Genomic DNA, 115,343 nt, shown 5'->3' with positions numbered 1-115,343 from the left:
TAGCGACGCAGCGGATGCGGACAACGAAGCTGAGATGGTTTCTGAGCCCGAGACCGCTGCAATGGCTGACGCTGAAGCTGAGTCAGCGATAGATTCTGAAGCAGACGAAGTTGTTGCTCCCGCGCCGGAAATGGCAGAAGTGGAGACTGAAGCGCCTGCCACGGTAGAGACCGCTGAGCCCGAGGCAACCGCAAAGGCGGAATCCTTGCTCGAGCGTATGATGCAAAATCAAATGCTGTTGATCGGTGGCGGTATTGTTTCGATTCTGCTGCTGTTGATGGTGTTGATGGCAGTGTCCCGCCGTAATGCTCGTCGTGAAACCGAGATGGCAGATAACTTCATTGCTAATGCCGCGGATAACCATAACGGGAATCTGGCAGCTGACGAATCTGATGATTTTAACGTCGCATTGGCTGCTGAGCTGGATGACGCAGGCATTGCGGCTGATCCGCTGACTGAGGCCGACGGTCTGTTGGCTTACGGTAAGCCGCAGGAAGCTCACGCTGTGCTGTTAGCAGCGCTAGAGAGCGAGCCAGAACGTACTGACTTGCGCCTTAAACTGCTCGAAGTAGAAGGCATGCTGGAGAACGCAGAAGGTTATCGCGCTCAGCATGAGGCGCTGCGCGCTGCAGGCACCGTAGATAATCAGGTCGACGCCATGGATGCGCGCTTCCCCTTGATGGCTGCTGCAGTAGCAGGTGCAGCAGCGGGTATGGCATACGGCGCGAGCGAAGAGGACGATATCTCTTTCGATGTCCAAGATGTGCAATCGCAGCCCCCGTTCCAAGCCGATGTAGTCGAAGAAGAAGATATGGACTTCGATTTCAGTGAGTTTGAAATGGGAGAGGCTGAGGCATCTACTGCTCAGCCAGACGTTACCGCGAAAGCTGACTCAGACGCTGACTTTGATCTTGATTTCGATTTGGACGATACCCTTGCCGCTCAGGATCTGCAGGGCGCTACCGAGCCCAACTCAAATGTTGAGAGTGCTGCTGTCGAGCTCGACGCATCACTGGATTTTACTGAGTTTGAAAATCTGGGTACGGCAACCGAAGCACAAGCAGGTGAAAGCGCGCTGGATGATGACTTTGACTTGTCGCTGACAGACGAGCTACAGACCGAGAGTCTCAAGGCCGATTTTGATGCTATCGACTCTAAAGAAGACCTCGCGGCCGACGATTTCAGCTTGTCAGAAGATGATCTTGCTGACTTTGAGGTGGAGCTGGACGAAGTGGCAGGCGATGCGGAGCAAGCCGATGTGGCGCTCCCTCTGGATACGCTGGAGCTTACAGAGGACAACACTGCGGCAACTGAAGATGATGACTTTCTGTCGCTTGATAGCTTGACGGAGGAGCCGGTGGCGGGTGACCTGGACGAAGACGACGAGTTTGATTTCCTCTCGGGGACGGATGAAAGTGCGACCAAGCTTGACCTGGCCCGTGCTTACATCGATATGGGTGATAGTGAAGGTGCTCGCGACATCCTTAACGAGGTGGTCGAAGAAGGTAATGAGCAGCAAAAGACCGAAGCCCGCGAAATGATGGAGCGTTTGACGGATTGATGGATGTTGACCAGTTCGAATCAGCGGCCGCCCCTGGGGCGGCCGCTGTTGTTTCAAGGGTGGCTGCTTGCGTGGAATATCGCGGCACTGCTTACCGTGGCTGGCAGCGTCAGAAGTCCGGGGTGCCCAGCGTCCAGGAAGCAGTTGAAAAAGCACTGAGCAGAGTCGCGAATCATCCTGTCCAGGTTTTCTGCGCTGGGCGTACGGATGCTGGCGTGCATGCCTCTGGGCAAATCATTCACTTTGATAGCGACGCCGTGCGTACACCACGCAACTGGATTCATGGCGCTAACGCGAATCTGCCTGCAGATATCTCGCTGAGTTGGGTGCAGCCCATGGGTATGGATTTTCATGCGCGGTTCTCTGCCATGGCACGTCGTTATCGTTACGTTATCTATAACGATCCGATTCGTCCTGCGCACTTGGCTCATGAAGTTACCTGGAATTACCGGCCACTGGATTTAGCCGCCATGCGCCAGGCCGCAAGTGCATTGCTGGGCACCCATGACTTTACTTCTTACCGTGCAGTGGGTTGTCAGGCTAAGTCGCCGATCAAGACCATTCACCATTTGGAGTTGCTGCAGTACGGCCGGTTTATCGTGCTGGACATCCGTGCCAGTGCTTTCTTGCATCACATGGTACGTAATATTGCCGGAGTGCTGATGCAAATCGGGTGTGCTGAGCGTCCGGTGAAATGGGCGCAGCAGGTGCTTGATGCGCGCGACCGCGCCGCAGGAGGGCTGACAGCGCCTGCCTACGGGTTATATCTGGTTGATGTTACTTACCCTGAGCAATTCGACTTGCCGCATCGCTATCTGGGGCCACACTTCCTGTCGGCGCTGCCGGATGTGGCGAACTGACGCCTGCGGTGCTATCTGCTACTATCGTTCCCTTGTCGAATTAAGGTACCAACGCTCATATGGCGCGTATTAAAGTCTGCGGTATTACCCGGGTTGAAGATGCTTTGGCTGCTGCGCATGCTGGCGCGGATGCGATTGGCTTGGTGTTTTATACGCCCAGCCCGCGCGCTGTAACGCCAGCTCAGGCCGCTGCTATCGTGGCTGCCTTACCGCCGTTTATTACCAGTGTTGGGCTTTTTGTCGACGCTGATGCGGCCTATGTGCGCGAGGTGCTTGCACAGGTGCCGCTGGATCTGCTGCAGTTTCATGGTGACGAAGATGCCGATTACTGCGATCAGTTTGAGCGACCGTACCTGAAAGCGGTCAGAGTGCGCGCGGATCAGAATTTAGCAACGGTTGCAGCAGCATGGCCAAAGGCCCAGGGTATTTTGCTGGATAGTTATAAAGCAGGTGTTCCTGGCGGCACCGGTGAAGTATTTGACTGGACTCTGGTGCCACGCGAGCGCCGATGGAATTTAGTTCTAGCCGGCGGCTTGACGGCAGACAATGTTGCTCAGGCGATTGCTGGGGTCGAGCCTTGGGCGGTGGACGTCAGTGGTGGCGTTGAGCTTGCCAAGGGCATCAAGGATGTCGAGAAAATTAATGCTTTTGTTCGAGAGGTGAGGCGTGTCTGAGTTCAGTAAAACTGATTTTTCTGCGGTCCCCGATGCGCGTGGGCATTTTGGCCCCTATGGCGGCCGCTTTGTCTCCGAAACGCTAATGGAAGCGCTGGATGACCTGGAAAAACTCTACCGAAAACTATCCCAGGATCCCGCATTTCAGGCCGAATTTGATTATGACTTAGCGCACTATGTTGGTCGCCCATCGCCGCTCTATTTAGCTGAGCGCCTTACTGCCAAAGTAGGTGGGGCGCAAATCTACCTCAAACGTGAAGACCTTAATCACACGGGCGCGCACAAGGTAAACAACACCATCGGACAAGCTTTGTTGGCCAAGCACATGGGCAAGCCTCGGGTGATTGCTGAAACCGGTGCTGGGCAACATGGTGTTGCGACTGCCACGGTCGCAGCGCGGCTGGGGTTGAAATGCCAGGTTTACATGGGGGCAGAAGACGTCAAGCGCCAATCACTCAATGTGTATCGTATGAAGTTGCTTGGCGCGGAGGTGATTCCAGTCACCTCCGGTTCTAAGACACTAAAAGATGCAATGAACGAGGCGATGCGTGACTGGGTAACTAATATCGACGATACCTTTTATATCATCGGTACCGTGGCGGGTCCGCACCCCTATCCGGAGCTGGTTCGTGATTTTCAGTGCGTGATTGGGCGCGAAGCGCGTGCACAATGTCTGGCTCAGGCTGGTCGCCTGCCTGACGCACTGGTGGCGTGTGTCGGCGGTGGCTCCAACGCCATCGGCTTGTTCCATCCCTTCCTGAATGACGACAGCGTAAAAATGTACGGGGTTGAAGCAGGTGGTCACGGCATATCAACCGGCCAACACGCGGCGCCGCTAAGCGCGGGTCAGCCTGGCGTATTGCACGGCAATCGCACGTATCTGATGTCGGATGAAGCGGGCCAGATAATTGAAACTCATTCGGTTTCTGCCGGTTTGGATTACCCCGGTGTTGGCCCTGAGCATAGCTGGTTAAAAGATCTCGGCCGAGTGGATTACGTTGATGCGACCGATGAAGAAGCGCTGACTGCTTTCCGTGAACTGACTAAAATTGAGGGCATCATGCCAGCGCTTGAGTCCAGCCATGCCGTCGCCTATGCGATGAAACTGGCAGCCACCATGCGTCCCGATGAGATTGTGGTCGTCAACCTGTCCGGTCGCGGTGACAAAGATATTCATACTGTCGCCGGGATTGACGGCATCAGCATTTAACGAGATTTACATGAGCCGAATCAAAGATTGTTTTACTGCCTTGCAGGCCGAAGGTCGCAAGGCGTTGATACCCTATATCACCGCTGGCGACCCTACACCCGAGGTCACATTGCCGTTGATGCACGACATGGTTGCGGCCGGCGCGAACATTATTGAGCTGGGCATTCCATTCTCTGATCCGATGGCTGACGGTCCGGTCATTCAGTTGGCGATGGAGCGCGCATTGGCGCATCACGTCAGCCTCCAGCAGGTGCTGGACATGGTGCGACGCTTCCGCGAGGATGACGACATAACTCCGGTCGTATTAATGGGATATTTGAATCCCGTTGAGCGCATGGGTTACGCCGTATTTGCCGAAGCAGCAGCCAAGGCGGGCGTTGACGGTGTGTTGACGGTAGACCTGCCGCCCGAAGAGGCACGCGATGTATTGCCAGTATTCAAGGCGCATGGATTGGACAGTATTTTTCTGCTGTCACCGACGACAACCAAAGAACGTGCTCGGCTCATTTGTGAGCAGGCTAGCGGTTATATCTATTATGTTTCATTAAAAGGTGTGACTGGGTCCAGTGCTTTGAACGTCACCGAAGTAGCAAGCAGGTTAGAAATGCTGCGCACGGTGACCGATTTGCCGATTGGTGTTGGCTTCGGTATTCGCGATGGCGCCTCAGCGGCGGCAGTAGCAGCAGTGGCGGATGGCGTTGTGGTTGGCTCGGTACTGGTTAACCAGATTGCCAGTCACGCTGATCAGCCAGAGCTAGCACGCAAAGGTATTGCAACGATCATCGGCGACATGCGCAGCGCAATGGACCGGTAAAGATTGAATCATTTAGCCCTAGGGCTGATTGACCAGAATAAACAGATTAAGGAATGACGATGAGCAATTGGCTGGTGGACAAACTGATTCCTTCCATCGTGCGCTCTGAAGCACAAAAGAGTAGCGTGCCTGAGGGGTTGTGGCGCAAATGCCCCTCATGTGAGGCGGTGCTTTATCGCCCTGAGCTGGAAAAGAACCTGGATGTCTGCCCCAAGTGCAGTCATCACTTACGCATCAACGCCCGTCGTCGCCTGGATATCTTTCTGGATGAAGGCGAACGCAGCGAAATTGGAGCTGAGCTAGAGCCAGTCGATCGCCTCAAGTTTCGTGACAGCAAAAAGTACAAAGACCGTCTGACTGCTGCACAGAAAGATACTGGTGAGAAAGACGCATTGGTTGTTATGCAAGGCAAACTTAAAGGGTCGCCCATCGTTGCCAGCGCCTTTGAATTTAACTTCATGGGCGGCTCAATGGGCAGCGTGGTTGGCGCACGCTTTGTTCGCGGCGCGGAAGTTGCGTTGCGTGAGCGTATTCCTTATGTCTGTTTTTCTGCTTCCGGCGGCGCCCGTATGCAAGAAGCGCTGTTTTCTTTGATGCAGATGGCCAAGACGAGTGCCGCGTTGGCTCGCCTAAAAGAAGAGGGTATTCCCTTTATCTCGGTGATGACTGACCCTGTTTACGGTGGTGTGTCTGCCAGCTTGGCGATGCTTGGCGACCTGAACGTAGCTGAGCCAAATGCATTGATTGGCTTCGCTGGTCCAAGAGTTATCGAGCAGACCGTGCGTGAAAAACTGCCAGCAGGTTTTCAACGCAGTGAGTTTCTGCTGGCCCATGGTGCGCTCGATATGATCGTCGCCCGCAGCGAAATGCGCGATCGTTTGGCTAGCATGCTGTCCATTTTCACCAACTCACCTGCACCCGCCGTCGAAGACGAAGCAGAGCAAAGCGAGGTCTGATGTCGCAGCGCAGTCTTTCCGAGTGGCTGACCCGGCTCGAAGGGCTGCACCCGAGCGAAATCGATATGGGCCTGGCGCGCGTGCGCCAGGTTGCCGATCAGCTTGGCTTGCTACAGCCCGCGCCTTTGGTTTTCACGGTTACCGGCACCAACGGCAAGGGTTCTACTTGCGCTGGCCTGGAGTCCTTGCTGAGAGCAGCCGGCCAAACCACTGGCTGTTACACCTCCCCACACCTTTTGCGGTACAACGAACGGGTACGCATCAATGGCGAAATGGTCAGCGATGAGGCCTTGTGCGATGCTTTTGCGGCTGTGGATCAGGCCCGCGGCAGTGTTTCTCTCACTTACTTCGAGTTCGGCACCTTGGCGGCCCTCTGGTTGTTTAAAGCGGCTCAGCTTGATGCGGTGGTTCTTGAGGTGGGTCTGGGCGGCAGGTTAGACGCCGTTAACGTAGTCGATGCCAATGTTGCTGTGGTGACTAGCATCGGCCTGGATCATCAGGAATACCTAGGCGACACGCTAGAGTCGGTGGGCTTCGAAAAAGCCGGAATTTTGCGCGCTGGGCGCCCGGTGATCAGCGGTGAGCTGGATCTGCCTGTTAGCTTTATGCAACGAGTCAACGAGCTTGGCTGCCCACTTTTGCAGCGCGGCAGAGATTTCGGCTGGCGGGCGCAAGACGAGGGCGTGTGGGATGTGTTTGCACTGGTCGACTCACAACCCGTTGAAAACCTTGGAATGCCATCAGTATCTTTGCCGCGCGACAACCTGAGTGTGGCGCTTCAGGCCTTCCTGCAAGCGGGTTTGTATTTGCCTGAGACTGAACTCAGACGCGCGTTGACTCAAGCCAAGGCGCCTGGCCGCCTCGAGTTTCGGCAGATCACTTGGCGCGGCCAAGCACGGCGGCTTTACCTTGATGTTGGCCACAACCCGCATGCCGCGCGTTTTATGGCAAAAGCGCTGGCAGCGCAAAACGTTGCGCGTGTTGCGGTGTTTGGTTTGCTGGCAGATAAAGACCTTGCCGGCGTGCATGAGCCGCTCATATCACTGTTTGAATCCTGGTATGTGACGCCGCTCGAGAGTCCGCGCAGTCGTCCGGCTGCACAGCTTGCCGGCTATCTGGCGGGGCAGGGCGAACGAGTCCATGAGTGCAACTCGATAGCTGAAGCCATAGCGCGCGCACTGGATGACTCTGACGTTGATACTGAAATTGTTATTTTCGGGTCGTTTTTCTCCGTCGCTGCCGCCATACTCTGGTTGTCTGAAACGTCCGGAGTACTGATTGATGGATGAAGGTCTGAAACAGCGCATCATCGGTGCCCTGGTACTGGTTGTTGCCGCCGTGGTGTTTTTGCCGATGCTGCTGTCCGGGCAAGACGAAACCGTGGAGGTGGTGGTCGATGTGCCGGAAGAGCCGACTCTAGATCAACAACCGATAGCATCGGCTGAGCCGGTTGAACTACCCGCAACGCCTCAGGTAGCGAGTATTCCTGCGGCAGGTTCTGGCGAGGCTGCACCTCAGCCGGAAGATCAGCCAGCGCTGGTCACTGCGCCTGAGGCGGCGGACGAGGTCGAGCCTGAAGTCCCGCAAGCGGCTGAGCCCGTGGCGGCTCCTGAGCCCAAAGCCGCGGCAACGGGAGACTGGGTAATTCAGTTGGGTAGTTTCTCCAGCAACAGCAACGCTGAAGGCTTGAGCGAGACTTTGCGTACACAAGGCTACAACTCGTACACGCACTCGGTCACAGTCCAGGGTAAATCTATTACCCGGGTCTACGTTGGCCCTCTGGCAAGCCGTGATGCGGCTAGCCGCTTGCGCGATGAGTTAGCCAGTAAGCGCGGTAGCAAAGGCTTGGTCGTCGCTTATGACGCTGACAGCGGCCGAGGCTAATGGGTGACGGCAGGGTTAAATTGGCGTTCTCATTTCTCAACAGAGACTAAAAGAAGGTTGCGGCAAGTTTGCTGTTTCGATGCCCTTTGCTGCTCTGCTAGAATACCGCTCTTTGCGTAACAGGGTGCCGTGACCGTGTCGTTTACCTGGGTTGATTGGGCTATCATCGCCACCATTGTAATATCGGCCCTGATCAGTTTGACCAGAGGCTTCGTCAAAGAGGCTCTGTCGCTGGTAACCTGGATTCTTGCAGGTCTGGTTGCTTGGTTGTTTGGCGGTGCGCTGGCTGAATTGCTGGCTCCCTACATAGATACGCCGTCGCTGCGAGTGATCGCAGCCTGCTCTATCCTTTTCATACTGACATTGCTGCTGGGTGGCTTGATCAATTATTTGATCGGTCAACTGGTTAAAGCGACCGGCCTGAGTGGTACTGATCGCTTTCTGGGCATGGTATTTGGTGCCGCGCGGGGCGGGCTGCTGGTAGTGGTCATCGTTGGTCTATTGAGTCTGGCCCCGGTCGAAGCGGATACCTGGTGGCGTGAGTCAGTGATGATTCCTCATTTCTTATTAGTGGCGGACTGGTCGAAGAATTTTATTCTGCAACTGGCTGGCCGCTAACCCGGCGTTGGCGCCGGACGTTTTTCACATACTCAACGAAAAAGGTGTTTAGGCATGTGTGGCATTGTTGGCATAGTGGGCAAATCGAACGTCAATCAGGCGCTCTATGATGCCTTGACTGTCCTGCAGCATCGCGGCCAGGACGCCGCCGGCATTGTGACCTGTGACCGGGGACGGTTGTTTCTGCGCAAGGATAACGGTCTGGTTCGTGACGTTTTTCATCAGCGCCACATGCAACGCTTGGTTGGCAACATGGGTATTGGCCATGTGCGATACCCTACTGCTGGTTCGTCCAGCTCTGCCGAGGCACAACCGTTTTACGTCAACTCGCCATACGGCATCACGCTGGCGCATAACGGTAACCTAACCAACGTAGAGCAATTGTCTCGCGAAATTTACGAGTCTGATTTACGCCATGTGAACACCACCTCTGACTCCGAAGTGCTGCTCAACGTATTCGCCCACGAGTTAGCTCGTGGCGGCAAACTGCAGCCTAGCGAAGAAGATATCTTCAATGCCGTGCGTGCAGTGCATGCGCGTTGCCGTGGCGGCTACGCCGCAGTGGCCATGGTTACTGGTTACGGCATCGTCGGCTTCCGCGACCCTAATGCCATTCGTCCTATCGTTTTCGGCAAGCGCGAGACTGAGAACGGTGTGGAGTACATGATTGCTTCTGAAAGCGTATCGCTGGATGTACTTGGCTTTGATTTGATCCGCGACCTGGGCCCAGGCGAAGCGGTCTATATCACCGAGAAGGGCGAACTTTTCACCCGCCAGTGTTCTACCCATCAAGAGTATTCGCCGTGCATTTTCGAGCATGTGTATCTGGCGCGTCCAGACTCGATGATCGACAAGGTGCTGGTATATAAGGCTCGTCTGCGCATGGGCGAGAAGCTGGCCGAGAAGATCGAGCGTGAGCGGCCTAATCACGGTATCGACGTGGTCATCCCGATTCCCGATACCAGTCGCACCTCGGCGGTTGAATTGGCTAACCATTTGGGCGTGAAATTCCGCGAGGGTTTTGTCAAAAACCGCTACATTGGTCGCACCTTCATCATGCCCGGGCAAGCTGCGCGCAAAAAGTCCGTGCGACAGAAGCTAAATGCAATTGATCTGGAGTTTCGTGGCAAGAACGTGATGCTAGTAGATGACTCAATTGTCCGCGGCACCACCTGCAAGCAGATCATTCAAATGGCCCGCGAGGCAGGTGCTGCGAATGTCTACTTCTGTTCGGCTGCTCCTGCTGTGCGTTACCCCAATGTATACGGGATTGACATGCCAACCGCGCATGAGTTGATCGCCCATGGCCGTACCACGGAAGAAGTGGCTGAATTGATTGGCGCCGACTGGTTGATCTATCAGGATCTTGAAGACCTTATTGACGCAGTGTCCGAGGGCAATCCGGATATCAAACGCTATGATTGCTCAGTATTTAATGGCGAATACGTTACGGGCGACGTCAGTGACGTTTATCTCGGCAAGATTGAGCAGGCGCGCAATGACTCAGCCAAGTTTACTGCCGAGAGCGACAACGAGATCATGGGTCTGCACAACAATTGATAGTAACGGCTCCGCCCAGATAGCTTGGGCGCAGGACGCGAGGCTTTTAGAATGACGCAAGAATGGGAAGCAGGCCGGCTCGACAGTGATCTGGAAGGCGTCGGATTCGATACGCTGGCGGTACGCGGCGGACATCGCCGTACTCCCGAGGCAGAGCACGGTGAGGCATTGTTTTTGACGTCTAGCTACGTGTTTCGTAGCGCGGCAGAGGCTGCGGCCTGTTTTGCCGGTGAGTCAGAAGGTAATGTTTACTCACGCTACATGAACCCCACAGTACGCACCTTTGAGGAGCGTATTGCGCTGATGGAAGAAGCCGAGCAAGCCGTAGCGACTGCCTCTGGCATGGCCGCCATTCTGGCCACGGTCATGAGCTTGTGTTCCGGTGGCGACCATATTCTCGTGTCGCGGAGCGTATTTGGCTCGACTGTTAGCCTGTGCGAAAAGTACCTGAAGCGCTTCGGCGTGGAGGTGGATTATGTGCCCCTCTCCGATATCAGCGCGTGGCGTTCAGCGTGCAAGCCCAATACACGGATGATGTTTCTTGAGTCGCCCTCCAATCCGTTGGCCGAATTAGTAGATATTCGTGCCCTCAGCGAGGTGGCCAAGCAACAGGGTGCTTTGCTGGTGGTGGATAATTGTTTCTGTACCCCCGCACTGCAAAAACCCTTGTTGCTAGGTGCCGACATAGTCGTGCACTCGGCAACCAAGTACATCGATGGTCAAGGTCGTTGTCTTGGTGGCGTCGTTGCCGGGCGCAAAGAGCACATGCAGGAGTTGGTCGGTTTTCTGCGCACGGCAGGGCCCACGCTTAGCCCTTTCAACGCTTGGGTCTTTCTTAAAGGACTGGAGACGTTGCGCCTGCGGATGCGTGCCCATTGTGAGGCTGCGCAGGTCTTGGCCGAATGGCTTGATCAGCAGCCAGAAGTAGAACATGTGTACTACGCTGGTTTGCCGAGCCACCCTCAGCACGAGCTGGCGAAGTCGCAGCAATCTGCTTTTGGCGCGGTTGTCAGCTTTGAGCTCAAGGGTGGGCGCGAGGCCGCTTGGCGCTTCATTGATGCCACGCGATTGCTGTCGATTACTGCGAATTTGGGTGACAGCAAATCGACTATCACTCATCCGGCAACCACTACGCATGGTCGGCTAACGCCAGAAGCGCGTGCGGCTGCTGGGATTCGCGACGGCTTGATTCGGCTGGCGATTGGCCTGGAGGAGGTTGTCGATCTTAAGGCTGACCTGCAGCTTGGTTTGGACGCGTAGCGTTGAACTAATCATCTAGACAAATGCGATTGGCTTCACATTCAAGGCCGGCCGGGTTTTTACCCCGCCGGCCTTTGTTTTAGGGTTGTCTGTGCCGCAGGGATGGCGGTCCAGTGCTGCTGAAGTGATTTCCTTCAGTGCGGCAAGAGGTACTGATAAAACAAGCCCCTAATGATAAGGAGAGTCACATGCGTAAACTCGTTACTGCTTTGTGTTTGATCATGTCCTGCTATTGCATGGCCCCCGCATTCGCCGACGAAGTTAATCCTAGCCCGGCTGCACCTATGGTCAGCGTGAATATCAATACCGCCAGCGCAGATGAAATTGCCGAGGTGTTGCAGGGTGTAGGCGCCGCCAAGGCCCAGGCGATAGTGGATTATCGCGAGCAAAACGGTGATTTTACTTCAGTAGATGCCGTCTCCGCCGTTAAAGGTATTGGTCCAAGTACCTTAGCCAAGAATGGTGATCGCATCACATTGCAATAAGCGGTCTGGCATGCATGAAACGGCCCTACGGGGCCGTTTTTAGTTCACGCCTTGAGTTGACTGACTGAAAGCTTCAGCTGATGCGCCAACTTCGCAAGTTGATCGCTGGTTGCTGCGCTCTGCATGGTCTGATCAACCGTGCGCTCGGTCACATCGCGAATCTCCACAATACTCTGAGTAATGGCATCTGCTACCTGGCTTTGCTGCTCTATAGCTGAGGCAATCTCCCCGTTTCCGCGGTTGATCTGGCTGACTGCTCTGGCGATTTCGTGCAGTGAATCGCCAGCCTTGGCTACTTGGGCCACCGAGTCGTGGGTCAGGCCGGCACTGGCCTGCATATCTTTCACGGCTGCTTGAGTGCCGCTTTGCAGCGCTTCGATCATGCGCTGAATATCGTCAGTTGAGCTCTGTACCCGCTGCGCTAATGCCCTTACCTCATCGGCTACCACAGCAAAACCACGACCGGATTCACCCGCACGGGCTGCTTCGATTGCGGCGTTTAGTGCTAGCAGGTTGGTTTGCTCGGCAATACTGCGAATGACCCGTACTACGCCGCTAATGTCTTCACTATTGGCTGCCAAGGTCTGCATATGCTGGGTGCAACGTTCGATGCTAGTGGCCAGCCCGGTTATCGTTTTGCGCACCTGTTCTACCTGATCGCGGCCGCCGCTCGCCAGCGTGTCGGCTTGCCTCGATTGGTCGCGCGTCGCAGAGGTGTTGCCAGCGATATCTTGCACAGTGGCGCTCATTTCATTCACCGCAGCGGCAACCTGATCGGTTTCTCCCTGTTGTTGCACCATGCCGTCGCGTACCTGGCTCATCAGACCAGCCAGACTGCTTGCGCCTTGATCTAGCTCAAGTGAGGCTTGGCGAACTGCAGCAACCACTTGCTGCTGTGCCTGTTGCATAGCGTTGAATGCGGAAGCCATTGAGCCGACTTCATCGCGAGTCGTGACTTTTGCTCTTAACGTCAGGTCACCGGTTTGCTGCACCTGGATCATACTGTCACGCAAACTGAGAATGTGGCGGGTGATGAATAGAATCAGCAACTGAGACACCATGAGGACCAACAACATCAACCCCATGACCGCCAGCGCGTAAACTGGCGACCGTTCCAGGAGTAGATCAAGATAGTTTTGATGTTCTACCGCCAGAGCGCGTCCCCCCTGTAGCCAAACGCCTTGCACGCCAGCGGCTTGAGTTGCATGCAGGTCATTGGCTGCACGCCAGACTGGCGTCAAACTCTTGGTGCCTAGTTCAGCGGTGTCGTTTTTTAGCCAGTGCAGCCCCGGAAGCGAAGGGTTGGCGCCTGACTCGTCAGCAATCAACGCTTCGCCCAGCTCCATACGTTGAACCTGTATGCTGCCTTGCTCAACCCACACTGCCACCAGCACCAGCAACAAGGAGGCGATGAAGGCCACGCTGTTAACCGCCCAAAATTTGTACTTAAGTGGCAGGTGCTGAAGAAATCGCATGCGTGCTCCAAGTTTGCAGGGAAATCGGGGATTATTTGCAGCACGGGCGTGCGGCAACACCAAGTATGTCAAATACGCTCTCCTTATCGATTGATCCTGATCAAACTTGATCGCTCTATTCAGTGAAAGCAGGCCGGGGCAGCGCAGTTTTAGATCAGTTATACTCACGGCAATTTATCGAAAAGGCTTCCCATGACTAGCCCGCTGGTTCCACCGCTGATGATCGACCGCAACGCTGACCTGGCATCCTGGTGCGCACATTGGCTGACGTTGCCCTATGTTGCTGTTGATACCGAGTTTGTCCGCACCGAGACCTTCTATCCGATCGCTGGCCTTATTCAGATCGGTGACGGTAAGCGTGCTTATCTGATTGACCCGCTGGAAATAACTGACTGGGCGCCGTTGGTCGAGTTGCTACAAGCGCCGAATGTGGTCAAGGTTTTGCACGCATGCAGCGAGGATCTCGAGGTTTTCTCCCGCTTGTGTGGCGCCTATCCCTTACCGTTGTTCGATACGCAGCTGGCCGCCGCTTTTTTGGGTATGGACTTTTCCATGGGGTATTCACGGCTGGTCAGCGCGCAGTTGAATATTGACCTGCCTAAAGAAGAAACCCGCTCTGACTGGTTACAGCGGCCCCTGAGCGACGCGCAAATTGAGTATGCGGCGCGTGATGCGCAGCACCTGGCTGAGCTGTATGAGCTGTTGGCGCCGCGCATAGCCGAGGCCGGCGTTGAAGAGTGGTTATTCGCTGACACGGCTGAACAGGTCGCAGGCAGTGGCCAAGTGATTGACCCAGAGTTGGCTTATCAACAAGTGAAACAGGCTTGGCGGCTGAATCCGGCGCAATTGGCGATTCTGCAACGTTTGGCTTTTTGGCGTGAAACCGAGTCGCGTGAGCGTGATCAAGCGCGTAATCGCTTGGTACGCGAACGCGCGCTATGCCCATTGGCGCAACAACAGCCCGATAACTTGCAAGCCTTGTCCCGTATAGAAGACATGCATCCGCGCACGGTGCGTCATGATGGCGAGACCTTGCTGCAGCTTATTCGCGAGGGCCAGGCCGCCGATCCACAAGATTATCCCGAACGTTTGCCAGAGCCCTTGCCAGCAGCGGCTAACCGATTGCTTAAACTCATGCGCAAGATAGGTTCGGCTGAAGCGGAGCGGTTAAATATTGCTCCTGAAATAATGCTGCGCAAAAAGGTGATCGAAGCTATGTTGCGCACCGGTTACCCAAACGGGCCTTATTACTTGCCGGCGGAGCTCGTTGGTTGGCGTCGGGAGTTGCTGGGTGAAGCGCTGCTGAAAGTGGCTAACGCTGAAGCAGAGGAGCCAGTATGAAAGTGCTGTGTTCGATTTATCGCAGCACTAAAAAAATGGGTATGTACCTCTATGTGCCGCGCGAGAAAGGTTTGTCTGAGGTGCCTCCTGAGCTAATGAAATTGATTGGTCGGGCCGAGCATGCGATGGACATGATATTGACCGAAGAACGTAAGCTCGCGCAGGAAGATATCCTCAAGGTTTTGGCCAATTTGCGCGAGCAGGGCTACCATGTGCAAATGCCGCCGCAGGAGGATGACTACATCATGCATCTTCCGGATGAGCTTTTAACCCGCAACGACCCAATCTAAAGCCGCATCTCCCCTAAAAACTGCTTTTTTATATCCTGCTGTGCCAATTGGCCGCAGCAGGGTATCCAATCTGTAATTGACCCCAGCAAAACGCCAGACATATAGTACGCCTTACTTACTATATGTATTCGGTGCTTTTTGTGGATAAATCCTGGTTGCCCATCATCGTTGCCGATGTGAACCGCTTGGTGCGTAAAGCCTTTATTGCCAACCGTGAAGCGGATGGCTTGACGCAAGAGCAGTTCCGCACGCTGGTTCATCTTTCTCTGCGCGAGGGTATTCGTCAGGTTGAGTTGGCGGAAATCCTGGAGATCAAGCCGATTACTCTCACAAGGGTGCTAGACCAACTTGGCCAGGCGGGCTTGATCGAGCGCCGTCCTGCACCGAGCGACCGACGGGCTTATCAGCTGTTCTTGACGGATGCCGCTAAACCGCACCTGCAGAGCTTTGAGGTGCTCAACGACGAAATATCCCAGCGCATGACCGCCGGCTTGAGTGACGCCGACGCCGAGCAGTTGCTACGGCTGTTGCGGCATGTGCATGCGCAGATGGGTCAGTGACTTTTCTTTGTATAAATTGAAACGGAAGCCGTATTCATGACCGACTCTGCAGCAAGTCCAGACGCGCCAGCGCGCAGTAAACGTGGTCGCCGTTTGGTTTTACTGGTGGTGATGCCGCTGGTATTGCTGGCGACAGTAGTAGCTGTCTATCTGCATGGTGGGCGTTACGTTACAACCGACAATGCTTATGTGCGAGCCGACAAAGTGCCGATCAGTGCTGAAATTTCCGGTCGTGTTGAGCAGGTGCTGGTGGCGGAAAACCAACATGTTGCTGTGGGTGCCCCGCTGTTTCGTATTGACTCTGCGCCATTTGACATCGAGGTGGCCAAGTCTGAGGCGCATCTTGGTCAAGTCCGCGCCGATTTGGCTGCTTTACAGGCCAGTTACCATGAAACCCAGGCTCAGATGGTGTTGCGTCAGAGTCGCTCGGCCTTTAGTCAGAAAGAAGAGCATCGTCAGTCGAGGTTGCTGGATAAGCAGTACATTTCGGCAGCCACCTTTGATACCGCCAGACAGGCGAGTGACGTCGCAGCGCAGGAAGTGAAAGTGTTGGAGCAGGAGCTCAAACGCATGACTGAGATGCTAGGCGGCAGCGTTGACGCGCCCGTGGAGGTGCATCCCAGTTTCAAGGCGGCCCAGGCCGAATTGGATGATGCCTTGTTGAATCAGCAGCGCACTTTGGTCCGCGCATCCATTCCGGGCGTAGTGAGCAATTTACCTAAGCCAGGCCAGTACGTTTCTGCTGGCAGCATGGCATTAGCGCTGGTGGGATCAGATGCGCCCTGGGTTGAGGCCAATTTTCCGGAAACTGATCTGACTTATGTACAACCGGGGCAGGAGGTTGAAGTACGTATCGATATCTATCCTGACCGGGTTTGGCACGCGACAGTGGAAAGCCTCAGTCCGGCGACTGGTTCCGAGTTCTCGGTAATACCGGCGCAGAACGCAACAGGCAACTGGGTAAAAATAGTGCAGCGGGTGCCGGTGCGTATTCAGTTGCAGATGGAGGAGGGTGGCCCACCGCTTTTGGCCGGGCTGAGTACTGAGGTCGAGATCGACACCGGGCATCGCCGCCAGCTATCCGATTTGCTGTGACAAGCATGTCATGAGTGCCGAAATCACGCCCAGTGCGAGCCCTGCTCAGCGTTTACTGATTACCCTGTCAGTGATGCTGGCGACCATTATGCAGGCGCTCGACACCACCATTGCCAACGTGGCGTTGCCGCATATGCAGGGCGCCATGGGAGCTACTCAGGATCAGATATCCTGGGTACTCACCTCCTATATTGTGGCAGCCGCTATCTGTATGCCGCTTACCGGGATTCTTAGCGCTCGCCTGGGCCGTAAACGCTTGTTTATGGGTGCGGTAATCGGGTTTACCTTGTCTTCGATGCTTTGTGGTGCAGCGCAAAGCCTGGAGCAGATTGTCATGTTTCGCTTGTTGCAGGGTGTTTTTGGCGCCTGCCTGGTCCCGTTATCGCAGTCGGTGTTGCTGGATACTTATCCGCCCGAAAAACACGGCTCGGCGATGGCCCTCTGGGGTGTCGGCGTGATGGTTGGCCCTATTCTCGGTCCTTCGCTCGGAGGGTTGCTGACCGAGTATTACAGTTGGCGCTGGGTGTTTTATATCAATCTTCCGCTGGGAATATTGGCCTGGTTTGGATTGGTGGCATTCCTGCCGGAAACTGAGACCAATAATACCCGCCGTTTTGATCTGCTCGGTTTTTTGCTGTTGGCGCTGGGTATTGGTGCGTTGCAGATGATGCTGGACCGAGGTCAATCTCTTGATTGGTTTGCCAGTCGTGAGGTCATTCTTGAAGCACTGTTAGCCGGGCTGGGCTTCTATCTATTCATTAGTCATATTCTCACTAGCAGACAGCCCTTCATGGAGCCCGCGATGTTTCGAAATCGCAACTTCAGTGTTGGGCTTATCTTTATCTTCATCGTCGGTATTATTCTGTTGGCTACCATGGCGCTATTGCCGCCGTTTCTACAAAACCTGTTGGGTTATCCGGTGGTTGATGTCGGCATGCTACTGGCTCCGCGTGGGGCGGGAACCATGGTCGGTATGCTATTGGTAGGGCGTCTGTCAGGGCGTGTTGATGAACGGCTAATGATAGGCGCAGGCCTGCTGCTGACGTGTGGTTCGCTCTGGGAAATGAGCGGTTTCAACCTGAATATTGCCGCCTTCGATGTGGTGCGTACAGGGGTTGTTCAAGGCCTGGGGTTGGGTTTGATCTTTGTGCCGCTGTCTACCTTGACCTTTTCTACTCTGGCGCCGAGCTATCGTAACGACGGTACCGCGCTTTTTAGTCTGGTGCGCAATATTGGCAGCAGTATCGGCATTTCCGTCGTCGTGACTTATCTAGCGCAGCGCACCCAGATCAACCACGCAGCTTTTGCCGACTATATAAACCCCTTTAGCCTCGCACTGCGGCATGCAACGGAGCTGGGAGCGTACGATATTCAATCTACTGCTGGCCTAGCGGGATTGAATCGAGAGCTTAATCGACAAGCGGCTACTTTGGGATACTTGCAGGATTTCCGCTTGATGATGTGGATCGCGCTCTGTGCTTTCCCGCTGCTGTTCTTGTTACAGCCGAGCAACCGGCAGCTGCGGAACGCTGCGGTTGTCACGGAATAAATTAGTTATGTGCTTACCAATCGCGCTGCATATTTTTCACCGAAATTTGTTCGTTTAGCGTCCAGTAGTCGTAAAGGATGCCAATACCAAACAAGCCAACAGTGAAGAAGTAGATGATGGCGCTGATCCATTTGCCCATGTAGAGGCGGTGAGCGCCAAAAATACCGAGAAAGGTCAGCAGAATCCAGGTCAGGTTAAAGTTGATTGGACCGGTGCGGAACCGTCGATCAGCGGTACGGTCCATCGAAGGGATGAGGAAAAGGTCGACAATCCAGCCTATGAAAAAAAAGCCCAGCGTGAAAAACCAAAGTGTGCCAGTAACAGGTTTGCCATAGTAAAAACGATGAGCCCCCATGAAGCCGAATATCCAAAGTAGATATCCGATTGCCTTGCTGTGTGTGTCCGAATAGGCCATTGGGTGTGCTCCTCCGCTCCATCAGTTGGTTGTGTAATACTCGTCATAGACCATAAATGATTCAGGGAGTGCCTGCTACGTGGCAAATAAAAGTGCGAACTGGTTCAAGCAAACGGCAACGACGGCCAATCCATTACGGCGCCAGCGCCTGCGGGTGGGCGTAACGGGGCTCAGTGGCGCGGGCAAAACCACCTTTATTACCAGTTTGATCAACCAGCTGGAGAACCATCAAAAAGGCCTGCTGGCCCAGCTTTCCCCCTTTGATCGTCTTGACTCAGTGCGCTGGCGTCGGGACGACATCAAGCGACCCTTCCCTTATTTGGAATCCCTGGCTGCGTTATCCGCAGAGCCGGCAGCGTGGCCGGAGTCAACCGCCGACTTATCGCGGGTCTTGTTGGATCTGCGCTTCAAGCCGCGGGGGCTGCTGGGTAAACTGCAGGGGGCTAAAGAAGTCAGCATCGAAATTCTCGACTATCCAGGCGAATGGTTGTTGGATTTACCCTTGCTGAATATGAGCTACGGCCAATGGTGTGAGCAGATGGCGCAGTGGCTAGGCCAACCGCCACGGGTTGAGCTGGCCTCGACGCTACATGAGCGCTTGCAAGCCATCGATCCCACAGCTGACGCAGACACGCAGGAGCTCGCTACACTGGCCGATCATTGGGCAAAATTTCTGCAGCGCTGCCGCAGCGAGGCAGGGTTGTCTCGTAACCAGCCTGCGCGCTTCCTGCAGCCGGGCAGTGACGTAGCCGCCGAGATGTTGCATTTTGTGCCTCTGTTGCAAGCCAACCAGCATACGGCTGCGCCAACCGGCAGCTGGTGGGCGGTGTGCGAGGCTCGGTTCAATTATTATCGCGATTTCATAGTGCGCGGCTTTTACGATGAGCATTTCCGGCATCTTGATCAACAGGTGCTGTTGGTCGATATGCTCAGCCCTATGGATGCCGGTCAAGCTGCTCTAGCGGATTTGAAGGACGCCATGGAGGCAGTGCTTGAGAGCTTTCATTACGGCCAAAACGGTTTTCTTGCCCGTTTACTGCGCTTCCGCCCGCGGATTCGTCGGCTGGCGTTGTGTGCCACCAAGGTCGACAAAGTAGGCCCGCGGCAACAGCGAGCGGTACAGCAGTGCCTTGAGGATTTGATGGTTGATCGGCTAGCTGACGTTCGTCACGGCGGCGTTGAAATAAAGGGCCTTCCGTTGTCGGCGATCCGTGCAACCCGGCAGGAAGGCGAAGCCTTGGTGGCGGGTCTGCAGGGGAAAACTGGCTGGGTGCGTTATCAGCCAGGTGACATCCCCGAGCATTTGCCGCAGTCACTCGAGGTCAATAGTCCTGAGCTGCTGCCGTTAAGACCGCCACCGGGATTGCATCGTAATGAGCCCTTTCCACATTACCGTATGGATGATCTGGTGGCCTGGATGCTAAAAGGGCAAAGACTGTGAAAGGCGATAGCAAAACCCGCATCCTCGACAGTTGGGAGTTGCCCAAAGAGGCCAGTGATGCCCGCATAACCGAGCTGCTGGGAGACGTAGACGAGTTGCAGCTAAACGCCTCTGCAGCAACCGAGGCACCGCTGCCCGGTACCTTAAATGCGCCGCCACAAAGCCGTTGGCCAGGGCGGCTGCTGAAGCTCGGCGTGCTAATTGCGTTGGGCGGTGCCGGCTTGGAATGGGGTCAGTGGGCCTGGTCTAGTTGGCAATGGCATCCGCTTGCGGGTGGGTTGGTTGCCGGTGCCGGTGCGCTGCTTGGTGGGGTTGGTTTGTTTGCCCTGCGTGATTTGCGCCGTCAGCGTCATCGCCTCAGTGAGCTTGAACAGTTGCGTAGTGAAATGCAGGCAGCTTTACGTGATCCGCGCCAACGTTTGGCGGTCGATTGGCTCGATCGGTTGGCTGAGGTCTACGCAGATACGCCACTGGCGCCTAGGCTGCGCGCAGTCTGCGGCGATTTGGACGCCGCTCACGAAGCAGAGGAGGTGTCCCGGCGGCTCAACGTGCAGTTTTACCAAGCCATCGATCAACAGGCACGGCAAATAGTGCGCAATGAATCGATTGGCACCGGTGTGCTGGTGGCTTCGAGTCCTTGGGTGTCGGTCGATTTATTGCTTGTAGTGTGGCGTAACATCCGCATGATGCAGCGCGTTGCGGTCTGTTACGGACTGCCGATTGGCCGCGTTAGCCGCTGGCGTCTGGCTCGCCATGTGTTGCGTAATATCGCTCTGGCGGGCGGCACCGAAATGGCCATGGGCGCATTTAGTGACTCACTCCTGTCGGGGCTACTGGAAAAACTGGCAGCGCGTATAGGGCAGGGCATGGGTATTGGTTTGTATAGTGCTCGTCTTGGGCATTTCACGCTAGATTTATGCCGCGCGGTGCCACTGTCTGAAACAGGCGCATTGTTGGAAGACAACAAAGGCATTATTAGAGCCATGAAGGAACGGTTGGGACGTACAACGGATGACAAGTTATAAATCACGGCGACGTTGGCTAGCGGAACGCTGGCTTGCCGAGCGACAAACAGTATTGAGTGAGAAGTGGCAGGTTTTTCAACAGCAGTTTGTGCCCGCTAGCTGGCCAGAACGCATGGCTGCCGTTGCCTCAATCGCCGATGGAGACGTCAGTGGCTGGCAGCCAAGGGCTGGATCCAGTAGCGCGGAGCTGCGCATTTGGGTTGATCAGCTGCCGTTGTTTCAGCGTCAGTGGTTGGCTTCTTTACTCGGGGCTTCGAGAGCGGGCAGCAATACACTGGTCGATGCTATCGAACGGCAGCAGCTTGATTGGCGCAGCCAGCTGAATCCACTGAAAAGCCATCGGGAATACGCTGCACAACTGGTCGTCCTGGCGGCTGAAATGGATTGCGAGGTGGCCGCAGAAACCGCCTATCTCGACAATGAACGGCGTATTTTTATTGCCCTTGATGAGCAGCTTTTTGCCTCATTGCCTATGCGCTTGCGTAGCCAACTGGCCAATGAGCACCGCAGCGGACATGGCTATTACGTGGTGTGGTGGTACGAACGGCTAATGGCACGCGCGGGCATGCCTGATTTTGAACTAACGGATTTAAGCGATGCAGACTGGCCGGATATGCCCCCTGCGTGGCTGGCTATCGGTTGGCTCTGTGGCCTGCGCTTACAGCCCAAAGTCTGATATGGCCCTGTATACAGGCCGGCTATGTTGCTGCGCCACACTAGGGCCACCCTCCGGCGTTCGTTTACTATGCAGGGCTGTTTTTCTCAGGATACCGACATGAATTTTGCTGAAATCTTGGAGGCCTTCGCGGTCTCCGCCGACAATAGCGTCACCATTCCTACCGATTGGGGGCAGGGTCGTGCAGGTTACGGCGGCCTGGTGGCTGCTTTGGTCGTCGCCGGTATGCGCGCCAAGGTTGCCGATGGCCGCCCGGTACGTTCGTTAGCAATCACCTTTGTGGGCCCGGTAAAACCGGGCGAAAGTATGTCAGTCGAGGCTGAGGTACTACGCGAAGGTAAGGCGGTAAGCCAGCTACTTGGCCGCGCAGTGCAGAATGGCCAGACCATGTGCATTATCCAGGGCAGTTTTGGCGCCGGACGTGAATCAAGCGTTGATGTTGCAGCCGAGCCGGCTCCCGCAGCGCCTAACCCAGAAACTTGCCAGCGCATGCCCTTTATCGAGGGTATGAACCCTCCTTTTATTCGTTATTTTGATGTGCGTTGGACCTTCGGCGATTACCCCTGCACAAACAGTCGCAAGCGAGAAATGGGTGGCTGGATGCGTTTTGATGAAAAGTTTGACGCCTTTGACTCAGTACATTTGGTTGGCTTGGTTGATGTATGGCCACCTGCGGTGCTGCCCCATCTCAAAGAGCGTGCGCCTGCGAGCTCAATAACCTGGACCATCGAGTTCGTGCAGCCGCAACCAGTATTAGGTGAAGAAGGCTGGCTGCTATATAACGCCAAAATTGAGTACGCACGTGACGGTTATGGCCACATTGCAGCCATGGTTTGGAGTCAGGCAGGCGAGCTGGTTGCTATCAGTAGACAAACAGTCGCTGTATTCGGCTGAACAGGCGTACCGGGCGAGCTATCAGCCCCCCGGTTTCACCGCAACCAAGGTAGCCCGCATTGGCGCCGGGTGGCCTTCCAGGGTTTTGCTCGAGTCATCAGGCTGCAGAAAGTCTGGCAGCGACTGAAACTGCATCCACTCGGTACTGCGCTGCTCCTCCACGCTAGTACGATTCAGGTCTACACAGCGGATGTTGACGAACCCAGCGCGGGCAAGGAATCGCTCCAGCATGGCTACTGATGGCAGAAACCAGACATTACGCATCTGCGCGTAGCGGTCCTCTGGCATCAAGCATTGATTTACATCACCTTCGATCACCAAGGTCTCGAGTACCAGCTCACCGCCGGGGCGCAAACATGCTTTTAGCTGCAGCAGATGATCAATAGGCGCGCGTCGGTGGTACAGAACGCCCATGGAAAACACGGTATCAAAAGCATTGCTGGGCTCCGGTAGAGCCTCTAGGGTGAAGGGCAGTTGCCAGACTGGAGCGTCAGGCAAATAACGCTTAACTGCTTCAAACTGATTGAGAAATAGCAGATTTGGGTCCACGCCAATAACCATGTTGGCACCGGCTTGCCACATGCGCCACATGTAATAGCCGTTGCCGCAGCCGATATCCAGTACCCGGCGTCCGCGCAAATCGATATGCGGTGATACCCGTTGCCATTTCCAGTCCGAACGCCATTCAGTGTCTATGTGCACACCAAACAGATTGAACGGGCCTTTGCGCCAGGGATGTAAGCCGTGCAGGCCTTCTTGCAACTGAACCTGTGCTTCCTCGCTGATTGCCTCTTTGCTATGCAAGCAAACACTCTCAGTCAAGTTTGCATCGACGCGGCTTAAGCTGGGTAGTTTGGCTAAACTGGCTTGCCAGCGCGCCAGATCGCCATGCTGTTGGCTATCTAGCAGGCGCTGCTCTAGCCCTGAAGCAATAGGCTGCCGCCATTTAGCCAGCGGCCCGTCTTCAAGGCAGTCGAGAAATGCAGAATAATCAATCATGTGTGAGCAATCATTGAACAAAAGTTGAGACATTGAAACCAAGTGTGACTGTGCGAAAACCCGGCCTCTCGCAAGCGTTGCTGATGCTGCTCCAGTGTATCGGGCAGCATAACGTTCTCAATAGCACTGCGTTTTTGAGCAATCTCCAGCTCGCTGTAGCCATTGGCGCGTTTAAACGCATAATGCAGTTCTTCAAGGCTTTTTTGCGTATTGGCGTCTGCGAAGTTGAGCTTTTCCGACAGAATTAACACGCCGCCTGGCAACAGTGCCTGCCGAATCAAGCTTAGGAGTTTGAGGCGCTCTTCTGGCTTGACGAACTGCAACGTAAAGTTGAGCACCACTACCGAGCAAGCTTGCAGGGGGTAACCAACGATGTCACCGGTGACCACCTGCGCAGGAAGGGCCTCTTCAATCATGGCGTCCTGAGCAATCAGGTATTCCCGGCAACGCTCAACCATAGCTTCAGCGTTGTCGATGGCAATAATGTGGCAACCCTCGCTGCTGACATGTCGCCGCATGGACTGGGTAGCTGCGCCGAGGGAGCAACCCAGGTCATATATTATCGAGCCGGGTTGAGCATATTGGCTCGCGATCAGCCCGATGCTCTCTATAATGGTGGGGTAGCCGGGTACCGAGCGTTTAATCATGTCGGGAAAAACCCGCGCGACTTTCTTGTCGAAGGCGAAGTCTGCCACCTGACTGAATGGGGTGGCGAAAAGGTTGTCTACGTCGGTCATGCGTGGATCCAGAAGGCAGAAACGAGCGGGATATTCTATCGTAACTCGGGCTCCTTGACAGGGACCGTAAATGATTGCTTGACTGACAGATATATGTCGCCTGTTGAATTGAAGTCAAAGTTATGACTTTGCTCTATCATGTTGACGTTTTATCGCGTATTTTTTGGCAGAATACTGCGACAGGGTTCTTTTTATAGCTGTCGTGGTGGCATAATGATCGCAGTGAAAATCCCTTATGGTCAGCAAATTGGTCGTTCGGGCAGTGCAAAAAAATCAAGCAACGGATAGCGGAGTTTCGCTCTTGAAAAAGTGCTGTCGAAGCTCACAGGAAAATGAGGAAAGGGTATGGCTGTTAAGCGCCAAATAGTCATGGGAGCTGCATCATTGGCAGCTCTCTACGTCGGAGTCACCAATGCGCTGGGGCTAGGCGAGATGCAACTCGACTCGGCGCTGAACCAGCCACTGAGTGCAATCATTGTTTTGCAAGGCGCAGAAGGACTTTCGCCGGAGGATGTACTGGTTTCTCTAGCGGATAGTGCCGCCTTCGACGAGGCCGGCATCGAACGCCCCTACTTCCTTACTGACCTGCGCTTCAAGCCAGTTATGCAGGGCAATAAGCTCGCCATTCAGGTCGACTCCAGTCAACCGGTGCGCGAACCTTATCTGAACTTCCTGGTGGAGCTGCGTCGTCCTAGTGGTCGTCTGCTGCGCGAGTACACTCTGCTGCTGGATCCGCCGTTGTATGGCAATAATGCGCCGGCGCCAGTCCAAAGCATGGCGCAGTCCGCGCCGCCAGCCAGGGTGCAGTCTACTAACCGTGCCCCGGCACCGGTTGCGGCACCAGACGCGCAACCCTTGCCAACGCTGGAGCCGCAAAGTGGCGCTAAGCAGTACGTTACCGTGTCTGGCGACACGCTGTGGGATATCGCCCACCGTACACGCCCGGCCGACAGCGCCAGCATTCCCGATACCATGGCCGCTATCCATGCACTGAACACGTCTGCTTTCGTTAATGGTGACCGCGACCGTCTCAAGCTCGGCCAGACTTTGACGCTACCGACTGCAAATCAGTTGGGTGTTATTGAAACTGAGTCTACCGCTGCGCAAAGCTCTCCAGAAAATGTGCCCACGCCAAACGTGGCTGCGGACAGCCAATCGCTGCCCAATGAAAGCACACAGATGCCTCTGACTGACGCTGAAATGGCGGCGGCAGCCACTGCTGAGGCTGATGATGAACGCGGTCAGCCGGGTAACGTTCAAGCGACTGACGATGCAAGCGCGCAGGATCAGCAAGCGCGTTTACGTATCGAAGAAAGCGAAGTCACTGCCACTCAGGCTAATTCCGCCGAGTTACTTAGCCGACTGACTGATCTGGAAGGCCGTTTTAACGCGCTACTCAGTGAACTGGATGATCGTGATCGTCAGATTGCCAGCTTGCAAGCCGAGCTCGAAGTCTTACGTGCAGCGCGCGAGGCGGAAGGTGAGGCGGCCATCGCCAGCGCGGCTGCGACAGGCACATTGGGTGCTGGTGCCGGTGGCGCGAATGCGTCGGCCAGCGGCAGCGACAGTCCAACTGCCGGCTCAATCTCAGCTGAGGTACTGCCTACGGACACAGCCGAGCAACCGCAAGAGTCCTCTTCTTGGTTCAGCTGGTGGTATTTGGCGATTGCAGGTTTGGCATTTGTATTCGGTTGGTTGATTTCAAAGCTGCGTACGACCGGTAAATCTGATGTCGGTGCTCCCGCACTTAACGAACCCGTGATTGGCGCGGCGGGCATGGCTTCACCGCGCGATCAAGCGAATGTAAAAGCAGCCACTGTGGTAGCCGCTCCTGAAGCGCCAGTTGATCCTTTGGACGACATGGATGGTGTAGAGCTGTACATCACTTATGGCCGCTTTCCTGAAGCCCGCACCATGCTGGACAAGTCAATTGCCGAAGAGCCAGAGCGCCTGGAGTTGCGTTATAAGCAAGCGCGTGTAATGGGTGAACTTGGCGACGCTGAAGGTTTTGCTGAGCAGGCGCAGGCGATTGAATCTCTGGGTGGAGACATGGGCCGGGTTGATCAACTTAAGGCACGTTTCCCGCAACTGGAAACAGGTATGGCCAGTGCTGCCGCTCTAGATACGGTCGATGATGTGTTGGCGGATGATGAGACGCTGGCCGACACTCGCCTCAATCTGAATGACTTTACCCTTGACCCTGACTGGGAGCTGATTGAAGGTCTTTCCCCAGCACCTTCGCGTAAATCAACGAGCAAGAAAGAAGCTGAAGTTGAAGAGCCTGAAGACGACGACTTTGAAAGCAGTTTGCATGAGTTTCCTGAAGTCGAAGAGTTGGACGAAGACCATCGCTTTAGTGTGACCTCTGATGATCGGCGCGGTGACCGCGATAACTGATCAACGACTACAAGTGTAACCATGGCTTCTTGGCCATCAGCAAAAAAGGGCGACGCGAGTCGCCCTTTTTTGTGCTTGCTAATCGGTGTTAGTCAAAGAGTTGCTTTGCAACGTCACGGAAGTGGCTGGCGAAGTGCATCTGCATACCTTCCTTGAGATAGTCCGGTAGCTCCTGGTAATCGCCTCGGTTGGCTTCGGGTACAATCAGCTCATAGATGCCTTGCCGGCGTGCGGCAATAACTTTCTCGCGGATACCGCCGACGGGCAGCACATGCCCCGTAAGAGTGATTTCGCCAGTCATCGCAATGCCTGAGCGTGGTGCCTGTTGACGCGCCAGAGAGAGCAGGGCACTGGCAATAGTCACGCCGGCGGAAGGACCATCTTTTGGCGTGGCACCTGCGGGCACATGCAGATGCACAAAGGCCTCGTCAAAAAAGCCTTGGTCTGCTCGGTAGGTCTTGAGGTTTGCGCACAGATAGCTGTAGGCGATTTCTGCGGACTCTTTCATAACGTCGCCTAGCTGCCCAGTCAGTTTGAAGCCACGGTTCAGGGTATGAATGCGTGTCGCTTCAATCGGCAGGGTCGCGCCACCCATGGAGGTCCAGGCTAGCCCAGTGATAATACCGGTTCCTTTGAGTCGCTTTTCGGTTTTAAAGGCGGGACTACCCAACAGTGATTGCAGATCCGCAGGCTTGATACTCAGCTTCTGTTGCGGGTCTTCCAACAGCTGCATTACGGATTTTCGCACCAGCTTTGCTAGTTGCTTCTCGAGGGTGCGTACACCTGCTTCGCGCGCGTAGTCGTCTATGACCTGGCGCAGAGCTTTGTCGGTAATCCGCAGTTGGCTTTTACGCAAGCCAGCGCGCTCAAGCTGCCTGGGCCATAAGTGGTGCTTGGCGATAGCCAGTTTTTCTTCAGCGATGTAACCGGAAAGCCGAATTACATCCATGCGGTCGAGCAAGGCAGCTGGAATGCTGTCCAGGGTATTCGCGGTGCATACAAACAATACCTTGGAGAGGCCTACACGCAGGTCGAGGTAATGGTCCAGAAACTGGCTATTTTGTTCCGGGTCGAGGGTTTCCAGTAGCGCAGAAGCCGGATCGCCCTGATGGCTGCTGCCCAGCTTGTCGATTTCATCCAGCATGATCACTGGATTCATTACGCCTACATCTTTCAGCGCCTGCACAAATTTCCCAGGCATGGCGCCGATATAGGTGCGCCTGTGGCCTTTGATTTCTGCTTCATCGCGCATACCGCCAACACTGAAGCGATAGAAAGGTCGGCCGAGGCTTTCGGCGATTGAATGACCGATGCTGGTTTTGCCGACGCCAGGAGGGCCTACCAGCAGGATGATTGAACCGGAGACGCTGCCTTTGAACGTGCCTACCGCGAGAAACTCGAGAATCCGTTGTTTAACGTCATCTAACCCGTCGTGATCACGGTCCAGTACTTGTTTCGCGTGTTTGATGTCGAGCCTGTCTGGATGAGTGAGGCCCCAGGGCATTGCCGTCGCCCAGTCCAGATAGTTGCGCGTGACCGCGTACTCGGGTGAGCCGGTCTCCAGAACCGATAACTTGTTGAGCTCGTCGTCGATTTTCTTCTGCGCGGCTTCCGGAACCTGCTTTCCTGTGAGGCGCTCGCGGAACTGCTCAATGTCTGCGGTACGATCATCTTTAGATAGGCCCAGTTCTTTCTGAATGACCTTCAGCTGTTCCTTCAGAAAGAAGGTGCGTTGATGTGCACTGATACTGCGATTGACCTCGGCGCTGATCTCGCCTTGTAGGCGGGCAACATCGATTTCTTTTTTCAGGAGCACCAGCACCTTTTCCATGCGACGCAGCACCGGCACGGTATTCAGTACATCTTGCAGTTCACTGCCTTTGGCTGAGGTCAGCGCAGCGGCAAAGTCGGACAGCGGTGAAGGCTGGTTCGGGCTGAAGCGATTTAGATAGTTTTTTAGTTCTTCGCTGTACAGCGGGTTGAGTGGTAGCAATTCCTTGATCGCATTAATCAGTGCCATGGCATAAGCGCGTACCTCGTCACGCTCGTCGTCAGCGGTAGTGGGGTACTCCACTTCGACTAAGTATGGCGGTTTACGGCTTAACCATTTAGTGATGCGCACTCGGGTAAGGCCCTGAGCGATAAACTGGATCTTGCCGTCTTCACGCACTGCATGGCGGATATGCACAGCACAGCCTGTCTCAGGCAAGAGTTCGGTAGATAGCTCACCATTGGCCGGTGCGGGTTGATCTAGATAAAACAGCGACAGCGCTTTGTGCTCGGTATTGGCGACCAGATCGATGGTTTCAGCCCAGGGTTTTTCATTGACCACTACGGGCATTACCTGAGCGGGGAAAAAGGGGCGATTATTGATTGGCAGTAGATACAGCCGGTTTGGCAGTCGCTGATTGGGTAGCGCCAAACTGGTACCCGAAGGCTCGTCCTGATCTCGCTCGATAAAGTCTGAAGTTGCGGATTCCTGTTCTGTCATCGGGTCTACCTTACGGCTGCGTAAAGGATATTTATCTATCGGTTGGTTAAAAGGTGGAGTCGCTCGAGGCAAATTTCAATGGCGGGTAATTTTTACCTGACTGTGGCAAGATCTTTAAATGATCAAAACCCGCATCCTCGACTTGCCAACTCAATCGGCCACCCATGCGCACCCTGAGCACCAGTTGGTTATTGGTTTGCAAGGTTGTGCCGATTTCGAAGTTATGGGGCAGGGCGGAGCAGTTAATCGATTACATGCGTGTTTGGTTCCGGGCGGTGAGGCGCATGCCTTTTCCGGGCGCGGGCAAAATCATATGCTAATCATGGACCTGCCTACGCAAGCGTCGGGTTTGGCAGATTATGCTGATGAACGACTCGAGGCCTTGTTCGAGCGCCCACGTTTTATCCAGCTTGACCACCATCTGCAGGGCCTTCTGGATTTTGCTGACCACAGCTTGAATCAGCCACTCACGGCAGCGGGGCTGAATTGGCATCTAGGTGGTGTGTTGCTGCATGCACTGCACGAGCGATTATTGGCGCCTGAGCAGACCCGTTCCCGCGGCCTGGACGCCGCTGAGTTGCAACATATAGACGATTTTGTGCAACAGCATCTGGATCAGGGCGTCAGTGTCGCCGCCTTGGCTGGCCGGGTTCACGTCAGCCCAAGCCACTTTCATTCGTTGTTTCGTGAAGCTACGGGCAAAACACCTCATCAACACGTACTTGAGCTGCGTTTGCGTGAGGCTGCAAAGCTGTTGCGTGAAACCAGCTTGCCGGTTGCGCAGCTAGCCAGCCGCTGCGGATTTTCCAGCCAGAGTGCACTAAATCACGCTATGCGTCGCCAGTTCGGTCTTACGCCAAGGCAGCTACGCTTAGGTCGATTGCACTAGCCGCAGGGTTGCTCCCTAGTTTTTTGCAAAAAATCCGTAGTTTTCAACAATATTTTTCCCTGAGCTGCTTCTAGAGTCGATGGTTGGCCGATTCTATGCGTAAGCGCGTCCGCTGTTTCGGCCGTATTGGTTTCAATAACAACGGATGATTCGTTCTATTACCAACCATGGTCTAGGGTTAGGAGACAGGCGAACTCATTCATCTGTCGTTTTCGTGGCTGACGACGATAGGCGATTCCAGGAGCATGCCAGGATGTTTAAAGCGAGCACAGTGTTGCAGGGCGATTTTTTGGGCAGTAGTCCTGATGAGTTTCTACATGAGGTAAGTGAAAATTATTCGGTTGATGAATCGGCTTATCTGCAGGAGCTATTGGAACTCGCGCGCGCGCGCGACCTTACTGCATTGACCGAGCAAGCACGCCAACTGATTCTGGATGTACGTAAGCGCGATAATGCAATAGACAGTATTGACGCCCTGTTACAGCAATACAGCCTGGATACGCAGGAAGGCATCATGCTGATGTGTCTGGCCGAAGCACTGCTGCGCGTGCCGGATGCCGATACAGCTGATGCGTTGATTCGCGACAAGTTGAATGCCGCACAGTGGGATCGCCACGTTGGGCAAAGCGATAACACCCTGGTCAATGCCGCCGCCTGGGGCTTGGTTATGACCGGCAAGGTGGTTAATCTCGATAAGCGCCATGACGGTACGCCAGGTACTGTGCTCGGGCGCTTGGTCAAGAGCAGCGGCGAGCCGGTTATCCGCGCCGCTATGATGCAGGCGATGAAAATAATGGGCCGTCAGTTTGTGCTTGGCCGTACCATTAAAGAAGCACTGAAGAACGGTAAGTCGCAGCGCGACAATGGGTATACCTACTCCTTCGATATGCTCGGCGAAGCCGCATTGACTCACGCTGATGCCGCCAAATATTTGAAAGACTACAGCGATGCCATCACAGCCCTGGTAGACGACAAGTACAAGGGCACGAGCCCCAAACCGACTATCTCGATCAAGCTCTCCGCATTGCATCCGCACTACGAAACGTCGCGCGAAGAGCAGGTGCTGACCGAGCTGAGCGAGACCGTTTTGCAGCTAGTACGCCAAGCGCGCATAGGCAACGTGGGCATCACCATCGACGCCGAAGAAGCAGACCGGCTGGAGCTTTCGCTCAAACTATTCAAAAAGCTTTATCAGCATCCGGACGTGAAAGGTTGGGGTAATTTCGGCTTGGTAGTACAGGCTTACTCCAAGCGCGCGCTGCCGGTACTTTGCTGGCTGACCTTGTTAGCCAAGCAGCAGGGCGATTACATTCCCGTGCGGTTGGTGAAGGGCGCGTATTGGGACTCGGAAATCAAGTGGTGCCAGCAAGCTGGCACTGAGGGTTACCCGGTCTTTACTCGCAAGGAAGCAACCGATGTGTCCTATCTGGCATGTTCACGTTACCTGCTTAGCCCACTTACCCGTGGTCTGATTTATCCGCAGTTTGCCACCCACAATGCACACACAGTGACCTGCATTCTGGCGATGGCTGACGGCGAAGAATTTGAGTTCCAGCGACTGCATGGCATGGGTGATGCCTTGTACGACACAGTGATTGAGAAGGCTCGTTGCCCAGTGCGTATTTATGCTCCGGTTGGTGCGCACAAAGATCTGCTGCCCTATTTGGTACGTCGCCTGCTGGAGAACGGTGCGAACTCCTCTTTTGTGCATAAGTTGGTGGACTCTCGGGTGCCGGTTGAAGGTTTGATCGAGCACCCGGTGACCAGCTTGCAGCGGCACGCTAATCTGGCTAACCCACGGATTCCTTTGCCGCCGGCACTCTACGGTGATGCACGTCGGAATTCGCGTGGTATCAATATGAACATTCTCGATCAGTGGCTGCCGTTGCAGGCAGAGTTGAACAACTGGTGGGACAAGCAGTGGACGGCAGCGCCTCTGGTGTCGGGGCAGCGTCTGAGTGGCGGAGTGCGCAAGATCATGTGCCCGTACCAGCTGTCGCAACAAGTCGGCGAAGTGGTTTGGGCCAGCGCCGAGCAGACGCGTGGCGCAATCGACTCTCTCAGCGCCGCTTTTGTGGGCTGGAACGCAACTCCGGTAGATGAGCGCGCAGCGGTGCTTGAGCGTACGGCTGACAAGCTTGAAGAGCACATGCCCGAGCTCATGGCGCTCTGCACCCTGGAAGCTGGCAAAAGCCTGCAGGACGGCATTGATGAAGTACGCGAGGCGGTGGATTTCTGCCGTTATTACGCACTACAGGCGCGCCAACGCTTTGCGACCATTACGTTGCCGGGGCCGACTGGTGAGAGTAACGAAATCTATCTGCAAGGCCGTGGTGTATTCGCCTGTATTAGCCCGTGGAATTTTCCGCTGGCGATTTTCCTGGGTCAGGTATCAGCCGCTTTGGTATGCGGTAATACCGTAGTGGCTAAACCGGCGGAACAAACCAGTTTGGTCGCCATGCGTTGTGTGGAGCTGATGCACGAAGCCGGCCTGCCGAAAGAAGTATTGGCGTTATTGCCAGGTGATGGTGCGCAGGTAGGCAGCGTTGTGACCTCCGATTCGCGTATTGCCGGCGTTGCCTTTACCGGCTCGACTCAAACAGCACACATCATCAATCGCGCACTGGCGGCGCGTGATGGCGCCATAGCGCCAATGATCGCCGAGACCGGCGGCCAGAACGCTATGATCGTCGACTCCACTGCACTGCCAGAACAAGTGATCAAGGACGTGGTGCATTCTGCGTTCCAGAGCGCGGGTCAGCGTTGCTCGGCGCTGCGAGTGCTATTCGTACAGGAAGACATCGCTGAACGGGTACTGGAGCTGCTCAAGGGCGCTATGGCGGAACTGAATATCGGCAACCCCGGTTATCGCTCCACCGATGTCGGCCCGGTTATTGACGCTGAGGCGCGCACTGGTTTGCAGCAACATATCGACAAGATGAAGGCGGCAGGGCGGCTGATAGCAGAAACTAAGTTGCCGGCAGAGCTGGATGGTTATTTCATTGCCCCTGTTGCCTTCCGTCTAGATGGTATTAGCGAGCTGGATAAAGAGCAGTTTGGACCGGTTCTGCACGTGGTGACCTGGCGTAACAAGGATCTGGATAAAATCATTGATGAGATCAACGCGACTGGCTTCGGCCTGACGCTTGGCATCCATAGCCGTAATGAAGACACTGCCGAACATATCGACGCACGCGTGCGAATTGGTAATGTATACGTTAATCGTAATCAAATTGGCGCCGTAGTTGGGGTTCAGCCATTTGGTGGTCAGGGGCTTTCAGGTACCGGTCCCAAGGCGGGTGGCCCGCATTATCTGCTGCGCTTCGTTACTGAGCGTACGCGAACGATCAACACGACGGCGGTTGGCGGTAACGCTAGCCTGTTGTCGTTGGGGGACGGCGAGCCCTGAGGCTCGTCGGTAAGTGCTAAAGCAATAACGCAGCTCATTCAGTAGGGATAGTTTAAAGCTGGGATACTTCAGCAACCTAGAGAGAGAAGAATAATGGACGGTAACACCGCAATCGTGACGGCCACTTTCGTGGTCTATATCGGGGTCATGCTCGCCCTGGGCTTTATAGCCTATAAGCGCACCACCAATCTGTCGGACTACATACTCGGCGGCCGCTCGTTGGGGCCAGGTACGGCTGCACTGTCGGCCGGCGCCTCGGATATGAGTGGCTGGTTGCTGCTGGGCTTGCCCGGTTACGCTCTGACCGCTGGTTATGAGGCCATCTGGATCGCCATAGGTCTGCTCGTGGGTACCTGGTTGAACTGGCTGATTGTTGCACGCCGCTTGCGGGTTTACTCGCACGCCGCCAGTGATTCGTTGACTCTGCCAGCCTACTTTGAAAACCGTTTTGAAGACAAAAGTCGTCTGTTGCGGGTGATCTCGGCAATTTTCATTCTGTTGTTCTTCCTGTTCTACACCAGCTCCGGTTTGGTTGCGGCAGGCAAACTGTTTGAGAGCACCTTTGGTTTCGATTACAGCATTGCCGTGATTGTTGGCACGCTGGCAATTATCTCCTACACCTTCTTTGGCGGTTTCCTGGCAGTGTCCTGGACTGACGTTATCCAAGGCCTATTGATGGCTGCTGCTCTGATCGTGGTGCCGATAATGGCGCTGAACTCGATGGGCGGCTGGGAGACCATGCACGGAGCAATGGAAGCGCGTAACCCCGAGCTGTTGAACATCTGGACTGATGTCGAAGGCGCGCCGTTGGGCTTTGTTGCTATTATCTCGCTACTGGGGTGGGGCTTAGGTTATTTCGGCCAGCCGCATATTTTGGCGCGCTTCAAAGCCATTGAAAGCGATGCAGCAATGCCAACTGCACGTCGCATTGCCGTGATCTGGTCGGGTGTTTGCCTGGTTGCAGCATTGGTGATTGGCTGGATTGGCATCGGCTACTTTGGTGAAGCAGGTCTGGCAGATGCGGAAACCGTATTTTTGGCCCTGGTTCAAGCGTTAATGCATCCGCTGGTCGCTGGTATTCTGTTGGCTGCGGTTCTGGCTGCCATTATGTCCACCGCTGACTCGCAGTTGCTGGTGTCGTCTTCAGCGCTGGCAGAAGACTTCTACAAGGCGCTGTTCCGCCGTGATGCCACTCAACAGGAACTGGTGTGGGTTGGTCGCTTTGCGGTTGTCGGTATTGCTATGTTGGCGTTGATGTTCGCCTTCAATCCAGAGAGTACTGTGCTGGGCCTGGTGTCCTACGCCTGGGCAGGCTTTGGGGCTGCCTTTGGTCCGGCGATGATTCTCTCCTTATTCTGGCGCCGCATGAACCGCAACGGCGCGCTGGCAGGCATTATTGTCGGCGGCGTAACTGTAGTGGTTTGGAAACAGCTGGGGATCTGGGGGTTGTACGAAATCATTCCCGGTTTCATCTTTGCGACTATCGCGATCATCGTTGTCTCGCTGTTGACTGCGCCACCATCAGCAAGCATCGAAGCTCAGTTTGATGAGGTAAACGCACGCTTTTAAAAAATAGCGTGCAATAAAAAACCGAACTCAGTGATGGGTTCGGTTTTTTTGTGCCTGGCTATTAATTAATTGCCTGAGTGCCCTGGTATGACTTTCAGCAAAAAGCTGTATTCCTCAGCTACTTCGCGCATTGCCTGATAGCGTCCGCTAGCACCGCCATGACCCGCGCTCATTTGCGTGCGCAGCAGCAGGGGTTGATCATTGCTACGCAGATAGCGCAGTTTTGCCACCCACTTTGCGGCCTCCCAATACTGCACTCGCACATCGTGATAGCCGGCGGTAACCCAAAGGGCAGGGTAGTCGAGTGCCGCTACGTTCTCGTAGGGTGCATAGCTTTTGATGCGCGCTGCAACGTCGGGTTCGTTTGGATTGCCCCACTCTTCGTACTCACCCACCGTGAGCGGCAAGTCAGGATTGTTCATGGTATTCCAGACGTCCACAAAGGGCACATCCGCCACAGCGGCAGCAAACAATTCAGGCCGTTGATTGATGACATTACCAATCAACAGGCCGCCTGCGCTGCCACCAGCAACAGTTAGCTGCTGAGCGTTGGTTTTTTCCAAATTAATCAACTGCTCGGCACAGGCAATAAAGTCAGTGAAGGTGTTTGCCTTGTGTTCGAGCTTCCCTTGTTGATACCAATACTCACCCATATCGGCACCGCCGCGTATGTGGGCGATAGCAAAGCGCCAACCTCGCTGCAGCAAGGACAGGCGAGCGTGAGAGAACCAAGGATCCATAGATGCGCCGTAGGAGCCATAACCGTATAGATATAAAGGCGCGCAGCCACTGACATCCTTGCGGCCGATCAGGCTGATGGGTACACGAGCACCATCCGGGGCTTCAGCCCAGAGACGCTCGACCAAATAGTCGTCAGCGTTAAAGTCGCCCTCTACCGGCGTTTGCTTGAGTACCTTTTGTTCGCCAGTAGCGAGTGTTAAAGCTCGGACTTCTGCTGGCCGGTTGAGTGACTCGTAACGCAGCCGGATTTGCGCGCTGATATATTCCTCGCCACCTTGCACACTGAGGCTGTAGACCGCTTCGGGCATGTTCAGAGTATAGGGCTGTACGCCATCGGCACGTATTTCCAACTCCGCCAACGCTTGGTTGCGGTACTGCAGCACTAGGGCGGTACTTTGTAAGCTGACGTCTTCCAGTGTGCGCGCTGGGTCGGGCGCTGTGACCAATTGCCAGTTATCCAGCCCGGGGTGCTCGGCAGAGCAGCGATACAGGCAGAACGTCTCTCCGAGTCGATTGCTACGAATCATAAAGCCTTGATTACCGTGATCGGCATCGTATTCGTGACCCTGCTCACGTGCCGCCAGGCACTGTAGTGCTGCGGTCGGCTCATTGGCGGGCAAAAAATGTACTTCACTGGTGTTCTTACTCGTGCTGCTAACGCAAATGAAACGTTCTGAGCTGCTACGGTAGGCGCCAAGATAAAATCGCTGATCAGGCTCATGAAAGACCTCAACCGGCTCGTGGTCGAGCTGTAAGCGCCACAGGGTCGCCGGGCGCGAGGTTTCGTCCATGCTGACAGCAAACAGCGTCTGACTATCCAGCGCCCAGCACAGGCTACCGTCGGCCTCCTCAAGGCTCAGTTCATGAGTCTGTTGGTCGTCCAGTGACAGCAAAAATAGCCGATATGTTTCGTTGCCTTGAGTGTCGAGGCTGTAGGCGAGTGAGCGTTGGTCGGGGCTAATGCTGAAATCACCGAGTTGCAGGAATTCGTGGTCCGCGGCAAGTTGATTTAAATCGAGTAAGAGTTGCTCGCTTTGGCTGTCTATTGCCAGGCTGTCGGGCACCAGTCGCGCACAACGGTAGAAACGTGGGTACTCGGCACCGGTCTCAGTACGTTGATAATAGAGCCATTTACCTTTGGCGCTGGGTAGGCCCAAATCCGTCTCGCGAATACGCCCTTTGATCTCGTCAAACAGTTGTTGTTGTAACGCCCGCTGCGGTAGCTGCCAGGCATCAGTGTAGGCGTTCTCGGCATTCAGGTAGCTTACTGCCTCGGGAGCATCACGTTGCTCCAGCCAAGCATAGGGGTCAGCGCCGCTCTGGCGATGGGCTTGAGGCTGCTGGTGATCAGGACGCATGGAGTAAAAACCGTTATGATGGGCCGCGTAATGTAGCCGAGTGGATAATTGTCGATGTTCAATGAATCAGAATACCAAACCGTGTGGCTGGTTTATCTAGCTGCGGCTACGGGCTGCTGGCTGGTTTGGTGGAAATTAGCCGGATTGATCAAATGGTGGTTCATTCGCGAACCGCTGTGGATCGTGATGGCAGTCTTGCTCTTTACGCCTACTGAAGCAGAGGTGGGCGCGCCGTGGCAGGCCCCAGCTTTCCTGATTTATCTGTTGGATACAGTGCTTTCAACCGGGGAAAATCAGGCGCGCATGCTCGGCGAGCTCAGCTTGGTAATGGCCTTGGCATTTGCCGTTTATATCTTCTTTGTAGGTTTACGTGCGTTGTACCACCACTGGCGCAAGCAGGACGAACCTGCTGCCAGTGAGCGCCAAGCTTAGGTTACACGCCTGACAAGCCCGCAGGCGTAGCTCTGCGGGTAATTTTGCGCAGCAACCATTATTGGCCGCTGCGCTGCTCATTCATAATCCGCGCCAGACGCATGATTTGTTCTTGAAACTCGGTGCGCTGCGCGTCGGTCATGGGGCACATACCCAGCTGTTCGAATAGCCGGTAACCGCGTACCGAGAAAAACAAGACACTGGCTTGCGCCAAACCCAGCGGCGATTTCTCTAGAATATCAAACAGCCCCTGCACGTTATCGGCACTGGTCTGTAGTAAAGCTGGATCGCTTGCTGCTGCAGCAAAGATCGCCGAATCCAGATTCTTCTCTTCGCTAGACTCGCTCATATTACTTAACAACAGTGCTTTGAGTTCCCGCATGGGTTCATCGGGTAACACGCTTTCGTATGCACCCCAACGGACCCGGAAACGCTCCAAGCGGTATTCGATCATTGCACTTAATAATGCTTCGCGATCGGGAAACAGCGTTTTGATGTCGGGCTCGGCGATCTCACTGCGTGCGCTGAGCGTGGCGAAAGTCAGCTGTGATGCACCGAGCTCACTGACAATGGCTTCGGCTGCACGGAAAATGGTGACCTTAATTGCTTCCTGGCTTTGGCTGCTACCCAAGTTATCCACTGGTAAACCCCCTTGTGGTCGACGCTGCCGGCTGGGAAGTTGATGCTGGCGGCGGAAAATGAGGCGTGAGCTGATAGGCGTGGTCTTTAATCAGCCGCCCAGACGGGCGATGGTGCAGGTGCTTAGGCCTCTGCTATATGCGCCATAGGGTACGATGGAAGGCGCTCTGAGGCGAGTAATTTTTCTGCGTGGCGAGCGAAGCAAGAGAGAAAATTCAAGCAATAAAAAACCCGGCATAAGCCGGGTTTTTCTATTCAAAGGTCAGAATTAGCTGACGATTTGAATGTTTGCTGCCTGCTTGCCCTTAGGACCAGTAGTGATGTCGAAAGACACCTTCTGGTTCTCGGCCAGAGACTTGAAGCCCTGAACCTTGATTTCGGAGAAGTGGGCGAACAGGTCATCACCACCGCCGTCTGGAGTGATGAAGCCAAAACCTTTAGTGTCGTTGAACCACTTAACTGTACCAGTTGCCATTTCGGATAATTCCTATCAAATTGAAATACTTGAGCTTGCACTCAATTAAAGCGTGGGAATCAAAGATTGCGAGAATGACAAACTTACGTACTGAAAAGTGCGCTTGCAGCCTACAACTCTATCTCTTGAAAACCTACGCGTTTACTCTGCGCCTTTCAGTTGTGCAAGTCAAGCTATGTTGACAGCTACTGTCTGGGTTGAATAAACGAAATTCAGTATACGACAGATTTCAGAAATAACACGCCTTTCATCGGTTTTTTTAAATTAAATACAAATGGCGTGTTGAGGGCGTCGTTAGGGTGCTGGGTGATGACGTCGGTAGGGGTACACATCAATCACCTGTCCATCCTTTATCTGGCGCTGCAAACCCTGCCAGTAGCTGGCGTCAAAGAGGTTGCCGTGCATTTTAAAAAACTGACGTCGATGACGAATATCTGCGAACAGAAAAACCGGAAACTCTTCGGGGAATACATCGTTAGGCGATACTGAATACCAGGGTTCAGACGCCATCTCCTGTTCCGGATAAAGGGCTTCTGGAATCACTCTGAAGTTAACTTCAGTCAGATAGCTGATTTCATCATAGTCATAAAATACTACGCGCCCATGCCGGGTTACGCCGAAATTCTTCAGCAGCATGTCGCCAGGGAAAATATTGGCGGCTGCGAGCTCCTTGATGGATTTGCCGTAATCAAATAGTGCGTCTTCGGTCTGGGACTCGCTGGCGTTTTCTAAGTAGATATTGAGAGGCGTCATGCGCCGCTCGGTCCAGCAATGACGGATCAGGATAACGTCACCTTCTTCGACCACGGTAGTCGGTGCCACCTCAAGTAACTCACGTAAGCACTCGGGATCAAAGCGATCGCGGGGGAAGCGAAAGTCGGCGAATTCCTGAGTGTCCGCTAGTCGGCCTACACGGTCATGACGTTTAACCAGTCGGTACTTTTCAATCACGGTAGCGCGATCAATGTTTTTTGAAGGCGCGAACTTGTCTTTGATGATTTTGAAGACGGTGTTGAAGCCGGGCAGGGTGAACACGCTCATGACCATGCCGCGGACACCGGGGGCCATGATAAAACGGTCTTCGGTGTTGGCGAGGTGAGCGATAAGGGCGCGATAAAACTCAGACTTGCCCTGTTTGTAAAAGCCGATGGCTGTGTAGAGTTCGGCCATGTGTTTACCGGGCAACAAACGCTTGAGAAAAGCCACCAGCTCGCTGGGCACCGCCGCTTCCACCATGAAATACGATCGGGTGAAGGAGAAAATGATCGATACTTCTGACTCGTCAGTAATCACCGTATCGACGCTAATACCCTTGCCTTCACGGTGCAGCAGCGGCAGTACAAAAGGCCACTGTTCTTGTTGGCTGATCAGCCTGCCCACCAGATAGGCGCCTTTATTGCGGTAAAACACGGTCTGCACCAGCTCTATGGTTAAGCCTCGGTCCATCTGCGCCCAGTCTGGCAGGCCCTGCTGGAGTTCTGCGACTATCATTTGGGCGTCGCGCTCAAAATCTTCCCAAGGCGTATCGAAACTGAATTCCTGCATCACCTGGCGCGCTAGATTCTCCAGTGAGCCGTCCGAGATAAAACCGCGGGTCAGGGCGTTGCGCGATGGTGGTCGCGTGGCGGGCCGGGTGCTGTGCACAAACATGGTTGCATCGCTAATCTGATCGTGGCGATGCAAACTGCAAAAAATTGAGTTGAACCAGGTTTCTGCCAATTCGTCGTCAAAACGTGACTCAATCGCCTGAATATACGCTAGGCGGATTGCGGGCCAAGCGCTGACGTCATTTACGGTTGAGCCCGCGTCGGATGCACCCAGTTCGTTCGCAGTGCGGTGAACCTGGTCTTCATACGCATTGATACGCTGAGTCGATGCTTCTTGAATATCGTTCCAGTGCGCCTGCTCGAAGCGCGCACGGGCTCCAGCTGTTAGTTCACGGAACTGAGCGCGATAAAGGTCGAAGCCAACAAGTATTTGTTGCGCGATAAGATCGGGAGAGTAAGACATTGCAGAGAGCCTGTTGCGGGGGATCATCCTCGCAGCATAGCCAGTCCGAGCGCTGTGCGGAAGCGCTGAAGAGATAGAAGCTGCCGCGCTCAGGAGAGGCGGCAGCGGTTGACACCTATTGGACGTTTTCCTGATCGCTAAAGATATCGGCGAACAACATTGTGGAAAGGTAACGTTCACCCGAGTCCGGCAGAATAACCACAATGGTTTTGCCTTGCATTTCTGGTTCTTCCGCGATGCGCGTTGCCGCCACCATCGCCGCACCGCAGGAGATGCCGCACAAAATGCCTTCTTCGCGCATCAAACGCAGTGCCATTTGCTTAGAGTCTTCATCGCTCACCTGCTCAACACGATCGACCAGGCTCAGATCTAGATTGCCTGGCACGAAGCCTGCGCCGATGCCTTGAATCTTGTGCGGGCTGGGTTGCACTGTTTGGCCTGCCATGGTTTGGCTAATGACCGGCGAGTTAGTGGGCTCAACGGCTACGGAGATGATGGGTTTGCCACACGTCTGTTTAATGTAGCGAGATATCCCGGTAATGGTGCCGCCAGTACCAACGCCCGATACGAGCACATCGATGCTGCCCTCGGTGTCGTTCCAGATTTCTGGGCCGGTCGTTTTTTCGTGGATGCTTGGGTTAGCTGGGTTCTCGAACTGTTGCAACAATATATATTCTTCGGGGTTTTGCTGAGCCAGTTCAGAGGCTTTGTCGATGGCGCCTTTCATGCCTTTGGCGGGCTCGGTTAAGACCAGCTCAGCGCCCAACGCCTTGAGTACCTTGCGGCGCTCCAGACTCATGGATGCCGGCATGGTTAGCACAAGCTTGTACCCACGGGCGGCGGCGACAAAAGCAAGGCCGATACCGGTATTGCCTGATGTCGGTTCCACAATAGTCATGCCGGGTTTAAGGCGGCCAGATGACTCAGCGTCCCAGACCATACTGGCGCCAATACGGCATTTGACGGAGTAGGCGGGGTTGCGTCCTTCAATCTTGGCCAGGATGGTCACGCCTTGGGGGCCGAGTCGATTGATTCTTACCAGCGGGGTATTACCGATGGCCTGTGAATTGTCTGCGAAGATGCGGCTCATGCGTGAACTCCTGTTTGTTTGATTCTTGTGCAATGGTTGTGCGCGGGCGCGTGATAATCTTAGCGAAGCGCACCAGCCTATGCCGGGCGGCTATATCCGTCAATTCAAGCTGAACTGCCAGCGAATGGAAAGGTCCACCTGATATGAAACGTAAAAGTCGCTACCTCTTGATTACCATATTAGTGCTGGCCGTGCTGTTACTGCTGGTGCATTTGCTGCTGCCTATTTTTGTTAAGGATGTGCTGAACAAAAAAATGGCCAATATGGGCGACTACCGTGGTCATGTTGAGGATGTAGACATAGTGCTATGGCGCGGTGCTTACCGCATGGAGGGTCTGAACATCGTCAAGATCGACGGTAATACTCAGGTCCCTTTTTTAAAATTGCCTGAAACCAACGTGAAAATTCGTCTGCGTCCTATCTGGAGCAGCGGGGCGCTGGTTGCTGAAATGGAAGTGAACGGGCCTGAGCTCAACTTTGTCGACGGTGATAGTGAAGAGCAAAAGCAGGGCGGAACCGGCGTGGATTGGCGGGAGAAGGTGCAGTCCATTCTGCCTCTGCGTCTTGATCGCGTGGACATAAATCAAGGTGTGATCGCCTTCCGAAATTTCAATTCAGAACCACCCGTAAATATTTATATTAGCGAGTTGGATCTGACGGTGCTCAACCTGACTAATGCCAAACAGCAAGAAGGTGCTCGCGATGCCAGCGCAGAAGGAACAGCGCTCTTTCTCGGGCAGGCACCGCTAGAAGTATCAGCAAAATTCGACCCATTGGTGCGTATGGAAAATCTCGATTTTCGTCTGCGAATGACCGATCTTGAGTTGCCCCGTATGAATGAGTTTGCATCAGCTTATGGCAAATTCGATTTCAAAGATGGGACTGGCGATCTAGTCATTGAAGCAAAGGTGCGTGACAGCCAGCTGGAAGGGTATGTAAAACCGCTACTGCGCAACGTTGATATTTTCAATTTTGAACAGGATTTCAAAGACGACGATAAGGGGTTTTTTCGCGGCATATGGGAGGCCGTTGTCGGCGGCAGTCAGACCGTGCTGCAGAACCAGAAGCGAGATCAGTTTGCTACCCGTGTGGAGTTGTCCGGGAGTATTGATCAAGCGGATGTTAGCCCACTGCAGGCGTTTTTTGGAATTTTGCGTAACGCCTTTATTGAGGCTTTCACTTCGCGCTTCGAGCAAGTGCAGGACGAGCGCTGAGGTCATCTCGCCGAGGGTGATGGCGCTGTATCATTCATATTTTGCATGGTCTCCCTGCGTTTACAGCCCAATTGCCCGCGCGCTATAGTTTCCGACCACATTTATTTTACGTAATGCCTGGTGTAAACCGGGCTTCGGCCCAAGGAATATCCGATGAAGTTTGAAGGCACTGAGTCCTACGTCGCTACCGACGACCTGAAACTGGCAGTTAACGCTGCCATCACCCTGGAACGTCCGCTGCTGATCAAGGGTGAGCCAGGTACCGGTAAAACCATGCTGGCAGAAGAGCTGGCAGCATCGATGGGCGTCAAACTCATCACTTGGCACATCAAGTCGACTACCAAGGCGCATCAAGGTCTGTATGAGTACGATGCTGTGAGCCGTTTGCGCGACTCGCAACTAGGCGTCGAGAAGGTCCATGATGTTGCCAATTACATCAAGAAAGGTAAGCTCTGGGAGGCCTTCGAATCGGAGGAACGTGCCATCTTGCTGATTGATGAAATCGACAAGGCCGACATTGAGTTTCCAAATGACCTGCTGCAAGAGCTCGATAAGATGGAGTTTTACGTCTACGAGACCAATCAGACCATCAAGGCTAAGCAGCGCCCGATCATTATCATTACCTCCAACAACGAAAAAGAGCTGCCGGATGCCTTCCTGCGTCGCTGCTTCTTCCATTACATCGCGTTCCCGACTCGCGAAACAATGAAGAAGATCGTTGATGTGCATTTTCCGAAGATTGAAACGCATTTACTCTCCGAAGCCATGGATATCTTCTTCGATGTACGCAAAGTGCCAGGTCTGAAGAAGAAGCCTTCTACCTCCGAACTGGTTGACTGGCTGAAGCTGCTGATGGCAGACCAGATTCCAGAAGCCGTATTGCGCGACCGCGATCCCACCAAGGCGATTCCGCCGTTGTACGGTGCGCTAGTCAAGAACGAGCAGGACGTGCAGTTGCTTGAGCGTCTGGCCTTCATGACGCGTCGTCAAAACCGCTAAGGAAACACCGAAGACCATAGCGCACGATCTGACTGAATGTCAGATCGAGTGATGGGCGGCGTTGAATCAAGCAGTTTTGTTTGATCGGCCGACCTATCGCATACGCTGACTTTTATTGTGTTTCCCTGACTGGGAGGTGCCCATGTTACTGGGCCTGTTCAATGAAATGCGGGCAGCCAAGGTACCGGTTTCGGTACGTGAGTTGCTCGACTTGATCAATGCGCTGAAACACCATGTGGTGTTCGCAGATATGGATGAGTTTTATTACTTGTCGCGCACTGTGATGGTTAAGGATGAGCGTCATTTCGACAAATTTGACCGTGCGTTTGGCGCCTACTTCAAGGGTCTAGACAACCTTGATCAGTTGATTGAGGCGATGATTCCGGACGACTGGTTGCGCAAAGAATTCGAGCGCATGTTGAGTGATGAGGAAAAAGCCAAGATCGAGTCGCTTGGTGGTCTGGACAAGCTGATCGAGGAGTTCAAAAAGCGCCTTGAAGAGCAAAAAGAGCGTCACGAGGGCGGAAATAAGTGGATAGGTACCGGCGGCACCAGTCCGTTCGGCTCGGGCGGTTATAACCCTGAAGGCATCCGTGTCGGCGATGCTGGCAAGCGTCAGGGCAGGGCAGCCAAGGTATGGGAACAGCGCGATTACCGAAATCTGGATGACCAGATTGAACTGGGTACCCGCAACATCAAGGTGGCGTTGAGACGTCTGCGCAAATTTGCTCGCCAAGGCGCGGCGGATGAGTTGGATATCGATGGCACTATTGATCACACCGCCAAGGATGCTGGACTGCTGAATATTCAAATGCGACCAGAGCGTCGTAACGCAGTCAAACTGCTGCTGCTGTTTGATATCGGCGGTTCGATGGATGCGCATATCAAGGTGTGTGAAGAGTTGTTTTCGGCTTGCCGCACCGAGTTCAAACACCTCGAATACTATTACTTCCACAACTGCCTCTACGAGTCAGTGTGGAAAAATAATATGCGTCGCACCAGTGAGCGCACTTCGACCACTGATTTGCTGAACAAGTATGGCCCGGATTATAAGGTGATTTTCGTTGGTGATGCAGCCATGGCACCCTACGAAATCACCCAACCTGGTGGGAGCGTAGAACATTGGAACGAAGAGGCTGGGCATGTGTGGATTCAGCGCTTCAAGGAGAAGTACAAGAAGCTTATCTGGATTAATCCTTACCCGAAGGACGCGTGGGAATATACAACCTCCACCCAGATCGTTCGTGATCTGATTGAAGACAAAATGTACCCATTAACCCTGCAAGGACTTGAGGATGGCATGAAGGTTCTCAGCAAATAAACTAGCTGAGTGCTTTCATCCATGGATAAAAGTTGAAGCAATAAAAAACCGCTGCCCTGCAGCGGTTTTTTATTGCCGCGGAATCAGAAACTGATAGGCGGCAACGCGGGCTGAGGAATAGCGGTTTTTTCGGTCGGAGCCATAACGGTGGCGACGCCGTCGACGACCTTCTTTCCGTCTTGGTTAAATACGCGAGTAGCGATTTTAACGCGGTTTTTCGGCAGTTTTTCCAGCACTTCAAGTTCAATGCTGATGGTGTCATTCAGGCGGACCGGGCGCAGAAAGCTCATTTCCTGAGCGATGTAGATGGTGCCTGGCCCAGGCAATTCGCAGGCAATGGTCGCGGAAATCAGTGCGCCAGAAAACATACCGTGGGCGATTCGACCTTTGAATGGTGTGTTGGCAGCAAACGCCTCGTCGAGGTGTACCGGATTTACATCGCCCGACACTTCGGCAAACAGAATCAAATCGCGCTCCTTGACCAGGTGATCGACGCGGACGCTGTCGCCCACATTGAGTTCGTCGTAGGTGCGGTTTTCAAGCATTTTCATCAGCCGGATTCTCTATGGTGTTGAATGAAAGAGTGGTCATGATCCAGTTCAGCGTATCGCTGGTCACCTGATCTTTATTGATCTCGTTGAATATCTCGTGACGCGCTTGCGGATAGAGCACTAATTCTACCCGCTGAAGCTGTGCCTGCTGCAAGCGCTGTTGTAGTTTGCGTAAACCATCACCGGCACTGACCGGGTCGTTCTCGCCGCCAATAATTAATATGGGCAAGCCTGCCTTGATGTTTGCAAGCTGCTGTTTATCGGCTATCCGCAGCAGGGTAGAAAAAAGACCTCGCCAATAGGTTGCCGTGAGAGTGAAACCACATAAAGGGTCATTGATATAGGCGTCAACTTCAGCCGTGTCACGGCTCAGCCAGTCAAACTCAGTACGGTTGGGTGCAAAAGCTTTGTTGAATTGACCAAAGCTCAGCTTACCTAATGTCTGGGCTGGTGCGTCTGGCGCGCGCAAGCGGCCCTCGATTTGGGCGGCAATGCGACCGAACCAACTCAGCGCGGGAGGGTGGGCATTGCTACCGCTAAGGATGACTGCATCAATCAATGCCGAGTGCTTCAATAGAAAACCTTGCACCAGGTAAGAGCCCATACTGTGTCCTAACAACATCAGGGGCGCATCGGGGTAGAGTGCGCGCACCTCGTTGACCCAGTGCAATAGGTCGGATTCCAACGTTAACCAGCCCCCGGGCAATTGGCCCGGTTTTGCTTCAGCTTGCGGGCCGTGTCCACGCAAGTTCGGCGCATATACCGCGATGCCTTCAGGGGTGAGATTCGAAGCTAAACGGGCGTAGCGAGCGCCGTGTTCAGCCATGCCATGACAGATGATTATATTGGCACGCACGGATCCTTGGGGGTGCCATTGCGGTGCGTGTACCAAGTCGGTCATCGCCGGGTTGCCGGCTTTGCTGGCAGAGTTCATGACGGCTGTTATCCTGATTGTTATTGTTTGTTAACGCAGGTTAATCCAGTGTCTCGGTATAAGGCGAGAGGTGTCGGGTATTCACAAACCAAATGAAACACTTCTGCAGTTTGTATTTGCCGGGGCAGCTGTTAGTTTTGTTGATCTTTGTGCAGCAGCGCGATTTTTGACGCTTGAGCTATGAGCTAGAGCCTGCCGACAACCAAAACAACTCATAACAAATGTAACAACGGGAAAGAGGATAAAAATAATGGACGCTTCCTTCTGGGACGACAAACGGCCCGCCGGCATCCCAGCGACGATTGATCTCACCCAATACTCATCAATCATTGATGTCTTCCAGCAGGCATGCGCCAAGCATGGTGACCGTCCAGCGTTCAGCAATATGGGTGTGACACTCAGTTATGCTGATCTAGATCGCCATTCTGCGGCCTTCGCCAGTTACTTACAGCAACATACTACCTTGCAGCCCGGCGACCGTATTGCGGTGCAGATGCCGAACGTATTGCAGTTTCCCATTGCAGTTTATGGTGCAATTCGTGCGGGTTTGGTCGTGGTAAACACCAACCCACTGTATACCGCGCGTGAAATGCGTCATCAGTTCCAAGACTCAGGCGCGCGTGCGCTTATCTTCATGAATATGTTCGGTCACTTGGTGCAAGAAGTACTGCCCGATACTGAGATCGAATTTCTGTTTGAAGCACGCATCGGCGATATGTTGCCCGGCCTAAAAGGTGTTATCACCAATGCTGCGGTCAAGTACGTTAAGAAGATCGTGCCCGACTACCAACTCCCTCAAGCGGTGTCGTTCAAGAAAGCGCTGAAGCAATGCGCAGGACAGACTCCAAACGCCGTTAAGAAAACCTTGGATGATGTTGCTGTACTGCAATATACCGGCGGCACTACGGGTGTAGCTAAAGGCGCCATGCTGACCCACGGCAACTTGGTGGCGAACATGCTGCAGGTGTATGCAACCATGCAGCAAGTGGGTAAAGACGGCCAAAAGATAACCAAAGACAGCGGCGAAGTGATCATTGCGCCGCTGCCGCTCTATCATATCTTTGCTTTTACCGTGAACTGCATGTGCATGATGATCGCCGGCCATCACAATGTGCTGATCACCAATCCGCGTGATATCCCTGGTTTTGTCGCTGAACTTAAGAAGTGGCCATTTTCTTCAGTGGTAGGCCTCAATACCCTGTTCGTTGCGCTGATGGATGATCCGGAGTTTGCCAATATCGATTTCAGCCATCTAAAAAGTACTGGTTCCGGTGGCACGGCGCTGGTTAAGGCAACAGCTGAACGCTGGGAGAAGAAAACCGGCTGCAAGATTGGCGAAGGCTATGGTCTGACTGAATGCTCTCCGGTAGTGACTTCCAGCCCTGGTGACGGCCTAGCGCGAATCGGCACCGTAGGTTTGGCTGCTGTTGGCACTGCACTCAAGGTGATAAACGAGGAGGGCGCGGAGCTAGGCATCGGCGAGCGCGGCGAGCTCTGCGTGAAAGGCCCACAGGTAATGAAAGGGTACTGGAACCGTCCCGAGTCGACCGAAGAAGTGCTGGATGCCGACGGTTGGTTCCGCACTGGCGATGTGGCAGTGATTGATGCGGATGGATTTGTGTCCATTGTTGACCGTATCAAGGACCTGATTATTGTTTCCGGCTTTAACGTTTACCCCAACGAGATTGAAGACGTGGTAGCGGCGCATCCCAAAGTTGCCAACGCAGCTGCGATTGGCATACCTGACGAAAAATCTGGAGAGGCAGTCAAGTTGTTTGTAGTAGCCAACTCCCCGGACCTAACTGTTGATGAGCTGAAGGCCTATTGTCGGGCTAACTTCACTGGTTACAAGGTGCCCAAGTACTACGAAATGCGCGAGTCCTTGCCCATGTCTGCTGTAGGCAAAATTCTGCGTCGTGAGTTGCGCGATAAAGAGTAAAGTGGCAAAGAAGATTGTTCAGCTAAACTGACCGCCCGGTCAGCTGCTTGTTACCTGATAACGCGCGCATACAGCGCGCTTGAGCTGATTTCGGGGGTGCTGGTCTGCCCTCGGGAAAGCTGATAGTCTTCCGGTTCTTCGTCCGCAGAGATAACGATATCTTATAAATTTGCGGCGAAATGCGTGCATCAGCGCGTTAAAACCATAAGACATCAGCGGCATGTAAAAGCCGACTGCGTTCAGGAGCGGGCTTCTATGATTGAAAATTTCTGGAAAGATAAATATCCAGCGGGCGTTTCCTCAGAAATCAATCCCGATCAGTACCCCAATATTCTGGCTGTACTCAAAGAGTCCTGCGAACGCTTCGCAAACAAGCCCGCCTTTACCAATCTCGGCAAGACCCTCACCTATGGTGAGATGTATACCCTCTCTGGGCATTTTGCCGCTTACCTGCAAAAACACAGCGGACTGCAGCCCGGCGATCGTATCGCGGTGCAAATGCCGAACGTACTGCAGTATCCGATTGTCGTATTCGGCGCCATGCGTGCCGGTTATGTAGTGGTGAATACCAATCCGTTGTACACCCCGCGGGAAATGGAACACCAGTTCAACGACTCTGGCGCCAAGGCGCTGGTCTGTCTCGCCAATATGGCGCATCTGGCAGAAGAAGTAGTACCCAAAACCGGCGTTAAAAAGGTGATCGTCACCGAAGTGGGCGACATGTTGTCGCCATTGAAGCGCCTGCTGGTTAATACCGTCGTTAAACACGTTAAAAAAATGGTGCCAGCGTATTCCATTCCCGGCATGGTCAAGTTTAATGACACCATGGCGCAAGGCCGCTCGTTGTCGTTCACCGAAGCGACACCCACCGCAGAAGACATCGCTGTGCTGCAATACACTGGCGGCACCACAGGGGTTGCGAAGGGTGCAATGCTGACCCATCGCAATCTGGTCGCCAATATGCTGCAAGCCAAGGCAATGATGGGCTCCAGCATGGTGGATGGTGAAGAGATCATCGTTTGCCCGTTGCCGCTTTACCATATCTACGCTTTTACCTTCCACTGCATGGCGATGATGCTCAGTGGCAACCACAACATTCTGATTACTAACCCGCGTGATCTCGACGCCTTCGTTAAGGAGCTGTCGCAGCATCGCTTTACCGGATTTGTGGGTCTTAATACCTTGTTCGCTGGTCTATGCAACAACGCCGCGTTCCGTGCCTTGGACTTTACGGGTTTCAAAGTGACTCTGTCCGGCGGTATGGCGCTGCAGCTAGCCACCGCTGAACGCTGGGAAAAAGTCACCGGCAGCCCAGTATGCGAAGGCTTTGGCATGACCGAAACCAGCCCGCTAGCCACCGTGAACCCCATTAATGAGATTCGCCTGGGTACTATCGGTATTCCGGTTCCTTCTACGCTGTGCAAGATCATCGATGAAGAGAATAACGAATTGCCGCTCGGTGAAAGGGGTGAGCTTTGCGTCAAAGGCCCGCAGGTCATGAAGGGTTACTGGCAGCGCAAAGAAGCTACCGAAGAAATCCTGGATGCTGAGGGCTGGCTGAAGACAGGCGACATCGCGATCATTCAGGAAGACGGTTACCTGCGCATCGTAGACCGTAAGAAGGATATGATCCTGGTCTCTGGTTTTAACGTGTACCCGAACGAACTGGAAGATGTCATGGCTGCCATTCCGGGTGTTGCGCAGTGTGCTGCCATTGGCGTTCCTGATGAAAAGTCCGGCGAGGCTATCAAGGTCTTTTTGGTCAAGAGCGCTGATGTGAGCTTGACTGAAGCGCAGGTAAAGGAGCACATGCGCAGCAATCTGACTGCCTACAAAGTGCCTAAGTTTGTAGAATTTCGCGAAAGCTTGCCGACCACCAACGTGGGTAAAATTCTGCGCCGCGAACTGCGTGACGAAGAGTTGAAAAAACTGGCAGGTTAATCGTCTGCAATAGTCGTCGCATTTTTGCGACAATAAAGCCCCGCCTGACTCGTTCCGGCGGGGCTTTTTCATGTTACAGGACGCTCCATGCCCACCCTAGATACGCGCAGTCCCGACTTTTCACGAGTAATGGCCGCCGACCGCAATCGCTTACAACAGCAATATGGCAAGTTAGGCGACAGCGCCGATGCCCAAGCGAGTAGTGCCTGGATAAAACGCTTCGACGCCTCCGCTGCCAAGGTTGCAGCGCGCGAGGCGAGTATTCCAGCTATTCAATTTGTCGATAGCCTACCGATTGCTGAAAAGCGCGAGCAGATCAAAGCGGCAATTGCCGAACACCAGGTAGTGGTGATCGCTGGCGAAACGGGTTCTGGTAAAACAACTCAGCTGCCCAAGATTTGCCTGGAGCTGGGTCGCGGTACCCGTGGTTTGATTGGCCATACCCAGCCGCGTCGCTTGGCGGCGCGCAGCGTAGCCAGCCGCATTGCCGACGAGCTGGCTACGCCGCTCGGCGAACTGGTGGGCTTTCAGGTGCGCTTCACCGATCAAAGCTCGGAAAAAACGCTGGTCAAGTTGATGACCGACGGCATTCTGCTGGCTGAGACTCAGAATGACCGTTTTCTCAATCGTTACGACACCATCATCATTGATGAAGCCCATGAACGAAGCCTGAATATCGACTTTTTGCTCGGCTACCTGAAAACCATTCTGGGCAAGCGACCAGATCTCAAATTGATTATTACCTCTGCGACCATCGACCTAGAGCGCTTCTCGCAACACTTTGACAACGCCCCCGTTATTGAGGTGTCTGGCAGAGCGTTCCCGGTGGATGTCTGGTATCGGCCGCTTAGCGCGGAGCAGGACGAAGAGGGCAACGTCGTCGAGGAAGACCTGAGCATTGATCAGGGCATTGTTTCTGCACTGCGTGAGATCGACGCCCATGAGCGCGAGCACCGACAGCCGCCGGGCGACGTGCTGATCTTCCTGCCGGGTGAGCGGGAGATTCGCGACACCGCAGACTATCTACGCAAAGCTAATCTCAAACACACCGAGATTCTGCCGTTGTATGCGCGGTTGTCGGTGAGCGAGCAGCAAAAGATATTTGCTTCCCACGCCGGACGCCGGGTGGTGTTGGCGACTAACGTTGCGGAAACCTCGTTGACCGTACCGGGTATCGTCTATGTGATAGACCCAGGCGAGGCGCGCATTAGCCGCTATAGCCCACGCTCCAAGGTGCAGCGGTTGCCGATCGAAGCGGTATCTCAGGCCAGCGCCAACCAGCGCAAGGGCCGCTGCGGTCGCGTGGCGCCGGGCATCTGCGTGCGATTGTATGGCGAAGATGACTTTAACGGCCGCCCGGCTTTCACCGATCCGGAAATCCGCCGCACCAACCTGGCTTCGGTCATTCTGCAGATGTTGCACCTGCGTTTGGGTCGCATCGAAGATTTCCCATTCATTGAGCCGCCGGACAGCCGCTCCATTAGCGATGGTTTTACCTTGCTGCAGGAGTTGGGCGCGGTTGATCGCGCCGATGGTATGACCGATCTAGGGCGACAGCTGGCACGCTTACCGGTTGATCCGCGGATCGGTCGCATGCTGCTAGAGGGCGCCAAGCAGGACTGTTTATACGAGATCGCCGTGATTGCCAGCGCGTTGTCGGTACAGGACCCGCGTGAACGTCCACTCGAGAAACAGCAAGCCGCTGACCAGGCACACACACAATGGGCGGACGAGGTCTCGGACTTTGCTGCTTTCCTTAACCTCTGGGCCGGCCACGAGCAGCAACGGCAAGCTTTGACGCAAGGTCAGCTGCGTAACTGGTGTCGGCGTAATTTTCTCAACTTCCTGCGCTTACGCGAATGGCGCGAGACGCATCGTCAGATACGCCTGACCTGCCGTGATCTCGGACTTAAGGACAACACCCAGCCGGCCGGGCACGAGTCTATCCATAAGGCGCTGCTCGCTGGTTTGCTCAGCCATCTGGGCAACAAGACTGAAGACGGCGACTATTTGGGTGCGCGGCAGCGCCGCTTTCTACTGCACCCTTCATCAGCTTTGGCAAAGAAAAAACCCGCCTGGGTAATGGTGGCGGAACTAACCGAAACCCGACGTTTGTATGGGCGCTTGGCAGCCAAGGTTGATCCGGCCTGGATAGAGCCGCTAGCCGCACACCTGACCAAAACCAGTTACAGCGAGCCGCATTGGGAAAAGAAGCGTGGCCAGGTAGTGGCCTTTGAGCAGGTTACACTCTACGGTTTGATCATCGTGCCGCGCCGTAAGATCCACTATGGCCCGATTGACCCAGTAGTCTCGCGTGAGTTGTTTATACGCCATGCGCTGGTAGGCGGCGAATGGCACGGTCGTGCGGCTTTCAACAAAGCTAATCAACAGCTCATCAGTGAACTGGACGAGTTGGAAGCCAAGTCACGCAAGCGCGACATAGTGGTTGATGATGAAACCCTGTACCGCTTTTTTGATCAGCACGTCCCGGCTGATACCGTACAGCTGGCCACGTTCGAGCGTTGGGTGAAGCGCAATAGTGAGCAGCAGTCCAAGCTGCTACACATGACCCGTGAAGATTTACTGCAGCGTGATGCCAACGAAGTCAGCGCAGACCTATATCCGGATCTGCTGCGTTGGGAGTCGGTCGCACTGCCGCTGAACTATCATTTTGAGCCCGGTCATCCGCACGATGGAGTCACCGTAAGAGTGCCTGCTTCATTGTTGCGGCGCATCCCGCAAAGCCGCTTGGAATGGCTGGTACCAGGTCTGCTGTTCGACAAGAGTGTGGCGTTGGTGCGCGGCTTACCTAAAACGCTGCGCAAAAATTTCGTACCCGTGCCCGATTTCGTCCGCGCCGCGTTGGAGCGTATGCCCTTTGCTGAAGGCAGCCTGACGCAGGCGTTGGGTCGCGAACTGACACGCATGACCGGCGTGCGTTTGGATGAGCAGAGTTGGGATGAGATCCAGCTGGAAGATCATCTGCGCATGCGCATTGAAGTGGTCGATGCCAGTGCCAATGTTATCTGCAGCGGCCGAGATTACAGCGCACTCTGCGGCGAGCTGGAAGGCCGGCCATTGGAGCCAGAAAATAGTAATACTGAAGAAACCCCAGCTAACGCCGGCGGTGACGCCCCAGCGGGCACTTATGCATTGCCGCCCACCCTGATTCGCAAGCAGGCGGGTATCGCAATCAACGTATATCCCGGTTGGGTTGAGCAGGGCGAGGAGGTAGTCGAGAAGCTATTCGACGTCTCGCAAATTGCTGCCCAGCAACACCGCCTCGGCGTCCAACGTCTGTTACTACAAGCCTTGCCGGAGCAAGCTCGGCTATTGCGACAGAAGACTTCCGCGTTGAAGGATGCGGCCATTTACTACCGGGATTTGGGTACGCAGAAACAATTGACCGATGACGTGTTGCTCGGGGCGATTGATAGGGTTTTCTTGGCGGATAAGCTCGATCTGCCACGTGACCCCGATGCACTCAAGGCGTTACTTGATCAGCGGCGCGCTGATTGGGTCCCAAGTGCTGAACAATTGGCGCAACAGATACTCGGTATTCTTAAGCAGTGGCACAGCCTGCGTAAACGCTTCAAGGGCAAAGTTGAGCTGGCCCACGCGCTGGCGATGAACGATGTGCGCGATCAGCTGGCCAATCTGGTATATCCCGGGTTTGCCCGTGCAGTACCAGCACAATGGTTGGCCCAATACCCGCGGTACTTAACGGCCATAGAGCAACGTCTGGACAAGCTACCGGGGCAAGTGCCACGCGATCGTGCCTGGACTGACGAATTACAGGGTTTTTGGCAGCAGTATCTCGCGTTGACCGAGAAGCTGCGCCGAGAAGGGCGCTGGGATGCGCGACTGGAAGAGTGGCGCTGGATGTTGGAAGAGTATCGTATATCGCTGTTTGCGCAGCAGCTCGGTACCAAGATGCCCGTATCTGCGAAACGACTAGCCAAACTGTGGCGCGAAATCACAGATTGAGTCGCATAGGGTCGTTACACTGATCAGCCGATAACAAGACTTGAAGGATTTGAGGTGGAGCAGAGCCTGATTGAAACGCACAAGCTGAAGGTTGACGCCGTAGAGCTCGAATTGCGCTGTTTCGGCAGCAGCAATACGGGCGCTGTTTTGTTACTGGTACATGGCGCGCTGGAAGACGGCCGGGTTTTTCATCCGCGCAACGATCAGGGCTTGGCTGGGACTCTGGCAGCTGAAGGTCACACGGCCTATGTCGCCGATCTGCGCGGGCATGGCCAGAGTGCCCCAGCGTTGCTGGAGTCATCTGCTGAGGTCACTCAGTCAGCCCTGATTAACCAGGATCTGCCGGCGCTGCTGGAGTTTGTGTATGCGCGCCATCCAGGTCAGCCTGTTTTTTGTGTGGGGCATGGCTGGGGTGGAGTGTGGCTGGTAAGCGCGTTGATTCGTCGTCCGGACTTGTTGACCCGCATACGAGGTTTGTTGCACTTTGGAGTACGTCGCCGCCAGCTACATGGCTCGCGGGCTACGCGCTTGACTAGCGCGCTATTTTGGCAGCGATTGCTACCGTTGTTGGGCCGCGTGAAAGGCGTGATACCTGCGCGCGCTATGGCAATTGGCTCGGCGGATGAATCAACCGCAATCCATGCTACCAATCTTGCCTGGATGCGCGGCGAATGGCGTGATCTTGAAGATGGTTTCGACTATGCTAGCGCGATAGGTAAGCTTGTTTGGCCGCCGGGTTTGTATCTGGCTGGTGAGTCAGATCGTCAACAGGGGCATATCGGCGATGTCCGTGACTTTGCCCGAGAGCTGGGGCCACATGATGCACAAATCGTGTTGCTGGAGAAGGGGCAGGGGTGTTCCAGACGTTATGGGCACACAGACCTACTGACCCACCCACAGGCAGAGGTAGATCATTTTCCGCTGGTTCTTGGTTGGCTTGAGCAACACTTACGCTAATTATCTAAAGATTAGAGCGGTTTACTGGCAGTAGCGCGCCGGCGTTCAGTAGACCGCGTCCATAACATGAGAAGAGGACCGACCGTGCACAAAGTCGTGATCAGCGGAACAGGTTTGTATACCCCTACAGAAAGCATTAGCAATGAAGAGTTGGTAGAAAGCTTCAATGCCTATGTCGAGCAGTTCAATGCCGAAAACGCCGCCGCCATCGAGGCGGGTACTGTTGAGCCGCTAGCCGGCTCCAGCACTGAGTTCATCGAAAAGGCTTCTGGTATCAAGAGCCGCTACGTGATGAACAAAAGCGGTATTCTCGACGTTAACCGCATGGTGCCCGACATTCCCGAGCGCAGTAACGAAGATCAGTCGCTGCTCTGCGAGATGGCCGTCAAGGCTGCACAGCAAGCAATGGAAGCGGCAGGTCGCACGCCTGCTGATATAGACGCCGTTATTGTGGCGTGTTCAAACTTGCCACGCGGCTATCCAGCGCTGGCGGTCGAAGTTCAGGAAGCGTTGGGCATTGAAGGTTTTGGTTTTGACATGAACGTAGCCTGTTCTTCTGCCACCTTTGGTATCCAGAACGCCGTCAGTGCAGTGCAGCTGGGGCAAGCTCGCGCCGTGCTAATGGTTAACCCTGAGGTTTGCACCGGTCACATGAGCTTCCGTGACCGTGACAGCCACTTTATCTTTGGTGATGCTTGCACTGCGGTCGTCATAGAACGTGCCGACCAGGCTGTCTGCGAGCATCCTTATGAGATTCTGGGTACCAAGCTGCTGACCAAGTTCTCCAACAACATCCGCAACAACTTCGGCTTCCTCAATCGCGCTGACGAATCCGGCGTGGGTAAGCCAGACAAGCTGTTTGTGCAGAACGGCCGCAAGGTGTTTCGTGATGTTTGCCCTATGGTAGCGGAGCTGATTGGCAATCACCTGAAGGAAGTGGGCTTGGAAGTGGAAGACATCAAGCGCTTCTGGTTGCATCAAGCCAATTTGAACATGAACATGCTGATCGCGCGCAAGCTGCTGGGCCGCGACCCGAGTGCCGAAGAGGCCCCTGTGGTCCTCGATAAGTATGCCAACACCAGCTCCGCTGGCTCAATCATCGCCTTCCACCAGCATCAGGCAGATTTGCCTGTTGGCAGCCACGGGGTGATCTGTTCGTTCGGCGCGGGTTACTCGATTGGCAGCGTGGTGGTACGCAAAAACTGATGATGCCATTGCGGCTGAAGAGAAACCTATTGTGATGGATGAAGAGCGGCTGCTTGAGCGCTTGCGCAAGGGTGAGCAAGCAGCCTACAAGCTGCTTGTCAGCACCCATCAAGGCGCCATGCGTGCGGTCGCTATCGCTATCGTCGGCAGCAGCAGCAGCGCAGACGAGGTGGTGCAGGACAGTTGGTTGGCGGTAGTACGTAATATAGATGGCTTCGCCAGCCGCTCCAGCCTGAAAACCTGGCTACTGACCATCACTGCCAATACCGCTAAAACCCGCTTAAAAAAACAACGTCGAGAAGTCTTCATCGACGATCTCAGCGGCCCTCACGGCAGCATAGGTGCTGATCGCTTCAAGCCCAACGGGCATTGGTTGCAATCTCCGATCTCATGGCATTCAGACTCGCCCGAAGCCCTGCTGGATGAGCAGGAGCTGCGTGAGTGTCTGGAACATACCCTGACCAGTCTGTCAGAGCTGCAGCGCAGCGTGATAATGCTACGCGACCGTCAATGTCTTGAATTGGAAGAAATCTGTAACCTGCTCGACATCTCGCACTCTAATGTACGGGTATTGCTGCACCGTGCGCGATTGAGCGTCTTCGCGACGTTGGATCATTTTGAGGTAACAGGCGAATGTTGACATGTCGAGATCTGGTGGCGCAGTCCAGCGATCTGCTGGATGGTGAGCTAAGCTTTAAACAGCGTTTTGCGGTGCGCACGCACTTGGCTATGTGTTTTCGCTGCCGTCGATTTGTCCGTCAGTTGCGCGTCAGTCAACGCGTGATAAAACACATGCCAGATACGCCGATGCCCGATCTTGAGCGGCTACTCAAGACCATGCTGGAGCAGCGTACTGCTCAGTCCAACGAAAAAGGCCAGCAAGATAAGCACTAAAGTGTCTTGCGATAAAGAAAATATACCCAAATTTGTAACCACAGTGGCTTAGCCTGGTCTAGTTTAGTGAGGAGGCATTCTATGCCTCTAATACAAAAATGGAGATTGACCATGAACAAACTCAATACCGCTATCGTAACCCTTGGTGTCACTCTGATGGGCGCTGGTGCCAGCGTTAACGCCGCAGAAAACCCTTTCGCCGTGCAAGAACTGCAAAGTGGCTACAACGTGGCGGACAACCATGGTGAGGGCGACATGGAAGGCAAGTGTGGTGAAGGCAGCTGTGGTGAAGGCAAGGAAGAAGGTAAAAGTGAGCGTGAAGGCACCTGCGGCAACTAATTGGTGAATTTCACTCAGCCTACTGGCGTGCAGGGCGCAGGCCTCGGTCTGCGCCGCGGCTTACTCAATGAGATTACCCAGGGCCCAAACCCCGGTGTGGATTTCTTTGAAGTAGCGCCAGAAAACTGGATCAATATTGGCGGCCGTTACGGCCGTCAGTTCCGCGCCCTAACCGAACGCCATGCGTTCGCTTGCCATGGCTTGTCTCTCAACCTGGGTGGCTTGGCACCATTGGATCAGCGTTTGCTGACTGACATCAAATGCTTTCTGGATGAACACCAGATCAGTGTTTACAGCGAACATCTTTCCGCTTGTGCTGATGATGGTCAGCTTTATGACTTAATGCCCGTTCCCTTCAGCGACAGCAATGTTGTGCGCATAGCGCAGCGTGTAAAACAGGTGGAAGAGGCGCTGGAGCGGCCATTGATTATCGAAAACGTTTCGGCGTACGTCTGTCTTCCGGGCGATATGGATGAGGCGGACTTCGTTAGCCGCGTGCTGCAGGAGGCAGACTGTCAGCTGCTATTGGACGTCAATAACGTATTGGTTAATAGCATCAACTTCGGCAGCGACGCCGAGCATTTCATCAGGGCAATGCCGAGCGCGCGCATTGCTTATATGCACATCGCCGGTCATTTTGACGCCGAGCCTGGTCTGAAAATCGATAGCCATGGCGCCCCGGTAATCGATCCGGTATGGCGGTTACTGCAATTGGCCTACGCTGCACATGGTGTGCGCCCCACCTTGTTAGAGCGAGACTTTAACTTCCCCCCGATTGCCGAGCTCTACGCTGAAGTAGCGCAGATCCGCGCATTGCAATCCGCAGCCACTGCACCAAGAAGTCTGCGCGCGTGAGCAATACCCATAAAACCAGTGAATGGCATCAGCGCCGCTTTGCCGCGCGTTTACGCGATCCCGCAACCAAACCGTTGCCAGAAGGCGTACCGACGCAGCGGGTAGCGGTATACGAGCGATTATTCTTCAACAGCATTGAAAGCTTCGTGCGCGGCACCTTTCCGGTGTTGCACGGCCTATTGTCGGCCGAACGCTGGAACAGCTTGGTGAGTGACTTTATTGCACAGCACCATTGCCGCTCACCGTACTTCCTCGAGATTGGTCAGGAATTCATCGCCTGGTTACAGAGCGGTTATCTGGCCGACGCGGGCGATCCGCCTTATATGCTGGAATTGGCGCACTACGAGTGGGTTGAGCTGGCATTGGATACCGCCGCCGATGAGTTGCCAGCCAAGGACGAGCAGGGCGCTGAGCTGAGTCTGCACAGCCTTGTTTACCCGTCACCTTTGGCTTGGCCGCAGGCTTATCAATGGCCGGTTCACCAGATTGGGCCTGACTACCAACCGACTACTGTGCCGGAGCAGGTCACCTGTCTATTAGTGTGGCGCGACCGCAACGACAAAGTGCGCTTCATGCAACTGACGGCCTTTACTTTTCAGTTATTGAGCCATTTGCATGAGCAGAGCTACACGCCGAGCGCGTTACTCAGCTTGTTGGCCGAGAAAAGCGGCTTGAGCTGCGATGATGCATTTTTAACGAATGGTTTGGCGCTATTAAACGGCTGGCTAAATGACGACATTCTGCTGAGCGCACCTCTGCATGAACCTGGACGCACAGCCAAGCTGAGCTGACACCTTTTCTGGGTTTTACCGCTATCCTGCTGATTTTACGATCCTTACTTTCCTTCCGGTTCTTGTAACCCGCGCCTCGGCTACTTTCGCGTTAAAAAGTTCCTCTGTCATCGAATGTTCATCTTCGCGCAACCGATCTGAAATATGACGCTGCCAGTATTCCCTCCAACACCGGGCAACAAGCCATAAGGCAGCCCAAATGTGTTGTTTATCTGTCAACGCAAAACACTAATGAGGGAAGACTCAATGACACTGCGTAAGCATTTTGCCGGATTCGCCGTTACAGCTCTGGCAGCTGCCATTCCGGCTGTTGCCATGGCCGACGTAAATATCTACGGCCGTGCACATGTATCCGTGGATTTTCTGGATGATGGCGCTGATTACTCTGAAACCAATCTGTCCAGCAACTCTTCACGCCTGGGCTTCAAAGGTGATCATGAGATTAACCCGAACCTGACTGCCTTTTTCCAGATCGAGCAGCAGATCAACTTTTCTTCCGGTAGCAGCGATGGTGACAGCACCAACTTCGCTACCCGCGATACTTTTGTAGGCCTGAAAGGGGGTTTCGGTACGTTCCAGCTGGGTCGTTTTGACAGCCCATTTAAAGCGGCGCGTGGCCCAGCTAACCTGTTCGGCGATCAGGTCGGTGACATGCGTAACCTGACCCGTGTTGGCAATGCCCGTTTTGACGAGCGTTATGACAACACCGTTCAATACACCACTCCAGATATGAGCGGTTTCTTCGCTACTTTGGGCTACTCCGTTCAAGAGGGTGAAGAAGCTGACACCGATCTAGACGAAAGCGTATTCAGCGGCTCTGTAAACTACGTTGGTGATTTGCTGGAAGCCTCGTTGGCTTACGAAACGGCTGAAGAAGATACCGGTCGCGGTGAGCGCGATGGTTTCCGCGGCGCGGCTGCCTTCAAGATCACTGACGCCATCAAGGCTGTTGGTTTCTACCAGACAGTTGATTACACCAACGAAGCTGTTACCGAGGCTGTCCGTGATCAGCTGACTTCAGACACTTACGGTCTTGGTGCTGAGTTCAAAGTCGCTTCTAACACTGCTATCAAGGGTATGTGGATGACCCGTGATGCTGACGCGGAAGATTACGACAGCGATATGTGGGTCGTCGGCGTAGAGCACAAGCTGGACAAGGCAGTTCGCGTATACGCCAACTACGCCATTGTTGATAACGAAGATAACGTTGCTCTGACTCCTTGGGGTCAGGCCCGTTCAGCTACACCGGGCGGCGCTGCCGGTGAAGAAGCTTCTGGTTTGTCAGTAGGTATGCGCTACGACTTCTGATCTCATCTTCATTGCTTAGATCGACGTTGCTGCAGTAACTCCAAAGCCGGACTGTTTATCAAAACAGTTCGGCTTTGTCATTAAAGTGAAACCCTACAGACTTAATCTCGTCGCCAAGTGGTCATTTAATCCCGGTCATTACTTGATCAAACATCGCCATCACTTGTGCCTGGAGTTCTATCCGATGCGTCACCTTATTTGTCTTGCCGCCGTCCTGCTGCTGTCTGCCTGTGCTCAACAGGCCCCCGTCAAACTCTATTCCGGTTCCGAGCAGCCGGCGTCGCAGCTCGTAGTGGTAGAAATGCCCAACACGCTGGAAGTGCTGGACATCAACGGTCAGCCAGCGCCTGCGGCCAACCGCATGGTGGGTAATAACTTGCGTGAGCTTGAGTTGCAACCGGGCGAATATCGGATCAATGCCTACTTTGAAAATGGTTATGACGTAGGTGGTGGTTTGAGCCACGAAGTCGTGCGTACCCGCAGTGCAACGTTCAGCATCAACGGCCAGGCCGGCGATGTATGGCGTCTGGAGTTTCCGGAGCCCAGCAACTTAAAAGATGCCCAGGCGATGGAAGACAGCTTCGCTGGCGCGGCAGTCAATACGCGCACAGGTCAGCGCGTAGCCACTGTACCTGGCCCCGCTTATGTATCGCTGTTGGGGCAGATGCTGGGTACTGGCTCGGCAGTTGCTGCTACCAGCGGTGATGCGATTGCTCCATTAGGCACTCAGCCACAAGCAGCCAGCCAATCGGCCGCCGTAGTCGCTGCGCCTGTCGTTGTTCCGTCGCAGGCTGCTGCACCACAACAAACTCTGCCAGCGAACGACGCCACCCTGTCCACGTTAAAGCAGTTTTGGTTGATGTTGTCGCCGCAAAGCCGCCAGGAGTTTTTGGATTGGACCGCGAAGTAACAATTGTAACCTTGCACTTATAAGCTATTACCAGCTGACCCCATCAGCTCCTGTACTGCTCCTTTCTCCCCCCGTTCGCGGGGGATTTTTTTGTCTGCTTTTATCGCAAATATTAATAATCTTTTGCTTCTTCGCTTACCGGCATGGCCCAAAGGTGGGCCGCAACCAAGGCACGGTAAGGGCTGAATGCCGCCAGCCAGGTAGCGGTCTGGCGCTGGTCGGGGGTATCGTCTTGTGCCAGCAGTTTTTGCAGCCGCTTACGTACCACCACATCGCCATGCAGTGATCCATCCAGTAAACCGAAGCCACGCAGCATTATGTAGCTGACTGTCCAGGGGCCTATGCCACGCAAGGCGAGCAACTGCGCGGCTAGATCGCTGGGTTCACGTGAAGCCGCATCGCTCCAGTGTTGCAACGGCAGGTTTCCCGCAGCCGTCTCATTGGCCAGTAGCAGCAAACTGCTAGCTTTGCTGCGTGACAGCCCGCAAGGAGTGAGGTCGCTGCTTTCCAGTTGCGACAGCCTCTGCGCATCCGGGTGGCAAATCAGGCCGCTACTGTGTGGCTGACCGTGCTGCTGGATCAATCGACGACGAATGGATATCGCCGCAGCCACGCTGATCATCTGGCCGATAACTGCCCAGCAAGCGGCTTCGAATGGGCTGATCGCCTGAGGTATCCGTAATCCGGGAGTGGCTTTTAGGAGCATGCCAAGCTCAGCGTGCTGAGAGTAGTGCTTTGCGAAAGCCTCTACAGGTTGCGGTAAGCCCAGCAGGTGAGCGCCCCACGCGCCTAGTTCGGCAACACTCAGCGCCACCGGCGCATCGCTATTAAAACGGATGGTGGCAAGCTCGGGGCTGCGAAAATCGATGGCCAGGCAGGCGGGTACATGTTGGTAAAGCAATGTTTTTTTTATCTGGCTGCCATCCACACGTTCTGCCACCTGCTGCTGATCGCGGCGATAAAAGCGCAGCACATCATCGACCCTGAAGTCGCTGGGCAAAATCAGTTCGGTAGTGAGCGTTGTAGGGCTGGGCATATTAACTATCCATCGATTATTTTCCGAGCGGCGGCTTCGCGATCAAGTAACGCCTGTTTACGTTCGAGTCCCCAGCGATACCCTGACAGCGCACCGTCACGGCGCAGCACTCGATGACAAGGCACCACCAGCGCAAGAGGGTTAGCAGCGCAAGCGCTGGCTACCGCACGCACCGCGCGTGGCGAGCCTATGCGTGCGGCTATATCAGAATAATTGGCAGTTTCACCCAGCGGTATTTGCTGCAAGGCTTGCCAGACCTGCCGCTGGAATACGGTGCCGCGGATGTCGAGGGGCAAGTCCAGCGCTGTCGTCGGTTGCTCTATCAAACTGACAACTTGCTGGATGACGTTGCCTGGCTCGTCCGGTGCCAACAGGCACTCGGCGGCTGGAAAGCGGTGTAGCAAATCTGCCGTCAAATCGTCTGCCTGATCACCCAACAAGATCGCGCAAATGCCTTTGCCGCTAAAAGCCGCTAGAACCAGTCCAAGCGAGCACGGCGCTAGTGTGTACTTGATCTGTTGACTGCTGCCGCCCGCGCGGTATTGGCTGGGCGTCATGCCGAGCAAACTGTCGCTGCTCGCGTAAAAACGGCTACCGGATGCGAAACCGGCTGCGAAGGCAGCAGCGGTAACGCTCTGCGTGGTATTCAAAGTGTCAGCTAAACGACGTTGGCGCACCGCATTGGCATAGGCTTTGGGTGTCAGGCCGGTGGTTTGTTTGAAGACCCGGTGCAGGTGATGGGGACTCAGGTTTGCATGCGCTGCTAACTCTTGCAGGTTGGGTGTGTGCTCTGCTTGTTCAATCATTCGGCAGACTTCGGCTATGCGCAGTTGCTGTTGGGTCTGTGCGGACGCATCTTGTGGTCGGCAGCGCAGGCACGCCCGATAACCGGCTTGCTCGGCGGCAGCGGGCGTATCGAAGAATCGCAGATTCTCACGCCGCGCGGGGCGCGACGGACAGCTTGGACGGCAGTAAACGCCGGTACTGAGTACCGCATAAATAAACTGACCGTCTGCGTTGGGATCGCGGTCTTGCACCGCCTGCCAACAGGCTTCATGGTTGTCTGTAACGAGAGTGGTCGAGTTCATGCGGGTTCTCATTTGCGTCGCCAAGGAGAGCGCTATGATGGCTGTGGCCAATAGAGGCAGCACTCCGTTTCTTGCGGTTGAATCCCACGTTTTTGCTCTGCGTAATCGCTTTGCGGGTGCTGTAACACCGTATCACTGTAAAACGAATAAATTCATTCGGTGTGAACGGCCAGCTGTGGCACTCTTTGCGCCATGAAGTTAGCGGTAAACCACCTTTGGAGTTCCCTATAAAACTACGTCAGCTTACGCATATTGATCAGATCAGCGCCAGTCATTGGGATGCCTTGCTGCCGAATGGCTATCCATTTCTGCGCCATGGTTTCCTGGCTGCGTTGGAACGCAGCGGTTCGGTTAGCATGCAAGCCGGCTGGGCACCTGCGCATCTGGTGGTGGAAAACCCCGACGGCACTCTGCAGGCCCTGTTGCCGCTGTATCAGAAGATGCATTCCTACGGCGAGTACGTTTTCGACTGGCAATGGGCGGAGGCTTGGGAGCGGGCAGGGCAGCACTACTACCCAAAACTGTTGGCTGCCGTACCCTTTTCGCCGGTGCAAGGCCCGCGCCTGCTGGGTCGTTGTGAGACGAGTCAGCAGCTGATTTTGCAGGCGCTGAACGAAACCCTGCAACGCGGCTCGGTATCGGGTGTGAATCTGCTGTTCAACGATGATCAAGACAACCACTTGTTAGAGCAAGCGGGTTGGATGCAACGGTTGGGTTGCCAGTTTCACTGGTTCAACCGTGAATACCAGAGTTTCGATGGCTTTCTTGCGGCCTGCAGCTCACGCAAGCGCAAGAATTTCCGTAAGGAGCGGCAGTCAGTTGAGGCGCAAGGCATTCATTTCGAGTGGCATCAAGGCGTTGAAATAAACGAGGCCCACTGGGAGCGGTTTTTTCCTTTCTATGCGGCAACCTATCTCAAACGCGGCCAGCAGCCTTACCTCACGCGCGCCTTTTTCAGCGAGTTGTCTGCCGAGCTGCCCGACGTAGCGCGCTTGGTGTTTGCCCGGCACGATGGTAAGGACGTAGCGGGAGCGCTGTTTCTAGTCGGGGATGACACCTTGTACGGGCGTTACTGGGGGTGCCTGGAGGAATACGACCGGCTGCACTTTGAAACCTGTTTCTACCAGGGCATGGACAGGTGCATTGCCGAAGGCTTAAGCCGTTTTGACGCGGGTGCTCAGGGTGAACATAAATTGGTTCGAGGCTTTGAGCCTGTGCTTACCCAGTCGTGGCACAAATTGCAGCCGGGATTGCATGAGGCGGTAGCGGATTTCTTGCAGCACGAGCGCGCTGGGGTTAGAGCCTATCAGCAAGAGTCCGTAGGTTTCCTGCCATTCAAACAGGAAACCTGAGGCTCGCTATGATTACTCGGCGTCTAGTACCTTGGCGCTGAGAATCGTGACCGGATTTACCGGTACATCGGAATGCCCAGCCTTGCTGGTAGTGGCTACTTTGCCGATGGTTTCAACAACACCTTCGCCGCTGACTACTTTGCCGAATACCGCGTAACCAAAGTCACGGTCACCGTGGTTCAAAAAGTCGTTGTTGCCAAGGTTGATGAAGAATTGGCTAGTCGCGCTATCGACAACACCGGTACGCGCCATGGCGAGGGTATAGCGGTTATTGAGTAGCCCGTTCTCGGCTTCGTTCTTGATCGGTTTGCCGACTTCACGCTGGCGCATGTTCGGATCAAAACCACCGGTTTGAACCATGAAACCGGGGATCACGCGGTGGAAAATAACCCCATCGTAATGACCGGACTCCGCGTAGCGCAGGAAGTTGGCAACGCTGATGGGAGCAGCCTTCTCATCAAGCTCAACCACAATATCGCCCAGCGAGGTGGACAGCTGAACGCGAGGGTTATCGGCCAGTGCGGTGCAACTCAACAGCATCAGGGTGGCGGCACCAACTAGGTGTTTCAGCATCGTGTACTCCATTGTTATCTAGCCCTGCTCAGGCAGGATCTGTTTCGGGGGTAGTGTTCCGTGCGGCATCCACCTGCTGCAGAAAATCCAGCAACAGGCTATTGAATGCCTCGGGTTGATCAACCGGTGTAGCGTGCCGTGAATCGGTGATGACTTCCAGTCTGGCATCGCCTAATCGACCCACATACTCACGTTTTTGTTCAACCGGTGTGTAATCCTTATCAGCACTGACGACCAGAACCGGGCAGACAATGCGATCAAGCTGCCCACTCACACCCCAGCCGACGATGGCGCGCAACGAAGCTAGGTAGCTACTGCGGTCGTTCTCGCACCAGCGCGTCTGAAAGGTGTCGCGGTGGTGCTGCTGGTCCGGTTTGGGAAACAGCACTTTACTCAAGCCGCCTGCGATGGCACGCATTGGCAGTATGTGAGCAAAAAATAGACGTTTTCCGGCCATCCAGTATTCAGCCGGCTTGCGAGGGATAACCTCAGGCGCGCTGTTGACTATGGTTAGGCTTGCGGGTGTTTGCGGAGAATGGGTGGCCAGCTGAAAGGCGATCATGCCACCCATCGATAGGCCAACAATGTGTGGCTTATCCAGCTCCAATGCCTGAATAAATGCCAGGCAATCTGCGGCAAACAGCGAGATGGAATAACCCTTGCCACCTTTTTCGGTTTGTCCGTGGCCGCGACTGTCTAGACAGAGTACTCGGTAGTGCTCGGTCAGGGCCGGTAGCTGGTATTCCCAGTCCCGCTCGCTGGAGCCCAAGCCGTGCAGCAGTAACAGCGGGGGGCCGCTGCCCTGATCGGTGTAGTGAAACAAACAGTCGTTCAACTTGATCTGCGGCATGCGGTACATCCCTGAAGGCCGAAAGCGCCATTCTAGGCACGGAGATAGGCAGATTAGAAGGCTACAGTCAGGCTGTCATCGAATGTTCAATCAGCAGGTCCGCAAGAATGCGCGTTGCAGGTCCCATGGGCCGCTCGCGATTGGCGTACAAAAACAGGTAGTGAGAGCGTCGCGCACCCTGTTCCAGCGGCAGTAATTTTAATTTCCCGCTCGCCATCTGCTCGCTAACTTCATGTTCGGGCACCCAGGCAAATCCTAGCCCACGCGTTACCAGTTTGGCGGCGGTGCCAAGACTGGCTACCGTCCAACGCTGCTCAGCGCCGAGCCAGCCAGAATCACGCGGCTGACGTCGCCCGGAGTCACGGATAACTACCTGTAGATGACCCTGCAAATCGTCGTGGGTGATGGTGCGGTGCAGTTGGTGTAACGGATGCTCCGGGTGGGCGACGGCCACAAACTCCACTGCATTGAGCTGTTGCGGCAGAAAGCCTGCGATGCTTATGCCTGAAATAGCCAAATCGGCACTGCCGTTAATCAGGCACTCCTCTACACCCGAGAGCACCTCTTCACGTAGTTGCACGCGGCAACCCTGGCTCAGGGGCATGAAGGCTTGCAGCGCTGTGGCCAGGCGTTCGGTGGGGTAAGCAGCATCGACTACGAGTTGGACTTCTGCCTCCCAGCCCTGTTCCATCTGGTGCGCTAATAGCTCAAGTTGGCTGGCTTGCTGTACTACCTGACGTGAACGCCGAAGCAGGGTAGTACCGGCCTCGGTCAGCACGGCCTTGCGTCCTTCAATTTCCAGCAGGGGCACACCCAATTGTTCCTGCATACGCGCTATGGTGTAGCTTATCGAAGACTGGGAGCGGTGCAGCGCCTCAGCGGCCTGCGCGTAGCCGCCGTGATCGACTACCGCTTGCAGCGTACGCCATTGTTCCAGGGTCACACGGGGTGCTTTCATCTACACTACCTCTTGTGGCGTTTACACCGTGCGAGCGTTTAACGCCAATCTGTTGCTATTACCGAGTACTCGATTTGATACCGGCTTATAACAAGGAGTTTTTCAATGTCATGCTTCCGCCCTTTATTGCTGCTGAGCTGTTTGTTTCCTGCCGTCGCGATGGCTTCTTACCCGATTGACGTCGAAGTGAATGCCGACGGAGTGACTATTTCTGCCACTTCGGATGATGTTAGTAACATCGCGACTGTGACGGTTAGCAACAACGGCACCAACGCCGCTGAATGCGAAGCCACTTTTATCAGTGGGCCGGAGCGTCCTTTTCCGCGCCGCACCATACTGGATGCCGGCGAGAGTACCGTGCTGACTCAGCCATTCGAGCGGGCAGTCACCCGTGTGCGGGTAACGCTGAACTGCAAGGCTAAATAGATATATCAGTTATATAGATAGTTATCAGCGCATATTTGCGCTTTTATATCTTTTTATTGGGTCTAACATGCCTCCATACGAAACGTATTAGATGGAGGTTTGCCATGCAACAGATTTTGGTTATTCAAAGCAGCGCGCGTCAGAGCGGTTCTCTGTCACGCGAATACACAGCTACCCTGACCGCCAAACTGCAAGCTCAGTATCCGCAGGCCAAGGTGGTCATCCGTGATATTGGCGCGCAACCGCTGCCGCACCTGGATGAAACCCTGCTGGGCGGTTGGATGAAGCCCGCCGATCAACAGACCCAGGAAGAGCGCGCTGCCGCTGCACGCTCGGATGAACTGGTCGACGAGTTGCTGGCCAGTGATGTGGTTGTGATAGGGTCACCGATGTACAACTTTGGCATTACCTCGACCCTCAAATCCTGGTTTGACCACGTGCTGCGTGCCGGGCGTACCTTCAAGTACACTGAAACCGGTCCGGTTCCGTTGACGCCTGATCGTAAAGTTTATGTGGTCACTTCTCGCGGGGGCCGCCACCAGGGCATGCCACAGGATCACCAACAGCCGTACATCACCACAGCCCTGGGCTTTATCGGCATCAAAGACGTGACTTTCGTGCATGTGGAGGGTCAGTCGATGGGTGACGAAGAAGCGGGTAAAGGCCGCGCGGAAGCTGACAAGGCACTGGCTGAACTGGCAGCTTAATTACCGGGTCGCTGATGTCGGTGAAAAAAGCCGGAGTACACAAGTACTCCGGCTTTTTAGTGCGTGCGCCAGTTACATTAGCTGTGTGGCGTTGCAGTAGCCGCGCTGAAAGTAGATCAGACCCTCTCCGCTATCTTGCTGGCGAATACCGACAATCTCACAGATCAGAATGTCGTGACTACCTGCCTCCACGCGGTTGGTAACGCGGCAGTCGAAATTGATCAGCGCATCATCGAGCATAGGCGCGCCCGTGCACTCAGTGCTCCACTGCGCACTGGCAAAGCGCTCTTCCATGGACGATTTTCCGCCGAACAGGTTGGATAGCGCCTGATGATTGGCCGTCAGGGTGTTAACGCACAAATGGCCGTTGACGCAAAAGGTGTCATATACCGAGGCGTTGCGATTAAGGCATACCAGCAGGCTGGGTGGCTCATCCGAGACGCTGCACACGGCGGTGGCGGTGAAGCCGGCACGACCGGCGGGACCATCGGTGGTCACCACGTTGACGGCGGCAGCAAGTACCGACATGGCATTACGAAACGCGTCGCGGCTTACTTCCGTAGGCAAGGGCTCTGGGATTTTGACTGCCAACATGGCGGACTCCTTCAGGTAAGAATGCAAGTTTTCGAATAGGCCAAGCGCGGCAGACGTTCGAACACCTTGCTGCTGTCGCCGTAACCCAAATTGATCAACATGTTTGACTTCCACTGGCTGTCATTGAAAAAAGCCTGATCCAATGCCTTGGTGTCGAATCCGGACATAGGGCCGGTATCCAGGCCCAGGCTACGGGCGGCCATGATCAGATAAGCCGCTTGCATGGAGCTGTTGCGGAAGGCTGTTTCCTGGATAAGCTCCGGGCTGCCGGTAAACCAACTGCGAGCGTCGCCATGCGGGAAGAGCTCTGGCAGCGCGTCATAGAAGCGGTTATCGAAGGCGACAATCGCGGTGACCGGCGCGTTCATGGTTTTTTCCAGATTGCCGGATGATAGGCAGGGTTTGAGCAGCTCTTTACCCTGACGCGTGCGCACAAAAACGAAGCGCGCAGGGCTGCAATTAGCTGAGGTTGGCCCCATTTTGACGAGATTGTAGAGCTGCTCCAACAGGCTGTCCGGTACCGGCTTGTCCAGCCAACCATTGTGGCTGCGCGCTTCGGTGAAGAGTTGCGCAAGGGCGCTTTGGTCCAGTGATTCGTGCATGGTGCCCTCGCTTAGGCGAATGTCTTGGTGGTGTGCGTAACGCGGGTGATGAAGTCATCCAGCGTTGCATTGATGGTCTCCGCGCAGGTGATGCTGGAAGCATGCCCGCCGTAATCAAAAACCCTGAGTTGTGCATTGGGCAGCGCTTGCTGAAGTGTTTGTGAGCAAGTCCAGGGCACCAGCATGTCATCGCGGTTGGCAATCAGTAGGGTCGGTTGCTCGATACTCCACAGCGCCTGGCCTGGATTGAAACTCAGTAGGGCATTGATGCGTCGTAAGAGGTTGTCTACCGGCGGAAAGCCAGCAACCTGCTTGCCTTCTTCTACCCGTAATTGCTCGATATGCTCGGCGATCCAGGTAGGTGGATAAAGAAACAGGGCTTGGGCTTCAACGTAGGCAGCCGGACCCGAGCCGGCCAAGAGTTTTTTGCGCACTGAGAAGCAGCGGGCCGTGTGTGGGCTAGCATTCGCCCAGGCATTCATCAACGTCAGGCTCAAAAGCCCCGGCGCTTTCTGCAATGCCATTTCCAGTCCGACTAAGCCACCCAATGCGTGACCCACTAGGTGGTACTCACCGATATCATGGGCGGCCAACAAACTGATCAGTTCGCTAGCCATGGCGCCGATACTGTACTCCTCCGGCAGCTCGGCCGGGCTCTGACCCGTACCGAGCTGATCGTAAAGAACGATACGGTAGTCCTTACCTAGTTCGCTCAGCTGCGGGGCCCAGAAATGGGCGGCTCCGCCAAGCCCCGAGCTGAATACCAGCGTCGGGGCGGCGGCGTCCTGACGACCATGAAACTCGATGTGCATGGCGTTGTTCACTGCGTTAGCCGACATGCGCGATGCTAGCGATTTCGATCAGCGCATCTGGTTTAACCAGGCCGCACTGAATACAGTAGCGCGCAGGCTTTTCGCCTGGAAAATATTCGGCGTAGACCAGGTTAACGGCGGCATAGTCGCTCCAGTCGCGCACCATGATCATGTTGAAAGTTACGTCATCCATGGTGCCGCCAGCTTCTTCGACTACGCCTTTGATGGTTTCCAGTACATGGCGGGTCTGCGCTTCGGCATCACCCACGTGCACCACGTTGTTGTCCTTGTCGAAGGGCAGAGTGCCGGACACATAGAGAATGCCGTCAGCCATGGAACCTGGAACGTAAGGGGCCAGAGGCTTTCCGGTGCCGGCAGGGAGTACGGTTTTTTTGCTCATGCGGTTGCTCCTTGGGTCTGGGTAGAGGCGGCGAGGGTGGTGCAGAAATCATCTACAGTGCTGACCCAGCCAAAAAAAGTTTCGATGTTGTAGAGCGAGGCTTTCTGCACGTAATCGGGGCCGGCCTGATGCGTAGCATCCGCCAGCACGACGCCGAAGTACTCCAGAAAAAAGCCATCGCGCAGGGTGGATTCCACGCAAACGTTGGTGGCGATGCCAGTGAACACCAGATTACGAATTCCACGGCTGCGCAGCAGACTATCGAACGCGGTATTGAAGAAGCCGCTGTAGCGTGGCTTGGGTACCACAAGGTCGCCGGGCTGTGGTGTAAGCTCATCGACCAGATCGTAATCCCAAGTGCCTTTCGCCAGCAGCGTACCCATCAATTCAGGGTTTTTTCGCATGGTTTTCATGGCGTTGGACTTGTGCCAGTTGGGCGATCCGGGGCCGCCTGCTTCTGCGTACTCTGGGTCCCAGCCGTTCTGGAAGAAAATCACCTGCACGCCGGCGGCGCGCGCCGCCTTGATGGCCTTGGCGATGGACTCGATGACCGGGCCAGTACTGGAGATATCAAAGCCTGCCAAGTCGAGATAGCCGCCCTTGGTAGAATAAGCGTTTTGCATATCGACGACGATCAGTGCGCTGTCGTTGGCATTGATGGCCAGCGATTCTGGGCGCGCCGGCAGAATCATGCTGTTGTCGTGGCTGTGATTAGGGGCATAACCCACCACCGGATTGCTCAAGCTATTCATCAAGCACTCTCCAGCATATCGGTGACGTGTTTTCGGCTCTTCATCAGCGGCTGAATTTTCTGGCCGAAGTTTTCGATACCTTCTACAAAGTCATCAAAGGTCAGCATTACACCGCTGGTTGCCGGCACTTCTGCAATTTCATCGAGCATTTTGGCGACGTTCTCGAATGAACCCACCAACGTACCCATGTTGATATTGACCGCTGAGGTTGGGTCGGCCATCTGGCGAATGTTGGTGTCGCCCTTGGACTTGGTATCGGCTGCGCCTTGCTGGCCCAGCCAGGCCACGGCTTCTTCATCCACGCCGTCTTTATAAGACTCCCAGCGTGCGCGGGCGGCTTCATCGGTCTCGTCGGCGATAACCATAAAGAGCGCAACCGAGGTCACATCGCGGCCGCTGTCGGCGATAGCGGTTTCCAGACGCTCTACGGTAGGTGCGAAGGCTTTCGGTGTGTTTACGCCCTTGCCAAAGCAGAAGTTGTAGTCAGCAAATTTGGCGGTGAACGCCATGCCTGCTTCGCTCTGGCCGGCACAGATGATCTTCATATCGGCTTGAGGTTTGGGGCTTACGCGGCAGTCTTCCATCTGGAAGTGCTCACCCTTGAAATCGCTGGTGCCCGTGCTCCAGAGGTCACGCAGTACGGTGGCGTACTCGCTGAGGTAGTCATACCGGTTGGCGAAGAACTCATCGCCGGGCCACAACCCCATTTGCGAATACTCGGGCTTCTGCCAGCCGGTCACCAGATTGACGCCAAAACGGCCATTGGAGATGGAATCGATAGTGGATGCCATGCGCGCCACTATCGCGGGCGGAATGGTGAGAGTGGCCGCAGTAGCGAACAGCTGAATACGCTCGGTCACCGCTGCCAGACCCGCCATCAGCGTAAAGGATTCCAGGTTGTGCTCCCAGAACTCGGTCTCACCACCGAAGCCGCGCAACTTGATCATCGACAGAGCGAACTCGAATCCGTAATGCTCTGCGCGCTGCACAATGGTCTTGTTTAGCTCAAAGGTTGGCATGTACTGCGGGGCGTTCTTGGAGATCAGCCAACCGTTATTGCCGATAGGGATGAAGATGCCTACATTCATTGTTCTGCCCTCAGGGTCTGATAATTGATGTGCCTTGGCAGCTACAGTGTTGCGCTGCCTTTGGCTGTGCGAAGACAAAAGCATCAAGCGTGCCATGTTAATGTTTTGCTTTTTTATCAATCAGTTACTGAATTTCAGGCTGTTAGTGCAGACCAGATAGTCTGAATTAGAGCACTTGGTTTGTGCGTCTCGGTCCGAATTGGGGCATGAATCAAGCGCTTGAGTTGCAGGTGGCACAAGAGGGTAGAATGCGGACAACCAAGGGATGAGGCGTAAACCAGAGTGAGTAAACAGATACAGCGTCCGGGTGTGCCCGCCAAGAAGCCAAAGGCCCGTACCCGAGTGCCGAGCGAGGCGACACTGAATCGGCGCAAACGCCTGATGGAAAGCAAACGCGGCGCCATTATGGAGGCTGCGCTGGATGTCTTTTCGCGCTATGGCCTGCACGGCACCAGCCTTGATCAAGTGGCCAGCCAAGCCGATGTATCGAAGACCAACCTGCTGTACTACTTCGCCTCGAAAGAGGAGCTATATATAAATGTGCTGCGCCAACTGATGGACGTATGGCTGCGGCCGTTGCAAGCGTTCACGGTCGATCAGGACCCGGTGGAAGCCATTGGCGACTATCTGCAGGTGAAACTGGAGCTGTCGCGCGATAACCCTGCCGAGTCACGATTGTTCTGCCTTGAGGTTATTCAGGGCGCGCCGCTGTTGCTGGAGGAGTTACGCTCTTCGTTACGTGAGATTGTTGAATCCAAGGTGTCGGTGATCAATGCCTGGATAGCCGCTGGCAAGTTGGCCCCTATTGAACCTCACCACCTTATTTTCTCGCTCTGGGCGACTACCCAGCATTACGCTGACTTCCGTGTGCAGGTCGAGGCGGTGGCGGGTCGTACGCTGGACGATCCGGCGTTCTTTGCCGAAACCCTCGCAAACCTCAAACTGCTGGTGTTGCAGGGCATTTGTCCGCGTCCTTAATAGCGCTAACTTCCCACTTTAAACGCGAATACTCTTCTAGGCTGCCCAAGTCATCTTGGCTCGGGCCACAAGACTCCACCTCGGCAAGACTATTGCCGCCCTGTTTTCGAGCTGCCCGCACAAACCGGGTGCTCTGAATCAGACCAAATGATCAAATCTAAGCAATTTAAAATACTCAACCCTCTGTTATTAAACAAAAAAGCGTTGTTGGCATAGTTGCTGCAATTGTTTTCCTCGTTCGGAAACGGTGGGCGATCAGCATCGCCTGCGGATTCTTCAGATCGGGCAGCTGGCTTAACCAGCGCCTGAGTTTCAGTCGGAGGATGCAATCGTATGACGCTTCAATATGTTCCCATCATCGATCTTGGCCCTTATTTCGGCGGAACAGCCGAGGGCAAGGCGGCAGTGGCCAAAGCGGTCAATCAGGCGTGCCGTGATATTGGCTTTCTGGTTATTACTCAACATCAGATCCCCGCCGAATTGATCGAACGAGTCAGCAAGCTGACTGGTAACTTCTTCGATCTCCCCATGGACGAAAAACGCAAGGCAAACAGGCCACGCCCAGACATGGTGCGCGGTTACAGTGCAGTGGCGGAAGAAAGCTTGTCGTATTCCATGGAAGAAGCAGCGCCGGGAGACTTGAAAGAATCCTTCTCAATCGGGCCATTGAATGTGCCCGATGAAGCTTATTACTCCGAGGCTCTGGCCGGTCCGCACTTCGCGCCGAACGTATGGCCCACCGCGCTTCCCGGATTTGATGCGGCTTATGCTGACTATTTCGAAGCCATGGGGGATCTGGCCCGCAGCCTGATGCGAATCTTCGCACTGGCACTGGAACTGCCGGAAACTTTCTTCGATGACAAGATCGACAAGCACATCAGCATGTTCCGTAGCTTGCGTTATCCGCACCTAAAAGACGGCATCGAAGAGGGCCAGCTACGTGCCGGTGCTCATACTGATTACGGCAGCCTGACTATCGTTAAACCCGATGGCGCGCTGGGTGGCCTGCAGGTTTGCAACCGTGAAGGCGAATGGGTGGATGTGCCCTACGTTGAAGACGGTTTTGTGGTCAATATTGGTGACTTGATGATGCAGTGGACCAATGATCAATGGATCTCGACGCTGCACCGCGTAGTTAACCCGCCGGATGATGTGGCTGGTGATCAGCAGCGTCAGTCTTTAGTGTTTTTCCATCAGCCGAATTACGACGTGATGGTGGAATGCTTGCCCAGTTGTCTGCCAGCCGGCGAACAACCACGCTACTCAGCAGTCACCTCGGGTGACCACCTGCAGTCGAAATTCGTACGCCAAACAACGTTTGGCGGCAGCAAGGTGGCCTGACATGAGCAAACTTTCCTATGTAAACGTGTTCGCCCGCGATATCGAAGCATTGAGCGGTTTCTATCAGCGTGTTTTCGGTTTCCCAGAAGTAGAGGCGATACGGTCGCCGATCTTCCGTGGGCTGGACGCCGGAACTTGTTGCATTGGCTTTAACGCGCCAGATGCCTATGACCTGCTGCACCTAGCCGAGTATGCCGACACCAGCGGCTGCAAGTTTCTGCTGAACATCGATGTCGACAATCCCGAAGATGTAGATCGCATGGTGCCGGTTGCCTGCGAAGCCGGCGCCACACTAATCAAGCCACCCTATACCACCTACTACAACTGGTATCAGGCCGTTCTGCTCGATCCGGAAGGCAATGTATTTCGCATCAATCACATGCTTTAAACACGGCTTTACCTCCCACGACCTATCGCAAGAAGGATTTTGATAATGAAGAAACTGCTGACAGGCACCCTATGTGCTCTAGCTACGTGCGGCCTGATGAACTCCGCTTCGGCGGAAGAAGCTGGCTTCACTCTAAAAGGCCCGGCGAAGATCGCTATGCTGTATATCAGCCCGCGCAACGATGGCGGCTGGACCCAGGCGTTCGACGAGGCGCGTCAGCGCCTGGAAACCGATATTGATCAGAAAATTCAGTACGTAGAAAGCGTGCCGGAAACGGCGTCGGCGATTAAGCCAACGGTTGAGCGTTTAATTCAGCGTGGCTCCAACATCATCATCGGTACCGCATTTGGCTACTCCGACACTTTCAAGGAACTGGCCGACAAGTACCCGGATGTGGCCTTCCTTAACGGTTCCGGCACGACCAACTCGGATAACCTGGAATCCTTCTACGGTCGCACCTACGAAAGCCAATATCTGTGTGGCATGGCCGCAGGCGCAGCGTCGCCCACTGGCAAGCTTGGATTTGTCGCGGCTAACCCCTTCGGTCAGGTCAACTGGACCGTTAACGCTTTCGCAATGGGCGCCCAGGAAATCAACCCTGACGCTACCGTCACTGTGATCTACACCGGCGCCTGGAACGATCCGGTCAAGGAACGTGCGGCAGCTACCGCGCTGATTGACCAAGGTGCCGATGTGATCGGTCAGCACGTTGATAGCCCCACTCCGCAGATCGTTGCGCAAGAGCGTGGCGTGCACGGTACAGGCCACCACCGCGACATGAGTGAGTTTGCTCCTGAGGCCACCGTTTGTTCATCAGTCTGGGTGTGGGATCGCTTTCTCGGCCCTGAGCTGAAGAAAATCATGGCGGGTAACTGGACACCTGCTGAGCACGGCGCGCTCTTGTCGATGGAGCAGGGCGGTACTGATGTTTCCTGTTGTGGCAAGGCCGTCAGCGAAGAAAACAAAGCCAAGATCATGGCTGCCCGCGATGAACTGCTCAAGGGTGAGAAGCTGATCTACGCCGGCCCCATTTCAGACCGTGACGGCAACGTCAAGGCGGCGGAAGGCGAGAGCCTGGACGATGGCCAGCTGTGGTCGATGGACTGGTTCGTCAAGGGAGTGGTTACCCAGCAATGAGTCATACGAACGCGATCCAACTCGACGCCGTCAGCAAATCCTTTGACGGTTTCAAGGCTCTTTCCGAGGCGACCTTTACTGCCCGCTGGGGCGAAGTACATGCCCTATTGGGTGAGAATGGCGCAGGCAAGTCGTCATTGATGAACATTGCCGCTGGCCTGTACGCACCGGAGACCGGATCGCTGTTCATTGACGACAACCTGGTACGCCTTAAAGGCCCACTGGATGCAGCAAACCAGGGTATCGGTATGGTGCATCAGCATTTCAAGCTGGTTAAGCCTTTCAGTGTTGTGGAAAACATACTGCTCGGCCTGCGCAATCAGCAGGCTGGCAGCTATCGCAAACGTTTGCTGCAGACCGCTGAGGAGATCAAAGCCACAGCGGCCAAACTGGGATTCAGTATTGATCCCTTTGCACGGGTTGATCAGTTGTCGGTTGCCGAACAGCAGCGCGTTGAGATTCTCAAGGTGCTGCTGGCCGGTGCCCGCATTCTGATTCTGGATGAACCTACTGCGGTATTGACTGATGCGGAAGCAGAAAACCTGCTGACCACAGTCCAGAATTTTGCTCATCAGGAAGGCGCTGCCGTCATCCTGGTGACACACAAGATGAACGACGTAATGCGCTACGCCGATCAGGTGACAGTCATGCGTGGTGGTCGCACGGTCGCCAGCCTCAAACCCCAATCAGTATCGGTGGGTGAGCTGGTAAAACTGACTGTAGGTGACGCACCAACTCCGCCGCAGATCCCCGCCAGCCGTGCGGCCGGTGAGGTGAAGCTGGAGGTCAAGAATCTGTGCTCCAGCGACCCTAACTCCCCTGTACTGCGCGGGGTGAATTTGAGCTTAAGGGCCGGTGAAATTTACGGCATCGCCGGCGTGGGTGGTAATGGTCAAAGTGAACTGGCTGGGGCGCTCATGGGCTTACCTGAACCGGTGACCGGGACGATGCAGTTGGTGGGCGAGGGCGATCTGCGTGAGCTGGGTGCCGCGCGGCGCCGCGAACTCGGCATCGCTAGCATCCCGGCTGATCGGTATTCAGCTGCGCTAGCCGCGCCACTCTCGATCAGCGACAACTTTGCCATGGGCGAAATTCACAGTGGTCGCTACGGGCCATTCTGGTTCCTGCGGCGTGGCCGTATTGAAGCCGACACTGCCGCAGCAGTCAGCGAGTTTGACGTGCAGGGCGTGCGCTCGCTGCAACAGAAAGCCGCGCTGCTGTCCGGCGGTAACGCACAGAAGTTGGTGATCGCCCGGGAGTTCAACCGTCAGCCGCAACTGGTGATCGTACACAGCCCCAGCCGTGGGCTGGATGTGCGCGCCACGCTGGCGGTGCATGAGCGCTTGCGCAGTGCGCGGGATGCGGGTGCTGGGGTGTTGCTGATCAGTGAAGACCTGGATGAAGTAATGGCGCTGGCAGATCGCATTGGCGTGATGTCGGCGGGACGTATTATTGGCGAGTTTGCCCAGCCGGCGGATCGTCAGGCGATAGGGCAAGCCATGGTGAACCATGTTTGATGCGACGAATTTTCAACCTTTGCTGGCGCGGCGTTACACGCTGGAAGTACGTCAGCAGATGGCGTGGTATTGGCAAGCAGTCGTCATTGCCCTGGCGCTGCTGGTGGGCCTGCTGATTTCAGCTGTGATTCTAATAGCCGCCGGCGTACCTGCTGGAGAGTTGCTCAACGAGTTTGTGATTCTCACGTTGTTTGATACCCAGAGCTTAAGGGCAGTGTTGTTTCAGGCAGCCCCCTTGATCATGGTAGGTCTGGCGGGGTGTCTGGCCTTTCGGGCACGCTTCTGGAATCTTGGTCTTGAGGGGCAGATGATCTGGGGCGCAATCGGTGCAACGGCTATCTCGCTGTTCGAGATAGGACCGCCGTCGCTGCGCCTGCCGCTGATGATGCTCTGCGCAGTGATCTGCGGACTGCTTTGGGCGCTCGCGCCTGCGCTGCTCAAGTTGCATCTCAAGGTGAATGAAATCATCTCCACCCTGATGCTTAACTATATAACGCTGAATTTCTTGCTGCACTTGGTCTACGGTAGCTGGAAAGACCCACGCGATAATTTTCCCTATTCACCGCAGTACCGCGCTTTCGAGCGTCTGCCGGAGCTGTTCGATGGCCTGAGCATGGCGGTTGTATTGGCATTGCTGGTAGCGCTCTTTGTGCTCTGGTTTACCGGTGTTTCGCGTGCGGGCCTCTATCTGCGGTTTGTTGATAACAGCCCGGGCGTGGCGCGTGCGGTCGGTGTACCGGTCAATCGTGTGATCCTGGGTGCCGTATTACTGTCGGGCGCTTTGGCGGGCCTGGCCGGATTTATGGTGACGGCGGGGCAGGAGGGACGTTTGACCCATTCGTTTTACTCGGGTTACGGCTTCTCCGGCATTCTCATCGCCTTTTTGGCACGTAATCAGCCAATCGCCGCCACCGTTGTCGCATTGCTGGTCGCGACCCTGTTCGTGGCCGGTCGCAGCTTACAGGTGTTCTATCAAATTCCGTTCTCCATGGTGCAGTTGATACAGGCGATCTTGGTTATTTGCGTGGCTTCGTCGGAGTTCTTCATTCGTCACCGTATTCGCCGTATACAGGGAGGGCAGGGCTGATGAATATCATTGCAAGCTGGATCGGTAACATTCCTGACTTTGCCGTGCCTTTTGCTCTGGCTGCTTTAGGATTAATCATCATCGAGCGAACCGGGGTACTGGCGCTGGGTGCTGAGGGCTTGATGCTGGTCGGTGCCATGTCGGGCATAGGGGCATCGCTGATGACCGATGGCTCCACCGCGTGGGCTTTGATCATGGCGATGGGCGCAGCGGCTGTGGTGTCACAACTGTTTGCACTGATGGTCTTGGTGATGCGTATTAACCAGGTGATTGCCGGTTTAGCACTGGTGTTTTTCTGTCAGGGGTTGACCGGGCTGCTGGGCACCTTGATGGACTGGACCAGCAAACCGGTAGCCGGTCTGCAGGCGCAGCCGCTCTGGCCGCTCTCGGAGCTGCCTGTGGTAGGCAAGCTCTTTATCCAGAACCCCGTAGTGTATCTAACGCCCGTCATCTTTTTGCTGGTCGTGCTGGTGCTCAATCGCACCGTGCTGGGGTTGCGCATGCGCGCCGTGGGAGAAAACCCGCAAGCCGCGGATGCTGCCGGCATTCCTGTTCTAGCCTACCGCTGTGCAGCGATAGCCGCAGGCTCAGCGCTGATTGGTCTGGCGGGTGCTTACATTTCGGTATTGAGCACCAAAATGTGGATTGCCGACATGGTCGGAGGACGCGGTTGGATCGCCGTCGCACTGGTGATATTTGCTCGCTGGTCGCCCTGGAAGGCCCTGGCTGGTGCGGTGCTGTTTGGCTGTATCGAAGCGCTCATTCCCCAAATGGCGGCTTCGGGTATTCGTCTGCCGCAGTACTTCGTCTTTATGACCCCTTACGCGGTCACCCTCGGGGTGATGATCTGGGTAGCTATTGTTAGTCGTGACAACAGCAGTCAGCCCGGCGCACTCGGAGAACCCTTTATTCGCGAGGAGCGCCGTTGATTCGGTGCTCGTGCTTCAATAACTGAAAACAGGAAATGTGCATGCAAGGTGTAGCTTTGATTACGGGAGCAACTTCAGGTTTCGGCGCGGCTAGCGCTCGCCATTTGGCCGCGCAGGGTTGGTCGCTGATTATTTGTGGCCGCCGTCAGGAGCGCCTTGATGCCCTGGCAGCAGAGTTGTCGCCCGGCACTGCGGTGCTGCCGCTGCAGCTGGATGTACGCGACGCGCTGGCAGTAAAGAGAGCGATTGACGAGCTGCCAGCAGCTTTTGCCGACATTCAGTTGCTGGTTAATAACGCCGGTTTGGCGCTGGCACCGGGTCCGGCGCAGCAGGTTGAGCTGAGCGACTGGCATACCATGATCGACACCAATATCACCGGTTTGGTGAATGTCACTCATGCGGTATTGCCACGGCTGATTGCCTGGGGCGCGGGGGCGAGCGTGATCAATATTGGCTCAACCGCATCGGGAAATCCTTATCCCGGTAGCCATGTGTATGGCGCCAGTAAGGCTTTCGTACAGCAGTTTTCATTTAACTTGCGCTGTGACCTGCAAGGTACCGGCGTGAGAGTCACTGACCTGTCGCCGGGTATCGCTGAAACCGAATTCAGTCTGGTGCGTAACTCCGGAAACGAGAGCGCCGCCGATGCGGTATATCGCGACACAGTACCGCTATCCGCCGACGACGTGGCAGAGCAAGTGGCCTATATTGCAGCCTTACCTGCACACATGAATATCAACCGCTTGGAAATCGTGCCGGTGCGTCAGGCCTGGGGGCCTTACGCGATTCACCGCGACGTCGTTGAACAAGAGCAACCAGCATAAAGAGGTCAGTAGCAGACAATAAAAAACCCGGTTAAACCGGGTTTTTTAATTTGGCGAGGTGCTTAATCCTTCAGCACAGCAGCCATCGCATTCGCTACGGCATCAATGTTGCCGGTATTCAGCGCGGCGACACAGATTCGCCCACTGCCTACTGCGTAAATACCAAACTCGTCAGCCAAACGCGCTACCTGCTGCTTGGTTAAGCCAGAGTAAGAGAACATGCCGCGCTGGCGTTGGATAAAGTCGACATCGGTTGTCACGCCGGCAGCCTGTAATTTCTCAACCAGCGAGCTGCGCATGGCGCGAATGCGGTCGCGCATTTCGGCCAGCTCGTCTTCCCATACTTGATATAACTCAGGCGAGTTAAGTACAGCGGCGACTACCTTGGCACCATGAGTCGGTGGGTTGGAGTAGTTGGTACGAATAACACGCTTGAGCTGCGACAGCACGGGGGCCGTTTCGGCTTGGTTTGCGGTGACCATGGTCAGCGCGCCAACACGCTCGCCATACAACGAGAACGATTTGGAGAAAGAGCTGGCGATCAGGAACGGCAGCCCCGACTCGGCAAACAAACGCACTGCAAAGGCATCGTCTTCCAGATTCTCCCCAAAACCCTGATAGGCGATATCCAAAAAAGGAACGTGCTTGCGACGGGTGACAACGTCAATCACCTTGGCCCAATCAGCCAGACCCAGATCAACACCGGTCGGGTTGTGGCAGCAGGCATGCAGAACAACCACTGTGCCTTCAGGTAGTGCTTCCAGACCGGCCAGCATGCCATTCAGATCCAAACCATGGGTGGCAGGATCGTAGTAAGGGTATTCCACAACCTCGTAACCCGCCGCTTCAAACAACGAACGGTGGTTTTCCCAGCTGGGATTGCTGATCGCTACCACACGCTTCTCAGCCTGGCGGTAGAGGAAATCAGCGCCCAGCTTGAGCGCGCCTGTGCCGCCAAGCGCTTGCGCAGTAATCAGGCGACCGGATTCAAGCAGTGCCGAGTCTGTCCCAAACAACAGTTTCTGTACCGCCAGATCATAGGGTGCAAGGCCGTCGATCGGCAGGTAAGCGCGAGCGGCGTGCTCGGCTACGCGGGCTTCTTCAGCCGCCTGCACGGCGCGCAGCAGCGGCACCTTGCCATCCTCGTTGCAGTAAACCCCGACACCAAGATTAACTTTGTCGGAACGGTTATCAGCGCCAAAGGCTTCGTTCAAACCAAGGATGGGGTCACGCGGGGCCAGTTCAACCGGGGAAAACACACTCATGATATGGGCAGACTCGATACAAGTGAATGGAGGGTGTCGGGCTATGCCTTCCGCAGGTCATTGAAAATGATCTACGTTGCCAATACTGCGTTAAAAATCGCGTCACAATGCTCATTTACACTAGGTAAAGTTGCTCGTTCGGCAGTTTTGCCTTGTCTTGGCTGTCTCGCCTGCGTTTTTCAGAAGCTTGCGAGCGGCCGTTCATTATAGAGAAGTGATTAGAGAACTCCAATCGGGTTTACCGGCTGCGTAATGGGTAAGACGCTGAGTTGACGCTATCGCAGGCGGATAGGTCAGCTTGTGCGGTATGATGGGGGTTTGTCGCAGAACTACGGAGCACGTCCGTCGATGACTGAATTCAAGCTGCAAACCCGATTCGAGCCGGCAGGTGATCAACCCACCGCCATCAAGCAATTGGTAGAGGGGCTGGAAGCGGGCCTGTCACATCAGACGCTACTCGGGGTAACTGGCTCGGGGAAAACCTTCACTATTGCCAATGTGATTCAGCAGGTGCAACGCCCGGCGATTATCATGGCGCCCAACAAGACGTTGGCAGCTCAGCTTTACGGCGAGTTTCGCGAGTTCTTCCCGCACAACTCGGTTGAGTATTTTGTTTCCTACTACGACTACTATCAGCCCGAAGCCTATGTGCCATCGTCTGATACATACATCGAGAAAGATGCCTCGATCAATGACCATATCGAGCAAATGCGTCTTTCCGCGACCAAGGCGCTGCTAGAGCGGCCTGACGCTATTATTGTGGCGACAGTCTCAGCAATTTACGGCCTGGGTGATCCCAAATCCTATCTACGCATGGTCCTGCATGTGGATCGTGGCGATCATTTGGATCAACGCACCTTGCTACGCCGTCTAGCCGAGCTGCAGTACACCCGCAATGACACCGAGCTGGCACGCGCCAATTATCGGGTGCGCGGCGATGTGATTGATGTATTCCCGGCGGAATCCGACCTGGAAGCAATCCGCATCGAGTTGTTTGATGACACCGTGGAAAATATCAGCTTTTTCGATCCACTGACTGGTGAGGTTTTACGTAAGGTTCCGCGTGTAACTGTCTATCCTAAAAGCCATTATGTAACTCCTCGCGAGACTTTGCTTGAAGCGGTCGAGAAGATTAAAGTTGAGCTTGGCGAGCGATTGGAAGTGCTCAAGTCTGAGAACAAGCTGGTTGAGTTACAGCGTCTGGAGCAGCGCACGCGCTTTGATCTGGAGATGATCATGGAGCTGGGCTACTGCAATGGCATCGAAAACTACTCACGCTATTTGTCAGGCAGAGAACAGGGCGGAGCACCACCGACCCTGTTTGACTATTTGCCACAGAATGCCTTGCTGATCATCGATGAGTCTCACGTATCGGTGCCGCAGGTTGGCGCCATGTACAAAGGTGACCGTTCGCGCAAAGAAACCCTGGTTAATTACGGCTTCCGCCTGCCATCGGCACTGGATAACCGTCCGATGCGCTTCGATGAATGGGAAGCGATATCGCCGCAAGCCATTTTCGTATCGGCCACCCCTGGCGCCTATGAAGCGGAGCATTCCGGGCGCGTAGTGGAGCAAGTGGTGCGCCCAACAGGCTTGGTTGATCCGCTGATTGAGGTTAGGCCAGCAACGACTCAAGTGGATGACCTGCTATCGGAGATCAGTTTGCGGGTTGAGCAGGGCGACAGAGTACTGGTCACCACGCTGACCAAACGCATGTCGGAAGACCTAACGGATTATCTGGCTGATCACGGCGTGAGGGTGCGTTACCTGCACTCTGACATTGATACGGTGGAGCGCGTCGAGATCATACGTGATCTCCGAATCGGCACGTTTGACGTGTTGGTCGGCATTAACTTGTTGCGAGAAGGTCTTGATATGCCTGAAGTTTCCCTTGTGGCTATTTTGGATGCAGACAAGGAAGGCTTCTTGCGCTCAGAGCGCTCACTAATCCAGACCATTGGCCGGGCAGCACGTAATATCAACGGCAAAGCTATTCTTTACGCTGACCGCATTACCGGTTCAATGGAACGTGCCATGGGCGAAACGGACCGCCGCCGTGAGAAGCAGATAGCATTTAATAAAGAGCACGGAATCACCCCAAGAAGCGTGACCAAAAGCGTGGCCGATATTCTGGAAGGTGCTGTCGTGCCCGGCAGCCGTTCCAATCGCCGCAAAAAATTGAAGGCCGCTGAAGACGCTGCAGAATACAAAGCCAATGAGTTGCGCACTCCGGCAGAAGTCGGCAAGCGCATCAAGCAGCTTGAAGAGAAGATGTATCAATTCGCTCGAGATCTTGAGTTTGAGTCCGCGGGTAAACTACGCGATGAAATCCAGCAGCTGAGGGATCATCTCGTCAGGCTGGGCTAATCACCCTGCTGATCGCTGCTGCTGGTAGTCAAAGCAGCAAAACGACCACTTGATTATTTATTGTACAAAGACAGGTTTAATCGTACTTTTCAGTTACTTAAGCTTGACAAGAACCAGGTGGCTGCGTAAAGTTCGCGGCCATTGCAGGCACGTAGCTCAGTTGGTTAGAGCACCACCTTGACATGGTGGGGGTCGTTGGTTCGAATCCAATCGTGCCTACCAGATGTAACCCGCACTGCACGGGTAGAAGAGGGCGATTCCGAAAGGGTCGCCCTTTTTTTTTGCAAAAAATTTCAATACTTTTGCAAAACGATCCACCCGCCTACAGCTATAACCCTGCCGACAAGTTCAGATACTCCAACTTCTTTTCGTCGTGCCCTCTTTCAGTTTCCTTCGCAGCATTCAGCCACCCCGATTAAGTCTACGGTCACTCGCGGCTGCGCAGACTTAACTTTCCCCCAATGCCAAGCTACATATTGCAGGTTACTTTCTGGCGACACTTAATCCGCCTGATGAATGATCAAGTATTCATCTCTTGCTTTTCTGTTATTTTAAATTAGGGTGATCACCTTAGGAGGTGGTAATTTCCTCCCATCGCTTCCGTAAAACACCAGGATCCTTCAATGACAGATCAACAAAACTCCAGCCAAAGTGCAGCCAATATTGAGGCCCTACGCGAGCGTTATCGCGCTGAGCGCGAACGCCGCACTCCCGACAAGGCATCTCGCACCTATCTCGACATGCGCGAGAGCTTTGGGGAAATGCTGGATGATCCTTATGCCGACGCGAAGGGTCGCGAACCGGTCGACGATGAAGTGGATGTGCTGATCGTTGGTGGTGGCTTTGGCGGCCTTATGACCGCCGCCCGCATGCGTGAAGCTGGCGTTAAGAAGATCCGCATCGTCGAGGCTGGCAGCGATGTTGGTGGTACCTGGTATTGGAATCGCTACCCTGGTGCGGCCTGTGATGTCGAATCCTATGTTTACTTTCCGTTGCTGGAAGAAACCGGCTACATGCCCAAAGAGCGCTATTCCAAAGCGAGCGAGATTCGCGAGCACGCGCAGCGCATCGCCCAGCATTTTGGCCTGTACGATCACGCATTGTTCTCCACACAGGTCAGCTCGCTTGATTGGGACGATGAAGCGTCAAACTGGAGTGTGAAAACTAATCGTGGCGACAGTATGCGCGCGCGTTTTGTAGTGCTAACCACTGGCCCGCTGAACAGGCCGAAGCTGCCCGCCATTCCCGGCATTGAGTGCTTCAAAGGGCACAGCTTCCACACCAGTCGCTGGGACTACGCGTATACGGGCGGCAGCGCTACCGAGCCGATGACCGGCTTGGCTGGCAAGCGCGTTGCTATCATTGGTACAGGGGCCACGGCGATCCAGTGCGTTCCACCCTTGGCACGTGATGCCAAGCAACTGTTTGTATTCCAGCGCACACCTTCATCCGTAGATGCGCGCAACAACTCGGTTACCGATCCTGAATGGGCCGCTGCATTGACACCGGGCTGGCAGCAGCGTCGCATCGAGAGCTTCACCGCGCAGTTCACCAGCCGTCTCGATATTAAAAACGAGGTGAACGACGGTTGGACAACCCTGGCGAACGCCATTCGGGAGAAGTTGGCCGCTGGGCGCTCGGTAGCCGATGCAGCGCAGCTGCTTGAAGAAGCCGATTTCGAGAAAATGGTTCAGGTGCGTGAGCGCATTGAGAGCATTGTGGATGACCAGGCAACTGCTGATGCTCTGAAGCCTTGGTTCAGCCTCTACTGCAAGCGTCCGTGCTTTCATGATGAGTACTTGCCGACCTTTAATCGCAGCAACGTGACTCTGGTCGATACGGCGGGCAAGGGTGTGCAAGCCATTACCGAGAAAGGTCTGGTGGTCGATGGTAAAGAGTACGAAGTCGATTGCATCGTGTTTGCGACCGGATTTGAGGTGGCGTCCGACTTTGCCCGACAGGCAGGCTTTGAATTGCACGGCGTTGGCGGCCTCACGTTGCCGCAAAAATGGAGCCAAGGCATGTCGACCTTCCACGGCCTGCATTCACGCGGTTTTCCCAATTTGTTTTTCATCAGCCAGGCGCAGTCTGGCATGTCGGTTAACTTCCCGCACATGCTCAGCGTTCAAGCCTTTCACGCGGCGCATCTGGTTGGTCATTCGGTGGTCAACGGCGTGCAGCGGGTCGAGGCTTCGGCTGAGGCCGAGCGCAATTGGACCGATAAAATTGTAGAGCTGAGTGGTGCGCGCATTAAATTCCTTGAAACCTGCACGCCGGGCTTCTACAACAACGAAGGGGGGCGCCTGGAAGCGCAAGCCAAGAGTATGCCTTACGGCGGCGGCCCATTGGAGTTTATCCAGATTTTGCAGGACTGGCGCGAGGCTGGTGAGTTTGAAGGTCTTGAGCTCGACGGCAAGCCAGCCAATAAGAAAGGGGAGTCGAAATGAATCAAGCAAAGGGTCGTAAATCTATTTTCATCACTGGTGCAAGCTCTGGCATGGGCCGGGCGACTGCATTGAAGTTTGCCAGTGAAGGCTGGTTTGTCGGTGCTTTTGATATTGCCCAGCCCGGCCTCGATAGCTTGAAAGAAGAGATAGGCGCGGAGAACGGCTTTTTTATGACCCTTGACGTAACCAATGCCGAGCAGTTTGCCGAGGCGATGAGCGCTTTCGGCGAAGCTACCGGTGGTCGCCTTGATCTGATGTTCTCTAATGCCGGGATCTCGGCTGCTGCGGGCATGTTTGATGAGGTTTCTTGGGAAGAGATCATGAAGGTCGTGAACGTTAATTTCTTCGGTGTGATGATCGGTATTCGTGCCGCCATACCGCTGCTGAAAACCACGCCAGGTTCGCTTTGTCTGACCAATGCTTCCTCTTCGGCCATCTGGGGTACTGCCGGAATCGGTGCTTATTCAGCAACCAAGCATGCGGTTCGGGGTCTTACCGAGGCGCTGTCCATCGAGCTGAAACGCTACGGCGTTCGGGCTGCTGACCTGCTGCCCGGCCTGATTGACACGCCTATTCTGCCTGAGAGCCTTCGAGCAATTGCACCGACCGAAGGGTCGTGGCGATTAGTACCCACCACTGAAATCGCCGACACCGTCTGGGACGCCTACCACCAGGATGTACTGCACTGGTACGTACCCAAGGAATTACGTGAATTCCACCGCCAAGTGGTGGATAACCCCGAGGCAGTGCGCGAAGAGCGTTTTGAACTCGGACAACAAATGGCCGCCATGGCCGAACAAAAAAGCTGAGGAGTTACATCATGTCTATTCTCAATGCTACCCATAACTCCCAGGCGGCGGATGACAGCGTCGCCGTGATTGAGCTCAAAACTGTTTTTGCTGAGCAGCAGAGAGCCTTTGCTGCCGATCGTTACCCCAGTCTGGAGGTGCGCCGCGAGCGTATCGAGAAGATCATCGGCATGCTGGTGAGCAACCGCGAACGTATTCACCAAGCGTTGATGTCCGACTTCGGTAACCACCCCAAAGGCGCCTCAGATCTAATCGAGATGCTCGGCATCGTTGGTCGAGTACAGTATGTGCTGGACCACCTTGAAGAATGGATGCAACCGCAGCCACGCGAGATAGACTCTGCGGCGCTAGGCAATGCACGTGCGTTCATCCGCCAAGAGCCCAAGGGCGTGGTCGGCAACATCGTGCCCTGGAACTTCCCGATTGATATTTCGATTGGACCATTGGCGGAAATGCTGGCCGCTGGCAATCGAGTCATCATCAAGCCATCAGAATACGCTCCAGCGTGTGCCAAGTTAGTCGCTGAGATGGTTGCTGCCACTTTCGATCGCAACTTGGTCCATGTTGTAGTCGGCGGACTAGAGCTGTCACGCGAATTCAGCGCCACACCTTGGGATCACCTGCTGTACACCGGCAGTCCCAACGTGGGTCGCCAAGTGATGGCTGCTGCGGCGAAGAACCTGACGCCAGTAACGCTGGAGCTAGGTGGCAAGTGCCCGGCGCTGCTCACCCCCGGATCGGTCACAGCACAAAATGTCGAGTCGGTGATTGGCACTAAAGTCATTAAAAATGGCCAGATGTGCGTCAGCGTTGACTATGTCATGGTCCCGCGCGGCGACGTGCCAGCCTTCATTGCACAGGCTCGCGGCTTTCTTGATCGGTCGGCACCCCATTATTCAAAGAGCTCGGAATGCACAGGCATCATCTCTGAACGTCACATGGCGCGTATTTCTGACATGCTGAAGGAGGCCGAAGCTAGGCAAGTGAGTATTGTCGCGCTGGAAGATGATCCGCAAATCGATCTGACTACTCGGCGTATGCCTATCTCGCTGGTGATCGATCCGCCCGCCGATCTTAGGCTCATGCAGGAGGAGATATTTGGTCCCATTATGCCGGTCCTGCCTTATGACGATCTGGATGATGCTATCGCGCATATTAATGCAGGCGAGCGACCTCTGGGGCTTTACGTATTCGGCGATGACGAAGCGCTTACCGCGAGCGTGTTGCAACAGACCAGTTCCGGCGGTGCCGCCGTCAATACCTGCGCACTGCAAAGCGGCCTCCCGTCGCTGGCGTTTGGCGGTAGTGGCAACAGTGGAATGGGGCGTCATCACGGGGTGGAAGGTTTTCGCGAGTTTAGCAACCCACGAGGCATAGTCGTACGCGGCGACCAGGGCGATCACATCGATGCGTTTTATGCGCCTTACAGCAAAGCCAGCGCCATGGTCGATGCTGCGCTAGGTGGCTAGACTGTTGTAACAACGAGACGGAAGGGTAGCCATCTGCCTTGTTTTATTACGTGTTCACAAAAGGCGGCCCAAGTGGTCGCTTTTTTGTGTCCGCTACTTTATTCCGCGCACTGATGGCCTGCTCAACTCTGGCCTCTCCCCTGGCAAGCTACTTATTTCTTCAGGTCTTTTGGAGGGCTGTGATAGAGTGCCCCTCTTTTTTCGAGCCCATTCCTTGGTTTGGCTCGCTTATTCAAGTCTTTTCGTGACGGCTTGGCAGTAGCCCACGAGCGTCAAGCGGACTTAAGCCGCCTGAGCTGCACGTGCGATCCGAATGACAGTTAATCATCATGTGGCCTTGCGTAGGGGTCACCACTGAGCAGGAGTGGCCCATGCCCACTATTACCCTTCCTGACGGCAGTCAGCGTCCTTTTGATCATTCCGTTTCCGTTGCTGACGTAGCGCAGTCCATTGGCGCTGGCCTGGCCAAAGCTACCATCGCTGGCAAGGTTGACGGCCGACTGGTCGACGCCAGCGATCTTATCGAGCAAGACGCTACACTGCAGATCATCACCGCCAAGGATGAAGAAGGGCTGGAAATTATCCGCCACTCCTGCGCGCACCTGATCGGCCATGCGGTCAAACAGCTGTACCCAACGGCGAAGATGGTCATCGGTCCCGTCATTGATGAAGGCTTCTATTACGACATCTCTTTCGAGCGCTCTTTTACGCCCGAAGACATGATCGCAATCGAGCAGCGCATGCGCGAGCTGATCGCTACTGACTATGACGTGATCAAAAAAGTAACGCCGCGTGACGAAGTCATCAAAGTATTTGCAGAGCGCGGCGAAGAGTACAAGCTGCGTCTGGTTGAAGACATGCCCGATGAAGAAACCATGGGCCTGTACTACCACGAAGAATATGTCGACATGTGCCGTGGTCCGCACGTCCCGAACACGCGCTTCCTGAAGGCGTTTAAGCTGACGCGGATTTCTGGTGCCTACTGGCGTGGCGATGCCAAGAACGAGCAGTTGCAGCGCATCTACGGCACTGCTTGGGCTGATAAAAAACAGCTTGCCGCTTATATTCAGCGCATAGAAGAAGCCGAGAAGCGTGATCACCGTAAGATCGGTAAGCGTCTCGACCTATTCCATATGCAAGAAGAAGCACCGGGCATGGTGTTCTGGCATCCTAATGGCTGGTCTATTTATCAGGTGCTTGAGCAATACATGCGCCAGATCCAGAACGGTGCCGGCTATAAAGAGATCAAGACGCCACAAGTCGTCGACCGTGTATTGTGGGAACGCTCAGGGCACTGGGAGCACTATTCAGCGGCGATGTTCACTACCCAGTCGGAAAGCCGCGACTACGCTATCAAGCCGATGAACTGCCCGTGCCACATTCAGGTATTCAACCAGGGTTTGAAGAGCTACCGCGAATTGCCACTACGTCTGGCGGAGTTCGGCTCTTGCCACCGTAACGAGCCATCTGGTTCGCTGCACGGTTTGATGCGCGTACGCGGTTTTACTCAGGATGACGCGCACATCTTCTGTACCGATGAACAGGTCAAGAAGGAAGCAGCTGAGTTTATCGCGCTGACTTTGCAGGTTTACAAAGATTTTGGCTTCGATGATGTGGAGCTCAAGCTGTCCACTCGTCCGGAAAGTCGTGTTGGTGACGATGCACTCTGGGATCAGGCCGAACAAGGTCTGGAAGCGGCGTTGAACGAAGCCGGCCTGAAGTGGGATCTGCAGCCGGGCGAGGGTGCCTTTTATGGTCCAAAGATCGAATTTTCTCTACGTGACTGCATCGGCCGGGTATGGCAATGCGGTACACTACAACTCGACTTCATGTTGCCAGGCCGTCTAGGCGCGCAATATGTGGCCGAAGATGGCTCGCGCAAGACTCCGGTTATGTTGCATCGCGCCATCTTGGGATCTTTTGAACGATTTATCGGAATATTGATCGAACATTACGCCGGCGACTTCCCGGCTTGGCTGGCGCCGACACAGGTGGCAGTACTGAATATTACCGATAATCAGGCGGAATATTGTGCAAAAGTAGAGAAAACCCTGAATGAAATGGGTTATCGGGCTGTTGCGGACTTGAGAAACGAGAAGATCGGCTTTAAAATCCGCGAGCATACTTTGCACAAGACCCCCTATCTCCTGGTAATTGGTGATAGAGAAGTTGAATCGCACACAGTGGCCGTGCGTACGCGGGAGGGTAAAGATCTGGGTTCAATGACTGTAACCGAGTTTTCTGAATTCCTGTCCCGCTCTATATCATTAAGAGGCCGCCCGAATTCGGAGCTATAACGATTAAACGCGAGATGAGACAAGACAAAAGAGCCGCACAACGCCCGCCAATTAATGACAACATTACGGCGCGCGAAGTGCGCCTGATTGGCGCCGATGGTGAACAAATCGGTATCGTGTCCATTCAGGAAGCATTGGCTAACGCTGAGGAGGCCAAGCTCGACCTGGTTGAAATCTCCCCCGATGCAGAGCCGCCAGTATGTCGCGTTATGGACTACGGCAAGCATGTCTTCGAAAAGAAGAAACAGCAGGCTGTCGCACGGAAAAATCAGAAACAGATTCAGATTAAAGAAATAAAGTTTCGACCAGGGACGGAAGATGGGGACTATAAGGTGAAGTTACGCAACCTTATACGCTTCCTAAGTGATGGGGATAAAGCCAAGGTTTCATTACGATTCCGCGGCCGCGAAATGGCCCACCAGGAGCTGGGGATGGAGTTGTTGAAGCGGGTTGAACAAGACCTACTTGAATACGGCACCGTCGAACAGCACCCGAAAATGGAAGGTCGTCAGCTGATGATGGTCATCGCACCCAAGAAGAAAAAGTAATCTCCAGGGCAACGCCAGGCCTTGCGGTTATCTATTAACGCAATTTGCGGAGTAAGTGAACATGGCTAAAGTAAAGATGAAGACCAAAAGGGGTGCTGCAAAGCGCTTCAAGGCGACCGGTAACGGTCTCAAGCACAAGCATGCTTTCAAGAGCCACATCCTGACCAAGATGAGCACTAAGCGTAAGCGTCAACTTCGGGGTACTTCCGAGTTGCACCCTGCTGATGTGCAAAAAGTCGAGCGCATGTTGCGTCTCCGTTAAGTCTAGGTTGAGGAAATAAATAATGGCTCGTGTTAAGCGTGGTGTAATGGCGCGTAAGCGTCACAAGAAAGTTCTCAAACTGGCTAAAGGTTACTACGGTGCGCGTTCACGCGTATTCCGCGTTGCCAAACAGGCCGTTATCAAAGCTGGTCAGTATGCGTACCGTGACCGTAAGCAGCGTAAGCGTCAGTTCCGCGCGCTGTGGATTGCTCGTATCAACGCTGGTGCTCGTCAGAACGGTGTTTCTTACAGCCGCCTGATTGCCGGCCTGAAAAAGTCGTCCATCGAGATCGATCGTAAAGTTCTGGCTGATCTGGCTGTGAACGAAAAAGCGGCGTTCACCGCGATTGTCGAGAAAGCAAAGGCTAGCCTGGCTTAAGCCCTCGTTACGACAATCACCACGCCGTAAGGCGTGGATGGCAACGTCAATAATAGGGGAAGAGCCTCACCGCTCTTTCCCTATTTTTGTTTCTGGAGTTTGTAAATGGAAAACCTTGACGCCCTGGTCTCCCAAGCACTTGACGCTATTGAGCAGGCAGCAGATATCAATGCGCTGGAGCAGATCCGCGTGCAGTACCTAGGCAAGAAGGGCGAGCTGACTCAGGTGATGAAAACCCTGGGCAACATCCCGGCTGAAGAACGGCCTAAAGTAGGCGCCATGGTCAATGAGGCCAAAGAGCGTGTATCCAGTGTGCTGAACGCACGCAAGAGCGATATGGAATCTTCCGCGCTGAACGCCAAATTGGCTGCCGAGCGTGTTGATGTGACCCTCCCTGGCCGTGGCCAAGTGAGCGGTGGTTTACATCCGGTGACGCGTACCATGGAGCGCATCGAACAGATTTTTGCCCACGTCGGTTATACCGTCGAGGAAGGTCCTGAGGTAGAGGACGATTACCACAACTTTGAAGCCCTCAACATTCCTGGCCATCACCCGGCGCGGGCAATGCATGACACCTTCTATTTCAATGCCAACACCTTACTGCGCACCCACACCTCACCGGTACAAGTGCGCACGATGGAGAGTAGCCAGCCACCGATCCGGATCATCTGTCCGGGGCGTGTTTACCGCTGCGACTCCGATCAGACTCATTCGCCTATGTTTCACCAGGTCGAAGGATTGCTGATTGACGAGGGCGTGAGCTTTGCTGATTTGAAAGGGACTATCGAACAATTCCTGCGCGAATTCTTCGAAGCGGACCTGGAAGTGCGTTTCCGTCCCTCGTTCTTTCCCTTCACAGAGCCGTCTGCCGAGGTGGATATCCGTCGCACCGTGATCAAGAACGGTGAAGAGAAGTCCGACTGGCTAGAGGTCCTGGGCTGCGGCATGGTGCATCCGGATGTGCTGCGCATGTCGGGCATTGATCCAGAAAAATATCAGGGTTTTGCCTTCGGTATGGGTGTAGAGCGTCTGACGATGCTGCGCTACGGCGTGGCAGATCTGCGCATCTTCTTCGACAACGACCTGCGTTTTCTTGAGCAGTTTCGCTGAGCGCCGCCCCCCGCAACCCTTTGAAAGCAGGAACCAATAATGAAATTCAGTGAACAGTGGCTGCGCACCTGGGTTAACCCTGACGTCTCCCGTGACGATCTGGTAGCGCGCCTGTCCATGACCGGACTCGAAGTAGACAGCGTTACGCCAGCTGCCGGCGTGTTTAGCGGTGTGGTGGTGGGCGAGATTGTCAGTGCTGAACAGCATCCAGATGCCGACAAGTTGCGCGTTTGTCAGGTCAGTAACGGCACCGAGCAGTTTCAAGTGGTCTGTGGCGCCCCCAATGCGCGTCCTGGCATCAAGATACCCTTCGCCATGGTCGGCGCCGAGCTGGGCGAAGACTTCAAGATCAAGAAGGCTAAGCTGCGCGGTGTGGAATCTTTCGGCATGCTGTGTTCCGCCGCCGAATTAAAGCTGTCTGACGACCACGACGGCTTGTACGAGCTGCCTACCGATGCTCCTGCAGGTCAGAACGTGCGTGAGTATCTGGGTCTGGACGACGCCATCATCGAGGTAGATCTGACGCCCAACCGCGGCGATTGCTTGTCTATTGCCGGCCTGGCCCGTGAAGTGGGTGCCAACTACGGCGCCGCAGTTACCCGCGTACAGATTGAACCGGTAGCTGCGGTACATGACGATGTGCGCCCGGTAGAGCTCTTGGCGACACAGGCCTGCCCACGGTACTTGGGCCGCGTTATCCGCAACGTCGATCTGTCCCGCGCGACGCCCTTGTGGATGGTCGAGCGTTTGCGTCGCAGCGACATCCGCAGCATTGATCCCGTGGTTGATACCACCAACTATGTGATGCTCGAACTGGGGCAGCCACTGCATGCATTCGATCTGGCCGAGATCAAGGGCGGCATTCGTGTGCGCTTGGCCGAGGAAGGCGAGAAGCTGGTCCTCCTCGATGGCCAAGAAATCACTCTGCGCGCGGACACGCTCGTTATCGCTGATCACCAGCGCCCTTTGGCTATGGCCGGTATCATGGGTGGCGAGCATAGCGGTGTTAGCGCGAGCACTCAGGATCTGTTCCTGGAAAGTGCCTTCTTCGACACCATAGCCATCGCCGGCAAAGCGCGTGGTTACAGCCTGCACACCGATTCCTCGCACCGCTTTGAGCGCGGTGTGGATTGGCAACTGCAGCGTGACGCTATGGAGCGTGCTACTGCATTGATCCTGGAAATCGTTGGTGGTGAGCCAGGCCCGGTAATTGAAGCAGTAGAGCAGGGCGCCTTGCCAACACTGAAGCAGATCACTCTGCGCAGCGAGCGGATTAACCAGATGCTTGGCATGCAGATGAGCGAAGCCGATGTAGTCGGCTACCTGACCGGCCTGGGTCTTGCCGTGACGGCTGAAGGCGAAGGTCAATGGCAGGTCAACGTGCCTAGCCACCGCTTCGATATCAGCATAGAAGTGGATCTGATCGAAGAATTGGCGCGCCTTTATGGCTACAACCGCCTACCGGTCAGCGCACCTACGGCGGCCCTTAATTTGACCGCCAAGCCGGAAACCCTTGGCGAGCTGCCAACACTGCGCCGTCTGCTGGTTGCCCGTGGTTACCATGAAGCAATCACCTACAGCTTTGTCGAGCCGGGTCTGAACAAACAGTTTGATCCAGAGGTCGAGCCTTTGGCGCTGGCTAATCCGATTTCTACCGACATGGCTGTCATGCGCACATCGCTGTGGCCCGGCTTGAGCAAGGCGCTGCAATATAACCAGAACCGTCAGCAAAGCCGCGTTCGTTTGTTTGAAAGCGGTTTGCGCTTTGTGCCCCAAGCAAACGGTGAGCTGCTGCAAGAACGTATGTTGTCTGGCATTGCCTGCGCAACGCGGCTGCCGGAAGGCTGGGCAAACGGTGGTGATAAGCTCGACTTCTTCGACGTTAAAGCCGATGTGGAAGCAATTTTGAGCAATGGTGGCGCCGGCGATGCCTACACTTTTGTGCCCGGCGAGCACCCAGCATTGCACCCAGGCCAAACTGCCAGCATTCAACGTAACGGTGAGCAAGTGGGCTTGCTGGGCGCGCTGCATCCAAAGCTGGTGACTGATCTCGACTTGAATGGACCGGTTTTTGTGTTCGAGTTGGCATTAGCGAAGATTTGCGAAGGGCAATTGCCGCGTTTCGCCGAATTGTCACGCTATCCTGAAGTCCGAAGAGATATAGCGTTAGTCGTTGATCGCTCGGTATTGGCAGAAGATTTATTGGCCTGTATTCGTAGCGAAGCGGGTGAGCACCTCAAAAACCTCAGGTTGTTTGACGTTTATGAGGGCAAAGGTATTGATCCGCTTAGAAAAAGTATGGCTATCGGCTTGACCTTGCAGAATTCCTCGCGCACTCTTACGGATGAAGAGGTGAATGCTGTCATGGACGGAGTGTTGAAGTCCCTGGAGCAAGGATTCAACGCCACACTAAGGAAATAGTCTATGGGGGCTCTGACAAAAGCAGAGATGGCTGAGCGGCTCTATGAAGAGCTAGGGTTCAATAAGCGCGAAGCCAAAGAGTTGGTCGAACAGTTTTTCGAAGAAATTCGTAATGCACTGGAAACCAATGAGCAGGTCAAACTTTCCGGATTCGGCAATTTTGATTTGCGTGACAAACGTCAGCGCCCCGGACGCAATCCCAAGACGGGTGAAGAGATCCCCATTACCGCAAGGCGTGTAGTGACTTTTCGCCCCGGACAAAAACTCAAGGCCAGAGTAGAAGCCTATGCTGGAACCCAGCCATAACGACGAACTGCCGGCTATCCCCGGCAAACGCTATTTCACCATTGGTGAAGTAAGCGAGCTTTGTGCAGTAAAGCCTCATGTTCTGCGTTACTGGGAGCAGGAATTTCCACAACTTTCACCCGTAAAGCGTCGCGGAAATCGCCGTTATTATCAGCGTCAAGATGTGCTGATGATTCGTCAGATCCGAGGGTTGCTCTACGACCAAGGTTTCACTATTGGTGGTGCACGTCAGCGTCTTTCTGGCGATGAGGCAAAGGATGATGTAACTCAGTATAAACAGCTGATACGCCAAACCATTGCCGAACTGGAAGAAGTGTTGATCGTTTTGCGCGTACGTTAAACTGGTCGCTTGATCGAAAAAAAACTTTCGCATTTCAGATAGTTAATGTATTATTCGACCCGCTTCAGAAGTTAAATGGAAGCACCGTCGGGGCGTAGCGCAGCCTGGTAGCGCACTTGCATGGGGTGCAAGGGGTCGAGTGTTCGAATCACTCCGTCCCGACCAATATTATCAATGACTTAGGCCGGTTGCGAAAGCGCCGGCCTTTTTCATGTCTGGATTTTGGTGCTCCCCGTGACCGTTTGGTGACCGTTTGTGCTTAGCTTAAAATAGCATCGCACAAAGGGTGGCTATTTTTTCCTTAGTGTCATCGGTTGTCTCATTAGCGATGCGTACCCGTCACGTGTGGGCTCTGTCAGCCACAATAAAGTCGCCGACCACCCACAAGGTCTTGAGCCGCTACCGTACTTCTTCTGGCAGCGCTGGCTAGGTCTTAGGCCTGCCAATTATGCTATCTCGCTTCTTCTGCCACTCGGGCCTCTCATCTAGCGCCGCAAGTGATCTTTGTTCCGGTTCGTTTATTGCGGCTGGGCTGCTTGTTGCCTGGCTGGTATTGGTCTCTTCTAATCGGGTTCCTGCTTGATGGCATTCAGGTTCGAGTGCTTTGTCGGCTCTAAAATCTGCTTGTTTCTCGATAGTTTCTTCTGAAGCTGGTGCCTTTGGCTTTGGAATCGGCTGGTTTTTGATTGCACCTGGCTGTCCGTCAGTCAGCATCGCCGATCTGTACTGATACATTGCTTGGTCTGAATGCAGGTCTTGCTGAATGAGGCCTATAAAAGAGGCAGAGATTGACGTCCCCCATGCCGGCAATGGTGGTTTCTGTTTCTCAGGCTTTACTGCATAGGGTACGGCCTCTTGTAGGTAGTTCCAGCCTTCGCGAGGAAGGGCGCGCGCGAATTGAGATAATCGGCCGCGCTTGCCAACGGCTTTACCCACTTCGCTTTTAATATCCTGCTCTATGTCTCGTCTTCTCTGCGTATAAAGATCTTCAGTTTCTTTGCCTGGTTTTTTTGGGTCTATCGGTGCGCCCTGCGCTTCGAGAGCGCAAAGGGCACGAAGAGTCTTGTCCAGATGTTTTCTTGTTTCAGCTATTTCAGCCTTGAGGCGGAGCAGAGCTGCTTTGTCGTCTTTTTTAGTAGCTTTGATCCACGCCTTTTGACTGCCAGCTTCGCCTGCGGCGACGCTGATCAACGAGATCACCACGCTCCTGACGTTTGTTTTTCCATTCTTTGCCAGGGAGCTCAACTGCTTTGCAGTGTCCAGCGACAAATCAAATGATTGAGTCTTCGTCTTGTTCTCGATAGATCTGGATGCGTACTTCAGCCAGGCGCCCCTCATCCTCTTGATGAGCAAAGGATGAAGCTTTGCGCCAACAGAAAGCAGCTCGGTATGACTGGGCTTTTGACCGTCCCGTTGGATTTCCCCTTTGCCTTTCAGATACCGGTACGACCAGCTGACTTGCCTCTGATTGTTCTTGTCGATCCATTCAAGTCCGTTGGCCTTGTTACGCATGCTACTCACTCATCAGTAGTTTTTTCTTAAATGCATTCTAGCTCTAATTCAGACATGTCCTAAATACAAAACACGACATGTCTTACTTAAGAGAATATACAGGCTGTTATTTCTACGACATAATTCGGTCATATACATGTTCTGGTGACGATATACATGTTAAGTGTCGCATTAAGTCTTCGTTTAGACGGGTTAGCTCCTGAAGCTAAATATTTTTTTATACGATTTGTTCAGACGAGCTATGCCATGAGCTCGGTGCCTGGTGGCGTTAAGGACATGGCACTGAGGTTTGGCATTTCAGATCGTATCGTGTCGACGTCGCTAAACGCCCTTGAGGCCTGCGGGACGCTTAAGCGTATAGATCTATCAGCGGGGCCAGGTAAGCCAGCAAGGCAATACCAGCTATCAGAAAGCATTAAAACTAAGTTGAAGGGGGCGGGAGCGGTATTCCACGAGAAGGCGATTATCCGGGTGCTGCAGCATGAAAAAAACAAAGGCTCATCATCAACCCTGTCTCAGATGAAAGGGCTCGATGACCCAACCAGGCTAGCAGCGCTGCGATCTAGGAAGCAGACTGGACGATTGAGTATTGTGAATCGGTTGTTGGTGGCAGTGCTTTTGTGCGGGGCGGACAAGTTCGGGGTGGTTTCAAAGCTAGGTTCTGCATCCATCCGAAATGCTACAGGGTTAAGCCAGGCGCGTCTGATACAGCGGATAGCGCGTTTGGTCAGTCTCGGGGTGCTAAGAGCTTACGTTCCAGGTCACACGAGCTCGATTCTCCTCCAGAAGACCAAGAGCATTTATTTTATCAACCTGAACCACCCTGAGCTCAGCAATGGGGTAGATGTCACGGCCGTTGTCGCGATCAAACCTCCTTTCGCAATGAGGGATGCCGACTTTCCCCTGACTGGGGTGCACCTACGCAGCATCTGGTTAGACATCGAACAAAAAGCAAAATATCCAAAATTCTGCGAATACTCCTCGTATGAGCAAGCGCTCATCTTTTTAAAGAATATGCCTCGCACGTTATTTGGGTTCTTACAGGGGATACTCGAACAAAGCGCTGCGTTTTTACTGTCGAAGCACTGGAGGGATGTTGTTCGTGACGCATCAGGCGAGCAGCGACACATCGAAGAGCTATGCCGGCGATTTGAGGTTGAGTTCCGTGTATTGGCCTATCCGGCAGGGGAGCGCTCAGATAATAACCTCTCTGATATTGTGATCCCGGTGCTCGCTGATATGGCCTTCGAGCTGGCAATAAGCCTTAAAAAGCTTCTCACAGATCTATCGATTCCGGGTTTACAGTTTGAGGACATGGCTATCGTTCCTCAACCTTTCGAACTGGGCTACGAAAGCGTTGTGCTGCTTCTCCAGCCTCGATCAGATGCAAGCTGGCGCGGTTGTCTCGTGTCTTATCCGTTCAAGGACCACATTGTAACGCGCACCTATACCAGCGAGATGGTAATTGCGCCAGGAACGCCAGACATCAATGGGTTGCTGCCACAAGTCATCCCGTGATTTTTATGCACGATGATTAATCTCGTGAACCGGGTTCTACCCCGTTAACACGGACACTTTCAAGTAGACTCGCACTGAGTCATAGGAGTGTTTATGTCCAAGCGCAAACAATACAGCCCTGAGTTCAAACGAGAGGCCGTCGAACTGGCCCGTCGTTCCGGCACCAGCTGCCGTCAGATAGCTCAAGAGATCGGTGTGGCGCCGAGCTTGCTAAATCGCTGGGTGCGAGAGGCACAGCCAGGCAAGGAGCCCTTTCCTGGCACGGGTAGTCCGCGAGATGAAGAGCTCGCCCGCCTCAAGCGTGAGCTAGCCCGAGTAACGAAGGAACGTGATTTTTTAAAAGACGCGGCAGCGTACTTTGCCAGGGAGTCATCGAACGGTACTCGGTGATCCAGCGCTGCCGCAACGAGTACCCAGTCCGACTGATGTGCCGTTGTTTGAAGGTGTCTGCCAGTGGCTATTACGACTGGCGAGATCGTGAGCCAAGTCCACGCGCTCAGGATAATGCTCGCTTGATAAAGCGTATTCTTGAGATCCATGAGGATAGTCGCGGTGCGATAGGTGCGCCTCGCATGCACGAGGATCTACTCTTCGAAGGTGAAACCGTCAGCCTAAACCGCGTTGCTCGCTTGATGGCTGCAGAGCAAATTCAAGGTTGGCCGCGCAGGAAGAGACGTGGCTTTGGCCGAGTAAGGTCTGGCCGCCCAGCAGGTGTGGAAAATCTACTGGAACGCGACTTCAATGCCTTGGAGCCGGAGCGCAAATGGGTCACGGATATCACTGAGATAGCCACCCTAGAGGGCAAGCTCTTCCTGTGTGTAGTGCTGGATTTGTACAGCAAGTTAGTGATTGGCTGGTCAATGCATCATCGTCAAGACAGGCAGATGGTCATCCGGGCAGTGGAAATGGCGATTTGGCAGCGTCAGGGCGACTGGTCGGTAATTCTGCATTCGGACAGGGGAAGCCAATTTACCAGTGCCGACTACCAGCGCTTTCTGAGTAGAAACACGCTGGTTTGCAGCATGAGTGCCGTTGGACATTGTGGCGATAACGCCGCTTGTGAAGGCTTCTTCGGCCAACTCAAGCGGGAGCGTGTTGCTCATCAATCGTACCGGACACTTGATGAAGCGCGAGCGGATCTGTTCGACTATATTGAGCGGTTTCATAACCCACGAATGCGTCGTAGAGTTGCTCAGCAAGATTTGAAGTTTTCGACTCTTTTAAAACCGTCCGTGAAAGTGGGGTAGAACCCACCAGCCTTGGTGGCGGAATCGCCTCGCGTAGACAAGATAACGTCATGGCGCTAGGAAACGCAGGCAAAGCCAGACCTTTTACTGGCGCACCGTTCGCTGAAGCGATGAAGGTTTTTTTAAACAAGCGCCACCCATCCTCTGGACAATATGAGGATGTGATCATGAAACCCAGATTTATTCGAATTGCCGAGGTCCTCGAGAGAACGGGGTTGGGCCGCTCAACAATATACAAATATATGGCAGCAGGTACTTTTCCACCCAGAGTTTCGGTCGGCGGAAGGTCGGTATCCTGGTTAGAAAGTGAAATCGACGGATGGATGCTTGCTAAGATTGAAGGGCGTGATCTAGCTTGGCAGACAAGGCAAATGTCAATGTCGACCGCTATTAGTCCGGCATCAAGGGCTGCGGCACATGGATCGCACTGAGGGCTGGGACCTACAATCCTAACGCATGATGCGAGCACCACGGCCTCGTGGCCGTGGTGCTTTTATGCCGTTGCGCAGCTATCAGGACAGCAAGGAAAATCACCTAGCTGGTCAGAATTTTTCGCATGCTGGGGCGGTCCTCTGGCTGGACCGAAACTGGAATTGACGATTAGGTTCTGGCTCAGATAGAAGGGCGTGATCTAGCATGCCAGGATAGACAAATGTGAATGAAGACCGCTATTGATACGGCCTCAGGGGCTGCGGCACTTGAGCCATTTTCGGCTTTGCAAAAATGGGTTTTCCTCGAAGCCTAGTACTCGAGCTAAAGCCCTGTGTCTGTTAGGGCTTTGGCATGGCCTTAACAGCGCCAGCAGGGCCGCGGGTGTATGTATATTACTATAGGTCCAGGGGTTAGATGTAACAGTAGAGACGTATAGCGCCCCTAGGGCTATACAGACAGGGTGATGAGCTTAGGGGTCGTCCAGCTATACGTTAATAATTACAACACCTGCAGTGGTATGAAACCCACACAGCAGGATGAACCAATGAAAATCAGCAAGAGATACAAACGTCTTAAAGCTAACCCCAGCCTTCACTTGCATTACGAGAATCAGTTCGACGGATTTGAGGTGTACACCGACCGGGGACCTCTGATTCGAGAGTTCCTAGACCAATTATACGATACGACTGAGAGGGCTCTTGACCAGTACTCCCGGGTGTTTGCAGCACGATTTGATTTGCGCTTTCCACAGATTGATCCGTTTTTTTGCCGAGACTACGATTCGAACAAGTTCATAAGCACGTTCTTTGAGACACTCAAGCGCCTTATCAAACGTGACCGTGAGCTAGCGGGTCTGGAGCGCAGGGTGCACCAGACCGACGTACGATACGTGTGGGCTAGGGAGGTGGGACGGTCAGGTAAGCCCCACTATCACTGCGTGCTCCTGCTTAACAATGATGCGTATTACAAGCTGGGGTCGCCAAGGCCGGACCGTGCGAACTTATATGGTTTATTGGAGAGGGCTTGGGCGCTGACCCTTCGATTAGAGCCAGATGAGGCCTTTGGTCTGGTGTACAGGCCGGAGGGTTCAGAGTATCAATTGAGCTTGGCTGATCACGCAGACGAGCGTGAGCTGGAGGCTTTCTTATATCGAGCCAGCTACCTGTGTAAGGTCGCTACGAAAGCGTTCGGAGGATTGCATTGCTTTGGATGCAGCGACGTGTAAGGCGTAGCGCCAGCTTACCTGGCTGCGATGCCTGCTCTCAGTGTCCCTGCGTGGTTTGACACGCGAGCAGTGATCTGACGATGCTAAGGCAGGTTGGGTCAGAGGGGATGGAGACCCCTGGCCCAGCTCATTCCATTTGCTATGAATAACGAAGAGAATTCAAAATTGGGTCTCATCCCAGTGTCAAAGTTAAAAGCACATTCCTTTGGACAAAAATGTACAGATTGAATAACTGCTGGTGCCAGCCTGGCGGGCAGGTGTTGTGCCCTTCCAATACGGGCTCTACGCGTTCAAAATAGTCGCGTTGAACACAAAAGAAGCGCTCGATGCCAACAGAATCGTTCACAGGAATCGGGCCGGAGTGAAGTTTGTACGCGTGAATCCGCGGACCGCTGGTCGAAGTACTGCTGACGCTCAGAAATACCGGCATGCCGATGGCAAGTGACCCTACTGTTTGGCACTCGCCAGGCGGAATGGTCCACCACCCCCTCGCTAGCCAAGAATCTCCGAGTGGGAAAAGTGCGTAGTTGCGATGAACGACTGCGACCAGCAATGTATCGTCAGCTTCCTTGGCACTACAAATACGTAGCTCCGCGTCATCGGCCAGCACTGGAGTAGCACTCATCCAGCAGGACAAAGCCAAGATGGAACAGGTGAGAGAGTTCCTTCTCATTTGGGCCACTCCGCTTCTGGAGCCAATTGACCGTCTTCGTAGTACCAAGCTGATGGGTTAAGAGTTTTCGTTTGATATATTTTGCGCCCATCTTTGAGTGTTTCACAGTTTCGTAGGCCACATAAGTCTTTAAGTTCTTTGGTAATTTCAGCGAGATTATTTTTGGCCTCTGCGAGTTGGGCCTCTAACCCCGCCAGTATTTCTTGTTGGATTCTTTTGTTTGCAGCCATCATTTCGTCCAGCTTTTTTCTCTCCGGAGTCATAACCTCATACACGAGGTTGTTCGATGTATTTGACCAGTCAACCAGATCGCCCATGGCCTGTACGGTGACCTCCATCGAGCGCACCTCGACGGAGTCTTCCGCTTCTGCCCAGCCAGTCACAACGTTGTTCGACTTCGCCCAGGCCACAAAATCATTCTTGTGTACATTTGCAACATGTACTCTCGAATCTTGTGATCTGAGAACAACGTACTGGTAGGTAGGAGTCTTTGCTGTCTCGCTCAAATCTATCATCACTAACCAGGTGTTCTGGTCCAAAGGGTGTAGCTTGCAGCGTAGAGGCGGCTTTTCCCAACTGACTGTATATGCGCCATTTTCTATGGTCAGATCCAAAACTTGCTTGATCTCCCCGGCAGAATTTTGTGCTGTAGCGACGAGTTGGGTGCCGCTCGGAAATGGGAAAACCGAGGACTCGAAGAGGGGTTTATAAGAGACTAGACACCCTGACAGCAGCGCCAGCCCTCCCAGCATGATAACGACGCGCAACATAGTCGCTGCCAGGGACAGCTTGAGTAGCGCCTGGAAGTCGTGCGTCATGCTCTTACCCTCCCGGTCTGCACTCACTTATCTAGGTGAATTCAACATTGCTGCGGTTCGGCGTGCTAGCTGCGCCCAGAAGGGTTGTTTGCTATCAGCGTTGATAGCGAAACACAAACACCTACCCTCAAAATTGGACCGTCCTTCCAACCATTTTTCTGCCCGGAAGATAGGTCAAACCTTCAGGCGCCAAAGATAGGTATAGCACCAAACCTTCCTTTGCCAAGGCTTGCCCAAGTAGTAGCGGAGCAGGTGCCAACGAAGGCCCGACTGTATTCTAAAACGCCCGCCAAATGAGCCGACACCCAAAGGCGGCTATGAGCTAGGCTGGGGGTCACCCTATACTTGACCCGAAGGGCGGGCCGAGATGCTTAGCCGATCTCATTTGCCCATGATCCGATTGTTAGAAAAAAGAAAAATATGTACTTCCGAGGTCTCAGACCTCGGAAGCGCGCTAGGACTTATGCATTCCACAGGTATGTTGAGCTTTATAAGCACGACCGGACGTCCATTTGTGCTGGATAACCCTCCAGGTCTTCAACCATGCAGCGCCTCATTTCAGTTAGCTCCATTTTGAATGGCCCCTCGACAAAAATCGGTCTTGCATTTTGACCTCAGGATCCGGCATCCCTCTAATACATGCTCCCGCCATTGTCATAACAGACCTCGTTCTGCAAAGCTCACCGAGTCCGCACCACCAATCACCAAGTGATCTAGCAAGCGAACTTCAACGGTTTCCAATGCAGTCTCGAGGCGCTTAGTCAAAGCCACATCCGCCGTGCTGGGTTCCGGTCTGCCACTGGGATGGTTGTGAGTAAGGATGACGGCGGCTGCGTTGGCATTAAGTACGCTCTTGATCACCTCACGCGGATAGACGCTGGCGGTGTCGATGGTGCCGTGAAACAGAATTTCAAAGCCTAATACGCCATGCTGACTGTCCAGCAAGATGATGCCAAATACTTCGCGCTCCTCCGTGGCGAGCGCTGCCATCAGGTAGTCCTTCACGTGTTGCGGGCTGGTCAGGTAGTTACTGCGCCGAAAGCGGGCCTCCAGAATATTCTGCGCCCAGCTCAATACTTCCTTTTCCGACAAGGGGATGCCGGCAGGCGGCGTCATCGCCGCCTGAGTGTCTAGTGTGTGCATGGTGAACTCCGGGTAGAGGTTAGCTGTTAATTGTTTGGAGGAGCTGGTTGGTCTTGAAGTCCCTGCGCACGCTGCATGATCAGCTCGTGCAGGGTGGGTTGTTCGCGGCGGGCTTTGCGGCTGATGTAGCCTATTTGGCTACCGGCTTGAGGCTGGGTAGTAGTAGGTGCTTCGGGATAAAACTCCTCCAGAACCTGCTCAGCTTCATCATCGCTGTCCTCAAAGGCCCCGTTGAGTAACCCTTTCTGAGCGGCTGCATCCAGCGCTGCCTGTTCAAATCCTGCATCCCGACGGGCGAGATCTAGCGCATTAGCTTGGTTCAGCGCCTCTTCCATGGACAAGCCGGTGCGTAGAATCAGATCCACGTAGTAAATCGGTGTGCCGTGGCTCTGCCGGGTGGATTTACCACGAAGACGAATCTCCAGGGGCAGGCAAGCCAACCGATTGCCAGACAGCGCCTGCAGGTAACTCAGCCTGGCGGTGAGGGTGCGGATGCTGTTGAAGCCTGTTGTTCTAAATACGAAGCTACCCAACAGATCATCATCTCCAATAGCTACATTAAGACGGCCATACGGCTTGCAGGCGCCACCCTTGGCCATGGGACAGCCATCCGGGCTGGGGCAGGGCAGTGACTGCAGTCCTTCACTGGTGGAGCGCTTACAGGTATCACCGTTGCCCACGCACAGCGGACGTCCGCTGGTGCGATCAAACAGGCAATACTCAGCCCGAAAATTCAGTCCTGGGTCGTTAAACAACAGGCGTACCGGGATCGTGCGAATCTTACCGCCTTGATCCTTGCGCAGTTGCTCATCAACCGGATGCAGCACCCAGCCATCCTTGGTTTGTATTTGGGAAGTGATGGTGAACTGGTCATCCTTCTCCGGTAGACGCATGCCGTTCTTCTCGACCACCTTGCCGATGGATATCCGTCCGAGCACGGGCGGTGTAATAGCCAGACCTTTGATCATGGGAAACTCCTAATGGAATTGAATGCAAAAAAGCCGACTGCCGGTTAGCAATCAGCCTTTATATTGGGTAATGGAAGTTAGCTGACCAGGAAGCGCCGGCTACCGGGCTTGCTGGTCTGATATAGGGTTTTCAACTCAGGGCGTGCTTTGAGAAGAGCGTCCAGATCCAGCGCAACGCTGTCCTTGGCCTTCTTCCAGGTAACTGACCCCTCGGCAAAGACGGCTTTGGTGGTAGGCCCCATGGCCTCTTGCAGACGCTGCTTGAGGACCGACTCCTGCGTGCCTAGCTCGGCCAGTGACAGGCGCACCTGTTTAAGCTCGGTATAGGCCTGGGACAGAACCTGGTCTTCAGAGAAGTCCGTCACCACACCGTTATCTTCTGGGTAGAGCAACCGTAATGCTTGGTCAGCGGAATCGGAACCGTCTGCAGGGGGAGGGGTGTCGGTTTCAACGTACCTCCAGAATTGTTGTTCAAGCTCAATCAGCTTCTGGATTAGGATCTCGTCGCGCTCGATCCGGTAAACCTCCAGCTGTTGCCCTCCGAGCAATACCGCAACATCGGCAGCTTGCTTGCCGGTAACCGCCAGCTGGTGCATCACCTGAACCTCGACATACTTGGGGACACCGTCACGCCAAAGCTTTGCCCCGTTGATGCCCGCCGTCTTGCATTCCAGGATCTGCACCTCGGCACTGCCAACCACTTCACGGTCGATATTGGCCAGCATCCAGGGATGCTCTTGATGCTGCAGGACAGCGTTTACCTTACGTACCTTGTTACCCGTTCGGCGCTGGTACTGGGAGGCCACCACTGGTTCGAGTATCACACCCCAAAATACCGGAGCGGTGTCATCATCCGAATTTGGCTTGGCCAGCCCTTGATCACGGTTGGTCTTCTCCAGCCACAGCTCCAGTGGCGATTTGTAAGGGTTCAGGCCGATGGCTGCGGAGGAATCAGAACTACCGATGCCGCGCTTGCGTACATCTAGCCAGTCAGTGCGGCTGAGATCCTTGGTGCTGACAAGGCGAAGCATGCCGCGATTATTTTTGTTGTTGGATGGGATAGAGGTTGATTCGTGTGTGTTCATAACAAACTCCAGACGCAGAAAGGCCCGGTCAGCGCTGGCTGACCGGGCTTATGCCGTTGGGTTAAAAGGTGTGATAGAGCGGGGCAGAGGTCGCACCCTGACAGGTTTCAAGCAACCAGGGCCAAGGCGTGATCTAGGGCTTTCTGCTTCAAGCTGGCGCCCTGGCCAAACCAGGCCGAGTCCAGACGGTGGTCCACGCTGCGAGAACGTTTATCATGGTCAACATACTCAGTCACTGCATTCAGAAGGCCCCAGACGGTGTGCTGCGCTGATTCCATTTGTGAGCCGCGGCCTTTGCCGGAATACAGCTCTTGTACCTTCTGTAGCGCTCTGTGTTGAGTCAGCTCGCGACGATTGGCTACGTCCTTCTCGGTATCACAGATCACCTGCAGGAAATAACCCAGGGCTTCACCGGTGTTTACCTTGCGCTCCGATAGCGTCTTCATGCGGTACATGAAGTCATCCCACTGCGACACTGAGACCCCGAGCTGGCGCTTGACTGCTTGCGGGTTGAACTCAGTATTGTGCGGTACCCGGATAGACTCAGCCGAGCCGTTCACCGCAATGGCCAGCGTGTTATTGCACACGACTCTTACCGTAGTAGGGGTAGCTACCGTCGCCAGGCTGCCATCACAGGACGTCGCCAGTAGAAGGTACCCACTGACTACGTCATTGCCTTTAAGCACAGATGCCTGGCCGGTGCGTGCTAAAGCCCAGAACTTGCGACCACCTTTGAGCACACCTGCGGTCTCCAGCTCATAGCCGGCGTATTCGGTGAGATCACGGTAGAACTCCAATACGTCGAACGGCTGCACGACCTTATAGCGCTGCGATACCACCGACAGCGGTGCCTTGGTGTCCGAGCGGTACAACACCTTCTGCTCCGGAAACGTATGAATGCTACCCAGATGCGCTGCAGAATCTGACAGGAAGCGCACGGGTGATTCTTCGATCTGCCAGTTCATGCCGGCCTCATGCTGCCAGACTTCCAGTGGTTGATGCGTGGTCAGCTTGTTACCCAGGCCATGCCAGGGTGTGGCGCCAACGTAAGCCATATTTTCTAATTGATGTGCCATGGTGATATCTCCAAAACGGCATAGACCGCCCAGGCCAAACGAATGGTCTAGGCGGTTAGCGTGGGGTTAAGAAAGGGGTAGAAGAGGTACGTCAGAAATGGGCGCGACAGTCCAGACAGCGGAAGTGGCAGAGCAACTGCTCGTCCACTAACTTGCCCAGCCGCAAACCGGCAATGCAGCCAGCCAAGGCGCCAGTGACGGCTCCTAGGCCAGCGCCAGCAAGGCCTGCAACTTTATTGCCAGCAACCACGCCTAGACGTGCACCCGCAGCTGCTCCTGTAACAGTGGTGGAAGCGCCACTGAAAGCTCCGGCTACGGTGCCAACGGTACCGCCGATACGCTTGCCATAATTGCAATAGACCACACGCTCCGATTCGCAGCGTGGACAGGGTTTGAGCATAAAGAGCTCCTCATGAGATGGGCCAGTCCCCCGGTGTCAGGCTAGTTGTCGCCTGAGCTGATTTATCAAAACGATAGATCGGGGGCGTCAAAGAGAGCTGTAATGTCGAGCTATTCACCTGAGCGTAAAGCTGCCCTGCTGAACAAGTTACTCCCGCCACTCAACCACTCCGTAGCTGAGCTCGCTCGCCAAGAAGGTGTCCCCGAAGCGACGCTGTATGCTTGGCGCACCAAGCTCAAAGCAGGAGGCGCGGTAGTGCCTGGAGACAAGAACAACACCGATGACTGGCCCGCTGAAGCCAAGTTCGCAGCGGTATTGCATGCGGCCACCCTGAGCGAGATCGAGCTCAGCGAATACTGCCGCAGCAAAGGTTTGTACCCCGAGCAAATCAGCGCGTGGCGTCAAGCCTGCATTACGGGCCAGATGTCCGCTAAAGCGCAGCTCAAGGCAGAGCGAGATCAAGCACGTGCCGACAAGAAACGCATTACCGAACTGGAGCGCGAGTTGCGGCGCAAGGACAAGGCGCTGGCGGAAACCGCCGCCATATTGGTACTGAGAAAAAAGATGAATGCCTTCTGGGGAAACGACAGCGAGGACGTTTGACCTCGCTGCCAGAACGGCAACAACTCGTTGAACGCTTTAACCACGCCGTCGCCTCTGGCGCGCGCAAGGCGGTGGCCTGCGCAGAGATCGGCCTGTCGTTACGCAGCCTGCAACGCTGGGCGCTGACACCGGTTATACAGGCCGATGTGCGTACGACCACGCCACGTCCGCGCCCGAGCAATGCCCTGAGTGCTGAGGAGCGTCGCACCATCCTGGAGGTCTGTAACAGCCCGCCATTTGCCAGCTTGCCGCCGAGTCAGATCGTGCCAAGGCTGGCCGATCAAGGCCGCTACCTGGCTTCAGAGGCGACCTTTTACCGCGTGCTGAAAGCCGCTGATCAGCAGCATCGCCGCGGTCGCAGTCATGCGCCGCACAAGCACGCCGCACCGACCACGCACAGTGCAACGAAGAGCAATCAGGTCTGGTCATGGGACATCACCTACCTGCCATCGCCAGTGCGCGGGCAGTATTACTACCTGTACTTGATCGAGGATATCTACAGCCGCAAGGCCGTGGGCTGGGAGGTTTACGAGCAAGAAAGCGGCGAGCGGGCGGCCGGACTGATGCAGCGTACCGTGCTCGGCGAGCGCTGCGCGGGCCAACCCCTGGTGCTGCACTCGGATAACGGTGCGCCAATGAAATCAGTGACGCTGCTGAGCAAGCTGTACGACCTTGGCATCACCCCGTCGCGCGGACGACCCCGTGTAAGCAATGACAATCCCTACTCGGAATCGCTGTTTAGAACCCTGAAATACTGCCCGCAATGGCCGCAGGATGGCTTTGCCGATTTGGAAGCCGCACGCAGCTGGGTGCGCGACTTTATCCGCTGGTACAACCATGAACACCGCCATAGCCGCATCCGCTTCGTGACCCCGGCACAGCGCCATCGCGGCGAGGATCAAGAAGTACTGGCCAAGCGTCATGTGCTGTACCAGCAAGCCCGTCATAGACACCCTCATCGCTGGTCAGGTGCAACGCGAAATTGGCAACCTATCGGCGCCGTCACACTCAACCCAGAGAGGGAGCAGCCGGCAGTGAAAATAGCAGCTTAAAAACACGGCTGACGCGACAACTACCTTGCAAAACGCCGCAGTCGAGGGGCTGGCTTTGGTGGACTCATGGAGGTTATGTAGGGCTCTAAATTATTGGAATCGACAAGAGCCGATGAGGCATTCGTCCAATTTCTGGAGGCGCTGTTTTTCTCCAGTTTCAGGCTCTTGGGCTGAGGCAAGGAACTGCTCGGTATGAATGGAAGAAAACGTCTGCGGGTTCTAGGTCGATTCAGGCGCAGCCGCCCCTGGCTCAATTGCCTGGGAGTTTCTGGCTGCTCTCCTTCCGTGATGCCTCACGCATAAAGAAATTCGCCCATTGAGCGAATTTCTTTTGGTCTGCGAACTTCGCGTTTAGCTTCGCGGGACCTCGACCAGTTCGTTACCGTCGATGCGGTAATTGAGGGTCATTTCTTGCGTCGGACAGCACATCGGATCTTCAATGCTGTGAATGAGGGTTTTGACCGAGATGATGCCATTCTCGACGGCCAGCTCAGCAGATTGAGAGTCGACAATGGTGTTTGCAACGAGCTGATACTCGGAACCAGTGTGCAGGAATACCGCAAGGTATCGGGTCGCGATCTCACGCTCCATAGTGTACAGAACGGCAGCATCCTCCGTTGTCTTCCCGACGATGCGTGCCTTGAGGACGCTGCGGGCATCAACATATTCGTTTGCACCTGTCTCGTCTTTTACTGACTCGACGAGCGATGAAATAGCATTATCGAGCGTGCCCCCGGCCGGAACTTCATGGATTTTTCCGGCGGGTTCCGGGTCCGGTGTGTCTTCGACAGGGTCGGTGGGCATATCCATCATTTCCATCACGTCACCAAGAGTCATAATCTTCTTTGCTGAAGCATGAGTATTGGTGTCTGGGATACTCGCGCGGGGGTTGGCCATCAGGTGATCGTGATAGAGTATGTTGTAGCTGGCGACTATCTTGCGAACCGCGCGTTCACTCTTTGTTTCGTCCTTATGGAAGAGACCGTAGAAGAGTTCTTCTGTGTCATTGAGCTGAGTAAGGTCGGCGATAAAATCTTCTGTTTCGACAGTGAGCTGCATCATCCCGCGGACGAGCGCGAAGGACTTCAAGTACCCTTTATCCTGAACGGCAAAGACCATTGTCAGGGTGTGCCCCCTTCCGATTTCTGCGCTAGCCTTGACCAACCTCAGGCCGCTGCTTGCGCGAACTTTAGCAGCGTAATCTGCAATTACATAGTCGATGTCGATATCTGAAAGGAGGTCGTTGTCTTCGAGTGCGTCTTCGAACTCTAGATCTATATCAAATCCCATTTCAGAAAACATTGATCTGATTCGATCATAGGGAACACCGGCCTCAGCGGGGCCCGATATTGGGGTGTAGTGCCAAAGCGTCAGCTCCTCAACGGCGTCACGAGCGTTGTTGGAGAAGAGATAGTAGGGGGTATACAGACCTAGCGAAATGCAGGTTAAAACTAGCCAGATTTTGAATGCTGTGCGCATATAACGTCCTTGCTGGGTGTGAGCGTCCGAATAGCCGAAAAGGAGCTGCTCCAAATTATCCGTAGCGGTCAATTGATACCGACCAATATTTTAAGTTTTTCTCCGGCTGTCACGGCGGTTAGCACACGTTAATAATTGCCGGGCTTGCGCGCGATACAGCTGATCAGGCACTCAATTGCCTACTATAAAGCTCTAACTCCTCATCAATATGGCTTAGAGTATCTCCATTCACATCAAACCAGCTTTAAAGCTGTTCACGTAGCGCCTTCTTTTTACCCAAACGCAGCAATTTGATCGCGATCGTAACAGCCAACATGCCCAAAAGAATGAATAACGCTATGTTAAAAATAGGCAAGGGTTCGTTACGATCCTTGGTTGCCTCGACGTGTGTGATATTCGGGAACATAGATAAGATCTGGATGCGCCAGCCGTAATATCGGATCAATGCGAGCTGGGTGCTATCACGTGAGAATCCCTGCGCGCGTGCCTGTACATCAGCTGAATCGAACTTGAAATACCACGGGAATCCCCAGCCGGTATCCTCGTTGCGATAGACCCTGACCTGTTTCGTATCTGGGTTTTCGGTATTGACGAAATAGATGTCTCGGGTAGGTCCTTCAGCGGGGTTCTCTGCATTGATAACACCATCATCATCAACCCGTTTGACTTCCACGCCGGTGACGTACACGACGTCATGCCGGGGCAACACGTAATAAAGGCCTGTGGCGGTAACGGCGAGGGTAGCTAACACAATAGCGGCAGTGAGCCGCTTGATCCATTTCATCAAAGTTACTCCTAAAGGATGGGGGGATGATAACGGCCCCGAAGCCATTACCAAGGTAGAATACTAAAGACTTGAGCAAAAGTTAGCGGAAATCGTTCTGGTTCATAGCTGTCGGCGATAAAAAAACGGTAATATCAATGGATCTCACAGGCTGCACCAGCTAAGGCCGGTTATTCCAAAAAGGCCGGCCTGATCTCCATCAGGCAAGTCACTCAATTGGCCGGTAATGATTGGCATGCGGGGGCGTTAGCATCATCAACATTTGCCAAGAAGAAAATCATGCTTTTATTCCTTGAGGGACAGTCGAGTCAGCGTGACGTGATCGCTGGCGCGAGAGAAGCTCTACCGGCATCAATTCGCATCTTTGCCTCTCATAGACAAGACCGTCCCGAGATTACGGGTCTTGCTGATGTTGCTTGGACGGAGCCAGCTGACGATTTGGAGCGAGTTGGCTGGGCGATCAACAAAGCTGTAAGCAACGGCATTAAAGTGGTGTTGGCTGGTAAATCCGGACAGCTTTATGAGGCCCACCGGGGTTGCTTCGAGGAGCATGGCATCAACCTAGTGACGGGGTGCATATCCTTAGAATGGCTTCAGATGATTGAAGACAAGGGGCGATTTACTGCCGAAGCGATATGTAGTGGTTTGGCTTGTATTCCAGGAATCCCCGTTACAACATCCGAGGATTTGTTGGTTGCCTACCGTGATCTGGCAGAGCACGGCCCGGTATGCGTCAAACCGGTGGTTGGAATTTATGGGCAGGGTTTCTGGAGGCTCAGTGAAAACACTGATCCATTTCGCTGTTTCGCAAACACAGATGTTCGTGAAGCAAACTTGGAGGTATTCGCTGATCTCTATGCACGGGCGAAAAATCCAAAACCCCTTCTGGTAATGCCTTACATGGCTGGCAGCGAGTGCTCGATTGATATGGTCTGCGAGGGAGGGAGCGTGATTGCCTATGTTGGCCGGCGCAAGCAAGGCATCTATCAAACATTCGAGCGTGAAGGAGGCGCCGTAGAGCTTGCGATTCGTGCTGCTACGCATTTCAAATGCGATGGTCTCGTGAACGTTCAAACCCGCGATGACGGCAATGGTGTTCCGCACCTACTTGAAATTAATCCGCGTTATTCCGGTGGCATCGGTTATACCCGCGAAGTGGGGGTTAATTTGCCTGGAATCTTCGCCACCCGCAGGCTCAAGCTCCCGGAGCCAACCTCAAGATGGAAAATGGGCGTTCGCGTCAAAGCTATTTCTGTAGCGATCCCCATGGACGGCAAATGTTAGTCTAAAGCTTGCCGAACTGTTATCGTGATTTAAAATGTGGAGATGACACGGATGATTTTTCTCTCGCCTGGGGCAAACGTCAGTATCGGTGGTAGTAACTGCAGTTGGAGTATGGAGAGTGACCGCGGAGCGCTTTTAGGCGATTACGCTGGTCTTGCGCTTTTGCCTCTTGACGGCAAGCGAAACCCATGCGGCAATCCAGTACTGTTTCAGTCACCACAACCATGGATGGAATGGAGCGGTGGCCCTGAAAAGGCTTTCTGTAGAATTTCCCTCGATAGTCTCCCTCAGGGCTGTGAGAAAGTACTGATTGTAGCTTACGTTTACGCGGCGGCCGGGCCAGTTAGCGAGCTTGGCTCGGTGCACTTGATCGTTAACGAGCGTATTGAGCACAAACACAGTCTATCTGGCTTTGGTGAGTCAGCCATTGTCCTGGGTGAGCTCTATATTCGAAATTCGGAATGGAAATTCAGGGCTTTAGCAGAAGGCTCGGCGTATGGATTGTCCGCCCTTGGTCGTCGATTGGGTTGTGATATAGATGATAGTCATCCTAATGACGG

General features: G+C 54.5%; 104 protein-coding genes and 2 tRNA genes (2 of these 106 only partly in view). 73 read left to right on the top strand and 33 right to left on the bottom strand.

What is annotated here, in order from left to right:
• The 12 genes from AC1XYH_RS08630 to AC1XYH_RS08575 form a co-directional block, all read left to right on the top strand.
• Positions 1 to 1,561: the 3' portion of a motility hub landmark protein FimV gene (locus tag AC1XYH_RS08630; RefSeq protein ID WP_483326171.1), read on the top strand. Its footprint begins 1,325 nt before the window's first position; only the last 1,561 of its 2,886 coding nucleotides appear in the window; its start codon lies beyond the left edge, outside the window; the stop codon is at positions 1,559 to 1,561.
• The gene (gene truA / locus AC1XYH_RS08625; protein ID WP_483326170.1) at positions 1,561 to 2,421 is read left to right on the top strand and encodes a tRNA pseudouridine(38-40) synthase TruA; all 861 of its coding nucleotides are present in this window, start codon (positions 1,561 to 1,563) and stop codon (positions 2,419 to 2,421) included. Before AC1XYH_RS08630 ends, truA begins: the two co-directional genes overlap by 1 nt.
• 59 nt (positions 2,422 to 2,480) lie before the next feature.
• Entirely contained in the window at positions 2,481 to 3,095 is a 615-nt protein-coding gene (locus tag AC1XYH_RS08620) for a phosphoribosylanthranilate isomerase (protein WP_483326169.1), read from the top strand.
• Complete coding sequence (gene trpB / locus AC1XYH_RS08615; RefSeq protein ID WP_483326168.1) at positions 3,088 to 4,305, top strand: tryptophan synthase subunit beta; 1,218 nt, start codon at positions 3,088 to 3,090, stop codon at positions 4,303 to 4,305. Before AC1XYH_RS08620 ends, trpB begins: the two co-directional genes overlap by 8 nt.
• Before the next feature lie 10 nt (positions 4,306 to 4,315).
• Positions 4,316 to 5,119, top strand: a complete 804-nt coding sequence (gene trpA, locus AC1XYH_RS08610; protein ID WP_483326167.1) for a tryptophan synthase subunit alpha — start codon at positions 4,316 to 4,318, stop codon at positions 5,117 to 5,119.
• A 59-nt stretch (positions 5,120 to 5,178) separates the two neighbouring features.
• Complete coding sequence (gene accD, locus AC1XYH_RS08605) at positions 5,179 to 6,075, top strand: acetyl-CoA carboxylase, carboxyltransferase subunit beta (RefSeq protein ID WP_483326166.1); 897 nt, start codon at positions 5,179 to 5,181, stop codon at positions 6,073 to 6,075.
• Positions 6,075 to 7,364, top strand: coding sequence for a bifunctional tetrahydrofolate synthase/dihydrofolate synthase (gene folC, locus AC1XYH_RS08600; protein WP_483326165.1), 1,290 nt, complete (start codon positions 6,075 to 6,077; stop codon positions 7,362 to 7,364). Before accD ends, folC begins: the two co-directional genes overlap by 1 nt.
• On the top strand, positions 7,357 to 7,959 hold the full coding sequence (locus AC1XYH_RS08595; RefSeq protein ID WP_483326164.1) for an SPOR domain-containing protein: 603 nt from the start codon (positions 7,357 to 7,359) through the stop codon (positions 7,957 to 7,959). The genes folC and AC1XYH_RS08595 overlap by 8 nt, the downstream gene beginning before the upstream one ends.
• Positions 7,960 to 8,094: 135 nt before the next feature.
• Positions 8,095 to 8,577 (top strand): CvpA family protein, encoded by a 483-nt coding sequence (locus tag AC1XYH_RS08590; RefSeq protein WP_483326163.1) that lies wholly within the window; start codon positions 8,095 to 8,097, stop codon positions 8,575 to 8,577.
• A 54-nt stretch (positions 8,578 to 8,631) separates the two neighbouring features.
• Positions 8,632 to 10,137 (top strand): amidophosphoribosyltransferase, encoded by a 1,506-nt coding sequence (purF, locus tag AC1XYH_RS08585; protein ID WP_483326162.1) that lies wholly within the window; start codon positions 8,632 to 8,634, stop codon positions 10,135 to 10,137.
• A gap of 51 nt (positions 10,138 to 10,188) precedes the next feature.
• Positions 10,189 to 11,397, top strand: a complete 1,209-nt coding sequence (locus AC1XYH_RS08580; protein ID WP_483326161.1) for an O-succinylhomoserine sulfhydrylase — start codon at positions 10,189 to 10,191, stop codon at positions 11,395 to 11,397.
• Between the two features lie 188 nt (positions 11,398 to 11,585).
• Positions 11,586 to 11,882 carry a ComEA family DNA-binding protein gene (locus AC1XYH_RS08575; RefSeq protein WP_483326160.1) on the top strand — a complete coding sequence of 99 codons (297 nt, stop codon included), beginning with the start codon at positions 11,586 to 11,588 and terminating at the stop codon, positions 11,880 to 11,882.
• A gap of 44 nt (positions 11,883 to 11,926) precedes the next feature.
• Here AC1XYH_RS08575 and AC1XYH_RS08570 read toward each other — a convergent pair whose 3' ends face one another.
• Entirely contained in the window at positions 11,927 to 13,357 is a 1,431-nt protein-coding gene (locus AC1XYH_RS08570) for a methyl-accepting chemotaxis protein (protein WP_483326159.1), read from the bottom strand.
• A gap of 192 nt (positions 13,358 to 13,549) precedes the next feature.
• Here AC1XYH_RS08570 and rnd point away from each other — a divergent pair, with 192 nt between their 5' ends.
• The 5 genes from rnd (at position 13,550) to AC1XYH_RS08545 (ending at position 18,192) form a co-directional block, all read left to right on the top strand.
• Positions 13,550 to 14,698 (top strand): ribonuclease D, encoded by a 1,149-nt coding sequence (rnd, locus tag AC1XYH_RS08565; protein WP_483326158.1) that lies wholly within the window; start codon positions 13,550 to 13,552, stop codon positions 14,696 to 14,698.
• The gene (locus AC1XYH_RS08560) at positions 14,695 to 14,988 is read left to right on the top strand and encodes a YcgL domain-containing protein (protein ID WP_483326157.1); all 294 of its coding nucleotides are present in this window, start codon (positions 14,695 to 14,697) and stop codon (positions 14,986 to 14,988) included. Before rnd ends, AC1XYH_RS08560 begins: the two co-directional genes overlap by 4 nt.
• Before the next feature lie 140 nt (positions 14,989 to 15,128).
• Entirely contained in the window at positions 15,129 to 15,548 is a 420-nt protein-coding gene (locus tag AC1XYH_RS08555; RefSeq protein WP_483326156.1) for a MarR family winged helix-turn-helix transcriptional regulator, read from the top strand.
• Between the two features lie 36 nt (positions 15,549 to 15,584).
• Positions 15,585 to 16,643 (top strand): HlyD family secretion protein, encoded by a 1,059-nt coding sequence (locus AC1XYH_RS08550; protein ID WP_483326155.1) that lies wholly within the window; start codon positions 15,585 to 15,587, stop codon positions 16,641 to 16,643.
• 10 nt (positions 16,644 to 16,653) lie between these two features.
• On the top strand, positions 16,654 to 18,192 hold the full coding sequence (locus AC1XYH_RS08545) for a DHA2 family efflux MFS transporter permease subunit (RefSeq protein WP_483326154.1): 1,539 nt from the start codon (positions 16,654 to 16,656) through the stop codon (positions 18,190 to 18,192).
• Positions 18,193 to 18,205: 13 nt separating this feature from the next.
• On the opposite strand, the gene AC1XYH_RS08540 is transcribed toward AC1XYH_RS08545, so the two are convergent.
• Complete coding sequence (locus tag AC1XYH_RS08540) at positions 18,206 to 18,607, bottom strand: NINE protein (protein ID WP_483326153.1); 402 nt, start codon at positions 18,605 to 18,607, stop codon at positions 18,206 to 18,208.
• Positions 18,608 to 18,686: 79 nt separating this feature from the next.
• Here AC1XYH_RS08540 and AC1XYH_RS08535 point away from each other — a divergent pair, with 79 nt between their 5' ends.
• The 4 genes from AC1XYH_RS08535 (at position 18,687) to AC1XYH_RS08520 (ending at position 22,643) form a co-directional block, all read left to right on the top strand.
• Positions 18,687 to 20,048: a YcjX family protein gene (locus AC1XYH_RS08535; protein ID WP_483326152.1), complete on the top strand. Its 1,362-nt coding sequence runs from the start codon at positions 18,687 to 18,689 to the stop codon at positions 20,046 to 20,048.
• Entirely contained in the window at positions 20,045 to 21,073 is a 1,029-nt protein-coding gene (locus AC1XYH_RS08530) for a TIGR01620 family protein (protein ID WP_483326151.1), read from the top strand. The genes AC1XYH_RS08535 and AC1XYH_RS08530 overlap by 4 nt, the downstream gene beginning before the upstream one ends.
• A complete protein-coding gene (locus AC1XYH_RS08525) occupies positions 21,060 to 21,749 on the top strand; it encodes a hypothetical protein (protein ID WP_483326150.1) in 690 nt (229 codons plus the stop codon). Before AC1XYH_RS08530 ends, AC1XYH_RS08525 begins: the two co-directional genes overlap by 14 nt.
• Positions 21,750 to 21,848: 99 nt before the next feature.
• Positions 21,849 to 22,643, top strand: a complete 795-nt coding sequence (locus tag AC1XYH_RS08520; protein WP_483326149.1) for an acyl-CoA thioesterase — start codon at positions 21,849 to 21,851, stop codon at positions 22,641 to 22,643.
• 21 nt (positions 22,644 to 22,664) lie between these two features.
• On the opposite strand, the gene cmoB is transcribed toward AC1XYH_RS08520, so the two are convergent.
• Together cmoB and cmoA are read right to left on the bottom strand one after the other, a co-directional pair.
• Entirely contained in the window at positions 22,665 to 23,642 is a 978-nt protein-coding gene (cmoB, locus tag AC1XYH_RS08515; protein ID WP_483326148.1) for a tRNA 5-methoxyuridine(34)/uridine 5-oxyacetic acid(34) synthase CmoB, read from the bottom strand.
• Positions 23,639 to 24,379 carry a carboxy-S-adenosyl-L-methionine synthase CmoA gene (gene cmoA, locus AC1XYH_RS08510; protein ID WP_483326147.1) on the bottom strand — a complete coding sequence of 247 codons (741 nt, stop codon included), beginning with the start codon at positions 24,377 to 24,379 and terminating at the stop codon, positions 23,639 to 23,641. Before cmoA ends, cmoB begins: the two co-directional genes overlap by 4 nt.
• A 345-nt stretch (positions 24,380 to 24,724) precedes the next feature.
• On the opposite strand from cmoA, the gene AC1XYH_RS08505 reads away from it, so the two are divergent.
• Entirely contained in the window at positions 24,725 to 26,776 is a 2,052-nt protein-coding gene (locus AC1XYH_RS08505; RefSeq protein WP_483326146.1) for a type IV pilus assembly protein FimV, read from the top strand.
• A gap of 88 nt (positions 26,777 to 26,864) precedes the next feature.
• On the opposite strand, the gene lon is transcribed toward AC1XYH_RS08505, so the two are convergent.
• Complete coding sequence (gene lon, locus AC1XYH_RS08500) at positions 26,865 to 29,267, bottom strand: endopeptidase La (RefSeq protein ID WP_483326145.1); 2,403 nt, start codon at positions 29,265 to 29,267, stop codon at positions 26,865 to 26,867.
• A 118-nt stretch (positions 29,268 to 29,385) separates the two neighbouring features.
• On the opposite strand from lon, the gene AC1XYH_RS08495 reads away from it, so the two are divergent.
• The 3 genes from AC1XYH_RS08495 to putP all read left to right on the top strand — a co-directional run bounded on the left by AC1XYH_RS08495 (position 29,386) and on the right by putP (position 35,134).
• Positions 29,386 to 30,156, top strand: a complete 771-nt coding sequence (locus tag AC1XYH_RS08495; protein WP_483326144.1) for a helix-turn-helix transcriptional regulator — start codon at positions 29,386 to 29,388, stop codon at positions 30,154 to 30,156.
• 253 nt (positions 30,157 to 30,409) lie between these two features.
• On the top strand, positions 30,410 to 33,565 hold the full coding sequence (gene putA, locus AC1XYH_RS08490; RefSeq protein WP_483326143.1) for a bifunctional proline dehydrogenase/L-glutamate gamma-semialdehyde dehydrogenase PutA: 3,156 nt from the start codon (positions 30,410 to 30,412) through the stop codon (positions 33,563 to 33,565).
• Between the two features lie 93 nt (positions 33,566 to 33,658).
• On the top strand, positions 33,659 to 35,134 hold the full coding sequence (gene putP / locus AC1XYH_RS08485; RefSeq protein WP_483326142.1) for a sodium/proline symporter PutP: 1,476 nt from the start codon (positions 33,659 to 33,661) through the stop codon (positions 35,132 to 35,134).
• Positions 35,135 to 35,199: 65 nt separating this feature from the next.
• Here putP and AC1XYH_RS08480 read toward each other — a convergent pair whose 3' ends face one another.
• Positions 35,200 to 37,233 carry a S9 family peptidase gene (locus AC1XYH_RS08480; protein ID WP_483326141.1) on the bottom strand — a complete coding sequence of 678 codons (2,034 nt, stop codon included), beginning with the start codon at positions 37,231 to 37,233 and terminating at the stop codon, positions 35,200 to 35,202.
• 54 nt (positions 37,234 to 37,287) lie between these two features.
• On the opposite strand from AC1XYH_RS08480, the gene AC1XYH_RS08475 reads away from it, so the two are divergent.
• Positions 37,288 to 37,665: a hypothetical protein gene (locus AC1XYH_RS08475; RefSeq protein WP_483326140.1), complete on the top strand. Its 378-nt coding sequence runs from the start codon at positions 37,288 to 37,290 to the stop codon at positions 37,663 to 37,665.
• 58 nt (positions 37,666 to 37,723) lie between these two features.
• Here AC1XYH_RS08475 and AC1XYH_RS08470 read toward each other — a convergent pair whose 3' ends face one another.
• From AC1XYH_RS08470 to cysK, 4 genes are all read right to left on the bottom strand, one after another.
• Positions 37,724 to 38,305 (bottom strand): TetR/AcrR family transcriptional regulator, encoded by a 582-nt coding sequence (locus AC1XYH_RS08470; RefSeq protein ID WP_483326139.1) that lies wholly within the window; start codon positions 38,303 to 38,305, stop codon positions 37,724 to 37,726.
• Positions 38,306 to 38,572: 267 nt separating this feature from the next.
• Positions 38,573 to 38,779 carry a cold-shock protein gene (locus AC1XYH_RS08465; RefSeq protein ID WP_483326138.1) on the bottom strand — a complete coding sequence of 69 codons (207 nt, stop codon included), beginning with the start codon at positions 38,777 to 38,779 and terminating at the stop codon, positions 38,573 to 38,575.
• Positions 38,780 to 39,073: 294 nt separating this feature from the next.
• On the bottom strand, positions 39,074 to 40,789 hold the full coding sequence (gene aceK, locus AC1XYH_RS08460) for a bifunctional isocitrate dehydrogenase kinase/phosphatase (RefSeq protein ID WP_483326137.1): 1,716 nt from the start codon (positions 40,787 to 40,789) through the stop codon (positions 39,074 to 39,076).
• A 115-nt stretch (positions 40,790 to 40,904) separates the two neighbouring features.
• On the bottom strand, positions 40,905 to 41,879 hold the full coding sequence (gene cysK, locus AC1XYH_RS08455; RefSeq protein ID WP_483326136.1) for a cysteine synthase A: 975 nt from the start codon (positions 41,877 to 41,879) through the stop codon (positions 40,905 to 40,907).
• A gap of 143 nt (positions 41,880 to 42,022) precedes the next feature.
• Here cysK and AC1XYH_RS08450 point away from each other — a divergent pair, with 143 nt between their 5' ends.
• From AC1XYH_RS08450 to AC1XYH_RS08440, 3 genes are all read left to right on the top strand, one after another.
• Positions 42,023 to 43,093 (top strand): DUF748 domain-containing protein, encoded by a 1,071-nt coding sequence (locus tag AC1XYH_RS08450; protein WP_483326135.1) that lies wholly within the window; start codon positions 42,023 to 42,025, stop codon positions 43,091 to 43,093.
• A 153-nt stretch (positions 43,094 to 43,246) separates the two neighbouring features.
• The gene (locus AC1XYH_RS08445) at positions 43,247 to 44,092 is read left to right on the top strand and encodes an AAA family ATPase (protein WP_483326134.1); all 846 of its coding nucleotides are present in this window, start codon (positions 43,247 to 43,249) and stop codon (positions 44,090 to 44,092) included.
• Positions 44,093 to 44,234: 142 nt separating this feature from the next.
• Complete coding sequence (locus tag AC1XYH_RS08440; RefSeq protein ID WP_483326133.1) at positions 44,235 to 45,413, top strand: vWA domain-containing protein; 1,179 nt, start codon at positions 44,235 to 44,237, stop codon at positions 45,411 to 45,413.
• A gap of 83 nt (positions 45,414 to 45,496) precedes the next feature.
• On the opposite strand, the gene AC1XYH_RS08435 is transcribed toward AC1XYH_RS08440, so the two are convergent.
• A complete protein-coding gene (locus AC1XYH_RS08435; RefSeq protein ID WP_483326132.1) occupies positions 45,497 to 45,964 on the bottom strand; it encodes a MaoC/PaaZ C-terminal domain-containing protein in 468 nt (155 codons plus the stop codon).
• Positions 45,951 to 46,898 carry an alpha/beta fold hydrolase gene (locus AC1XYH_RS08430; RefSeq protein WP_483326131.1) on the bottom strand — a complete coding sequence of 316 codons (948 nt, stop codon included), beginning with the start codon at positions 46,896 to 46,898 and terminating at the stop codon, positions 45,951 to 45,953. The genes AC1XYH_RS08435 and AC1XYH_RS08430 overlap by 14 nt, the downstream gene beginning before the upstream one ends.
• Positions 46,899 to 47,148: 250 nt before the next feature.
• Here AC1XYH_RS08430 and AC1XYH_RS08425 point away from each other — a divergent pair, with 250 nt between their 5' ends.
• The 12 genes from AC1XYH_RS08425 to AC1XYH_RS08370 all read left to right on the top strand — a co-directional run bounded on the left by AC1XYH_RS08425 (position 47,149) and on the right by AC1XYH_RS08370 (position 62,025).
• A complete protein-coding gene (locus tag AC1XYH_RS08425; protein ID WP_483326130.1) occupies positions 47,149 to 48,837 on the top strand; it encodes a long-chain-fatty-acid--CoA ligase in 1,689 nt (562 codons plus the stop codon).
• A gap of 255 nt (positions 48,838 to 49,092) precedes the next feature.
• Positions 49,093 to 50,778 carry a long-chain-fatty-acid--CoA ligase FadD1 gene (gene fadD1 / locus AC1XYH_RS08420; RefSeq protein ID WP_483326129.1) on the top strand — a complete coding sequence of 562 codons (1,686 nt, stop codon included), beginning with the start codon at positions 49,093 to 49,095 and terminating at the stop codon, positions 50,776 to 50,778.
• 87 nt (positions 50,779 to 50,865) lie between these two features.
• The gene (gene hrpA / locus AC1XYH_RS08415) at positions 50,866 to 54,765 is read left to right on the top strand and encodes an ATP-dependent RNA helicase HrpA (protein WP_483326128.1); all 3,900 of its coding nucleotides are present in this window, start codon (positions 50,866 to 50,868) and stop codon (positions 54,763 to 54,765) included.
• Positions 54,766 to 54,819: 54 nt separating this feature from the next.
• Complete coding sequence (locus tag AC1XYH_RS08410; RefSeq protein WP_483326127.1) at positions 54,820 to 55,722, top strand: alpha/beta fold hydrolase; 903 nt, start codon at positions 54,820 to 54,822, stop codon at positions 55,720 to 55,722.
• 84 nt (positions 55,723 to 55,806) lie between these two features.
• Positions 55,807 to 56,928: a beta-ketoacyl-ACP synthase III gene (locus AC1XYH_RS08405; protein WP_483326126.1), complete on the top strand. Its 1,122-nt coding sequence runs from the start codon at positions 55,807 to 55,809 to the stop codon at positions 56,926 to 56,928.
• Between the two features lie 34 nt (positions 56,929 to 56,962).
• The gene (locus tag AC1XYH_RS08400; protein ID WP_483326334.1) at positions 56,963 to 57,568 is read left to right on the top strand and encodes an RNA polymerase sigma factor; all 606 of its coding nucleotides are present in this window, start codon (positions 56,963 to 56,965) and stop codon (positions 57,566 to 57,568) included.
• Entirely contained in the window at positions 57,562 to 57,822 is a 261-nt protein-coding gene (locus AC1XYH_RS08395; protein ID WP_483326125.1) for an anti-sigma factor family protein, read from the top strand. The genes AC1XYH_RS08400 and AC1XYH_RS08395 overlap by 7 nt, the downstream gene beginning before the upstream one ends.
• A gap of 111 nt (positions 57,823 to 57,933) precedes the next feature.
• Positions 57,934 to 58,161, top strand: a complete 228-nt coding sequence (locus AC1XYH_RS08390; RefSeq protein WP_483326124.1) for a hypothetical protein — start codon at positions 57,934 to 57,936, stop codon at positions 58,159 to 58,161.
• Between the two features lie 3 nt (positions 58,162 to 58,164).
• Positions 58,165 to 59,016 (top strand): HvfB family MNIO-type RiPP peptide maturase, encoded by an 852-nt coding sequence (locus AC1XYH_RS08385; RefSeq protein ID WP_483326123.1) that lies wholly within the window; start codon positions 58,165 to 58,167, stop codon positions 59,014 to 59,016.
• Positions 59,013 to 59,807: an HvfC family RiPP maturation protein gene (locus AC1XYH_RS08380; RefSeq protein WP_483326122.1), complete on the top strand. Its 795-nt coding sequence runs from the start codon at positions 59,013 to 59,015 to the stop codon at positions 59,805 to 59,807. The genes AC1XYH_RS08385 and AC1XYH_RS08380 overlap by 4 nt, the downstream gene beginning before the upstream one ends.
• 246 nt (positions 59,808 to 60,053) lie before the next feature.
• Entirely contained in the window at positions 60,054 to 61,115 is a 1,062-nt protein-coding gene (locus AC1XYH_RS08375; protein WP_483326121.1) for a porin, read from the top strand.
• Positions 61,116 to 61,299: 184 nt separating this feature from the next.
• A complete protein-coding gene (locus tag AC1XYH_RS08370; RefSeq protein ID WP_483326120.1) occupies positions 61,300 to 62,025 on the top strand; it encodes a DUF2057 family protein in 726 nt (241 codons plus the stop codon).
• 112 nt (positions 62,026 to 62,137) lie between these two features.
• Here AC1XYH_RS08370 and AC1XYH_RS08365 read toward each other — a convergent pair whose 3' ends face one another.
• Positions 62,138 to 63,061 carry a DNA-3-methyladenine glycosylase 2 gene (locus AC1XYH_RS08365; RefSeq protein WP_483326119.1) on the bottom strand — a complete coding sequence of 308 codons (924 nt, stop codon included), beginning with the start codon at positions 63,059 to 63,061 and terminating at the stop codon, positions 62,138 to 62,140.
• Positions 63,062 to 63,066: 5 nt separating this feature from the next.
• Positions 63,067 to 64,149, bottom strand: coding sequence for a bifunctional DNA-binding transcriptional regulator/O6-methylguanine-DNA methyltransferase Ada (gene ada / locus AC1XYH_RS08360; RefSeq protein WP_483326118.1), 1,083 nt, complete (start codon positions 64,147 to 64,149; stop codon positions 63,067 to 63,069).
• Between the two features lie 227 nt (positions 64,150 to 64,376).
• On the opposite strand from ada, the gene AC1XYH_RS08355 reads away from it, so the two are divergent.
• On the top strand, positions 64,377 to 65,501 hold the full coding sequence (locus AC1XYH_RS08355; RefSeq protein WP_483326333.1) for a GNAT family N-acetyltransferase: 1,125 nt from the start codon (positions 64,377 to 64,379) through the stop codon (positions 65,499 to 65,501).
• A 12-nt stretch (positions 65,502 to 65,513) separates the two neighbouring features.
• On the opposite strand, the gene AC1XYH_RS08350 is transcribed toward AC1XYH_RS08355, so the two are convergent.
• The 3 genes from AC1XYH_RS08350 to AC1XYH_RS08340 all read right to left on the bottom strand — a co-directional run bounded on the left by AC1XYH_RS08350 (position 65,514) and on the right by AC1XYH_RS08340 (position 67,882).
• Positions 65,514 to 66,074, bottom strand: coding sequence for a peptidylprolyl isomerase (locus AC1XYH_RS08350; protein ID WP_483326117.1), 561 nt, complete (start codon positions 66,072 to 66,074; stop codon positions 65,514 to 65,516).
• A 28-nt stretch (positions 66,075 to 66,102) separates the two neighbouring features.
• Complete coding sequence (locus AC1XYH_RS08345; protein WP_483326116.1) at positions 66,103 to 66,924, bottom strand: alpha/beta fold hydrolase; 822 nt, start codon at positions 66,922 to 66,924, stop codon at positions 66,103 to 66,105.
• Positions 66,925 to 66,991: 67 nt separating this feature from the next.
• Positions 66,992 to 67,882: a LysR family transcriptional regulator gene (locus tag AC1XYH_RS08340; RefSeq protein ID WP_483326115.1), complete on the bottom strand. Its 891-nt coding sequence runs from the start codon at positions 67,880 to 67,882 to the stop codon at positions 66,992 to 66,994.
• A 105-nt stretch (positions 67,883 to 67,987) separates the two neighbouring features.
• Between AC1XYH_RS08340 and AC1XYH_RS08335 the strand changes: the two genes are divergently transcribed.
• On the top strand, positions 67,988 to 68,308 hold the full coding sequence (locus AC1XYH_RS08335; protein ID WP_483326114.1) for a 3-phosphoglycerate kinase: 321 nt from the start codon (positions 67,988 to 67,990) through the stop codon (positions 68,306 to 68,308).
• A gap of 104 nt (positions 68,309 to 68,412) precedes the next feature.
• The gene (locus AC1XYH_RS08330; protein ID WP_483326113.1) at positions 68,413 to 69,015 is read left to right on the top strand and encodes an FMN-dependent NADH-azoreductase; all 603 of its coding nucleotides are present in this window, start codon (positions 68,413 to 68,415) and stop codon (positions 69,013 to 69,015) included.
• Between the two features lie 72 nt (positions 69,016 to 69,087).
• On the opposite strand, the gene AC1XYH_RS08325 is transcribed toward AC1XYH_RS08330, so the two are convergent.
• The 6 genes from AC1XYH_RS08325 to rutA are packed head-to-tail and all read right to left on the bottom strand — an operon-like array spanning position 69,088 to position 73,263.
• Positions 69,088 to 69,609: a flavin reductase gene (locus AC1XYH_RS08325; RefSeq protein ID WP_483326112.1), complete on the bottom strand. Its 522-nt coding sequence runs from the start codon at positions 69,607 to 69,609 to the stop codon at positions 69,088 to 69,090.
• A gap of 11 nt (positions 69,610 to 69,620) precedes the next feature.
• Positions 69,621 to 70,211, bottom strand: a complete 591-nt coding sequence (locus AC1XYH_RS08320; protein ID WP_483326111.1) for a malonic semialdehyde reductase — start codon at positions 70,209 to 70,211, stop codon at positions 69,621 to 69,623.
• 11 nt (positions 70,212 to 70,222) lie between these two features.
• On the bottom strand, positions 70,223 to 71,023 hold the full coding sequence (gene rutD / locus AC1XYH_RS08315; protein ID WP_483326332.1) for a pyrimidine utilization protein D: 801 nt from the start codon (positions 71,021 to 71,023) through the stop codon (positions 70,223 to 70,225).
• Between the two features lie 16 nt (positions 71,024 to 71,039).
• Positions 71,040 to 71,423 (bottom strand): pyrimidine utilization protein C, encoded by a 384-nt coding sequence (gene rutC, locus AC1XYH_RS08310; RefSeq protein ID WP_483326110.1) that lies wholly within the window; start codon positions 71,421 to 71,423, stop codon positions 71,040 to 71,042.
• A complete protein-coding gene (gene rutB, locus AC1XYH_RS08305; RefSeq protein WP_483326331.1) occupies positions 71,420 to 72,115 on the bottom strand; it encodes a pyrimidine utilization protein B in 696 nt (231 codons plus the stop codon). The genes rutC and rutB overlap by 4 nt, the downstream gene beginning before the upstream one ends.
• A gap of 59 nt (positions 72,116 to 72,174) precedes the next feature.
• Positions 72,175 to 73,263, bottom strand: coding sequence for a pyrimidine utilization protein A (rutA, locus tag AC1XYH_RS08300; protein ID WP_483326109.1), 1,089 nt, complete (start codon positions 73,261 to 73,263; stop codon positions 72,175 to 72,177).
• A gap of 381 nt (positions 73,264 to 73,644) precedes the next feature.
• Here rutA and rutR point away from each other — a divergent pair, with 381 nt between their 5' ends.
• The 8 genes from rutR (at position 73,645) to AC1XYH_RS08260 (ending at position 81,464) form a co-directional block, all read left to right on the top strand.
• Positions 73,645 to 74,241: an HTH-type transcriptional regulator RutR gene (rutR, locus tag AC1XYH_RS08295; RefSeq protein WP_483326330.1), complete on the top strand. Its 597-nt coding sequence runs from the start codon at positions 73,645 to 73,647 to the stop codon at positions 74,239 to 74,241.
• Between the two features lie 333 nt (positions 74,242 to 74,574).
• A complete protein-coding gene (locus AC1XYH_RS08290; protein WP_483326108.1) occupies positions 74,575 to 75,582 on the top strand; it encodes an isopenicillin N synthase family dioxygenase in 1,008 nt (335 codons plus the stop codon).
• A gap of 1 nt (position 75,583) precedes the next feature.
• Positions 75,584 to 75,970 (top strand): VOC family protein, encoded by a 387-nt coding sequence (locus tag AC1XYH_RS08285; RefSeq protein WP_483326107.1) that lies wholly within the window; start codon positions 75,584 to 75,586, stop codon positions 75,968 to 75,970.
• A 42-nt stretch (positions 75,971 to 76,012) separates the two neighbouring features.
• Positions 76,013 to 77,107, top strand: coding sequence for a BMP family ABC transporter substrate-binding protein (locus AC1XYH_RS08280; protein ID WP_483326329.1), 1,095 nt, complete (start codon positions 76,013 to 76,015; stop codon positions 77,105 to 77,107).
• Positions 77,104 to 78,624 (top strand): ABC transporter ATP-binding protein, encoded by a 1,521-nt coding sequence (locus AC1XYH_RS08275; RefSeq protein ID WP_483326106.1) that lies wholly within the window; start codon positions 77,104 to 77,106, stop codon positions 78,622 to 78,624. The genes AC1XYH_RS08280 and AC1XYH_RS08275 overlap by 4 nt, the downstream gene beginning before the upstream one ends.
• Complete coding sequence (locus tag AC1XYH_RS08270) at positions 78,617 to 79,711, top strand: ABC transporter permease (protein WP_483326105.1); 1,095 nt, start codon at positions 78,617 to 78,619, stop codon at positions 79,709 to 79,711. Before AC1XYH_RS08275 ends, AC1XYH_RS08270 begins: the two co-directional genes overlap by 8 nt.
• Complete coding sequence (locus tag AC1XYH_RS08265) at positions 79,711 to 80,640, top strand: ABC transporter permease (protein ID WP_483326104.1); 930 nt, start codon at positions 79,711 to 79,713, stop codon at positions 80,638 to 80,640. Before AC1XYH_RS08270 ends, AC1XYH_RS08265 begins: the two co-directional genes overlap by 1 nt.
• Before the next feature lie 41 nt (positions 80,641 to 80,681).
• Positions 80,682 to 81,464, top strand: a complete 783-nt coding sequence (locus tag AC1XYH_RS08260) for an SDR family NAD(P)-dependent oxidoreductase (RefSeq protein ID WP_483326103.1) — start codon at positions 80,682 to 80,684, stop codon at positions 81,462 to 81,464.
• A 62-nt stretch (positions 81,465 to 81,526) separates the two neighbouring features.
• On the opposite strand, the gene AC1XYH_RS08255 is transcribed toward AC1XYH_RS08260, so the two are convergent.
• The gene (locus tag AC1XYH_RS08255; RefSeq protein ID WP_483326102.1) at positions 81,527 to 82,729 is read right to left on the bottom strand and encodes an amino acid aminotransferase; all 1,203 of its coding nucleotides are present in this window, start codon (positions 82,727 to 82,729) and stop codon (positions 81,527 to 81,529) included.
• Between the two features lie 348 nt (positions 82,730 to 83,077).
• On the opposite strand from AC1XYH_RS08255, the gene uvrB reads away from it, so the two are divergent.
• The 14 genes from uvrB (at position 83,078) to AC1XYH_RS08185 (ending at position 97,649) form a co-directional block, all read left to right on the top strand.
• Positions 83,078 to 85,096 (top strand): excinuclease ABC subunit UvrB, encoded by a 2,019-nt coding sequence (gene uvrB / locus AC1XYH_RS08250; RefSeq protein ID WP_483326101.1) that lies wholly within the window; start codon positions 83,078 to 83,080, stop codon positions 85,094 to 85,096.
• A 145-nt stretch (positions 85,097 to 85,241) separates the two neighbouring features.
• Positions 85,242 to 85,318: transfer RNA gene (locus AC1XYH_RS08245), tRNA-Val, on the top strand.
• A gap of 401 nt (positions 85,319 to 85,719) precedes the next feature.
• On the top strand, positions 85,720 to 87,543 hold the full coding sequence (locus tag AC1XYH_RS08240; RefSeq protein ID WP_483326100.1) for a flavin-containing monooxygenase: 1,824 nt from the start codon (positions 85,720 to 85,722) through the stop codon (positions 87,541 to 87,543).
• Complete coding sequence (locus AC1XYH_RS08235; RefSeq protein ID WP_483326099.1) at positions 87,540 to 88,352, top strand: SDR family oxidoreductase; 813 nt, start codon at positions 87,540 to 87,542, stop codon at positions 88,350 to 88,352. Before AC1XYH_RS08240 ends, AC1XYH_RS08235 begins: the two co-directional genes overlap by 4 nt.
• Before the next feature lie 11 nt (positions 88,353 to 88,363).
• Positions 88,364 to 89,821 carry an aldehyde dehydrogenase family protein gene (locus AC1XYH_RS08230; RefSeq protein ID WP_483326098.1) on the top strand — a complete coding sequence of 486 codons (1,458 nt, stop codon included), beginning with the start codon at positions 88,364 to 88,366 and terminating at the stop codon, positions 89,819 to 89,821.
• 371 nt (positions 89,822 to 90,192) lie between these two features.
• Positions 90,193 to 92,118 (top strand): threonine--tRNA ligase, encoded by a 1,926-nt coding sequence (thrS, locus tag AC1XYH_RS08225; protein ID WP_483326097.1) that lies wholly within the window; start codon positions 90,193 to 90,195, stop codon positions 92,116 to 92,118.
• Positions 92,115 to 92,666 carry a translation initiation factor IF-3 gene (gene infC / locus AC1XYH_RS08220; RefSeq protein WP_483326328.1) on the top strand — a complete coding sequence of 184 codons (552 nt, stop codon included), beginning with the start codon at positions 92,115 to 92,117 and terminating at the stop codon, positions 92,664 to 92,666. The genes thrS and infC overlap by 4 nt, the downstream gene beginning before the upstream one ends.
• A gap of 61 nt (positions 92,667 to 92,727) precedes the next feature.
• A complete protein-coding gene (rpmI, locus tag AC1XYH_RS08215) occupies positions 92,728 to 92,928 on the top strand; it encodes a 50S ribosomal protein L35 (RefSeq protein WP_022964142.1) in 201 nt (66 codons plus the stop codon).
• Between the two features lie 22 nt (positions 92,929 to 92,950).
• Positions 92,951 to 93,307 (top strand): 50S ribosomal protein L20, encoded by a 357-nt coding sequence (gene rplT / locus AC1XYH_RS08210; protein ID WP_483326096.1) that lies wholly within the window; start codon positions 92,951 to 92,953, stop codon positions 93,305 to 93,307.
• Between the two features lie 105 nt (positions 93,308 to 93,412).
• Entirely contained in the window at positions 93,413 to 94,417 is a 1,005-nt protein-coding gene (gene pheS / locus AC1XYH_RS08205; protein WP_483326095.1) for a phenylalanine--tRNA ligase subunit alpha, read from the top strand.
• Positions 94,418 to 94,456: 39 nt separating this feature from the next.
• Entirely contained in the window at positions 94,457 to 96,838 is a 2,382-nt protein-coding gene (pheT, locus tag AC1XYH_RS08200; protein WP_483326094.1) for a phenylalanine--tRNA ligase subunit beta, read from the top strand.
• A gap of 3 nt (positions 96,839 to 96,841) precedes the next feature.
• Positions 96,842 to 97,144 carry an integration host factor subunit alpha gene (gene ihfA / locus AC1XYH_RS08195; protein WP_483326093.1) on the top strand — a complete coding sequence of 101 codons (303 nt, stop codon included), beginning with the start codon at positions 96,842 to 96,844 and terminating at the stop codon, positions 97,142 to 97,144.
• On the top strand, positions 97,125 to 97,484 hold the full coding sequence (locus AC1XYH_RS08190; RefSeq protein WP_483326092.1) for a MerR family transcriptional regulator: 360 nt from the start codon (positions 97,125 to 97,127) through the stop codon (positions 97,482 to 97,484). The genes ihfA and AC1XYH_RS08190 overlap by 20 nt, the downstream gene beginning before the upstream one ends.
• Positions 97,485 to 97,572: 88 nt before the next feature.
• Positions 97,573 to 97,649 (top strand) — tRNA-Pro (locus tag AC1XYH_RS08185).
• A gap of 261 nt (positions 97,650 to 97,910) precedes the next feature.
• Here the strand turns inward: AC1XYH_RS08185 and AC1XYH_RS08180 are convergent.
• Positions 97,911 to 98,996 carry a hypothetical protein gene (locus AC1XYH_RS08180; protein ID WP_096344616.1) on the bottom strand — a complete coding sequence of 362 codons (1,086 nt, stop codon included), beginning with the start codon at positions 98,994 to 98,996 and terminating at the stop codon, positions 97,911 to 97,913.
• 156 nt (positions 98,997 to 99,152) lie between these two features.
• Between AC1XYH_RS08180 and AC1XYH_RS08175 the strand changes: the two genes are divergently transcribed.
• The 4 genes from AC1XYH_RS08175 (at position 99,153) to AC1XYH_RS08160 (ending at position 103,418) form a co-directional block, all read left to right on the top strand.
• The gene (locus AC1XYH_RS08175) at positions 99,153 to 100,514 is read left to right on the top strand and encodes a hypothetical protein (protein ID WP_483326091.1); all 1,362 of its coding nucleotides are present in this window, start codon (positions 99,153 to 99,155) and stop codon (positions 100,512 to 100,514) included.
• Positions 100,515 to 100,607: 93 nt separating this feature from the next.
• Positions 100,608 to 101,761 (top strand): IS3 family transposase gene (locus AC1XYH_RS08170; RefSeq protein ID WP_483326090.1). Its coding sequence is split into 2 segments (ribosomal slippage): positions 100,608 to 100,854 and positions 100,854 to 101,761, totalling 1,155 coding nucleotides; the frame shifts between segments, so codons are not numbered across the junction.
• A gap of 50 nt (positions 101,762 to 101,811) precedes the next feature.
• Positions 101,812 to 102,192 carry a helix-turn-helix transcriptional regulator gene (locus AC1XYH_RS08165; protein WP_483326089.1) on the top strand — a complete coding sequence of 127 codons (381 nt, stop codon included), beginning with the start codon at positions 101,812 to 101,814 and terminating at the stop codon, positions 102,190 to 102,192.
• A 545-nt stretch (positions 102,193 to 102,737) separates the two neighbouring features.
• Positions 102,738 to 103,418 (top strand): inovirus Gp2 family protein, encoded by a 681-nt coding sequence (locus AC1XYH_RS08160; RefSeq protein WP_483326088.1) that lies wholly within the window; start codon positions 102,738 to 102,740, stop codon positions 103,416 to 103,418.
• 669 nt (positions 103,419 to 104,087) lie between these two features.
• Here AC1XYH_RS08160 and AC1XYH_RS08155 read toward each other — a convergent pair.
• The 6 genes from AC1XYH_RS08155 to AC1XYH_RS08130 all read right to left on the bottom strand — a co-directional run bounded on the left by AC1XYH_RS08155 (position 104,088) and on the right by AC1XYH_RS08130 (position 109,581).
• Positions 104,088 to 104,909, bottom strand: a complete 822-nt coding sequence (locus AC1XYH_RS08155; protein ID WP_096346779.1) for a hypothetical protein — start codon at positions 104,907 to 104,909, stop codon at positions 104,088 to 104,090.
• 654 nt (positions 104,910 to 105,563) lie between these two features.
• A complete protein-coding gene (gene radC, locus AC1XYH_RS08150; RefSeq protein WP_218838612.1) occupies positions 105,564 to 106,052 on the bottom strand; it encodes a RadC family protein in 489 nt (162 codons plus the stop codon).
• Positions 106,053 to 106,078: 26 nt separating this feature from the next.
• Positions 106,079 to 107,020, bottom strand: a complete 942-nt coding sequence (locus tag AC1XYH_RS08145) for a recombination directionality factor (protein WP_096346778.1) — start codon at positions 107,018 to 107,020, stop codon at positions 106,079 to 106,081.
• A gap of 77 nt (positions 107,021 to 107,097) precedes the next feature.
• Positions 107,098 to 108,105, bottom strand: coding sequence for a YqaJ viral recombinase family nuclease (locus AC1XYH_RS08140; RefSeq protein ID WP_483326087.1), 1,008 nt, complete (start codon positions 108,103 to 108,105; stop codon positions 107,098 to 107,100).
• 107 nt (positions 108,106 to 108,212) lie between these two features.
• Positions 108,213 to 109,181, bottom strand: coding sequence for a DUF932 domain-containing protein (locus AC1XYH_RS08135; RefSeq protein WP_483326086.1), 969 nt, complete (start codon positions 109,179 to 109,181; stop codon positions 108,213 to 108,215).
• A 91-nt stretch (positions 109,182 to 109,272) separates the two neighbouring features.
• Positions 109,273 to 109,581 (bottom strand): hypothetical protein, encoded by a 309-nt coding sequence (locus AC1XYH_RS08130; RefSeq protein WP_096346775.1) that lies wholly within the window; start codon positions 109,579 to 109,581, stop codon positions 109,273 to 109,275.
• 102 nt (positions 109,582 to 109,683) lie between these two features.
• Here AC1XYH_RS08130 and AC1XYH_RS08125 point away from each other — a divergent pair.
• Positions 109,684 to 111,236 (top strand): IS3 family transposase gene (locus tag AC1XYH_RS08125; RefSeq protein WP_169850854.1). Its coding sequence is split into 2 segments (ribosomal slippage): positions 109,684 to 110,146 and positions 110,146 to 111,236, totalling 1,554 coding nucleotides; the frame shifts between segments, so codons are not numbered across the junction.
• 351 nt (positions 111,237 to 111,587) lie between these two features.
• Here the strand turns inward: AC1XYH_RS08125 and AC1XYH_RS08120 are convergent.
• Together AC1XYH_RS08120 and AC1XYH_RS08115 are read right to left on the bottom strand one after the other, a co-directional pair.
• Positions 111,588 to 112,715, bottom strand: coding sequence for a hypothetical protein (locus AC1XYH_RS08120; RefSeq protein ID WP_143520324.1), 1,128 nt, complete (start codon positions 112,713 to 112,715; stop codon positions 111,588 to 111,590).
• Between the two features lie 244 nt (positions 112,716 to 112,959).
• A complete protein-coding gene (locus AC1XYH_RS08115) occupies positions 112,960 to 113,499 on the bottom strand; it encodes a DUF1523 family protein (protein WP_096346773.1) in 540 nt (179 codons plus the stop codon).
• A 279-nt stretch (positions 113,500 to 113,778) separates the two neighbouring features.
• On the opposite strand from AC1XYH_RS08115, the gene AC1XYH_RS08110 reads away from it, so the two are divergent.
• The gene (locus AC1XYH_RS08110) at positions 113,779 to 114,783 is read left to right on the top strand and encodes an ATP-grasp domain-containing protein (protein ID WP_483326327.1); all 1,005 of its coding nucleotides are present in this window, start codon (positions 113,779 to 113,781) and stop codon (positions 114,781 to 114,783) included.
• A gap of 51 nt (positions 114,784 to 114,834) precedes the next feature.
• Positions 114,835 to 115,343 carry the 5' end (the start) of a trypsin-like peptidase domain-containing protein gene (locus AC1XYH_RS08105; RefSeq protein WP_483326085.1) on the top strand. Its footprint extends 628 nt past the window's final position, so 509 of the gene's 1,137 nt are visible here — the first part of the coding sequence; it begins with the start codon at positions 114,835 to 114,837; the stop codon falls past the right edge of the window.

The organism is Pseudomonas sp. GW-45 (genome assembly GCF_056896675.1).
Note: the sequence above shows the minus strand (reverse complement) of the source record. Positions and strands in the feature narration are given on the sequence as shown.

Bases quoted from the DNA above. Each gene is read 5' to 3' on its own strand.
- truA (WP_483326170.1), top strand. From the start codon at position 1,561: ATGGATGTTGACCAGTTCGAATCAGCGGCCGCCCCTGGGGCGGCCGCT.
- AC1XYH_RS08620 (WP_483326169.1), top strand. From the start codon at position 2,481: ATGGCGCGTATTAAAGTCTGCGGTATTACCCGGGTTGAAGATGCTTTG.
- trpA (WP_483326167.1), top strand. From the start codon at position 4,316: ATGAGCCGAATCAAAGATTGTTTTACTGCCTTGCAGGCCGAAGGTCGC.
- accD (WP_483326166.1), top strand. From the start codon at position 5,179: ATGAGCAATTGGCTGGTGGACAAACTGATTCCTTCCATCGTGCGCTCT.
- folC (WP_483326165.1), top strand. From the start codon at position 6,075: ATGTCGCAGCGCAGTCTTTCCGAGTGGCTGACCCGGCTCGAAGGGCTG.
- AC1XYH_RS08595 (WP_483326164.1), top strand. From the start codon at position 7,357: ATGGATGAAGGTCTGAAACAGCGCATCATCGGTGCCCTGGTACTGGTT.
- purF (WP_483326162.1), top strand. From the start codon at position 8,632: ATGTGTGGCATTGTTGGCATAGTGGGCAAATCGAACGTCAATCAGGCG.
- AC1XYH_RS08580 (WP_483326161.1), top strand. From the start codon at position 10,189: ATGACGCAAGAATGGGAAGCAGGCCGGCTCGACAGTGATCTGGAAGGC.
- AC1XYH_RS08575 (WP_483326160.1), top strand. From the start codon at position 11,586: ATGCGTAAACTCGTTACTGCTTTGTGTTTGATCATGTCCTGCTATTGC.
- AC1XYH_RS08570 (WP_483326159.1), bottom strand. From the start codon at position 13,357: ATGCGATTTCTTCAGCACCTGCCACTTAAGTACAAATTTTGGGCGGTT.
- rnd (WP_483326158.1), top strand. From the start codon at position 13,550: ATGACTAGCCCGCTGGTTCCACCGCTGATGATCGACCGCAACGCTGAC.
- AC1XYH_RS08560 (WP_483326157.1), top strand. From the start codon at position 14,695: ATGAAAGTGCTGTGTTCGATTTATCGCAGCACTAAAAAAATGGGTATG.
- AC1XYH_RS08550 (WP_483326155.1), top strand. From the start codon at position 15,585: ATGACCGACTCTGCAGCAAGTCCAGACGCGCCAGCGCGCAGTAAACGT.
- AC1XYH_RS08545 (WP_483326154.1), top strand. From the start codon at position 16,654: ATGAGTGCCGAAATCACGCCCAGTGCGAGCCCTGCTCAGCGTTTACTG.
- AC1XYH_RS08540 (WP_483326153.1), bottom strand. From the start codon at position 18,607: ATGGCCTATTCGGACACACACAGCAAGGCAATCGGATATCTACTTTGG.
- AC1XYH_RS08525 (WP_483326150.1), top strand. From the start codon at position 21,060: ATGACAAGTTATAAATCACGGCGACGTTGGCTAGCGGAACGCTGGCTT.
- AC1XYH_RS08520 (WP_483326149.1), top strand. From the start codon at position 21,849: ATGAATTTTGCTGAAATCTTGGAGGCCTTCGCGGTCTCCGCCGACAAT.
- cmoB (WP_483326148.1), bottom strand. From the start codon at position 23,642: ATGATTGATTATTCTGCATTTCTCGACTGCCTTGAAGACGGGCCGCTG.
- cmoA (WP_483326147.1), bottom strand. From the start codon at position 24,379: ATGACCGACGTAGACAACCTTTTCGCCACCCCATTCAGTCAGGTGGCA.
- AC1XYH_RS08505 (WP_483326146.1), top strand. From the start codon at position 24,725: ATGGCTGTTAAGCGCCAAATAGTCATGGGAGCTGCATCATTGGCAGCT.
- lon (WP_483326145.1), bottom strand. From the start codon at position 29,267: ATGACAGAACAGGAATCCGCAACTTCAGACTTTATCGAGCGAGATCAG.
- AC1XYH_RS08495 (WP_483326144.1), top strand. From the start codon at position 29,386: ATGATCAAAACCCGCATCCTCGACTTGCCAACTCAATCGGCCACCCAT.
- putA (WP_483326143.1), top strand. From the start codon at position 30,410: ATGTTTAAAGCGAGCACAGTGTTGCAGGGCGATTTTTTGGGCAGTAGT.
- putP (WP_483326142.1), top strand. From the start codon at position 33,659: ATGGACGGTAACACCGCAATCGTGACGGCCACTTTCGTGGTCTATATC.
- AC1XYH_RS08480 (WP_483326141.1), bottom strand. From the start codon at position 37,233: ATGCGTCCTGATCACCAGCAGCCTCAAGCCCATCGCCAGAGCGGCGCT.
- AC1XYH_RS08475 (WP_483326140.1), top strand. From the start codon at position 37,288: ATGTTCAATGAATCAGAATACCAAACCGTGTGGCTGGTTTATCTAGCT.
- AC1XYH_RS08465 (WP_483326138.1), bottom strand. From the start codon at position 38,779: ATGGCAACTGGTACAGTTAAGTGGTTCAACGACACTAAAGGTTTTGGC.
- aceK (WP_483326137.1), bottom strand. From the start codon at position 40,789: ATGTCTTACTCTCCCGATCTTATCGCGCAACAAATACTTGTTGGCTTC.
- cysK (WP_483326136.1), bottom strand. From the start codon at position 41,879: ATGAGCCGCATCTTCGCAGACAATTCACAGGCCATCGGTAATACCCCG.
- AC1XYH_RS08450 (WP_483326135.1), top strand. From the start codon at position 42,023: ATGAAACGTAAAAGTCGCTACCTCTTGATTACCATATTAGTGCTGGCC.
- AC1XYH_RS08445 (WP_483326134.1), top strand. From the start codon at position 43,247: ATGAAGTTTGAAGGCACTGAGTCCTACGTCGCTACCGACGACCTGAAA.
- AC1XYH_RS08440 (WP_483326133.1), top strand. From the start codon at position 44,235: ATGTTACTGGGCCTGTTCAATGAAATGCGGGCAGCCAAGGTACCGGTT.
- AC1XYH_RS08435 (WP_483326132.1), bottom strand. From the start codon at position 45,964: ATGAAAATGCTTGAAAACCGCACCTACGACGAACTCAATGTGGGCGAC.
- AC1XYH_RS08430 (WP_483326131.1), bottom strand. From the start codon at position 46,898: ATGAACTCTGCCAGCAAAGCCGGCAACCCGGCGATGACCGACTTGGTA.
- AC1XYH_RS08425 (WP_483326130.1), top strand. From the start codon at position 47,149: ATGGACGCTTCCTTCTGGGACGACAAACGGCCCGCCGGCATCCCAGCG.
- fadD1 (WP_483326129.1), top strand. From the start codon at position 49,093: ATGATTGAAAATTTCTGGAAAGATAAATATCCAGCGGGCGTTTCCTCA.
- hrpA (WP_483326128.1), top strand. From the start codon at position 50,866: ATGCCCACCCTAGATACGCGCAGTCCCGACTTTTCACGAGTAATGGCC.
- AC1XYH_RS08400 (WP_483326334.1), top strand. From the start codon at position 56,963: ATGGATGAAGAGCGGCTGCTTGAGCGCTTGCGCAAGGGTGAGCAAGCA.
- AC1XYH_RS08395 (WP_483326125.1), top strand. From the start codon at position 57,562: ATGTTGACATGTCGAGATCTGGTGGCGCAGTCCAGCGATCTGCTGGAT.
- AC1XYH_RS08390 (WP_483326124.1), top strand. From the start codon at position 57,934: ATGAACAAACTCAATACCGCTATCGTAACCCTTGGTGTCACTCTGATG.
- AC1XYH_RS08375 (WP_483326121.1), top strand. From the start codon at position 60,054: ATGACACTGCGTAAGCATTTTGCCGGATTCGCCGTTACAGCTCTGGCA.
- AC1XYH_RS08370 (WP_483326120.1), top strand. From the start codon at position 61,300: ATGCGTCACCTTATTTGTCTTGCCGCCGTCCTGCTGCTGTCTGCCTGT.
- AC1XYH_RS08365 (WP_483326119.1), bottom strand. From the start codon at position 63,061: ATGCCCAGCCCTACAACGCTCACTACCGAACTGATTTTGCCCAGCGAC.
- ada (WP_483326118.1), bottom strand. From the start codon at position 64,149: ATGAACTCGACCACTCTCGTTACAGACAACCATGAAGCCTGTTGGCAG.
- AC1XYH_RS08350 (WP_483326117.1), bottom strand. From the start codon at position 66,074: ATGCTGAAACACCTAGTTGGTGCCGCCACCCTGATGCTGTTGAGTTGC.
- AC1XYH_RS08345 (WP_483326116.1), bottom strand. From the start codon at position 66,924: ATGCCGCAGATCAAGTTGAACGACTGTTTGTTTCACTACACCGATCAG.
- AC1XYH_RS08340 (WP_483326115.1), bottom strand. From the start codon at position 67,882: ATGAAAGCACCCCGTGTGACCCTGGAACAATGGCGTACGCTGCAAGCG.
- AC1XYH_RS08335 (WP_483326114.1), top strand. From the start codon at position 67,988: ATGTCATGCTTCCGCCCTTTATTGCTGCTGAGCTGTTTGTTTCCTGCC.
- AC1XYH_RS08330 (WP_483326113.1), top strand. From the start codon at position 68,413: ATGCAACAGATTTTGGTTATTCAAAGCAGCGCGCGTCAGAGCGGTTCT.
- AC1XYH_RS08325 (WP_483326112.1), bottom strand. From the start codon at position 69,609: ATGTTGGCAGTCAAAATCCCAGAGCCCTTGCCTACGGAAGTAAGCCGC.
- AC1XYH_RS08320 (WP_483326111.1), bottom strand. From the start codon at position 70,211: ATGCACGAATCACTGGACCAAAGCGCCCTTGCGCAACTCTTCACCGAA.
- rutD (WP_483326332.1), bottom strand. From the start codon at position 71,023: ATGCACATCGAGTTTCATGGTCGTCAGGACGCCGCCGCCCCGACGCTG.
- rutC (WP_483326110.1), bottom strand. From the start codon at position 71,423: ATGAGCAAAAAAACCGTACTCCCTGCCGGCACCGGAAAGCCTCTGGCC.
- rutB (WP_483326331.1), bottom strand. From the start codon at position 72,115: ATGATTCTGCCGGCGCGCCCAGAATCGCTGGCCATCAATGCCAACGAC.
- rutA (WP_483326109.1), bottom strand. From the start codon at position 73,263: ATGAATGTAGGCATCTTCATCCCTATCGGCAATAACGGTTGGCTGATC.
- rutR (WP_483326330.1), top strand. From the start codon at position 73,645: ATGGAAAGCAAACGCGGCGCCATTATGGAGGCTGCGCTGGATGTCTTT.
- AC1XYH_RS08290 (WP_483326108.1), top strand. From the start codon at position 74,575: ATGACGCTTCAATATGTTCCCATCATCGATCTTGGCCCTTATTTCGGC.
- AC1XYH_RS08285 (WP_483326107.1), top strand. From the start codon at position 75,584: ATGAGCAAACTTTCCTATGTAAACGTGTTCGCCCGCGATATCGAAGCA.
- AC1XYH_RS08275 (WP_483326106.1), top strand. From the start codon at position 77,104: ATGAGTCATACGAACGCGATCCAACTCGACGCCGTCAGCAAATCCTTT.
- AC1XYH_RS08270 (WP_483326105.1), top strand. From the start codon at position 78,617: ATGTTTGATGCGACGAATTTTCAACCTTTGCTGGCGCGGCGTTACACG.
- AC1XYH_RS08265 (WP_483326104.1), top strand. From the start codon at position 79,711: ATGAATATCATTGCAAGCTGGATCGGTAACATTCCTGACTTTGCCGTG.
- AC1XYH_RS08260 (WP_483326103.1), top strand. From the start codon at position 80,682: ATGCAAGGTGTAGCTTTGATTACGGGAGCAACTTCAGGTTTCGGCGCG.
- AC1XYH_RS08255 (WP_483326102.1), bottom strand. From the start codon at position 82,729: ATGAGTGTGTTTTCCCCGGTTGAACTGGCCCCGCGTGACCCCATCCTT.
- uvrB (WP_483326101.1), top strand. From the start codon at position 83,078: ATGACTGAATTCAAGCTGCAAACCCGATTCGAGCCGGCAGGTGATCAA.
- AC1XYH_RS08240 (WP_483326100.1), top strand. From the start codon at position 85,720: ATGACAGATCAACAAAACTCCAGCCAAAGTGCAGCCAATATTGAGGCC.
- AC1XYH_RS08235 (WP_483326099.1), top strand. From the start codon at position 87,540: ATGAATCAAGCAAAGGGTCGTAAATCTATTTTCATCACTGGTGCAAGC.
- AC1XYH_RS08230 (WP_483326098.1), top strand. From the start codon at position 88,364: ATGTCTATTCTCAATGCTACCCATAACTCCCAGGCGGCGGATGACAGC.
- thrS (WP_483326097.1), top strand. From the start codon at position 90,193: ATGCCCACTATTACCCTTCCTGACGGCAGTCAGCGTCCTTTTGATCAT.
- rpmI (WP_022964142.1), top strand. From the start codon at position 92,728: ATGGCTAAAGTAAAGATGAAGACCAAAAGGGGTGCTGCAAAGCGCTTC.
- rplT (WP_483326096.1), top strand. From the start codon at position 92,951: ATGGCTCGTGTTAAGCGTGGTGTAATGGCGCGTAAGCGTCACAAGAAA.
- pheS (WP_483326095.1), top strand. From the start codon at position 93,413: ATGGAAAACCTTGACGCCCTGGTCTCCCAAGCACTTGACGCTATTGAG.
- pheT (WP_483326094.1), top strand. From the start codon at position 94,457: ATGAAATTCAGTGAACAGTGGCTGCGCACCTGGGTTAACCCTGACGTC.
- ihfA (WP_483326093.1), top strand. From the start codon at position 96,842: ATGGGGGCTCTGACAAAAGCAGAGATGGCTGAGCGGCTCTATGAAGAG.
- AC1XYH_RS08190 (WP_483326092.1), top strand. From the start codon at position 97,125: ATGCTGGAACCCAGCCATAACGACGAACTGCCGGCTATCCCCGGCAAA.
- AC1XYH_RS08180 (WP_096344616.1), bottom strand. From the start codon at position 98,996: ATGCGTAACAAGGCCAACGGACTTGAATGGATCGACAAGAACAATCAG.
- AC1XYH_RS08175 (WP_483326091.1), top strand. From the start codon at position 99,153: ATGTTAAGTGTCGCATTAAGTCTTCGTTTAGACGGGTTAGCTCCTGAA.
- AC1XYH_RS08165 (WP_483326089.1), top strand. From the start codon at position 101,812: ATGGCGCTAGGAAACGCAGGCAAAGCCAGACCTTTTACTGGCGCACCG.
- AC1XYH_RS08160 (WP_483326088.1), top strand. From the start codon at position 102,738: ATGAAAATCAGCAAGAGATACAAACGTCTTAAAGCTAACCCCAGCCTT.
- AC1XYH_RS08155 (WP_096346779.1), bottom strand. From the start codon at position 104,909: ATGACGCACGACTTCCAGGCGCTACTCAAGCTGTCCCTGGCAGCGACT.
- radC (WP_218838612.1), bottom strand. From the start codon at position 106,052: ATGCACACACTAGACACTCAGGCGGCGATGACGCCGCCTGCCGGCATC.
- AC1XYH_RS08145 (WP_096346778.1), bottom strand. From the start codon at position 107,020: ATGATCAAAGGTCTGGCTATTACACCGCCCGTGCTCGGACGGATATCC.
- AC1XYH_RS08140 (WP_483326087.1), bottom strand. From the start codon at position 108,105: ATGAACACACACGAATCAACCTCTATCCCATCCAACAACAAAAATAAT.
- AC1XYH_RS08135 (WP_483326086.1), bottom strand. From the start codon at position 109,181: ATGGCACATCAATTAGAAAATATGGCTTACGTTGGCGCCACACCCTGG.
- AC1XYH_RS08130 (WP_096346775.1), bottom strand. From the start codon at position 109,581: ATGCTCAAACCCTGTCCACGCTGCGAATCGGAGCGTGTGGTCTATTGC.
- AC1XYH_RS08120 (WP_143520324.1), bottom strand. From the start codon at position 112,715: ATGCGCACAGCATTCAAAATCTGGCTAGTTTTAACCTGCATTTCGCTA.
- AC1XYH_RS08115 (WP_096346773.1), bottom strand. From the start codon at position 113,499: ATGAAATGGATCAAGCGGCTCACTGCCGCTATTGTGTTAGCTACCCTC.
- AC1XYH_RS08110 (WP_483326327.1), top strand. From the start codon at position 113,779: ATGCTTTTATTCCTTGAGGGACAGTCGAGTCAGCGTGACGTGATCGCT.